Below are 113,781 nucleotides of genomic sequence, written 5' to 3'. Positions count from 1 at the left end.
GTCATCGCCTACAAGGATGCGGCCAAGGCGATGAAGCCAGCCAGCGAGATCGACAACGATCTGACCAATGCCCTGATCGAGCAGAGCAAGGCGAGCAACAGCCTGGTGCCTGCTTTCTTCGACAACGAGGGGCGTGACAAGCTGCTGTGGGCGACGGACATTCCGGACACCGACTGGGAGCTGGTGCTGGTACTGGACAAGAGCACCCTGGAGGCGCCGCTCTCCTCCCTGCTGATGACCCAGCTCGGCCTAGCCCTGCTGGTGCTGGTGGGCAGCATTCTCGCCATCTCCTGGCTGGTCAGCCTGCTGCTCGGTCCCCTCACCAAGGTGTCCCAGGCCCTGGCCCGCATCGCCGACGGTAACGGCGATCTGACCCAGCGCATCAAGATCGACGCCAATGACGAAGTGGGCCAGCTCGCCGGCAGCTTCAACCGCTTCGTGGGCAGCCAGCATCAGCTCATCGCCAACATCCGTCAGCTTGCCAACGAGCTGAACGCCGATGCCGAACGCAGTCTGGTGACCAACCAGGCCGCGGTGGAAGAGCTGCAACGCCAGCAACAGGAAGTGACCATGGTTGCCACCGCCGTCACCGAGATGGCGAGTGCCACCATGGAGATCGCGGGCAACGCCGAGAACACCGCTGCCGCCGCCCAGCAATCCGCCCAGAGCAGTGAACAGGGCAAGATCCTGGTGAACCAGACTCGCCAGTCCATCAACAACCTGGCCGAGGAAGTGGGGCAGGCGACCGGCGTCATTGGTGAACTGAGCCGTCACGCCCAGGCCATCTCCGGCATCCTCTCCACCATCCAGGGCATCGCCGAGCAGACCAACCTGCTGGCGCTGAACGCGGCCATTGAAGCGGCCCGTGCCGGCGAACAGGGTCGCGGTTTCGCCGTGGTGGCGGACGAGGTGCGGGTGTTGTCGCGCCGTACTCAGGATTCCACTCAGGAGATCCAGTCCACCATAGAAACCCTGCAACAGACCACGGCCCGCGCGGTGAGCCTGATGCAGACCAGCCAGGGGCTGGCGGACAACAGCGTGAAGGATGCCGACGCTGCCGCTGCGGCTCTGGAGGAGATCACCCAGGCCGTCAGTCTCATCTCCGACATGGCGGGCCAGATCGCCACCGCCGCCGAGGAGCAGACCCAGGTGACCGGTGAAATCACCCAGAACACCACCGCCATCAAGGATGTGAGCGACGAGATCACCGCTTCCGCCATGCGCGACCTGGATCAGGCGCACAACCTCAAGGGGCGTGCCACCAACCTGAACCAGCAGGTGTCGACCTTTATTTTGTAAGGAAGGTCAGGCCGCAGTCCTACCGTGGCGTCAGTAAAAAGCCCCGCACCTTGGTGCGGGGCTTTTTGTTGCCTGCCGTCGGCCCCTTGGTGGGGGTCGGGGCAGCGTCCAGGGGCCAGCAAACAAAGAGCCCACCGCAAGGTGGGCTCTGTCATACGGGGCCTGCGTCCGGGATCACAGGAAGGGCAGGGCCAGGAACAGCTTGATCACCACGGCGTTGATGATGTCGATGAAGAAAGCACCGACCATGGGCACCACCAGGAAGGCCAGGTGGGAGGGGCCAAAGCGCTGGGTGATGGCCTGCATGTTGGCAATGGCAGTGGGGGTGGCGCCGAGGCCGAAGCCACAGTGACCCGCCGCCAGCACGGCTGCATCATAGTTGCGCCCCATGACCCGGAAGGTGACGAAGATGGCGTAGAGCGCCATCGCCACCGTCTGCACGGCCAGCAGGATGAAGATGGGCAGGGCCAGGCTTGCCAGCTCCCACAACCTGAGGCTCATCAGCGCCATGGCGAGGAAGAGCGACAGGCTGACGTTGCCGAGCAGGGAGACCTCACGGTCGCTCACTTCGTGCCAGTTGAGCAGGGTGAGCAGGTTGCGCAGCAGCACGCCGACAAAGAGCACGCAGACGAAGATCGGCAACTCGAAGACGCCGCCCTTGAGGTAGAGGGCCAGCATTTCGCCCCCTTTCAGGCTGATGGCGATGAGTGCCAGGGTCTCGATCAGGCTGAAGGTGGTGAGCGGGCGCTCCATGTCCGGCATCTCGAAGCCCTGGGGGGCGCCGTCACGGTTGTGCTCCTCACCGGGCACCTGCACTTTCTTCACCAGATAACGGGCCACCGGGCCGCCGATGAGGCCCCCCAGCACCAGGCCGAAGGTGGCACAGGCAATCGCCAGCTCGGCGGCGGATTGCACGCCGTATTTCTCGGTGAAGATGGAGCCCCAGGCCGCCCCGGTGCCGTGGCCGCCGGAGAGGGTGATGGAGCCGGCCAGCAGCCCCATGTGGGGATCCAGCCCCAGCAGGGTGGCCAGACCCACCCCCAGGGTGTTCTGCACCAGCAGCAGGCCGGTAACCACCAGCAGGAAGGTGGCCACCGCCTTGCCGCCGCGCTTGAGGCTGCCCAGATCGGCGGAGAGGCCGATGGAGGCGAAGAAGGTCAGCATCAGGGCCGTCTGCAGGCTGGTATCAAATTGCAGTTCGATCTGCAGGGTGGAACGCAGCACCAGCAGCACCAGGGCCACCACCAGGCCACCGGCCACGGGTTTGGGGATGTTGAAAGTGCGCAGGGGTCCTATCTTGTTGACCAGCAGGCGGCCAAGCAGCAGCACCAGGGTCGCGGCGACCAGGGTGGCGTAGGCATCAAGTTGTAGCATTCAGTGCTCCCATGTTGATCGGCTGTGTCTTTGGCGAGAAAGACTCACGGATCCAGCCGGGATGAAACAGAGTGGCGAACGCGCCAGTGACAGAGGGGCCGCAGCCCCGTCCCTCTGTAAAAGAGGGGGTCGACACGAGCCCGTGTTCGTCGGGCGTCCAGATGAGATTTGTGAAAAATCCGCCGGATACTAGCAAAAAACACCAAGTGCATCCACATATGTCACATTAATGATTAAAACGTGGTGTTAACGTGGCATTTAAAACTGCCTCGACGAGTATGCTCCGGATCGCAACAATGCTGCTGCGGCTGTCATTTGCAGCGGCACTCTTTATAATTCGCCCGGTTCCGCCCCCACGGGAGGACACAGACCCTCAAGAGGTCTGTTGATGACCGATATTGAGCCCGCCCGCACCATCTGAAGGACGGGGGGCTGTATCGGTTGAGCCCTGTTTGATTTGCCGGTTTCCAGTCCAGAGAGAGGAGAGGGTGTGAAGAAGTCCATCTACATTGCCTACACAGGCGGCACCATAGGGATGCAGCGTTCCGACCACGGTTATGTACCGATGGCGGGCTTCATGGAGGACTGTCTGGCACGGATGCCCGAGTTCCATCGACCGGAAATGCCCGATTACCATATCCACGAATATGCCCCCCTCATCGACTCTTCCGACATGACGCCGGCAGACTGGCAGCGCATCGCCGAGGACATCAAGGGCAACTACGACAAGTACGACGGTTTCGTTATTCTGCACGGCACCGACACCATGTCGTTCACCGCGTCTGCGCTCTCCTTCATGCTCGAAGATCTGCACAAGCCGGTCATCATCACCGGCTCCCAGATCCCCCTGGCCGAGCTGCGCTCGGACGGTCAGCAGAACCTGCTCAACGCCCTCTATATCGCGGCCAACTACCCGATCCACGAAGTGACGCTCTTCTTCAACAACCAGCTCTATCGCGGCAACCGCAGCAAGAAGGTGCATGCCGACGGCTTCCACGCCTTCGACTCGCCCAACTACCCGCCCCTGCTCAATGCCGGTATCGCCATCTCCCTGGAGGCAGGTGAGCTGGGCGTGCCGTGCGATCGCCCCCTGGTGCTGCACGACATCACCCCCCAGCCCATCGGGGTGGTGACCCTCTATCCGGGGATCTCGGCTGAGGTGATAGCGAACATCCTGCAACAACCGGTGCGTGCGCTGATCCTGCTCTCCTTCGGGGTGGGCAATGCGCCCCAGAACCCGGCCATGCTGGCGCTGCTCTCCGAGGCATCTGCCCGGGGCGTCATCATCGTCAACCTGAGCCAGTGCCTGCACGGCAAGGTCAACATGGGGGGCTATGCCACCGGCAATGCGCTGTCGCGGGCTGGGGTCATCTCGGGCTTCGACATGACCGCCGAGGCGGCGCTCACCAAGCTGCACTTCCTGCTGAGCCAGGATCTGCCGGCGCCGCGCATCCGTGAGCTGATGCAGCAGTCCCTGCGCGGGGAGCTGACCCCCTGACTTTCCCTCTCACCCTAACCCTCTCCCAGCGGGAGAGGGGATAGATCGAGGTGGCGAGGTTTACCATGAAGATCGCCGGCAGGTGGCCCGCTGACTGCTCGCAGGTGCGTGCCAGCTCCCTTCTCCCCTGGTGGGAGAAGGGCCGGGGATGAGTCATCCTGCATAGAGAGGAAAAAAGAGGGGAGCCATTATGGCTCCCCTCTTTCGTTTCGTTACCGCGATAGGTGACGTGCGGCCTGCCTCAGTGGCTAAGGTCGACCCGCACTATCTCTTCCTCATCGCGATACTGGCGCTTTAGCTCGCTCTTGCTCTTCATCACGATCTCGCCGTCACGGCCGATGTTCATGTGCTCGGGGTTCTCAATGTGCATCGCCTGCCAGGCCATCACGGCCTGCAGGGAAGTGGCCTTCTGCTCCTCGGTGAGGGGCTTGCCATCCGGCCATTTGCCCAGTTCGACCGCAGTCTTGAGCCGCTCGTACACTTCTTTGGGCATCTGCGCTATCGCTTGTTGAAACGTCACTTGCTGAGACGACATCCGGCCTCTCCTTGAAAATTGAGCCATGAACACGGGTTCCGGCGGGCAGATCCTGTCGGACTATACCGGCAGATCCTGGCGGACTACGCCAGCCATCTGCTCCATCACCCGTACTACCTGACAACTGTACCCGAACTCGTTGTCGTACCACACGTAGAGCACGCAGTGATCCCCCTCGGCGATGGTGGCCTGGGAGTCGACGATGCCCGCAAAACGGGAGCCCACCATGTCGGAGGAGACCAGCTCGGTGCTGGCACTGAAGTCGATCTGGCGATGCAGGGCCGAGCTCAGTGCCATCTGCTGCAGATAGGCGTTGAGGCTCTCCCGATCGGTGGTCTGTTCCAGCGAGAGGTTGATGATGGCCAGGGACACGTTGGGTGTGGGCACCCGGATGGCGTTGCCGGTCAACTTGCCCTTGAGCTCCGGCAGCGCCTTGGCCACCGCCTTGGCGGCGCCGGTGCTGGTCATCACCATGTTGAGGGCTGCGCTGCGACCGCGGCGCTCGCCCTTGTGATAGTTGTCGATGAGGTTCTGATCGTTGGTGTAGGAGTGGACCGTCTCCACGTGGCCGTGGCGGATGCCGTACTTGTCCTGCATCACCTTGAGCACCGGGGTGATGGCGTTGGTGGTGCAAGAGGCGGCGGAGACTATCTTGTCATCCGGGCCTATCACCTCGTGGTTGACCCCGAACACCACGTTCTTCATCTCCCCCTTGCCGGGGGCGGTCAGCAGCACCCGGGCGGCGCCGCGGGCCTTGAGGTGCTCGGACAGCCCCACTTCGTCACGCCAGACGCCGGTGTTGTCGACGATCAGCGCATTGTCGATGCCGTAGGCGGTGTAGTCGATGTCGGCCGGGCTGTTCGCATAGATCACCTGGATGAAGGTGCCGTTGGCGATGATGGCACTGCGTTCAGCATCCACCTCGATGGAGCCGTTGAAGGGGCCGTGCACCGAATCGCGGCGCAACAGGCTGGCACGCTTCTCCAGATCCCCGTCGCGACCGCCGCGCACCACGATGGCGCGCAGGCGCAGGGAGTTGGCAGCGCCGGTGCGCTCGATGAGCAGACGGGCCAGCAGGCGGCCGATGCGGCCGAAGCCGTAGAGCACCACGTCGGTCGGGGCGGGCACGGCACTGCGGTTCAGGGCCGGTGCCAGCTTGGCGCGCAGATAGTCCTCGATGCCGGCTTCATCCTGGTGATCCTGCCAGTAGCCCACGGCCAGTTTGCCGAGATCGACTTCGGCGGCGGTGGGGTTCAGGGCGACGATGGCGCGCAGGAGAGGGAAGCTTTGCTGGATGGGCAGCGGGGTGCCCTGGTGGCGGCGAACGACCCGGTGGGCCTTGAGGATATCGATGGTGGAGGCGTTTTGCAGCGGGCGTCCGTAGAGGGTGATCTCTATCCCTTGCTGTCGGTAGAGGCGACCTATCAAGGGTTGCATGGCTTCGGCGAGCTCCTGGCTCTCCTGCCACGCCTGCAAGTAGTGCTCGTGGGTCATTAACCAGATCCTTTTATTTCACGTTGTTGAAGCAAGTTGCCTGGGCAAATTGAAATTCGTCGAAGGCAGATCAGTGTAGGGCTGATGGTTTCGTTATATTATTCTGCAATCGCGGCCTTATACGGCGTGCGCATTGTAATGGATATGTAGCCTGTTTGCTAGTTGGCGGTGGCCGGTGCGGGTTTCGATTGTTATCAACCAGATGTGAACCATGACCCTATTCTCACAGCGTCCGTTACTGCTTTCCCTCGCTTGTTGCCTGACGTTGACGGCCTGCGACGACGACAGGATCCACAACATCTGCTCCCAATATCCCGCCCTGTGCGCGGACCTGGTGGACGACGGCTGGTGTCGCTATGAGCGCAGCGACGTCATTCGCGGTCGTTACTATCTCCAGGAAGAGGGGACGGACAGGCGCAAGTACGATCTGATGCGCGGCCTGGAGCGTTATCTGCAGTGCGCCGAGCACTCCACCAATATCGAGTACAAACGGGCCAGGGAGCAGAAGAGCCCCAGAGTGGAAGGGATGCTGGCCGCCGGCCGTCAACTGGAGCAACTGGACGCTCAGACCCGGGGTTCCCAGGATCCCTACCTGCTGCTCTGGCACTGGACCAACAACACCAGCCCCGAGGCCCGCGCCAGCTTCCTCGCGCAGGAGGGAACGCCGAGCCTCGAGGAGCCCGAGCTGCAACTGGCGCTCGGCGGCATTTATGCCAAGAGCGAGCCCGAGAAGGCCATCAGGCTGATGCACCATGCGCTCTCCCTCTATCGGGAGGGGGACAAGGTCAACAGCCGGATCCTCACCGCCCTCAGCACCCTCTACATGGGGCAGAAGCGATTTGATCAGGCTTATCTGTGGGGCAAGGTGAGCGAGTCATTCCAGGAGAGCCCCGAGGTCTCCGCCACCCGGCTCGGCATTTACCATGCCATCGGCAAGGAGGAGCAGGAGACGCTGGACGACCAGGCGTCCACCATCGTCGACGCACTCAGGCAGGGGAGCTACCGCACACCATGAATCCGACCCTGACAGAGGTCCGGGAGTGGGCCCATCCCTTCGATATCCGCCTCGTCCACGGCCAGATCCGCGGCGAGGACAGGGTGCTTGAACGGGCCACGGTGAGGGCCGTGGTGATGCGTGGTGATCAACTGCTGCTGGTGCACTCCCGCGTCAACGGGGATCTCATGTTCCCCGGTGGCGGCATCGAGCACGGGGAGGCGCACGATGCGGCCTTGGCCCGGGAGCTGCGGGAAGAGTGTGGCGCCGAGCTGGTGGCCGTGGGCCCCCTGCTGGGAGAGACCCGGGAGTATCGTGCCGCGCGCGAGCCGGATTACGATGCCTACTGCATCCGATCGTCCTATTACCTCTGCCGGGTCGGGGAGGACTGGAGTGCGCCGCGCCCCCAGCCCTACGAGATCCGCCTCGGCTTCACGCCGGGCTGGTTCCCCCTGGCCGAGGCCCTGCAGACCAACAAGACCCAGCTGGCGGGTCCCTGTCCCCAATGGACGGCGCGAGAGACCCGGGTGCTGGCAGAGTTGCACCGCTGGCAAGCGTCCGGCTTGCTGACCTGACAAGGCCGCTTGCCCCATAAAAAAACCGCCTGTCGGCGGTTTTTTTAGGCGCTGTCCCAATTACATGTTGAAAGGCTAACCTTGAAGTAGGTCATCACCCTGAGGGCCTCCATCATGGATACCCAAGCCTTTCAACATCTACTGTCTCTCTTTCCACAGCTCACCATGCGCCAGCGTCGCCTCGCGCAACATGAACTCACTACCCCTCACCCAATCACCTCGCTGGCCGCTCAACTCCCCGCTTGTCGATGTTGCCCTCACTGTCAGGCCGAGGCTACGCAGTTGGCTCCCTGGGGTTGGAGTCGAGGGCTGCGTCGTTATCGCTGCAAGCAGTGTCTGCGCACCAGTTCCGTTCTCACCAAGACGCCTCTGGCTCGACTTCGCAAGGCACAATGCTGGGAAGACTACGCCCAGGCCCTCATCGACGGTCTGACCGTCCGACAGGCTGCCGTCCGCTGCGGAGTCTGTAAAAACACCGCCTTCTTGTGGCGTCACCGCTTCCTGAAAGCCATGGCGAGTCACCAGGCGGCACGGGAAGGGGGTATCGTCGAGGTTGATGAGACCTTCTTCTTGGAGTTGTTTAAAGGGCAACGTGGTTTGCCCCGCCCGGCCCGCCACCGTGGGGGCAAAGGCCGTACCCGAGGCACAGGGCCGGATTACATCCCGGTGGTGGTGGTTCAGGACCGGGCTGGTCACCATGCGGATTTTCAGTTGGAGAAAATGAATGCCGAGACGGTGATAGCTGTTTTGACACCCCTTGTCTCGTCAGATGCGGTGTTGTGTAGCGACGGCGCCGGGGTGTATGCCAGTTTCAGCAAAGCGCAGGGAGTGACCCATCAGGTCGTGCGCAATCGTCAAGGCGAGCGTGTGGTTGGCGCGTACCATATCCAGCATGTAAACGGATATCACCGTCGGTTGAAAGAGTGGATGGAGCGGTTCCATGGGGTAGCGACCCACTATCTGAGAAATTATCTGGGTTGGCGAAGGATGTTGGAGCGCTACGGGCGGGAAGTGAATGTGCCAAGTTGCTTGCATGAGGCGCTGGGGCGCCCCATGCAACACGTAATTGGGACATAGCCTTTTTTTATGGCTGTCCCCGGCGTCAGGGGAGACAGACCGGGCAGAAGGCGTAGGTGCCCTGGGGATCGTTGAAGCGGGTCAGCGGGTCCAGAGTGCGGTTCATCTCCAGCAGCGTCTTGCCAAGCCCGGTGGGCAGCCAGCTTTGCAGGTGCGGGGCCAGCGCCTGGGCGCTGCTGTCAAACAGCTCGCGCAGGAACTTGTCCCTGGCCGACTCTTCCGGTGCGATGGGGGTGACCTGCCAGCTCTTGAGGTTGGCGAGATCGGCGGCCGCCTTGAGGGCGTCATCCAGATTGCCGAACTCGTCCACCAGCCCCAGTGCCTTGGCATCCTGCCCGGTCCAGACCCGGCCTTCGGCGGCTTTTTCCGCCTCTTCCGGGCTAAGGCCCCGGCCTTTGCCCACCAGGCCGACAAAGCGCTGATAGGTGTCTTCCACGCTCAGTTGAATGGCTTCACCCACGTGATCCGGCAGGGCACGGGTCAGCCCGATCCCCACGAAGTCGGTGGTGCCGACGCCGTCGGTGTGTACCCCGTACTGGGAGAGCGCCTTGTCGATGGTGGCGAACATGCCGAACACCCCGATGGAACCGGTGAGGGTGGTGGGGGAGGCGAAGATCTTGTCCGCATCGGCGGAGATCCAGTAGCCACCGGAGGCGGCGTAGCTGCCCATGGAGATGACCACCGGCTTGCCCGCCTGTTTCAGGGCCAGCAATTCGGCGCGGATCTGCTCGGCGGCGAAGGCGCTGCCGCCCGGGCTGTCCACTCGCAGCACCACGGCTTTCACCTGATCGTCACGGCGGGCCTCGGCCAGCAGATCGGCAAGGCTGTCGCCACCGATGGTGCCGGCAGGCTGGACGCCATCCATGATGGCGCCGCTGGCGGTGATGAGGCCTACCTCATCCTTGCCGCTCTGGGGGTACTGCTCCGGGATGGCGGCCAGATACTCTTTCAGGCCCACGCCCTTCCAGCCGTGATCATCGGCCTCGCCCACTTCCTTGATCACCGCCTGGGTCATTTCGTCGCGGGTGGCGAGCTGATCCACCAGACCGTTGTCGAGGGCGTAGCTGGCCGCATTGCCGCCGGCCTTGCGCAGCAGTTCGAGGAAGTGATCCTTGTTCGGTGCCACGGCATCAGGCTCGATCTCCCGCTGCTCCGCCACGTCGGCCACATAGGATTGCCACAGCTGATCCAGCCAGCGCTGGTTCGCCTCCTTGCTCTCGGGGGACATCTCGTCCCGGGTGTAGGGCTCGACGAAGGACTTGTAGGTGCCGACCTTGAAGACGTGCGGGGTGATGTTGAGCTTCTCCAGTGCCGACTTGAAGTAGGTCTGGTAGACACCCAGCCCCTCGATCAGCACGGCACCACTCTGATTGAGTAGCACGTGGTCTGCGTGGGCGGCGAGCAGATAGGCCCCCTGGCTGTAGTAGTCCGCCATGGCGATGACCGGCTTGCCGCTCTCCTTGAAGGCGTCGATGGCGGCCGTCACCTCCTGCAGTTTGGAGAGGCTGGTCCCTTGCAGACCCTGGGGCTTGATCACCAGCGCCTTGATGCGATCGTCATTCCCCGCGCTCTTGATGGCCCACAGCAGATCGGAGAGGACGATTTCGCTTGGCTGCTCGTCCCCCTTGTCCATTTGCCTGAGCAGTTGCACCGTGGGATCGGTCTGGGTGCGCTGTTCTACCAGCACACCGGAGAGATTGAGGGTGAGCGCCCCCTCGATGGGAGTGCTTGGAGTCTCGCTCTGGCTGACGCTGAAGACAATGACCAGCACGACGAGAAGAAACAGCAGGTTGACCAGCATCAAGCGGGTAAAGTTGAGCAGGCGCCAGAGGCTGCGAAAGAGCCATCCCAGACCTTTGAAAATAGACATAGCTGCGTTGTCGCCCTGTTAATGGGTTGAGAGCAGCCATTATTAACCAGTTGCGCAGCCAATTGCCATTTCCCCTTGAGTCGACTGCCCCCCGCCACTTCGGAACACGGCTGTTCGCTGAAAAAATGTCCAAACATTTGTTTGAAAAAGAGTTTTCGATTCTTTACTCTAGCTCCAGTTTGATAACAAAAAATTAACTGAAAGGCCCGATGAGCCGGCCCCACCTCCACCTACCCCTTCTTTTTACTGCCCGTCACCCGAGGCAGCCAGGAAGGCTGGAGCATGACCCCGTGCACATCGACCTCGACAAGGAGTGCATCATGAGCCGTTATCCCACGCTGCTGACCCCCCTCGATCTGGGTTTTACCCAGTTGCGCAACCGCGTACTGATGGGGTCCATGCACACCGGCCTCGAGGAGGAAAAGGGGGGCTTTGACAAGCTGGCCGCCTTCTATGGTGAGCGGGCCCGTGGCGGGGTCGGTCTCATCGTGACCGGCGGTATCGCCCCCAATTTGCGGGGGCGGCTGGTGCCCCACGGCTCCCAGCTGAGCTTTCCCTGGCAGGTAGCCAAACACCGCAAGGTGACCGAGGCAGTGCACCAGGAAGGGGGCAAGATAGCGCTGCAGATCCTTCATGCGGGCCGCTACGCCTACCATCCGTTCAGCCTGGCGCCGAGCGCCCTCAAGGCTCCCATCTCCCCGTTCAAGCCGCGGGCCATGAGCGAGCGGCAGATCCGCGGCACCATTCGCGACTTCGCCGCCACTGCGGCGCTGGCCAAGGCGGCCGGTTATGACGGGGTCGAGGTGATGGGGTCGGAAGGCTATCTCATCAACCAGTTCATCTGCGAACGCACCAACAAGCGCACCGATGGCTGGGGCGGCAGCAGCGAAAACCGCATGCGCTTCCCGGTGGAGATTGTCCGCGCCATCCGTGAGCGGGTGGGCCCGGATTTCATCATCATCTTCCGCCTCTCCATGCTGGATCTGGTGGAGCAGGGCTCCTCCCTTGAGGAAGTGATCGCACTTGGCCGGGCACTGGAGCAGGTGGGGGTGACCCTCATCAACACCGGTATCGGCTGGCACGAGGCGCGCATTCCCACCATCGCCACCAGCGTGCCGCGCGGTGCCTTCAGCTGGGTGACCGCCGAGCTGAAAAAGCACCTCAAGGTGCCCCTCATCACCACCAACCGCATCAACACCCCCGAGGTGGCGGAGCGCATCCTGGCGGGGGGGGAGGCGGACATGGTCTCCATGGCGCGCCCCTTCCTGGCGGACCCCGAGTTCGTCATCAAGGCGGCTGAAGACAGGGCGGACGAGATCAACACCTGCATCGCCTGCAACCAGGCCTGCCTCGACCACGTGTTCAAGCAAAAGCGTGCCTCCTGCCTGGTCAATCCCCGCGCCTGTTTCGAGACCGAGTTGACGTTTGGCCGGGTGCCCCAGCCCAAGAAGCTGGCGGTGGTGGGGGCGGGTCCTGCGGGGCTGGCGTTTGCCTGCTATGCCGCCGAGCGGGGCCATCAGGTAAGCCTGTTCGATCAGGCGAGCGAAATCGGCGGCCAGTTCAACTTTGCCAAGCAGATCCCGGGCAAGGAGGAGTTTCAAGAAACCCTGCGCTACTTCGCCAAACGGCTGGAGAAGTGCGGCGTCGAGCTCTATCTGGGCCAGCGCCAGAGTGCCGAGAGCCTGCTGGGCGGCGGTTTTGACGAGGTGATCCTCGCCACCGGCATCCGCCCGCGCACTCCCAATATCCCGGGTATCGAGCATGCCAAGGTGATGAGCTACCTCGATGTCTTGCGTGATCACAAGCCGGTGGGCGAGAAGGTGGCAGTGATCGGTGCCGGCGGCATCGGCTTTGACGTGGCCGAATACTTGGTGGAGAAGAGAGGATCGCCGGATGCCGCAAGCCATCGCGATCACTGGCTCAAGGAGTGGGGCATCGACAAGCAGCTCGGTGAGCGCGGCGGCCTGACTACCCCCGAAATCGATGCGCCCGAGCGCCAGATCTGGTTGCTCCAGCGCAAGGAGAGCAAGGTGGGCGACGGCCTTGGCAAGACCACCGGCTGGATCCATCGCACCGTGCTCAAGAATCGCAAGGTGCAGATGCTCTCCGGCGTCCAGTATCTGCGCATCGACGATGCCGGGCTTCACATCCAGGTGGGCGACCAGCAGCAGTGCCTGCCGGTGGATCAGGTGATCATCTGTGCCGGACAGGAGCCCCTCAAGGAGTTGCAGGCCGGTCTGCAGGCCGCGGGCAAGCCGGTGCACATCATCGGCGGTGCCGACGTGGCCGCCGAGCTGGATGCCAAACGCGCCATCCGGCAAGGGGCGGAGCTGGCTGCCGTCATCTAGCCGCCCGACCCTTTCGTATCCTGACAAACCCCTGAACCTCAGGGGTTTTCTTCATCTGGTGCTGTGCTAAGGTAGCGCCATCATCGCCTTTGACAAGGAACTGCCCCATGGATGCCCTCCATCTGTTACTCAATCGCCACTCCTGTGGTCGTCTGGCCGAGCCTGCCCCGAGTGGCGAAGTGCTCGACAATATCCTCAAGGCCGGGCTGCGGGCGCCGGATCACGGCACTCTGACCCCCTGGCAGTTCATCCTGTTTGAAGGGGAGGGGCGTGAGCGCCTGGGGACATTGCTGGCCGATGCCGCCCTTGCCCGTGGCGAGGATGCGGACAGTGTCGAGAAGTGCCGCGCCGCGCCACTGCGTGCTCCCCTGGTGATCGCGGTGGCGACCCGTTATCAGGCGCACCCCAAGGTACCGAAACTGGAGCAGGAGCTCTCTGCCGGTTGCGCCCTGATGGCGATGCAGATGGCGGCCCAGGCCCAGGGCTTCAACGGCATCTGGCGCTCCGGCTGGTTCATCTTCGACGAGCAGATCCATGGTGCACTGGGGCTGGCACCGGAGGATCAACTGGTGGGCTTCCTCTACCTTGGCACCCCCATGCTGGAGGCCCGCAAGCTGCGCGAGTTGCCCATCCAGGACTTCGTGCGCAGCTTCTGAAGCGCAGAACGCCAAAAGCCCTGATTATTCAGGGCTTTTTTGTTTTCTGACAGAGCCGTCAGGCTGTACTGATAAATGCGCACTTGCCAAGAGGGGAGAAGGGGGTTGGCCGGACATTTTTTGAATTGTGAGAGATTCTTCTCACTCCTGGTTTATTACGCTATGTAAAACGTTTGCGCCACGTTATTATCCCACTGCCAGTTTAGAAGGTGACCCCTTCTAATTTTCTGCGATGAGAGTCGCAATTCCGTAGCACCTTTTTAGAGCCCAACGTCTTGATGACATTGGGCTTCATTTTTTGTAGGGCTGGCACGTCAGCGTTCTTTCTCCTCCGCCTCTTCTCTACCTCACCCGGCCTCTTTGTGGCGATCTTTTGCACAGTCATTGATGTGGCCTCGATTGGAATCAGGATCAGGGTCAAATATCCTGCATTTGCAGGTGAAATCCGGCCCGGGATCCGCCAGCATCGGCAGAGACAAGAGAGCCAGAGGCTTCCCTTTGACGTCGACTGCCCGCACCTTTGCCATCTGGAGACCATATGTGGTTCAACCGCAAGCTTGAAAAAGAGAATCAACAGCTCAGGGAGGCGTTGCTTCTCAAAGAGCAGCAGCACCAGCGCGAGCTGGCCGAATTGCGTGCCACCATCGGTGAATACGAGCACATGCAGCGCACCAGCCGGGAGCGTGGCGATCTCTTCAATCAGGTGATCTCCTGCCAGAACCAGGGAGGTGAGATGCTGCAGAGCGTGCGGGAAGCGCTGGCCGGCAGTGCCGAACACCTGATGGCGGAAAAGGGAGCGCTCTGCGAGCTGGATCAGCTCTTTGCCCAGACCCGGGGCGCCATCACCCGTCTCTCCAATCGCGCCCATGCCATCACGGATGAGGCGGCTCGCAGCCTCGCAGCCGTCCATCAGCTCGATGCCAGCACATCCGCCATCAACCAGTTCGTGACCGCCATCCAGGGCATTTCGGATCAGACCAACCTGCTGGCACTCAATGCGGCCATCGAGGCGGCCAGGGCCGGTGAAGCTGGTCGAGGTTTCGCCGTGGTCGCCGATGAGGTGCGTCAGCTGGCGAGCAAGGCCCATGAAGCCAGCAGCCAGATAGAGGTGCTGGTCAGACAGATAGTGGCCCAGGCGCAGGAGATCAAGTCCATCATCGATGACAACCAGGCCAGTGCCGCCGAGGTGGCGATCTCCTCCTCCCAGATCGATGTGGTGGTGACCCAGGTACTGGCACAATCAGACCGGATGCAGCAGGTGATCCACAGTGCGGCCTCCACCTCCTTCCTCAATACCACCAAGCTGGATCACGCCGTCTGGAAAAACACCATCTATCGGCTCATCGATCAGCAGCATTTTCACGAGCCGGTGAGCGACCACGCTCAGTGCAGGCTGGGCAAATGGTATTTCGAGGGGCAGGGTGCGGAGCTCTTCGCCCACAAGCCGGGCTTTCGTGAACTGGACGGGCCCCACAAACGGGTCCACGAGAGCGGCAAGGCCGCCCTGCACGCGCGCGAGCAGGGGGATATCAAAAGCATGGTCGAGCAGCTCAAGACCATGGAAAACGCCAGCATGCAGGTGGTGCACTGCATCGACCGCTTGCTGGAAAGCGCCTGAGCGAGCCTCGGGCCTTCCGCTCAACCTTTGACTGGTAGCAGCCGTGCCGGGTTGCCTGCCACCCTGGCACCGGCAGGTACATCTCTTGTCACGACCGAGCCCGCACCCACGACGGCTTCCCGCCCTATGGTGACGCCGGGCAGCAGGATGGCGCCGCCGCCAATCCAGACCCTGTCTTCGATGGTGACCGGCAGTGCCGTCTCAACCCCCTGAATACGCTCATCGGCGTCCAGCGCATGGGCGGCGGTGTAGATCTGCACGTTCGGCCCAATCATTACCTCGGCGCCGATGCGAATGGGGGCATTGTCCAGCAGGGTGGCCCCCATGTTGATGTAGCTGCCCTTGCCAAGGTGGATGTGGCGGCCATAGGTGCAGTAGAGGGGCGGGCAGATGAAGGCACCCTGGGCCAGCTCGCCGACGATCTGCTGCAGCAGCGCCAGTTGTTCATCCTCCTCGTCGCTGCGATTGAAGCGGCGGTACAGGCGGGCCGTCTCCCGGCGCAACAGATCCAGCTCTGGTGCCATGCAGTTGTAAGGCTGGCTGGCGATCATCTTCTCGTATTCGGTCATGACTGGGCCTCGATGGGGTGGAGGAAGAGAGGATAAGCCATCGGGAGGCAGAGAAGCGTGAGGCTCTCCCCAGAGTGGGCAGAAGGAGAACGGGCGTCCGGAAACGACAAGGGCACCCTGCTGGGGTGCCCTTGTCGTTCAACGACCTAAGTGTTGCCGCTGTGACCTGTTGCTTGTCAGCCGAGTGTGCGGCTGATGGGTTGGCAACTGCCGTGGCTTGTTGTTTATCAGCCGAGTTTGCGGCCGATGGGTTGGCAACTGCCGTGGCTTGTTGTTTATCAGCCGAGTTTGCGGCCGATGGGTTGGCAGCCACCGTGGCTTGTTGCTTATCAGCCGAGTGTGCGGCTGATGGGTTGGCAACTGCCGTGGCTTGTTGCTTATCAGCCGAGTTTGCGGCCGGAGAGGCGGCACCACTCTTCCTTCACCGCAGTCGGGTCCATTTCGAACCACTGGCCATAGATGGTCTCCAGCTCTGGCGCCTGGCTTTCCAGCACGCCGGAGAGGGCCATCAGGCTGCCCGCCTTGCCGTGGCCAGCGATAAGCGGCGCCAGTTCCCGCAGCGGGCCGGCCAGGATGTTGGCGACCACCACGTCCGCTTCGACGTCTTGCGGCTGATCCGCCGGCAGGTAGAGTTCGATCTGGTCGGCAACGCCATTTCGCTCGGCGTTGTCACGGCTGGCCTGGATGGCCTGAGGATCGATATCGATGCCGATGACCCGGGCAGCCCCCAGTTTCAGGGCGGCGATGCCGAGGATGCCGGAGCCGCAACCAAAGTCGACGACGGTTTTGCCGGCCAGATCCAGCCCGTCCAGCCACTGCAGGCAGAGTGCCGTTGTGGGGTGGGTACCGGTGCCGAAGGCCAGGCCCGGGTCCAGCATGACGTTGACCGCATCGGGGTTCGGCACGTCGCGCCAGCTCGGGCAGATCCAGAGCCGCTCGCCGAACTGCATGGGGTGGAAGTGATCCATCCACTCGCGCACCCAGTCCTTGTCTTCCAGTTGCTCCACCTTGTAGCCCACGTCTTTACCGAAGATCTGCTGGAAGAAGGCGATGGTGGGAGCCGGATCGGTTTCGGCGTCGAACAGTCCCATTACTTCGGTCTCGCCCCAGAGCGGGGTTTCACCGGGCATGGGCTCATAGACGGGCACATCCTTGGCATCCATAAAGGTCACCGCCTGGGCCCCACGCCCCAGCAGCATGTTGCTCACCTTGTCTGCGGTCTTGGCAGTGGCGTTGATTCGAATTTGTATCCAGGGCATGGCGTCGGCTCTTCATAAATGTGAAACCGCGGGATTCTATCATCATGGGCCCGTGCTGTCGTGGTTTGACCATGGCCTCATGGGGAAGGGAGGTAACTCTGCCAAGTTGGCACGGTTAATGTATTCCTTCATGGGTGACGGGAAGCAACTTGTTCCCGCTGAATGCTTTGCTCTATGAAGTTCCGTCATCTTTTTTCAGCCACCTTCGGGTGGCTTTTTTTAGGTTCTTCGCGGGATCCTGGGAAAGTGGAAGTTGACAGACAGGGTGCTGGTAAACTGGTTGTCGCCAAACACACCACCACCATCACCCTGCTGTCGCCGTGCATCATATTGATATTACCTCCTTCTGGCCAGGTTATACCGTCATCGCCCAAGCGCTTTCTGCCAACCATCACACCCTGTTTACCCTTGAGCCTCGCGCCGACTTCTTGCCCCGTTGTCGCCGATGCCTGCAACCCACGCCATTGATCCACGACCAACGTATCCGCCGGGTGCGTGAGCGAGACCTATTTGACCGACAAGTCTGGTTACAACTGCCTGTTCGCCGCGTCGACTGTCTGCGCTGTGGTCGCGTCAGTGAACATATCGACTGGCTCCCCTCTGGCTCCCGCCTCACCCGGCGCATGCAGTGCTGGATTGAAGCGCTCGTTCAGTACCTCCCCATCCGCCATGTCAGCCAGCTCACCGGGGTCGGTTGGCACACCATCAAGGAGATCGACAAGCGCCGTTTGCAGACTAGTGTGGGCACCATCGAACTTGGGGAGGTGCGGCGGCTGGTGATGGATGAGTTTGCCCTGCACAAGGGACACCGCTATGCCACCGTGATCATGGATGCCGAGCGAACCCGCGTCCTGTGGGTGGGGCACGGCAACAGTCGGGCCGCTATCCGTCCCTTCTTCGAGCAGCTCGGCGAGCGATGCCAGCAGATTGAGGCGGTGGCGATGGACATGAACACGGCGTTCGACCTGGAGGTGAAGCAACACTGCCCGCAGGCGGAGGTGGTCTACGACCTGTTCCACGTGGTGGCTCGCTATGGCCGAGAGGTGGTGGACCGGGTGCGAGTGGAGCAGGCGAATGCACTGAAAAGCGATAAACCGGCGCGAAAAGTGGTCAAAAGTGCGCGTTGGTTGCTGCTACGTAATCGGGCGAAGCTGAGTGAAAAACAGGATGTGAAGTTGCAGGAGCTGTTGGCGGCGAATCAACCGCTGGCGATGGTGTACGTGCTGAAAGAGGCGTTGAAGGGCATCTGGTATGCGCCGAGCGTGTGGGAAGGATGGCGACGATGGCGGAGCTGGATGCGGCAGGTGAAGGAAAGCGGGCTAGCGCCGCTGCAACGATTTGGTCGAAATTTATCGAAATATATGCGGGGGATCCTGGCGAGTGCAAACTACCCGATGCACACGAGTGTGCTGGAAGGGGTGAACAACAAGATCAAAGTGATAAAGCGCATGGCATATGGATTTAGGGACTCAGAATACTTTTTTCTGAAAATCAAGGCGGCCTTCCCCGGAAAGCCGCGATGAACCTTTTTTTATGCCAGTGCGCTGAAAAGCGGTTAATTGGGAGGGAAAAGCAGAGATTGGCACGCTATCTGCAAAGTTACAGATGTCCTGCATAAGGATATGTGTGTGATTGTTACCCCAACGTTCAGGTTTTTAGGGCCATCCCGACGGGATGGCCTCTTTTTTATGGTTTTTTCGGGGGAGATGCCCCGTCAGGGACAAAGGTCACCTGCGGGGCTGTGCACTCTTGGGGCTTGTCACTGGTGATTTCACCCCATGATGGTGCATTTATTTACCTACAAGGGAATAGTCAGGACGACGATACCCGCTCTGGCGGCGCCTCAGCGATGGAAACCGCTCATGTCGATCACCAGCTTGCCCACCATGCGACCCGCTTCCAGCTCGGCATGAGCCCGGGCCAGGGTGAGGGGTGTCAGTTCGGGCACCACCTTGCTGAGGGTGGTCTTGAGCACCCCTTCATCGATCAGGGCCGCGACCCGGCCGAGCAGGTTGTGCTGCTCGATCATGTCCGGGGTCTGGAACAGGGAGCGGGTAAACATGAACTCCTGGCTGAAGGTGACGCTCTTGGGTTTGAGCAGACCCAGATCCCAGGGGTCACTGGACTCGGCGATGGTGCAGATATGACCAAACGGACGGATGAGGCTGGCCATGGTGTTCCAGTGCTGCTCGGTGGCGTTGGTGCAGAAGATGGCATCCACCTCGCTGATGCCGAGCGCCTTGAGCTCCGCCTGCAGATGGTGATGGCTCACCACCTGGTGGGCCCCCATGTCCAGGCACCATTCCCGGGTTTCGGGGCGCGATGCGGTGGCGATCACCTCCATGCCGGTGAGCTGGCGGGCGAGCTGGATGGCGATGGAACCGACTCCGCCGGCGCCCCCGATGATCAGCAGTCGCCCGGTGCTTTCGCGGGTGAGGCTCATGCGCTCGAACAGGGTTTCCCAGGCGGTGATGGCGGTGAGCGGCAGGGCGGCGGCTTCCAGATCGGTCAGGGTGACTGGGGCGATGGCGGCGATGCGCTCGTCCACCAGTTGCAGGGCGCTGTTGCTGCCCGGGCGGCTGATGTCGCCGGCATACCAGACCCTGTCACCGGCCTTGAACAAGGTGACGTCGCTACCGACGGCGATCACCTCGCCCACGGCGTCCCAGCCCAGTACGCGGGGGCTGCTTTCGACCTTGTCCTTGGGGGCGCGTACCTTGGTGTCGACCGGATTGATGGAGGTGGCGTTGACCCGTACCAGCAGATCCCGCGGGCCCGGTGTCGGATCGGGCAGATCGCTCTCGATGAAGCAGTGGGGGTGGTTGCTTGGCAGATAGTGAGTCAGGGCAATGGCTTTCATGGCTTTTCCTTTCAAATAGCAGTGTTCGGGATTGCCACTCACTCTAGTCTGGATGATTATCAACATTAAGATGGGTAATTGGTAAAGACTGTTTGAATATATGAACAATGTCGAACTGGAGTTGATGGGGTTGTTCGCCACCGTGGTGGAGCAGGGGAGCTTCACCGGGGCGGCCGAGGTGCTCGGCATGCCCAAGTCCTCGGTGAGCCAGAAGATCTCGCGCCTTGAATCCCGGCTCGGGGTGAGGTTGCTGCAACGCACCACCCGCAGGCTCAGCCTGACACCCCAGGGGGAGGTCTATGTGGCCCATTGTCAGGAGCTGCTGGCACTGGCGCGCAGCGCCAATCTGGCGATGGCGCGGTTGCGCGCGGCTCCTGGAGGGCGGGTGCGGATCACTGCTCCCGAAGCCACGGGAACCTTGCTGCTTGGTCGGATACTGGCCGAATTTCGCGCCCTCTACCCCGAGGTGGTGCTGGAGCTGACCCTTTGCGATGAACAGCTGGATCTGGTGGGGGAAGGTTACGATCTGGCGCTGCGGGCAGCGCCGCTGAAAGATTCCAGCCTCATCTGCCGGCGCATCGGCCAGGTGGCGCGCCATCTGGTGGCATCTCCCGGTTACCTGGCGGCCAACGGGACGCCGCTCCAACTCTCGGAACTGGCCGGACACGCCTGCCTGGTGCATGGCTCCTTGCCGGTGTGGCCATTGCAGGAAGGGGGCTGGCGCCCTCGCGGGGCCTGCCAGAGCAACAGCCTGCTGGCGCTGCGGGAGCTGGCACTCCATGACGGGGGGATTGCCCTGCTGCCGGCCCATGTCTGCGGCGACGATCTGGCGGCGGGGCGACTGCTCAAGGTGCTGCCGGATCTCCTGGTTCCGGTGAACCCCTTTTATCTCATCTACCCGAGCCGGGAACACCTGGCCCCCGCCCTTCGCAGCCTGATGGACTTCGTGGCCGAACGTCTTCCCTTCGCCTGATCACTGGTGCTGGCCAAGAGGAGCCTGAGCCGGTTCGAGACCGAGCGGGACCGACTGGCGTTCCGCCAGCATGCGGATCTGCCCTTCGATGAGGCCTGCATGGGGGCCGAGCACCAGCACCAGCTGATGTTCGTTGAGCACGACCCAGGAGAGGCAGCCCAGTCTGGCCAGGCAGGATTGATCCACCAGGGCCATGTCGCGAACCCGCAGGCTGAGGCGGGTCAGGCAGACGCTCATGGCCTGCAGGTTGTCCATGCCCCCCAGCATCTTGAGGTACTGGATAGCCAGCATCTGGGGATCGGTGGGGGCCACGGTCGCGAGCCGAGAGAGATCCTCGGCCATGGGTTTGCCCGGCAGACTGAGGGGGGCGTGTTCCAGCAGCCGGGAGAAGAGCAGGGCATAGACGACGAAGAAGAGGATGCCCAGGGGGATGAGCCAGAAGCTGTGCAGACCGGCGTGGTAGCTCAGCACCAGATCCAGCAATCCGGCGGAAAAGTAGCTGCCCACCTGGATGTCGAGCCCGCTGCAGATGGCCAGCGACAGCCCGGTCAGCAGGGCATGGGCCAGAAACAGCCAGGGAGCGGTGAAGGCAAACAGGAACTCGATGGGCTCCGTGATGCCCACCAGTGCCGAGGTGAGCGCCAGGGTGAGCAGCAGCCCTCCCTGGGGCAGTTGCTGCATCCGCTGGCGATGGATCCAGATGGCAAAACAGGCACCGGGCAGGCCGAACATGATGACCGGATAGAGCCCGGCCACATAGCCTTCATGCAGCGGCTGGGCGGTCGAGAGGGCTTGCAGGTTGCTCTCCCCGAGCCCGATGAGGCTGCCCAGCACCTGGTGCAGGCCGAGGGGGATCAGCAGCCGGTTCAGCACGCCGTAGCAGAAGGCGCCAAAGGGCGTGGTGAGCAGATCGGAGGCGAGCAGGGTGAGCCCCTGTTCCAGCAGCGGCCAGAGGATGGAGAGGGGGAGCACCAGCAGCAGGCAGGCCAGCGCCGAGAGCAACATGCCCGGCAGATCTTCCTGCAGGGGGCGCAACCAGCCCGGCAGCCGCAGAGCGCGGGCCCGGGAGCAGACCATGGCGGTGACGAGCCCGGCCAGCAGGCCGCAGATCATGTCCGCATGCAGCCCGGGCACCAGGGTGCCCAGCGCCGAGCTCAGCAGCAGGAAGTTGACCGCACCGGCGAGCGCCTGAGCTCCTTGACCCTGGCGACTCAACCCGAAGGCGATGGCCACCGCATAGATGAGCGGCATCTGGCTGAACAGGGCGCGACCGGCGAGGGAGAGCACGGCGAGATCCAGCACGTCCGGTTGGCCGAGCCGGTGGAGCAGGGCGGCCAGGGGCAGGATGGAGACGGGCAGCAACAGGGCATAGCCGAGGCGCTGCAAGGACTGGGTCAGGATCTTTCTGGCGTTCTGGACTGGCATGGGGGCACGGTATTTGTGACGTGGCGCACATTTTACCCGTGAGCCCCCATTTGGGAATAGGCGAGCCTTCCTTTATTGATCCTTTTCTTAATTTTGATCAAACAATCGACGGACACGCTGATCCGGGGCAGGAGTGAGCAGGCTGACAAGAACAAAGGCCGCCAGGCCAAGGGCCAGGCTCGGGACGATGGCGTGCAGACCGGCCACCTTGATCCCCCACTGGCTCAAGGTACCGTAACAGAGGATGCCGCAGACCATGCTGGCCAGGGCTCCCGGGCCGTTGGCCCTGGACCAGTAGAGGCCGAGCACCAGGGGCCAGAGGAAGACCGCCTGCAGGCCGCCGAAGGCGAGCAGGTTGAGCCAGATGATCATCTCGGGGGGCTGGAGCGCCGCCAGCAGCACCAGGGTACCCAGGATCAGGGTGCAGAGCAGGGAGAGGCGCGGCACCCGGACCTCCAGCTTCTCCTGCCTGGGGTTGAGGTAATTGAGGTAGAGATCTTTCACCAGGGTGGCGGAGGCCTGGATCAGCTGGGAGTCGATAGTAGACATGATGGCCGCCATGGGGGCCGCCAGGAAGACCCCGGCCAGCCAGGGGGGGAGCACCTCCATCATCAGGGAGGGCATGATCTTGTCCGGGCTGTCCATGCCGGGCAGGATGGCGCGGCCCAGTGCCCCGGCCAGGTGCATGCCGAACATCAGCAGGGCGCAGACGATGGTGCCGATGAGGATGCCCCGGTGCAGCGCCTTGCTGTCCCGGTAGCCAAAGCAGCGCAGCGCCGAGTGGGGCAAGCCCACCACCCCGATGCAGACCAGCACCCAGAAGCTTAGCATGAAGGGCTGGGTCAGCATGTCGCCGGCCCCCTGGGGGCTCACCAGCTTGGGATCTATCTCCTTGAGCTGGTGGACAAGATTCGGCAACCCGTCACCGGCGATGAGGATGCCCGCCAGCAGGGCGCCAGTGCCGATGAGCATGACGATGCCCTGCAGGGCATCCGTCATCACCACGGCGCGAAAGCCGCCGATCACCGTGTAGAGCAGCACGCAACTGGCAAACAGGAAGAGCCCCTGCTGATAGCTGAGGCCGGTCGCCGTTTCCAGCAGGCGGGCGCCGCCGATGAACTGCACCACCATGGTGGCGATGAAGGCGAGGATGATGGTGACCGAACCCAGCACGACCACCGCCCTGCTCTGGTAGCGGGCCCACAGCATGTCGTTGATGGTCACCGCGTTGACCCGGCGGGCGATGATGGCGAACTTCTTGCCAAGCACCCCCAGGGTGAGCCAGACGGTGGGCAGCTGGATCATCGCCAGTAGCACCCAGCCGAGGCCGACCTTGTAGGCGGCACCCGGCCCGCCGATGAAGGACGATGCAGAGGTATAAGTGGCCACCAGGGTCATGGCGAGCACCAGCCCCCCCATGCTGCGGTTGCCGATGAAGTACTCCTGCATGAAGTTGCCGCCGGTCCGGTGGCGACTGGCCCAGAAACCGACCCCCAGTACCAGCACCAGGTAGATGCAGAGCGGCAGCATCAGCTCAAGATTCATGGGGTGGTACCTCGCTATCCAGGGGAATATCGACGAACAGGCGATCCACCATGAGGGCGCAGAGGCCGATGAACAGCAGGGGCATCAGGATGCAACTGAGCAGGAACCAGAGGGGCAGGTCCCACAGCTCGAGATCCTCGGGGATGAAATAAGCCGAGCCATACCAGGCGACAAAATAGAGCAGGGTCAGCAGCAGGCAGAAGGCTGCTTCCCGACGGGCGAGTGCGAAACGGTTCACTGTGGCCTCCGACGAGTGAGCGGGGCGCAAGAATAACAAAAAAGGGCCATGTCGCCATGGCCCTTTTTTACGTTGGCGATCCGGGTGGATCGCGCAATATCCCGATGAAAGGGGTCTTTGCAGACCCGACTTCTTGTGCAGGGAGTGGCTGCTCATGCGGCCACCGTGCTCAATGGGCCGGGCCTCAAGCCATTACAGACCCAACTTCTTGTGCAGGTAGTGGCTGCTCTGTGCTGCCACCGTGCTCAATGGGTCGGGTCTCAAGCCATTACAGACCCAACTTCTTGTGCAGGTAGTGGATGTTGGTGCCACCGTGCTGGAAGTTTTCGTCCTTCATGATCTCTTTTTGCAGGGCGATGTTGGTCTTGATCCCTTCCACCACCAGCTCGTCGAGGGAGTGACGCATGCGGGCGATGGCCACGTCACGGTTCTCCCCATAGCAGATCAGCTTGCCGATCATGGAGTCGTAGTAGGGGGGGACCTTGTAACCCGCATAGATGTGGGATTCCCAGCGCACGCCCAGGCCGCCCGGCGCGTGGAAGCGCTGGATGAGACCAGGAGAGGGCAGGAAGGTGGCCGGATCTTCGGCATTGATCCGGCACTCGATGGCATGGCCACGGATGCGGATGTCCTGCTGGGTGATCGACAGGGGCTGACCGGCGGCAATGCGCAGCTGCTCCTTGATGAGGTCGACGCCGGTGACCATCTCGGTGACCGGATGTTCCACCTGGATACGGGTGTTCATCTCGATGAAATAGAACTCGCCGTTCTCGTACAGGAACTCGAAGGTACCCGCACCGCGGTAGCCGATCTCGAGACAGGCGCGCACACAGCGCTCACCGATGAACTTGCGCATCTCCTCGGTGATGCCGGGGGCCGGCGCCTCTTCCACGACCTTCTGGTGACGGCGCTGCATGGAGCAGTCCCGCTCACCCAGATAGAGGGCGGTACCCTGACCGTCAGCCAGCACCTGGATCTCGATGTGGCGCGGGTTCTCCAGGTACTTCTCCATGTAGACCATGTCGTTCTTGAAGAACTGGCCCGCTTCGGATTTGGTCAGCGCGATGGCGGAGGCCAGTTCGGCCTCGTTGCGCACCACGCGCATGCCGCGACCACCACCGCCACCGGCGGCCTTGATGATCACCGGATACCCGATCCGCTTGGCGATGGCGGCGTTGCGCTTGGCATCGTTGTCCACCGGGCCGTCGGAGCCGGGTACGCAGGGCACGCCCGCCTTCTTCATCGCCTCGATGGCAGAGACCTTGTCACCCATCAGGCGAATGGTCTCGGCGCGCGGGCCAATGAAGATGAAGCCGGATTTCTCGACCACTTCGGCGAAGTCGGCATTCTCGGAGAGGAAGCCGTAGCCCGGGTGGATGGCGACGGCACCGGTCACCTCGGCGGCGGCGATGATGGCCGGCACATTGAGGTAGGACTCACCGCTGGCAGGTTTGCCGATGCAGATGGTTTCGTCCGCCAGGAGCACATGCTTGAGCTCCCGATCGGCAGTGGAGTGAACGGCCACTGTCTTGATCCCGAGCTCTTTGCAGGCGCGCAGGATCCGCAGGGCAATTTCACCGCGGTTGGCGATGACTACTTTGTCCAACATGGGTGGCATTTTCCCTTATTCGATGATGAACAGCGGCTCGTCAAACTCGACGGCCTGACCATTTTCAACCAGGATCGCTTTGATCACGCCGGCCTTGTCAGACTCGATTTGGTTCATCATTTTCATGGCTTCGACGATGCACAGGGTGTCGCCGACATTGACGTGCTGACCGACTTCCACGAACGGCTTGGCTTCCGGGCTGGAGGAGCGGTAGAAGGAGCCCACCATGGGGGAGCGCATCAGATGACCGCTCGGGGCGGCATCGGCAGCAGGTGCAGCGGCTGCTGCCGGAGCAGCGGCAACCGGTGCGGCAACCTGAGCTGCGGCCTGGGGCATGATCATCTGCGGGGCAACGCTAACCTGGCCGGAGAAATTACGGCTGATGCGAACGGACTCTTCCCCTTCGGAGATTTCCAGCTCGGCGATGCCGGACTCTTCAACCAGTTCAATCAGCTTCTTGATTTTGCGGATATCCATTAGCATTCTCTTTCTTCTTTATCTGATCAGTGATTATCAAGCCGCGCGCAACTGATGCACGGCCGCGGTTAAAGCGAATTGGTAACCATCGGCACCCAACCCGCAGATCACCCCCTTGGCGACATCAGACAGATAGGAGTGATGACGGAAGGGCTCCCTGGCATGAACGTTTGACAGGTGAACCTCGATAAAGGGGATGGCCACACCCAGCAGGGCATCGCGCAGGGCAACGCTGGTATGGGTGAAGGCGGCGGGATTGATGATGATGAAATCCACCTGGCCCATGGCCTGATGGATGCGGCCGATCAGCTCGTGCTCGGCATTGGATTGCAGATGTTCCAGGGTGACACCGAGTTCGCTGGCGCTGCGCGTCAGATCGGCGACGATCTCATCGAGCGTCTTGCTGCCGTAGATTCCCGGTTCCCGCTTGCCCAGCAGATTCAGATTGGGGCCGTTGAGCAGGAGGATTCGGTGATGTTGCGACATATTGAGTACATCCTCGATGATTATGCTGCTATCTATCAGCTATCTTTGGACTACCAAAAATCTAGCCAATTTTTGCACAAATCGGTGTGCCCTGACACACAGATTTCGCAATTATATTGATTTCGTGAAAATTAGCAGCATTTTACTGGTCTAATCTCTACATCTGGCTATTTATTGGCCTGGTTTGCCCGCAAGCCCGGCCTGCCACCGAACTCTGCCCTGTCCGGATCCCGAAGACAACAAAGCCGGCACGTGGCCGGCTCTGTTGACGTGGGGAAGAGACTCACGCCGCTTCCGACTTCTCGCGGATCAGCTTGTCCACGACCCCCGGATCCGCCAGGGTGGAGATATCCCCCAGGCTGTCGGTTTCGCCGGTGGCGATCTTGCGCAAGATACGCCGCATGATCTTGCCGGAACGGGTCTTGGGCAGCCCCTCGGCCCAGTGGATCACGTCCGGGGTCGCGATGGCGCCAATCTCCTTGCGCACCCACTCCTTCACTTCCTTGTGCAGCTCGCGGCTCGGCTCTGCCCCGGCGATCAGGGTGACATAGGCGTAGATGCCCTGTCCCTTGATCTCGTGGGGAACGCCCACCACCGCCGCTTCGGCGATTTTCGGATGGGCCACCAGAGCGGACTCGATTTCGGCGGTGCCCATGCGGTGGCCGGAGACGTTGAGTACATCATCCACCCGGCCGGTGATCCAGTAGTAGCCGTCCTCGTCGCGACGGGCACCGTCGCCGGTGAAGTAGCGACCCGGGAAGGTGGAGAAGTAGGTCTGCTCGAAGCGCTCGTGATCGCCGAACACGGTACGCATCTGGCCGGGCCAGGAGTCGGTGATCACCAGGTTGCCCTCGGTGGCGCCTTCCAGCGGCTCACCCAGGTTGTCCACCAGAGCAGGCTGTACTCCGAAGAAGGGACGAGTGGCCGAGCCGGGCTTGAGCGCGGTGACGCCGGGCAGCGGAGTGATGAGGATGCCGCCGGTCTCGGTCTGCCACCAGGTGTCGACGATGGGGCAGCGCTCGTCGCCGATGGTGCGGTAGTACCACTCCCAGGCTTCCGGGTTGATGGGTTCACCCACCGACCCCATGATGCGCAGGCTGGTGCGGGAAGTGCCTTCGACAGCCTCCTTGCCCTTGGCCATCAGTGCGCGAATGGCGGTGGGGGCGGTATAGAGGATGGTGACCTGGTGTTTGTCCACCACCTGACTCATGCGGTTGGTGGCCGGGTAATTGGGCACCCCTTCGAACATGACGGTGGTGGCGCCGTTGGCCAGCGGCCCGTAGACCAGATAGGAGTGACCGGTGACCCAGCCCACGTCGGCGGTACACCAGTAGATGTCCTCTTCGTGGTAGTCGAACACGTATTTGAAGGTGAGGGCGGCATAGACCAGATAGCCGCCCGTGGTGTGCAGCACACCCTTGGGTTTGCCGGTGGAGCCGGAGGTGTAGAGCACGAACAGGGGATCTTCGGCGCCCATGGCTTCGGGCGGACAATCCGGGCTGGCGGCGTTGACCGCATCATGCCACCAGATGTCTCTGTGCTCGTGCCAGGCCACGTTGCCACCGGTGCGCTTGAGGACGATCACCTTGCTGACCTTGGTATCCGGGTGGGTAAGGGCCTCATCCACGTTCTTCTTGAGGGGGATGGGGCGACCGCCTCGCAACCCCTCATCGGCGGTGATGACGACGGAGGCGCCGGAGTCGATGATGCGGCCTGAGAGCGCCTCCGGCGAGAAGCCGCCGAAGACGATGCTGTGCACGGCCCCGATGCGGGTACAGGCCAGCATGGCGATGGCCGCCTCCGGCACCATGGGCATATAAAGGCAGACCATGTGGCCACGCTTGACCCCCTGGGCTTTGAGCACGTTGGCAAACTTGCACACTTCGGCGTGCAGTTCGCGATAGGTGATCTTGCGATCTTCAGCCGGGTTGTCCCCTTCCCAGATGATGGCGACCTTGTCGCCGCGCTCGCTCAGATGGCGATCCAGGCAGTTGGCCGAGACGTTGAGCAGGCCATCCTCATACCACTTGATGGAGACGTGGCCCGGATCGTAGGAGGTGTTCTTGACGCGGGTGTAGGGGGTCATCCAGTCGAGGATCTTGCCCTGCTCCCCCCAGAAGGCGTCCGGATCCTGCACCGACGCCTGATACATGGCTTCATAACCTTCCTTGTCCAGCAGGGCGCCGTTGCCGATGTGGGCCTTGACCGGGTAGACCTTGCTCTCGCTCATCTCTCACTCCTGTGAATACATTTTCTTAATGATTGAGTAACAACTTATACCTTTGGTTCCCGAGGGCAATTAGACTTTTGGATAGCGACGAAGATAGCAGGTGAGAGGACACGTTGAGGGTAAAGAAGGGAGCCATGGGCTCCCTTCTTTACTTTCGTGGTGGCGCGGCCAAGGCTCAATGGCGGACGGGGAGCAGGGAAGGCAGGTGGGGTTCTGGCAGGGGATGGCTGAACAGGTAGCCCTGTCCCTCCTCGCAATGCAGGGATTGCAGGAACTGGCGCTGGGGCTGGGTTTCTATCCCTTCCGCCGTGACGGCCATGCCGAGGGAGCTGGCCAGCTGGACTATGGTACGGCACAGCTCGCGGCTGTGCTTGTCGTCGGGCAACGCCTGGACGAAGGCCCTGTCTATCTTAATGCGATCGATGGGCAGGCTCCTGAGCAGGCTCAGGGAGGAGAAACCGGTGCCGAAGTCGTCGATGGCGATCTGTACCCCCAGCGCCTTGAGACGGGTGAAGAGCCGCAGACTGTGATCCACGCTCTGGATGATGCTCTCGGTCACCTCGATCTCCAGCCGCTCGGCAGGAAAACCGGTCGCAGCCAGAATGGCTGTCACCCGCTCCACGTAGTCGTGGGAGCGCATCTCCCTGACCGACACATTGACCGAGAGCCTGGGCACGGCGCGCCCTTCGGCCAGCCACTGCTGCCCTTGCTGGCAGGCGGTGCGCATCACCCATTCGCCCAGTGGTTCGATGAGACCGCACTCCTCTGCCACCGGAATGAAACGGTCCGGGGATATCATGCCAAGGCTGGGATGCTGCCAGCGGATCAGGGCCTCCAGGCCGCTGAGATGACCATCCGCCAGATCCGTCATGGGTTGGTAGAGCAGGCGAAACTCTTGCTGCTCAATGGCCTTGAGCAGTCCCTGCTCCAGCAGCATCCGCTCCCTGGTCTGTGCCGTCATGTCGGGGGAGTGGAACAGATAGCCGTTGCGGCCACGGCGCTTGGCTTCATGCATGGCGTTGTCCGCCGCGCTGATGAGGCTGTCCGGGGTCTGGCCATGCTCCGGATAGAGGGAGATGCCGATGCTGGCGGAGAGCCTCACCCACTCCTGGCCGATGTCGGCGGGATCGTGCAGCCTGCGTTGCAACGCCTCGATGAGACCCTGTAGATCCTGGGTCTCCCTGATGGCGGGCAGCAACACCAGAAATTCGTCTGCCCCCAGCCGGATGGCGATGTCTCCGGGGCGCAGACAGTGGCGAATGCGGTCTGCCGACAGCTTGAGCAGCAGATCGCCGGCACTGTGCCCCAGGTTGTCGTTGATGAGCTTGAAGCCGTCGAGATCGATGAACAGCAGCGCCAGGACGTGGTGGTTCACCCTGGCCGTCTCTATCTCCAGGGTGAGGCGCTCTTGCAGCAGATGGCGATTGCCGAGATCGGTGAGGGGATCGTAATAGGAGAGGTGCTGCAAGCGGGCTTCGGCCTGATAGAGGCGCAGTGCATGGCGGTGGGCCATCTCCTGGAGGCCGGGTGACGCGGGTGCGTCGAGGTGGGGGCCTGTCTGCGCGGATTCCCTCATCACGAGGAAGATGCCGCTGAAGGAGCCGTCCTCATCCAGCACGGAGCTGACGCTCACTTGCCAGCGTGCCGGGGAGGCCGCGCGGGAGAGACCGACCATTTCCACCTCAAATGTGCATCGTGGGGGACCTTGCCGCAGTTGCTGAAACAGCGGGAGCAGCTGGGGAGTCTGGGCAGGGACAATGTCGAACAGCGTCTTGCCCGGGTGCTCTGCCCGCGCGAGGCCGGTCAGTTCGGCAAAGCGTCCGTTGACGTCGCGACACCTGAATTCGTGATCGAAGACCCCAATCCCGACGTGCGCCTGGGCGAACAGCTGTTGCAACTCGTAGGGAGAGAGCGGGCCTGACAAATGCCGTGTCGGAACCGATTCGGGCAGCACTTTTTCCATGGAGGCTCCTGAATTGATTGCTTTGTCATTTGGACGACTGTGTCAGTATGGCAGGAAGTGTCAGGAGAGAAAGAAAGTGTGAGAAGGGTGTGAAATCAACGAGCTGTCAGCCTTTCTGGCGGCCAAACGCCTGGATCCCGCGAACAAATACCAGCCAGCCCACCAGATGAAACGGCAACGCCATGGCGTAGAGCACCAGCCAGTGGCTCTCGGTGCCGCTGCTGTTGATGAAATCTGTCCAGGCGGCGAGCAGGGCCAGCATGCCCGCTATCTGGAAGTGGCGACGCAGCACCACTTCTACCCCGAGATTGGCGAGGTAGAGGGTCAGCAGGATGCCGGCAAAGCCGGTGAGCTGGGCGGTGCCGTAGAGCGCGCGGTCCGGGTTGAACAGCAGCGTCACGAGGGGAGTGAGACCCTGATCCAGCGGGATCAGGGCCAGCAGCCAGCATGCGATAAGAAGCAGGGCTGTCTTCATGCCGGGCTCAGTCGGCGGACGGTGCCGGTTTGACCAGGGAGAGGTAGTTGGCGTCCATCTTGAGGAACACCCCCAGCAGGCGGGCACTGGCACCGTAGAAGCCAAACTTGTCGGCGGCCCGGCAGGCCTGCTCGAAGCGCTCGAACCAGCCCAGCAGGTGGCCGTGCAGCAGGGACTCCTGCTCGCCAAGCCACGCCTCGCGCTGGTCGGCGGTGGTCGACTCGACGGCGCGAATGATGAGGCTGCCCATCAGATCCAGCTCGATGGCCAGATGATCGGCAGGCTCATTGTATTTGTCGCTGACGTTGATGCCGAGGCGATCGAGGCGTGCCTGCATCTCGGTCATAGGGGCCTGCATCAGCTGCTTGCCTTCGCCCCGGTAGAGGGATTCGTAGGGCAGGGCACCCTGCCCGGGAGCGCTCAGGAACAGGCCTGCGAAGTCGGCGGCCAGGGCCGTCTGGCGCTCGGGGCGCACCAGCAGGCGGGCGATGGCATCGTTGAGCTCGGCCACGGCTTCGCGCATGGGGTCGAGAGTAGAGAGGCTCTTCAAGAAGCTGCGCACGTCATAAGTGTCGTATTCAGCGATCTGTGCATCACTGAGTTCGGCAGCAAACAGGGTGGAAAACCACCAGTAAAGCTCGGCCCGGCGTTCGCTGGTCGCCATGAATTCCTGCATTTTTCCTCCGTGGATGACAATCGGGAGCCTTGATGGCCCCCGATTCTAACGACTTTAAAAATAAAGGAAACTCATGGGGCCTTTTGGCCGGATAGCGCCAGGAGAGGGGGTCGCATTCGCGGGATGACCGTGGGCGACGAGGAGGCCGACTTACTCCTCGACGCGATAGAGCACCTGCTTGCAACGGGGGCAGATGTGCTGGCGGCGGTAATCCATCTGGTGCACCAGGCCGACTTCCCGCTGCTGATGATGACCGCAATGGATGCAGAAAATCAGATCCCCGTCGGCGGCGCCGGGGTGGGCCGCCAGGTACTGCTCCCGGGTGGGAAGTGTCTCCCAGTTGGCGGTGCAGGCACCCTTACGGCTGCCGGTGTAGTAGACCCAGTAGAAGAGAGCGAAGACCGCGACAATCACGAACAGCATCAGATGATCCATCATGGCGTTTCCCCTTGTGTTCCGGGATGGCAGGGAGCGACACCCGCTCGTGCAGATGTCCCATGGCCTAAAGATGTTATCTGTTAGTAAATGCTATATCCATGATCTGGCTCTGGTTTCTATCGCTTTGCCCGGGAAGCGGGGACGATGGCTGGAGCCGAATTGCTGGTGTGGGGAGGCCGGGGGGATGAGCGAAGCCAGGGGGCGGGATTCGAAATTTGCGACGTATTTTACATTTTATAAACAATTTTTTGGGTGGTTGGACTGTCTCTTTGATCCAGCTCACGTTACAATGCGCGGGCCCACTTCACCTATCGCGCAAACGATTTTCAGGAGATAAACGGATGTTGAAACGTGACATGACCATCGCCGGCTATGATCCAGAGCTGTGGCAGGCCATCACAGACGAGACCCGTCGTCAGGAAGAGCACATCGAGCTGATTGCGTCCGAGAACTACACCAGCCCCCGCGTCATGGAAGCCCAGGGCTCCCAGTTGACCAACAAGTACGCCGAAGGCTACCCGGCCAAGCGTTACTACGGCGGTTGCGAGTATGTGGATGTGGTTGAAACCCTGGCCATCGAGCGCGCCAAAGAGCTGTTCGGTGCCACCTACGCCAACGTGCAGCCGCACTCCGGCTCTCAGGCCAACAGCGCCGTCTACATGGCCCTGCTGCAACCGGGCGACACCGTGCTCGGCATGAACCTGGCCCACGGCGGTCACCTGACCCACGGCTCCCCCGTCAACTTCTCCGGCAAGCTGTACAACATCATCCCCTACGGCATCGACGAGTCCGGCAAGATCGACTACGACGAGATGGAGCGCCTGGCCGTTGAGCACAAGCCGAAGATGATGATCGGCGGCTTCTCCGCCTACTCCGGCATCGTCGACTGGGCCCGCATGCGCGAAATCGCCGACAAGATCGGTGCTTACCTGTTCGTGGACATGGCCCACGTGGCCGGTCTGATTGCCGCTGGCGTCTACCCGAACCCGGTGCCCCATGCTCACGTGGTCACCTCCACCACTCACAAGACCCTGGCCGGTCCGCGCGGTGGTCTGATCCTCTCCGCCGCCGACGACGAAGATCTGTACAAGAAGCTGAACTCCGCCGTCTTCCCGGGTGGTCAGGGCGGCCCGCTGATGCACGTCATCGCCGGCAAGGCCGTAGCCTTCAAGGAAGCGCTGGAGCCCGAGTTCAAGACCTACCAGGCCCAGGTCGTCAAGAACGCCAAGGCCATGGCGGCGACCTTTATCGAGCGCGGCTACAAGATCGTCTCCGGCGGTACCGACAACCATCTGATGCTGGTTGACCTGATCGGTCGCGAGCTGACCGGCAAAGATGCCGACGCAGCCCTCGGCAAGGCCAACATCACCGTCAACAAGAACTCCGTACCGAACGACCCGCGTTCCCCGTTCGTGACCTCCGGCGTGCGTATCGGCACCCCGGCCATCACCCGCCGAGGCTTCAAGGAAGCCGAGTCCATCCAGTTGGCCAACTGGATCTGCGACGTGCTGGACAGCCACGACAACGAAGAAGTGCTGGCGACCGTGCGCGAGAAGGTGCTGGACATCTGCCGCCGCTTCCCGGTCTACGCATAATCAGCCTGACCTTCAGGTTGAAGACCAATGCCACCCTCGGGTGGCATTGTTTTTTGCAGCGTCTGGCAAGATGAGACAGAGGTGATCATGTGCGATGACATGGAAGAGGACGTGCTGGAGGCGTCACTGCGGCAGACGATTCGAACCCAGTACCACTTTCGCGCCAGCGAACAGGGGCTGCTGGCCTGGGATGTGCGCCGCTTGATCCGGCTGAGCCGCAACCTGCCGGTGCAGGCGGTGGCACTCGGCGAGATTGCCGAGCTTGACCGCGACCACTGGTACGGCCATGACGACGCCACGCCCACGGTGCGCAGCGTGGTGGCGCATTGCCAGCTCATGATGGCGGCGGATCTCGCCTATCCCATCCTGCTCGACAGCGCCGGTCGGGTGATGGATGGCATGCACCGGGTGGGCAAGGCGCTGATGCTGGGCCACAGCCATGTGGCTGCTCGCCGGTTCGCGGCGGATCCTGCCCCCGATTACCAGGATTGCGACCCCGAGGCGTTGCCCTATGACGACTGAGTCCTGCCCGAAGGTCTGGCTGGTTGTCCCTTGTTTTCATGGGCTTTTACCGGTTCTGGATGGCCGTGTTACACTGGCCGGCCTAGCGCCAGCCCCCGGGGCCCGCGCCCATTTTCATCCACGCCGGAGGTCAGATGCATTGCCCTTTCTGTAGTGCCGTTGATACCAAGGTGATCGATTCCCGTCTGGTGGCCGAGGGCCATCAGGTGCGCCGCCGTCGCGAATGCCTGCTCTGTCACGAGCGTTTTACCACCTTCGAAATGGCCGAACTGGTCATGCCCCGCGTCATCAAGTCCAACGGCTCCCGCGAGCCCTTCAACGAAGACAAGCTGCGTGCCGGCATTCTGCGGGCGCTGGAGAAGCGGCCGGTGAGCATGGAGGCCATCGAGAAGGCGGTCAACCACATCAAGTCCCGCCTGCGGGCCACCGGTGAGCGGGAGGTGGCCTCCCAGCTGGTGGGCAATCTGGTGATGGATGAGCTCAAGAGCCTGGACAAGGTGGCCTACATCCGCTTTGCCTCCGTCTACCGCAGCTTTGAAGACATTCGCGAATTCGGGGAAGAGATCGCCAAGCTGGAGAAGTAACGTCGGCCTGTCGCTCCCTATGTGAATAAGAGAGGGGCTGCCGTTGCGGCAGCGCCAGTTGTTACACCAGTGAGACATCCAGATAGCGCATCGTTGCACTGGTGAAAAAGTATGAGGGCGTGCGGCCGCATCCTGCGATGTGTGTGCCCGTCGCCATGGCGTCAGATGCCATGGCCGATCTGCCCGAGAAGGCGTGCTGCAAGCGCGTACACCCTATTTTCTTGTCCCATCGGATGGCCGTGCCACCGGGGACAGGTTGCTGGACACAGGAGCCCGGATGTTTAGTCAAGACGATTACCAATGGATGAGCCGGGCCCTCGAACTGGCCCGGCGCGGCCGTTACACCACGGCTCCCAACCCCTGCGTCGGCGCCGTGCTGGTGAAGGCCGGCGTGGTGGTGGGGGAGGGCTGGCACAAGCGGGCCGGTGAGCCCCATGCCGAGGTCTATGCCCTGCACGCGGCAGGGGAAGAGGCCCGCGGTGCCACCGCCTATGTGACCCTGGAGCCCTGCTCCCATCATGGTCGCACGCCGCCCTGCGCCGAGGCGCTCATCAAGGCCGGGGTGACCCGGGTGGTGGCTGCCATGGTGGATCCCAATCCCCAGGTGGGCGGGCGCGGCCTGCGGATGCTCTCCGAGGCGGGGATCAAGACCGATTTCGGCCTGCTGGCCGCAGAAGCCGAGGCCCTCAATCCCGGTTTCTTCAAGCGGATGCGCACCGCGTTTCCGCTGGTGACGGTCAAGCTGGGGGCGAGCCTGGATGGTCGCACCGCCATGGCGAGTGGCGAGAGCCAGTGGATCACCTCTCCGGAGGCGCGCCGGGACGTGCAGCGGCTGCGGGCCCGTCACGATGCAGTCCTCTCCAGCGCCGAAACCGTGCTGGCGGATGGCGCCTCCCTCACCGTGCGCTGGGACGAGCTGCCCCCCTCGGTCAAGGCGGTCTATCCCAAAGAGACCCTGCGCCAGCCACTTCGAGTCATCGTGGATTCGCAAAACCGGCTCACCCCGGATCTGCCCCTGTTCCAGAGCGAGAGCCCGGTACTGCTGGCCCGCCACAAGGCATCCGGTGAGTGGCCCGCCTGGGTGCAGCAGCTGGAGGTGCCGCTGCTGGATGGCAAGCTGGATCTGGTCAGTCTGTTCATGCTGCTGGCCAAACAGAACGTCAACTCGGTACTGGTGGAGGCGGGGCCGCGGCTGTGCGGCGCCCTGCTGGAGAAGGGGCTGGTGGACGAGCTGGTGCTCTATCAGGCGCCCAAACTGATGGGGGATGAGGGGCGCGGCCTGTTCCATCTGCCGGGGCTGACCCGGCTGTTCCAGGCCCCCAAACTCAACCTCAAGGATGTGCGCATGCTTGGCCAGGATATTCGCATCACTGCGAAAATAGCCTGATTTTTCAATGTTCACGGGGGCATCCATCGCCCCCGTCATCAGCAAGGTGATCTGCATGTTTACCGGAATTATCGAAGCGGTGGGAACCCTGGCCGAGCTGCGTCGCCAGGGGGAGGACATGGCCCTCACCGTGCACGCGCCGACCCTGGACTTCAGTGACGTCAAGCTGGGCGACTCCATCGCCACCAACGGCGTCTGCCTCACCGTGGTGGCGCTCGGGGATCACAGCTATACCGCCGACGTCTCCCTGGAGACCCTCTCCCGCACCGGTTTTTCTGCCGCCAAGGTGGGGGAGCCGGTCAACCTCGAGAAGGCGTTGATGCCCACTTCCCGCCTCGGCGGCCACCTGGTCTCCGGCCACGTGGACGGTATCGGCGAGGTGAAGAGCAAATCGTCCAGCGGCCGCGCCATCGAATACTGGATCAAGGCGCCGGGGGAGCTCTCCCGCTACATCGCCGAGAAGGGGTCGATTGCGGTGGATGGCATCAGCCTCACCGTCAACGCCGTGCAGGGGGATCTCTTCCGGCTGACCATCGTGCCCCACACCGCCCAGGAGACCACCATCGCCCGCTGGAAACCCGGCTACCGGGTCAACCTCGAGGTGGACCAGATAGCCCGCTATCTGGAGCGGCTGATGACGGGCAAGCGCGAGGAGAGCAGTGCCTCTACCCTGACCCTGGAGAAGCTGGCCCTGTCCGGATTCTTGTGAGCCGTTTTGACGGGAAAACGCGGTTCTGTGATCCCGCGCGGATTGAAACGGGGCCGCGTGCCCCCATCTAGAGCACAATACGCAGTATCAAGTCGAGCCGACTGGCTCAATCCCCAAGCATGTTGATGGAGTAGCCCATGGCGCTGAGCACGACCCAGGAAATCATTGCCGATATCAAGGCTGGCAAGATGGTGATCCTGATGGATGACGAAGACAGGGAGAACGAAGGGGACCTGATCATGGCCGCCTCCTGTGTCCGCCCGGAAGACATCAACTTCATGGCGCGCTACGGTCGTGGCCTCATCTGCCTGACCCTGACCCGGGATCGCTGCAAGCAGCTGGCGCTGCCGCTGATGGTCGATCGCAACAATGCCCAGTTCTCCACCGCCTTCACCGTCTCCATCGAGGCGGCGGAAGGGGTGACCACCGGCATCTCCGCCGCCGACCGCGCCGTCACCGTGCAGGCTGCGGTGGCGCCCCATGCCAAGGCCGCCGATCTGGTGCAGCCCGGCCACATCTTCCCGCTGATGGCGCAGGATGGCGGTGTGTTGACCCGCGCCGGCCACACCGAAGCGGGCTGCGATCTGGCCCGGCTGGCCGGCTTCGAGCCTGCCTCCGTCATCGTCGAGATCCTCAACGAAGACGGCACCATGGCCCGGCGCCCGGATCTCGAGATCTTCGCCGAGCAGCACGGCATCAAGCTCGGCACCATTGCCGACCTTATCGAATACCGCAACCAGCACGAGACCACGGTAGAGAAGGTGGCCGAGTGCAAGTTGCCCACCGAATACGGCGAGTTCGACCTCGTCACCTTCCGCGACACCATCGACAACCAGGTCCACTTCGCCCTGAAGAAAGGGGACGTGAAGGCCGACCAGCCGACCCTGGTACGGGTGCACCTGCACGACGTGCTGAGCGATCTGCTGCTCACCGACCGCCACAGCGCCCGCAGCTGGCCGCTGCCCAAATCCATGGCCCGCATCGCCGACGAGGGCGGGGTGCTGGTGATCCTGGGGGCGGAAGCCCATGGCGCCGAGCTGCTGGCCAGGGTCAAGGGTTTTGAAGCCGCCGACAAGGGGCTGGCGCCGGAAGGGGCCAAGTGGCAGGGCACCTCGCGCCGGGTCGGCGTCGGTTCCCAGATCCTCAAGGCGCTGGGGGTCGGCAAGATGCGCCTATTGAGCTCTCCCAAGAAGTACCATGCCCTCGGTGGCTTTGGTCTGGAAGTGGTGGAGTACGTCGGCGAGTAAGCGCTGCGTACGGTTGAATTCATCACCATGGCCGCCCGTTGCGGCCATGGTTTTTTGTCGCGGCTCTGTTGTGCTAGAATGCGTGCACTTTTGAGCCCGGCCCCTAATTGATTGCACAGAGACAGGATTTCCAATGAAGATTATCGAAGGAAATATCGCCGCTCCCGAGGCGCGTGTTGCTATTGTCGTTGCCCGTTTCAACAGCTTCATCAATGACAGCCTGGTGAACGGCGCGCTGGACGTGCTGAAGCGTCAAGGTCAGGTCCAGGAGAGCAATCTGACCCTGGTGCGCGTACCGGGGGCCGTCGAAATTCCCCTGGCGGCCAAGAAGCTGGCCAAGAGCGGTCAATACGACGCCATCGTCGCACTCGGCACCGTCATCCGCGGCGGTACCTACCACTTTGAACTGGTAGCGAGCGAGAACGGCAAGGGTCTGGCCCAGGTGATGATGGAATACGACATTCCCGTTGCCTTCGGCGTGCTGACCACCGAAAACATTGAACAAGCCATCGAACGCGCCGGTACCAAGGCGGGTAACAAGGGTGCAGAGGCTGCACTGAGCGCGCTCGAAATGATCAACGTCCTGAAACAACTGGACGTGTAACGAGGAGAAATGCATTGAAACCGTCCGAGCGCCGTAAGGCCCGCCATTGCGCCACCCAGGCCATCTACCAGTGGCAGATGACCCAGGCCAACGTGGGCGACATCGAAGAGCAGTTCAAGATCGATCAGGACACCAAGGGTGTGGACCTGAACTATTTCCGCGATCTGCTGTTCGGGGTAGCGGTCCACTGCAACGAGCTGGACAAGGTGTTCGCGCCTTTCCTCTCCCGTCCGCTGGAAGAAGTGGACATGGTGGACAAGGCGATCCTGCGTCTGGCGACCTACGAGCTGACCCGTCGTGAAGATGTGCCGCCGCGCGTGGTGATCAACGAAGCGATCGAGCTGGCCAAAGCCTTCGCCGCCGATGACAGCCACAAGTTTGTCAACGGCGTCCTGGACAAGGTGATCAAGACGCTGCCCAAGCGCTGATCCTGCTGTCCGTCAGCAATTAAGAGAGGAGCCAGCTTATTGCTGGCTTTTTACTGTATGGGTGAATTTGAGCTGATTGAGAAGTACTTCAAGGTCCCCCACGCCCGCAAGGACGTGGTGATGGGCCCTGGAGATGACTGTGCCCTGCTGACCCTGCCCCCCGACGCCCAGTTGGCGGTGAGCACGGACACCCTGGTGAGCGGCGTGCACTTCTTCCCCGACATGGATCCGGTGGATCTCGGCTACAAGGCGCTGGCGGTCAATCTCTCCGATCTGGCCGCCATGGGGGCCGAGCCGCGCTGGGTCTCCCTGGCCCTGACCCTGCCCGCCATCAACGAGCGTTGGGTCGCCGGTTTCGCCGAAGGGTTCCTCGAGCTCGCCGAGTACTACAACGTGGCGCTGGTGGGGGGAGACATGACCCGCGGGCCCCTCTCCATCACCGTCTCGGTGAAAGGATCGGTCCCGGCAGGTCGCGCCCTGATGCGCAGCGGCGCCAAGGCCGGTGACGGGGTCTACGTGACCGGCACCCTGGGGGATGCCGCCCTGGCGCTCTCCCACCTGCTGGGCAAGCGCACCCTCAACGAGAACCAGCTGGCGGCCGTGCTGCCGCGCCTCGACCATCCCCATCCCCGCATCCTGGCCGGTCAGGCCCTGCGCGGGCTGGCCAGCAGCGCCCTGGATCTCTCAGACGGCCTGGCTTCGGATCTCGGCCACATCCTCAAGGCGTCCGGCGTGCGGGCCCAGATCGATCTCAACCTGCTGCCCCTCTCCCCCGTGTTGCAGGATGCGGTGCCGGCCATGGATGCCTGGCAGCTGGCTCTGGCCGGGGGCGACGACTACGAGCTCTGCTTCACCGTGCCCCAGGAGCATCACGGTGCCCTGGACACGGCGCTGGCCAATTGTGGCGTGAAGTTCACCCGCATCGGTCGCATCCTGGTCGGGGAGCCTGGCATCGACTACCTGCAGGACGAACAACCCGTCGAACTGCACCTCAAGGGCTGGGATCACTTCGCATGATGTCTTTCAAGATAAAGCCCGAACTGACGCGGCTGAACCTTAAAAACCCGCTCCACTTTCTGGCGGTGGGGTTTGGCTCCGGCCTCTCCCCCAAGGCGCCGGGCACCATGGGGACCCTGGCAGCCATCCCGCTCTATCTGTTGGTGAGCGGGCTGTCGACCTCCTGGTTCATCGCCCTGCTGGTGGTGGGTTTCGTGGCGGGCATCCGCATCTGCCAGAGCGCCACCGACGCCATCGGGATGCCGGATCACGGGGCTATCGTCTGGGACGAGGTCATCGGATTCGGGGTCACCATGATTGCGGCCCCGGCCGGCTGGGAGTGGGTGCTGGCGGGTTTCGTGCTGTTTCGCCTGTTCGACGTGCTCAAGCCCTGGCCCATCTCCTGGTTCGATCGCCGCATTCACGGCGGGCTTGGCATCATGCTGGACGATCTCATCGCCGGCCTGTTCGCCCTGGCCTGCATGCAACTGCTTGCCCACTGGTGAGGGGAGGCGGCTCCCGAACGCCCGTCTCGTTGTTTTTTCACTCCTCTCCTCTTGCAAAGAGGTCGGATATACCGCACACGCAGGCCCTGAGGGGCCTGCGTTTTTTTGTATGCAATCCCTCCCGGCTTGCCGTGCCGGCGGGCCTGTGGCCCAGGTTGATCCTTCTGCATTGTCCCTATTTAGCTCTGCCTATTTTTCCTTACTCCGGATATGCTGCCGTCAAAAAATCATTTCACATAAATATTCACTACTCATTCGAAGCTCGCCAGCATAATGCTGATAGTGAATAAGATGGTTTGTTGCTATTTTGTTGAAACATAATTGGTTGATGGTCTCGCATTGCCAGCGTAATCTCTGGTAATGTGACTTTTATCGACATTTTAACCCCAGGGTGTCGGCATTCTCTGGGCAAAGTATTGCGAAATTGTATAACTGGATCATTTACACCTGCGGGCAAACCGACTAACTTACTCGCGGGTTATTCCAAAAAAATGCAAAAAACCCGCCCGGATCGCTGGTTTGGCTGCCTCATGGATTGAGCGTTAATTACACAAAAACGGCTCTCGAGCAGTACCAAGGCACAACCAGCATCTGCGGCTGATTTACGGACGAATTATTTGGGACGGATGTCCCCCGCAGAGGTAACCATGTCCTTGCTTGAAGTCAAAAACTTGCGGATCGAGTACCCCTCCCGCTACGGGGTGCTTGCCGCGGTCAAGGATCTCTCTTTTTCTGTTGAAAAGGGCGAGATCGTCGGCGTCGTCGGTGAGTCCGGCGCTGGCAAATCCACCATCGGCAACGCCGTCATCGATCTGTTGAGCCCGCCCGGTCGCATCGCCCGTGGTGACATCTACCTCAACGGCGAGCTCATCTCCGGCAAGAGCCAGAACGAGATGCGGGCCATTCGTGGCTCGCGTATCGGTTTCATCTTCCAGGATCCCATGACCTCCCTCAATCCGCTGTTCACCGTGGAGCAGCAGCTGGTGGAGACCATCCTCGCCAACACCGACCTGTCCCGCGAGGCGGCCTTTGCCAAGGCCCTCGAGCTGATGGGGGCGGTGGGGATCCCGAACCCGGACGTGCGCATCAAGCAGTATCCTCACCAGTTCTCCGGTGGCATGCGCCAGCGGGTAGTGATCGCCATCGCCCTCTCCGGGGATCCCGAGCTCATCATCGCCGATGAGCCGACCACGGCGCTGGACGTCTCCATCCAGGATCAGATCCTCCAGCTCATCCGCAACCTGTGCAAAGAGCGCCAGGTCGGCTGCATGCTGGTGACTCATGACATGGGGGTGGTCTCCAACGTTACCGACAAGGTGGCGGTGATGTACCGCGGCGATCTGGTGGAGTTCGGCACCACGGAACAGGTGCTGGGCCGCCCCAATCACCCCTATACCCGCAGCCTCATCTCGGCGGTTCCCCGCTCGGATGTCAAGCTGGTACGCTTCCCCCTGGTCTCCTATATCGAGGATGCCGGTGCGGCGGATACCAGCATCGATCTCAAGACCCACTGGCTCGGCCAGAGTCAGGACGAGCGCACCTATGAAGGCGCGCTGTTGCGGGTGGAGAACGTGGATCTGAAGTTCGTCACCAAGGATTCCATCTTCCCGAGCCGCCGCCAGTACGTGCGCGCCTGCAACAACATCAGCTTCGAGATCTTCGAGGGTGAGACTTTCGGTCTGGTGGGGGAGTCGGGCTCCGGCAAGTCCACCATCGCCCGTGCCATCACCGGGCTCTATCCGCCCGATACCGGCAAGATTGTCTTCGAGGGGATCGATCTCACCGCCCTGAAAGGGGAGCACGAGCGTCGCCCCCTGCGCCGCCAGATGCAGATGGTGTTCCAGAATCCCTACTCTTCGATGAACCCGCGCATGAAGGTGCGTGACATCATCGCCGAGCCGATCCGCTTCCACCGCCTCGCCGAGAGCGAGCGGCAGATAGAGCAGATCGTCGGGGACCTGCTGGATCACGTGGGCCTGGGCCGCGGCGCCGGGGTCAAGTATCCCCACGAGTTCTCCGGTGGTCAGCGCCAGCGCATCTCCATTGCCCGCGCCCTGGCGACCCGCCCGCGCTTCCTCATCTGCGACGAGCCCACCTCGGCGCTGGATGTCTCGGTGCAGGCCCAGATCCTCAACCTGCTCAAAGACTTGCAACAGGAGCTTGGGCTCACCATGCTGTTCATCAGTCACGATCTGCCGGTCATCCGCCAGATGTGCGACCGCATCGGTGTGATGCAGCACGGTCATCTGGTGGAAGTGGCCGAGACCGAGAAACTGTTCACCAATGCCGAGCATGAGTACAGCCGCAAGCTGATCTCCCTCATGCCGGAATTCAAGGGAATGTCCCGCGAGGGGCTGGAAATCGCAAGCTAGGAAAGCACCGGTTCGCCGGTTTGTCTGTCAATAAAAAGCCAAAAGCATGGAGAAAGACATGAAGAAAGGATTATCCAAGATCGCCATGGCGCTGTTCGCCGCTGGTCTCGCGTTCAACGTTTCTGCTGCCGACATCAAGGTCGCCGTCGCGTCCGACGCCACCTCGCTGGACCCGCAGGAGCAGCTCTCCGGTCAGACCCTGGAGATGTCTCACCTGGTGTTCGACCCCCTGATGCGTTACACCCAGGATCTGCAGTTCGAGCCGCGTCTGGCCGAGAAGTATGAGCGCATCGACGACAAGACCGTCCGTTTCCACCTGCGCAAGGGTGTGAAGTTCCACTCCGGCAACGACTTCACCGCCGATGACGTGGTATGGACCGTCAACCGTCTGAAGGCCTCCCCGGACTTCAAGGCGATCTTCGACCCCATCGCCGAAGCCAAGAAGGTGGATGATTTCACCGTGGATCTCGTCACCGCCAAGCCGTTCCCGCTGGTGCTGCAGACCGTCACCTACATCTTCCCGATGGACTCCAAGTTCTATAGCGGCAAGACAGAGGCGGGCAAGGACAAGGCCGAGATCGTGAAGAACGGTGATTCCTTCGCCTCCACCAATGTCTCCGGTACCGGTCCGTTCAGCGTCAAGTTCCGCGAGCAGGGCGTGAAGCTGGAATACGTGCGCAACGCCAACTACTGGGACAAGGCCTCCAAGGGCAACGTCGAAAACCTGACCGTGGTACCGATCAAGGAAGACGCCACCCGTGTTGCAGCCCTGCTGGGCGGCGACGTGGACATGATCTACCCGGTTGCCCCGAACGATCTGGAGCGCGTGAAGAACGGCAAGGATTCCCAGCTGGTCACCCTGTCCGGTACCCGTGCCATCATCATCGAGCTGAACCAGAACACCAACCCGGCGCTGAAAGACAAGCGTGTGCGTCAGGCGATCAACTACGCCATCAACCAGGTGGGCATCGTCGACAAGATCAACAAAGGCTTCGGTACCCCGGCCGGCCAGCTGAGCCCGAAAGGCTACGCAGGCTACAACGAGGCCCTCAAACCCCAGTATGATCTGGCCAAGGCCAAGGAGCTGATGAAGGAAGCCGGTTACGAGAAGGGCTTCAAGATGAGCTTCATCTCCCCGGCTGCCCGCTACGTCAACGACGTCAAGATTGCCCAGGCCGTCTCCGCCATGCTGTCCAAGATCAACATCAAGGTGGATCTGAAGACCATGCCGGTGGCCCAGTACTGGCCGGAGTTTGACAAGTGCGCCGCGGACATGCAGCTGATCGGCTGGCACTCCGACACCGAAGACAGTGCGAACTTCTTCGAGTTCCTGACCTTCACCAAGGATGCCAAGACCGGCATGGGTCAGTACAACTGCGGCGGTTATGCCAACGCGGAAGCTGACAAGATGGTGATGGAAGCCAACACCGAGACCGATCCTGCCAAGCGTGCCGCCATCCTGCAGAAGGTGGAAGCCATGCTGATCGACGACGCCGCCTATGTGCCGCTGCACTGGGAAGATCTGGCCTATGGCGCCAAGAAGAACGTCGACATCAAGCCGGTGGTCAACGTGATGAACTTCCCTTACCTGGGTGACCTGGTGGTCAACAAGTAAGCGAAGCGCTTAAGGAAGGACCCGGCGGGGCACCCATGGTTGCCCCGCCATTAACAGAAGCCTGTGCCAAGACACAGGCCACGTAGAAGGACAAGCATGTTTACATTCCTGCTGAAACGGTTCTATCAGGCCGTGATAGTGATGTTCGTCATCAGCCTGGTCGCCTTCTCCATCCAGGACAACCTGGGGGATCCGCTGCGCGAGCTGGTGGGACAATCCGTCTCCGAGTCCGTGCGCCAGGAGCTGCGCGACAAGATGGGACTCAATGATCCCTTCCTCGTGAAATACAGCCGCTTCTTGAAGAACGCGGTACACGGGGATCTGGGCACTTCCTATTTCTTCAAGCGACCAGCCCTCGAGGTTATCCTCGACAAGCTGGTGGCTACCCTTGAGCTGGTGTTTGCCGCCGCGCTCATCATCGTCGTGGTCTCCATTCCGCTGGGGGTTTATTCGGCGATAAGACCGCGCAGTTTCCTGACCAAGCTCATCATGGCGGTGAGCAGCATCGGCATATCGATCCCGGTCTTCCTGACCGCCATCATGCTGATGTACCTCTTCTCCATCCAGCTGGGCTGGCTGCCGGCCTATGGCCGTGGCGAGACCTACAACCTGCTGGGCTGGGAGTCGGGCTTCTTTACCTGGGACGGTATCCTGCACCTGGTGCTGCCTGCGGTCTCCCTCTCCTCCATCATGCTGCCGCTGTTCATCCGGCTGGTGCGCTCGGAGATGCTGGAGCAGCTCTCCTCCGAGTACGTCAAGTTTGCCCGTGCCAAGGGGCTGGACAACAACAAGGTCTACTACCAGCACGCCCTGAAGAACACCATGCTGCCGGTCATCACGGTGGGCGGTGTGCAGATCGGGACCATGGTGGCCTACACCATCCTGACCGAGAGCGTGTTCCAGTGGCCGGGGACCGGCTTCCTGTTCCTTGAGGCGATCCACCGGGTCGATACGCCGCTGATCACCGCCTACGTCATCTTCGTCGGCCTCATTTTCGTGGTGACCAATACCCTGGTCGACCTGCTCTACGGGTTGATCAACCCGACCGTCAACCTGACCGCCAAGGGGTAACAGATGACTAACGCTGTAACTGCAAGCCCAAGCCGTTGGGCACGCTTCAAAAATTCCGACATCGTCTACTACTTCCTGCGGGACAAGGTAGCCATGTTCAGCTTTGCGGTGTTTGTGGTCTTCGTGCTGGCGGCTCTGCTGGCACCCTGGATCGCACCGCACAACGTCTATGACCAGACCAGCTTCGATCTGATGGATGCGGAGCTGCCCCCCTCCTGGCTGGAAGGGGGCGAGGCCCGCTTCTGGCTCGGGACCGACAACCAGGGACGCGACATCTGGAGCACCATCCTCTATGGCGCCCGCATCTCGCTGACCATTGGTCTGTTCGCGGTGGGGCTGCAGCTGGTGCTCGGTATCGTCATCGGTCTGATGGCCGGTTACTTTGGTGGTCGCATCGACAACCTGCTGATGCGCTTTGCCGATGTGCAGCTGTCGTTCTCCACCATGATGGTGGCGATCATCATCTCCGCCATCTTCCAGGCGACCTTTGGCTCCGAGTTCTACTCGAAGTTCGCCATCCTGATGCTGGTGGTGATCATCGGTATCGCCGAGTGGCCCCAGTATGCCCGGACGGTGCGCGCCTCTGTGCTGGCGGAGAAGAAGAAGGAGTATGTGGAAGCGGCTCAGGTGATGGGGTTCCGCGCCCCGCGCATCATGTTCCGCCACATTCTGCCGAACTGCCTGTCCCCCATCCTGGTCATCTCCACCGTGCAGGTGGCGAACGCCATCATGAGCGAGGCGGCCCTCTCCTTCCTGGGTCTGGGGATGCCGGTTGATCAACCGTCCCTGGGGTCGCTCATCAGCGTGGGCTTCAACTACATCTTCTCCGGATCCTGGTGGATCACCGCCTTCCCGGGCCTCTGCCTGGTGGTGCTGGTGCTGGTGATCAACCTGCTGGGTGACTGGCTGCGGGATGTGTTCAACCCGAAGATCTACAAGGGCTGATAAACCTTTCCACGAACTGGCTGCGAGGCCGTGATCAAGGTTCAAGTGCTGCCCGCTTATGTGGAACCAAGGAGTGTTCAGGTATGTCTCGGTTCCTGAGCGGCTTGTAACCTTGTTGACGGCCTTCTCGCGACAGTATGTGAACAGGGTTGGTCTGGCACAGTGAATAACAAAAAAGGGCGCCATCAGGCGCCCTTTTTTATTGCTTGCGATAACCCTTGTCAGGCCTGCAGCCAGCTCTCGATGCGGGTCTGAATGCCCACGCTGTCCAGCCCCAGCAGGGCGTAGATCTCATTCTGGGTGCCCTGCTCGATGAAGCGGTCCGGCAGGCCGAGGTTGAGCACCGGTTTGCACTGCTTGCAGCCCATCAGCAGCTCGTTCACCGCAGAGCCTGCACCGCCCATGACGGCGTTGTCCTCGAGGGTGACGAACTGATCGTGGGAGGCGGCCAGAGAGAGCACCAGCGCCTCGTCCATGGGTTTGACGAAGCGCATGTCCACCAGGGTGGCATCCAGCGCCTCTGCGGCTGCTCTGGCCTGTTGCAGCAGGGTGCCGAACGCCAGGATGGCGGTCCCCTTGCCCTCGCGAACGACACGTCCCTTGCCGAGGGGCAGGGCCTGCATCTCGCTCTCGGCCTGGATACCGGTGCCGCTGCCACGGGGGTAGCGCACCGCCGCTGGCCCGTTGCACAGATAGCCGGTGTAGAGCATCTGGCGGCACTCGTTCTCGTCGGACGGGGTCATCACCACCATGTTGGGCACGGTGCGCAGGAAGCTGATGTCGAACGCACCCTGATGGGTCGGGCCGTCGGCCCCCACCAGACCGGCCCGGTCGATGGCGAACAGCACCGGCAGGTTCTGCAGCGCCACGTCGTGGATCAGCTGGTCATAGGCCCGCTGCAGGAAGCTCGAATAGATGGCGACCACGGGTTTCTGGTCGGCGATGGCGAGACCGGCGGCGAAGGTGACCGCATGTTGCTCGGCGATGGCCACATCGAAGTAGCGATCCGGATATTGCTGGCTGAATTTCACCAGACCGGAGCCTTCGCGCATGGCGGGGGTGATACCGACCACGCGCTCGTCCTTGGCGGCGATGTCGCACAGCCACTGACCGAAGATGGCGGAGAAGGTGGGTTTGCCACCGGCGCTCTTGGGCAGGGCACAGTCATCCGGGTTGAATTTGGGGACGGCGTGATAGCCGATGGGATCTTTTTCCGCCGGCTCGTAGCCCTTGCCCTTCTTGGTCTTGACGTGCAGCAGTTGGGGACCCTTGAGGTTGCGCATGTTGCGCAGGGTTTCGACCAGAGCGTGAATGTCGTGACCGTCGATGGGGCCGATGTAGTTGAAGCCGAACTCCTCGAACAGGGTGCCCGGTACCACCATGCCCTTGAGGTGCTCCTCGGCCCGCTTGGCGAGCTCCTTGACCGGCGGCAGACCCGCCAGCACCTTCTTGCCCCCCTCGCGAATGGTGGTGTAGAGCTTGCCGGACATCAGCCTGGCGAGGTGATTGTTCAGGGCTCCCACATTCTCGGAGATGGACATCTCGTTGTCGTTGAGCACCACCAGCATGTCCTTGTGGACATCGCCGGCGTGATTGAGGGCCTCGAAGGCCATGCCGGCGGTGATGGCGCCATCACCGATGACCGCGACCACCTTGCGGCCAAGCCCTTCGCTCTCGGCCGCCACCGCCATGCCGAGCGCTGCCCCGATGGAGGTGCTGGAGTGGCCCACACTGAGCACATCGTACTCGCTCTCTTCCCGCCAGGGGAAGGGGTGCAGGCCATCTTTCTGGCGAATGGTGTGAATGCGCTCCCGTCGTCCGGTCAGGATCTTGTGGGGATAGGCCTGGTGGCCCACATCCCACACCAGCCGATCGAAGGGGGTGTTGTAAACATAGTGCAGGGCGACCGTCAGCTCGACAGTGCCAAGGCCGGAGGCGAAGTGGCCGCTGGAGCGGCTCACCGAGCGCAGCAGATACTCGCGCAGCTCGTTGCACACCACGGGCAGCCGCTCGAAGGGGAGAGATCGCAAATCGACCGGCGTGTCCGCGAGGGCCAGGTTGGGGAAATCGCTAATATCAACGCTCATATTGTTACTGTTATCCAGCGTTTAGTGGGTTCGCTCGATGATGTAATCGGCAAACGCTTCCAGAATGTCGGTATTGTAGGGCAAGGATTGCAGGGCTGTTAAGGCCTTGTCATGCAGTTCGCGAGCCAGCTCACGGGCATTGTCGAGTCCGAGCAGGGCCGGATAGGTACTCTTTTCCAGCGCCAGATCCGAGCCTTGCGGCTTGCCCAGGGTGGCAGTATCGCCCGTGATGTCGAGGATGTCGTCCTGCACCTGGAAGGCGAGTCCGATGGCGGCGGCATAGGTTTGCAGGGCGGTGAGGGTGGCGGGTTCCACGTCAGCCTTGCACAGGGCGCCGAGGGTCACGGCGCACTCGATGAGGGCCCCGGTCTTGTGGCGGTGCACCTGCTCCAGCTCGGCGAGGCTGATCCGGCGCCCTTCGGCGTCCAGATCCAGTGCCTGACCGCCGCACATGCCGAGATAGCCGGACGCGCGGGCCAGGGCACTCAGCATCCGCACCCGGTTGGCCATCAATGTATCGGGCATGGGGTGGTCGGCCAGAATGGAAAACGCCAGGGTCTGCAGGGCATCGCCCGCCAGGATGGCAGTGCCTTCATCGAAGGCCTTGTGTACGGTGGGCTGACCACGACGCAGGTCGTCGTCATCCATGGCGGGCAGGTCGTCGTGCAGGAGGGAGTATGCGTGAATGCACTCCACGGCGGCGGCGGGGCCATCCAGCAGTTCGCTCTTGACGCCCAGCATCTCGCCGACGGCATAGACCAGGAAGGGGCGCACCCGTTTTCCACCGAGCAGCAGGCCGTATTTCATCGCGTCCCGCAGACGTGGCGCCATGGCGGGCAGGGCGTCAAGCTGTGCCGAGAGGCAATCGTCGATGCGGCGCCGATGCAGGCGGGAGAAATCGTCCAGGGTCACTCACTCCTCTCCTTGTTCTGCTCGAAAAGGGACCGCTTGCTCGCTGCCATCGGCCTGGGTCAGGAGGATCTGGATCTTCTGTTCGGCCTGTTCCAGCTTCTGCTGGCCGGCGCGCACCAGATGGATGCCCTGTTCGAATTGTTTGAGTGCCTCCTCGAGGGGGAGCGAGCCCTGTTCGAGTTGATGCACTATGGTTTCCAGCTCTTCCAGGGTGGCATCAAAACTCAGACGGTCGATTTTTTTACTGGCCATGTCCATCCTCGGGGATTGAAAAAAACGGCTCATCTTAACATCGACCGGCCACAGGGGGGAGGCAGAAAACGCGGCGTCCTCAAACTATCCTGACCCTGGCCGATAATAACGGGCATGCAACCACGCATTGCCGATCGGCGATTGCGGTGTGCCGGACTTGCTGCCGGGGACGCAATAGCAGAAAATTCAACGCAATATAATTAGACGGCACGTTCGGCGACAGGAGTAGGGATGTGGATTTAGGGAGTCTGATAGGCTTAGTGCTGGGGTTCGGGGTCGTAGTGTACGGCATGTTGCTGGGCGGCCCCATGAGCATGTATGTGGACATGCCATCGGTCTACATCACCATACTGGGGTCCGTGTTCATCTGCATGATGAAATTCAACCTCGGTCAGTTTCTGATGGCCTTCAAGGTCGCGGGCAAGGCCTTCATGTACAAGGGGGACAAGCTCGACGATCTCATCACCAAGGCGGTGGAACTGGCGGATGCGGCCCGCAAGGGGGGCTTTCTGGCCCTGGAGGCGGCGGAGATCCCCAATACCTTCATGAAGAAGGGCATCGACATGCTGGTGGACGGCCATGATGCCGACGTGGTGCGTGCGGTGATGGAGAAGGACATCGAACTGACGTCCGAGCGTCACGCCACGGCCATCAAGGTGTTCCGCTCCCTGGGGGATCTCGGTCCGGCCATGGGCATGATCGGTACCCTGGTGGGGTTGGTGGCCATGCTGGCCAACATGAGCGACCCCAAATCCATCGGTCCGGCCATGGCGGTGGCCTTGCTGACGACCCTGTATGGCGCCATCGAGGCCAACATGATTGCCATCCCCATCGCGGACAAGCTAGAACTGCGCAGCGGCGAGGAACAGTTGAGCCGCACCCTGATCCTCGACGCCATCATGGGGATCCAGGATGGACAGAACCCGAGGGTGATCCAGGCCATGTTGCAGAACTACCTGAATCAGTCCAAACGCAACAACGGGACCGAATAGGAGCGCACAGATGGCAAAGTGCAAGTGCCCGCCTCCCGGATTGCCCGGTTACATGGGAACCTTCGCGGATCTCATGTCTCTGCTGATGTGCTTCTTCGTGCTCTTGCTCTCCTTTGCCGAGATGGATGTGCAGAAGTTCAAGCAGATCGCCGGTTCCATGGAGAAGGCGTTCGGGGTGCAGAACATCCTGGAGGTCAAGGATATCCCCAAGGGAACCTCCGTCATCGCCCAGGAGTTTCGTCCTGGTCGCCCCGAGCCGACGCCTATTGACACCATCATGCAGCAGACCATCGACATGACCCAGACCGAGCTGGATTTCCAGCCTGGGGATGCGGACAAGGCGGGCGGACATGACAAGACCGAAGGTCAGCAGAGCGGTGGCGATACCGCCCAGGAGGCCCAGAAGGCGCAGGAACAGTCCAACACCCTGGCCAAGGCACTGGCGGAGCAGATGCAGGCCCAGATCCAGGATGGGGCCATCGAGATAGAGGCGCTGGGTCAGCAGATCATCATTCGCATTCGTGAGAAAGCGGCGTTCCCGGCGGGATCCGCCTTTCTGCAACCCCAGTTCTGGCCGGTGATCCGCAAGGTGGCTGCGCTGCTCAAGGATGTGCCGGGGGAGATCACCGTCTCCGGCCACACCGACAATGTGGCCACCGAGGACGAGTTGTTCCAGTCCAACTGGGAGCTTTCATCCCAGCGGGCGGTGGCGGTTGCCCACCAGATGATCAAGGTGCCCGGTTTTGACGGCAATCGTCTGGTGGTGCAAGGGATGGCGGATTCCCAGCCGCTGGTGCCCAACAATAGCCCGGAGAATCGGCGCATGAACCGACGTGTCGAGATCGCCATCATGCAGGGCAAACCGACGGTGTCGGCTCCGCTTGGCGTCTCGGAATCCAAGTAACGCTGGCCCAAAGCGGGATCCCGCTCGCAGGGGCTGACATGGATTTTGTGGCGGCTTCATATTAAGATGCCCCATCCGAACCGACAGCTGCGGCTCTCTTTTGATTGCCGCAGCTTCTCTTTATAAAGCAACCCAGGTTTCGACTATGAATCATACTCCGATGACTGTTCGCGGCGCTGAAAAGCTGCGTCAAGAGCTCGATTATCTCAAGACCGAGCTGCGTCCCCAGATTATCGAAGCGATTGCTGATGCCCGTGAACATGGCGATCTGAAAGAAAATGCCGAATACCATGCCGCCCGCGAGCAGCAGGGTTTCTGTGAAGGCCGCATTCAGGAAATCGAAGGCAAGCTCTCCAATGCCCAGATTATCGATGTCACCAAGATTGCCAACAATGGCCGTGTCATCTTCGGCGCAACCGTGACCCTGCTCAAAAGTGAAACGGAAGAGGAAGTGATCTACCGCATCGTGGGAGACGACGAGGCGGACATCAAGCAGAACATGATTTCCGTGAACTCCCCCATTGCCCGAGCCCTGATCGGCAAGGAAGTGGATGACGTTGCCATCGTCAAGACGCCGGGTGGCGATGTGGAGTACGAGATCCTGGAAGTTGCCTATCTCTGATTGAACGTCGGGGAAAGAGACAGGGGAGCCGGGCTCCCCTGTTGTCTTTAGTCACCCTGATAGGCCTGGACGAAGGCGTCCTGGTGGCGCTGGAAGAGCCAGTCCCGCAATTGTTCCTGATCCTCCTTGCCCAGCCGGAACTGGACGGCCCAGTCATGGCGATGTGGATTGGCATCCACGTGCCTGACGAGGGTGCCTGTCATGGCCAAGGGAGGGAGATCCTCGATGCGAAGGTATCCGCCAAGTGGATCTCCCTTGGCAAAGGCGTCCGGCAAGCCGGCCACGATGAGACCTCCAAGGGAGAGGCTGTATACCTCGTACTCCGCGTCTTCGGTGCAAAGCACGGCCTTTTCGTCGAGTCGCCAGGCGCGCAGATGGGGCGAACCCAGCTCGGTAATGGTCGGCGCGGCGATGCGTAGCTCGGCGTGGCCCTCCTCTGCCTGGGTGCAGTGGAGCGGGAAACGCAATTGGTAGCCGGCGATGCGGGCTTCGAGTGTCAGGGGCTTGGCTCGCTGCAACAGGCTTTGGAGAGGAAGGGGCAGGGTGCCGCGTAGGTATTGGCTGGTGGCAATGTCTTCATCGTTTCCCAGGTCCCGCAGCATGGCCAGTTCTTCATCGGTGAGGAGCTGATGCTTGTCCATAGTGGGTGTCCACGGCTATTCATCGCAGGTTAAGGGCCTGGCAACTATTTTGGCAAGCGACTTGGGAAGAAGGGAAATGAAGGAAAGAGCGAATGCTCTTTCCTGTTACTTGCGCGGCAACTGGATCTTGGGCTCTTTGGCCTGACGGTAGATGGTCAGTACATGGCCCATGCTCTGTACCTTGATGGCGCCGGTCTCGCGAACGATGGCATCCATCACCAGCTGTTTCATCTCACGATCTTCAGACGCAACCTTAACCTTGATCAGCTCGTGGTGGTTCAGCGCCAGATCGATCTCGGCCAGCACCCCTTCGGTCAGACCGTGTTGTCCCAGCAGGACGACCGGCTTCAGACTGTGGGCCAGGCCCTTGAGGTACTGTTTCTGTTTATTGTTGAGAATCATGGCAATTTCTTCATAAGTCAGGGTTGAAAGGGGCGTATTCTACCCCCACTTAGCCCTTAATACTAATAACCCTTGTGGTTTTTTAAAGTCGACAATCATGACCCAGAAAAAACGTTCCCCCAGTTCAACCCGCTGGTTAAAAGAACATTTCGACGACCAATACGTCAAGAAAGCCCAGAAGTTGGGACTGCGCTCTCGCGCCGTTTTCAAGATCGACGAGATCCAGGGCAAAGACAGGCTGCTCAAGCCGGGGATGACGGTAGTGGACCTGGGGGCTGCTCCCGGTGGCTGGTCCCAATTTGCCATCGACCAGGTCGGTGACAAGGGGCGCGTCATTGCGTGTGATATTTTGCCGATGGATTCCATTGCCGGTGTCGATTTCCTGCAAGGGGACTTTCGGGAGGAAACTGTACTCGGCGCCTTGCTGGAGCGAGTCGGCCCCGACAAGGTGGATGTCGTCATGTCCGACATGGCGCCCAACATGAGCGGTACCCAGCAGGTGGATCAAGCCCGTGCCATGTACCTGGTGGAACTGGCGCTGGACATGTGCAATCAGGTCCTGAGCAGTAATGGCAGTTTTGTAGTCAAGGTGTTCCAGGGGGAAGGGTTTGATGCCTATCTCAATGAAATACGTAGACTTTTCTCTGTCGTCAAGATTCGAAAACCAGACTCGTCCCGTGCTCGTTCACGAGAAGTCTACATTGTGGCTACCGGTTTTAAACTGTAGTACCCTAACCCTCATCGTTAACTGTCAGTCTGCGAGGTCATTGATTTGAGTGACATGGCGAAAAACCTAATCCTGTGGCTGGTCATCGCCGTCGTGCTGATGTCGGTGTTCAATAGCTTCAGCCCCAGCGATACCACCAGTCGCCAGCTGGACTATTCCAGCTTCGTGAAAGAAGTGACCCAGGAGCAGATCCGTGAAGTGCGGATGGATGGCAAGGTCATCAATGGCGTCAAGCGCACCGGTGAACGTTTCACCACCATCATTCCTGCGCCGGATCCCCAACTGCTCAACGACATGCTCAACCATAACGTCAAAGTGATGGGTGAGAAGCCGGAAGAACCGTCCCTGATCACGTCCATCTTCATCTCCTGGTTCCCGATGCTGTTGCTGATCGGTGTCTGGGTCTTCTTCATGCGTCAGATGCAGGGCGGCGGCGGCAAGGGTGCCATGTCGTTCGGCAAGAGCAAGGCTCGCCTGATGAGCGAAGATCAGATCAAGACTACCTTCGCCGACGTAGCCGGTTGTGACGAGGCAAAGGAAGAGGTCAAGGAGCTGGTCGACTATCTGCGTGACCCGACCAAATTCCAGAAGCTGGGTGGCAAGATCCCGACCGGCGTCCTGTTGGTAGGTCCTCCCGGTACCGGTAAGACCCTGCTGGCCAAAGCCATTGCAGGCGAGGCCAAGGTGCCGTTCTTCACCATTTCAGGTTCGGACTTCGTGGAAATGTTTGTGGGTGTCGGTGCCTCCCGTGTGCGTGACATGTTCGAACAGGCCAAGAAATCCTCCCCCTGCATCATCTTCATTGATGAGATCGATGCGGTCGGTCGCCAGCGTGGCGCCGGTCTGGGTGGTGGTCACGACGAACGTGAGCAGACCCTGAACCAGATGCTGGTTGAAATGGATGGTTTTGAAGGTAATGAGGGCATCATCGTCATCGCCGCCACCAACCGTCCCGACGTACTGGATCCTGCGCTGCTGCGTCCAGGTCGTTTCGACCGCCAGGTCGTGGTCGGCTTGCCGGATGTTCGCGGTCGTGAGCAGATCCTGAAAGTGCACATGCGCAAGGTACCGCTGGCGGATGACGTCAATCCGGCGCTGATTGCCCGTGGTACCCCTGGTTTCTCCGGTGCCGATCTGGCCAACCTGGTGAACGAGGCTGCCCTCTTCTCTGCTCGCGAGAGCCGCCGAGTGGTCTCCATGCTGGAGTTCGAAAAGGCGAAGGACAAGATCATGATGGGGGCGGAACGTCGCTCCATGGTGATGAAAGAGTCCGAGAAGGAGATGACGGCCTATCACGAAGCGGGTCACGCCATCATTGGTCGCGTGGTGCCGGATCATGACCCTGTCTACAAGGTCTCCATCATTCCGCGCGGCCGTGCGCTGGGTGTGACCATGTACTTGCCGGAGCAGGACCGCTGGAGCCACTCCAAGCAGCATCTGGAGTCCATGATCTCCAGCCTGTATGGCGGTCGTCTGGCGGAAGAGTTGATCTACGGTGCCGAGAAGGTATCGACCGGTGCATCCAACGACATCGAACGTGCCACCGACATCGCTCGCAAGATGGTCACCCAGTGGGGCATGTCCGAGCGTCTCGGCCCCATGCTTTACGCAGAAGAGGATGGTGAAGTCTTCCTCGGCCGCAGCATGGCCAAGGCCAAGCACATGTCTGACGATACCGCCCGCATCATCGATGCAGAGGTCAAGCAGGTCATCGATCGCAACTACGATCGTGCCAAGCAGATCCTGCTGGACAACATGGATGTGCTGCACACCATGAAAGATGCATTGATGAAGTACGAGACCATCGATGCCAAGCAGATCGATGATCTGATGGCGCGTCGCGAGGTCCGTGCTCCCAGCAACTGGCATGATGAGCATGGTGACACCCCGCAAGGCGGTGCCAGCGTGAACAACGGGCCGGAGGCCAAGGCGCCGACTGAAGAGGGCAGTGCACCTCTGAGTGACATCGACAAGGCGAACGATGTCCCGGCCAAATAAGTTGTCATGATACAAACCCCGGGCTTGCCCGGGGTTTTTCTTTGCACGAAGAGTTTGCCGCTCTTGTTGGAGGTAGTTGAAGCAATGCAGTTAATCAGCAAGGGACGTCCCCTTTCTCTCGACCGTCCCCATGTCATGGGCATTCTCAATGTGACGCCGGACTCCTTTTCAGATGGTGGCCGCTTCAAGCAGATCGATCTGGCGTTGGGTCATGCCCGCGACATGGTGGCCGATGGGGCCACCCTTATCGATATAGGTGGCGAGTCGACCCGCCCGGGCGCCCCCGACGTGAGCGAGCAGGAGGAGCTGGACAGGGTCATCCCCGTGGTGGAGCGCATGGTCTCCGAGCTGGATGTGATGATCTCCCTCGATACCTCCAAGGCTATTGTCATGCGGGAGGGTTGTGCTGCAGGTGGTCACCTCATCAATGATGTCCGCGCTCTGCAAGAGCCGGGAGCGCTGGGCGCGGCGGCCGAGGCTGGCGTACCGGTATGCCTCATGCACATGCAGGGGCAGCCCCGTACCATGCAGGTGGAGCCGCACTATGACGATTTGCTGGGGGAGGTGAGAGCCTTCTTTGACGAGCGGATTGCCGCTTGTCTGGGGGCTGGTATCCCGCGTGAGCATCTGGTACTGGATCCAGGCTATGGCTTTGGCAAGACGCTGGCGCACAACTATCAGCTGCTGGCACAGCAGGCGTCACTGCTCGATTACCAACTTCCGCTCTTGGTGGGCATGTCACGAAAGTCTATGATAGGCAACCTGCTTGACCGCCCGGTAGCCGAGCGGTTGGCTGGTAGTCTGGCCTGTGCCCTGATCGGGTTGCAACATGGCGCCAGGATCATCCGGGTGCACGACGTGCGGGCCACCATGGATGTCTTGCGTACAGGCTGGATGACCATGACGGGACAAGATTTCATATCCAAATAGAAAAACGAGAAACAGACAATGACCAGAAAGTACTTCGGCACCGACGGCGTGCGCGGCAAGGTGGGTGAATACCCGATCACCCCGGATTTCGTCATGAAACTCGGCTGGGCCGCCGGCAAGGTGCTCTCCAAGAAAGGGACCAAGAAGGTGCTGATCGGCAAGGATACCCGTATCTCCGGTTACATGCTGGAGTCGGCACTGGAGGCGGGGCTCTCCGCCGCCGGTCTCAAAGCCATACTGATGGGACCCATGCCCACCCCGGCGGTTGCCTACCTGACTCGCACCTTCCGTGCCGAAGCCGGCATCGTCATCAGTGCATCCCACAACCCCTATTACGACAACGGCATCAAGTTCTTCTCCGCCGACGGCACCAAGCTGCCCGATGATGTCGAGCTGGCCATCGAAGCCGAGCTCGACAACGAACTCAAGTGCGTGGAGTCCGCGGAGCTTGGCAAGGCGCAGCGCATTGATGATGCGGCTGGTCGCTACATCGAATTCTGCAAGAGCACCTTCCCCTCCAATCTGAGCCTGGAAGGGCTGAAAATGGTGGTGGATTGCGGTCATGGTGCCACCTACCACATCGCCCCTTCCGTCTTCCGCGAGCTGGGTGCCGAAGTCATCGCCATCGGCTGCAGCCCGGATGGGCTCAACATCAATGACGGCGTCGGTTCCACCGCACCGGAGGCGCTGGCCGCCAAGGTCCAGGAATGCAAGGCAGATCTCGGCGTCGCCTTCGACGGTGATGGCGACCGTCTGGTGATGGTGGACAGCACTGGTTACATCATCGACGGGGATGAGATCCTCTACATCATCGCCCGGGATGCCCTGCGCCATGGCCGCCTCAAGGGTGGTGTGGTGGGCACCCTGATGGCCAACATGGGGTTGGAGCTGGCACTTCAGACCCTGGGCATCCCCTTTGCCCGTGCCAAGGTGGGTGACCGCTACGTGCTTGAGATGATGAACGAGAAGGGCTGGCGCATCGGGGGCGAAAACTCCGGTCACATCATCTGCCTGGATCAGACCACCACGGGGGATGGTATCGTCGCCGCCCTGCAGGTGCTGACGGCCATGCGCAGTGCCGAGATGCCGCTGGCCAAATTGCGTTCGGGCATGAGCAAGTTCCCGCAAGTGCTGGTCAATGTGCGCTTCGCCGAAGGCAAGGATCCGCTGACCTCCAGTGCCGTTCAGCAGGAAGTGGCGGCAGTGGAGCAGGAACTGGCCGGCCGTGGCCGGGTGCTGCTGCGCAAATCCGGCACCGAACCCCTGATTCGGGTCATGGTCGAAGGTGAACACGAACAGCAGGTGCGCGATATGGCAGAGCGCATCGCCAAACAGGTCGAATCGGCGTTTTAATGAACAACCAAGGCGGCTTTTTAGTCGCCTTGGTTGTATCTTGTTCAAACGATTCGAAAATTTGAAAATAGCACTTGTCAGCTGAGCATCCTCTGGATATTATCAGCCCCGCTTTCGCAAGGGAGTTGCCGATGGGACATCGCAAGCCGTTTGTAGCAGCCAACTGGAAGTTACACGGTAGTAGGTCGCAGTTAGAGCAGTTTACGAGTCAGTGCACAGAGCGCATTGATGAAGACGTAGATGTGGTCTTGTGTCCATCCCATGTGCATCTCGGTTTCACGGCCGAACTGCTCGGTGAGCAGGGAAGAGTGAAGCTGGGGGCTCAGAACGTGAGCCAGCACAGACAAGGCGCTTATACGGGTGAAATCTCGTGTGAGATGCTGGTCGAGGCAGGTTGCCGATATGTACTTGTTGGCCACTCCGAGCGCAGGCGTCTCTTTGGTGAGACCAGTTTTATTGTCGCAGAGAAGTTTGCGGCAGTCAGAGCAGCAGGTCTGATACCCATACTTTGTCTGGGTGAGTCAGGCGCGGCGAGGCAGGCAAGAAGAACCTTTGAGGTGATTGCCGAGGAACTGGATATCGTCATAGAGAAAAATGGCGCGATGGCTTTCGATAATGCTATCATCGCCTACGAGCCAATCTGGGCTGTAGGTACAGGTAAATGCGCCACACCCGAGCAGGCACAAGAGGTTCATTCCTTTATTCGCGGTCGCTTGGCGGAGGATACTCCGGTAATAGGTGAGAAAGTCAGAATCATCTATGGTGGGAGCGTGACACCGGCCAATGCACAAGATTTGTTTGCGCAGCCCGATATTGATGGCGGTCTGATAGGCAGGGCAAGTCTTGATGGCGAGGCGTTTTTAGGAATAGTTGAAGCGGCAAAGGGTGCAAGTTAAATGTACGAGATTCTTTTGGTCGTTTATCTGCTGGTATCGCTGGCTCTGATTGGTCTGGTGATGATTCAGCAAGGTAAAGGGGCTGATATGGGCGCCTCCTTCGGCGCAGGGGCATCGAATACTGTATTCGGCTCCGGTGGTTCAGGCAGCTTCCTGACCCGCACAACAGCGATTTTGGCTACTCTGTTTTTCTTGATTAGTCTGGTTCTGGGTTCCATGTCCAGCAACAAGGTCAAACAGGGTAGTGAATGGGAAAATCTGCAACAGACTCAACAAGTTGAGCAGAGCAAAGCGCCAGTGAAGAAAGATACTGACGTTCCCGAATAAGAGTTTTGCCGTGGTGGTGGAATTGGTAGACACGCTATCTTGAGGGGGTAGTGCTCTAGGGTGTGCGGGTTCGAGTCCCGCCCACGGCACCAATTAAGCAGTGAACCCGGGTAACCGGGATGTTATAGCCGCTGAGTCTTGTCTCACGAGAGTGAAGTGGCTATAATCTCGCACGATTTCGGACGCGGGGTGGAGCAGCATGGTAGCTCGTCGGGCTCATAACCCGAAGGTCGTCGGTTCAAATCCGGCCCCCGCAACCAAATTTCACGCATTTCCTACGCTCAGGAAGGCGGTCGCTGCGAGGCGACAATCAGGGTAAAGCGCCAAGCCCCGATTTGACATCGGGGCTTTTTGTTATGTGCAATTTACTCTGAATCTATTTCTATCTGGGCTATATGCCCTTTTTTCGTTTTTCGGAGGGTGACTTTGGCTACGTTGGAACAACGTTTGACCGATCTGCTCGAGGCTCCGGTCGTTGCCTTGGGTTTTGAACTGTGGGGTATCGAGTTTATCCGTGCGGGTAAGCACTCGACCTTGCGCGTTTTCATCGACTCGGAGCAAGGCGTGACGGTGGAAGACTGTGCCGAGGTGAGCCGCCAGGTCGGCGCCATCATGGATGTCGAAGATCCCATCACCGAGGAGTACTACCTTGAGGTGTCTTCCCCGGGTCTGGATCGTCCACTGTTCAAGGTCGCCCAGTTCGAAAAATACGTTGGCCAGGAGGCGGCGGTAACGCTTCGGATGGCAACAAACAACCGCCGCAAGTTCAAAGGCGTAATCAAAGCCGTGCAGGGGGACATGATCACTCTGACGGTAGATGGTAAGGACGAGGTGTTGGCTTTCACCAATATCCAAAAAGCGAACATAGTGCCGAACTTTGGTTAACGAGGCTATCGGATATGAATAAAGAGATTTTGCTGGTCGTTGACGCTGTGTCCAACGAGAAGGCTGTCCCCCGCGAGAAGATTTTCCAGGCTCTGGAGACTGCGCTGGCGACTGCGACCAAGAAAAAATACGAAGGCGAGATTGAAGTGCGTGTCGAGATCGATCGCAAGACCGGTGACTATGACACCTATCGCCGTTGGGTCGTTGTGGCCGATCAGGCTTCCATGGAGAATCCGTACGGGGAAATCACTCTCGAAGCCGCTCAGATCGAGCAGCCGGATATCCAGATCGGCGACTATGTTGAAGACCAGATTGACTCTGTGACCTTCGACCGTATCACCACCCAGACCGCCAAGCAGGTCATCGTGCAGAAAGTGCGCGAGGCTGAGCGTTCCCAGGTCGTTGACCAGTTCAAGGACAAGGAAGGCACCATCATCAGCGGCGTGGTCAAGAAGAGCAACCGCGACAACGTGATCCTGGATCTGGGCAGCAATGCCGAAGCCGTGATCTTCCGTGACGACATGCTGCCCCGTGAGACCTTCCGTCCCGGCGACCGTATCCGTGGCCTGCTCTACGCCGTGCGTCCGGAAGCCCGTGGTTCCCAGCTGTTCGTCAGCCGCTCCAGCCCGGACTTCCTGAAAGAGCTGTTCCGCATCGAAGTGCCGGAAATCGGCGAAGAGATGATCGAAATCATGGGCGCCGCCCGTGATCCGGGTTCCCGCGCCAAGATCGCGGTCAAGACCAACGATCGTCGTATCGACCCGATCGGTGCCTGTATCGGCATGCGTGGTGCCCGCGTTCAGGCCGTCTCCGCCGAGCTGAGCGGTGAGCGTGCCGACATCGTGCTGTACGATGACAACCCGGCCCAATACGTGATCAACGCCATGGCGCCAGCCGATGTGGCTTCCATCATCGTTGATGAAGACAACCACACCATGGACATCGCCGTGGAAGCCGCCAACCTGGCCCAGGCCATCGGCCGCAACGGTCAGAACGTGCGTCTGGCCTCCCAGCTGACCGGTTGGGAACTGAACGTGATGACCGTCGAGGACATGCGTGCCAAGCACCAGGCCGAGAACGACCGCATCCTGACGCTGTTCACCAGCACCCTCGATATCGGCGACGATTTCGCCGGCCTGCTGATGGAAGAGGGCTTCTCCACTCTGGAAGAGATCGCCTTCGTCCCGGTCAACGAGCTGCTGGCCATCGACGGTCTGGATGAAGACATGGTCGAAGAGCTGCGCAAGCGTGCCAAGGATGCCCTGACCACCAAGGCCCTGGCCAAAGAAGAATCCTTTGAAGGCGTCGAGCCTTCCGAAGAACTGCTCAATCTCTCCGGCCTCGGCCGTGAAATGGCCTATGCCCTGGCCGCTCGCGGTGTCGGCACCCTGGAAGATTTGGCAGAGCAAGGTATCGATGACCTTGCCGACATCGAAGAGTTGACCGCCGAGAAGGCTGGTGAGCTCATTATGGCTGCTCGCAATATCTGTTGGTTCGGAGAAGAGCAGTCTGAATAAGGTCAAACGGAGGAAAATGAATGGCAGAAGTATCAGTTAAGCAACTTGCCACTGACATCGACACGCCGGTTGATCGTCTTCTCCAGCAGTTTGTCGATGCCGGCATCGTGAAGAGCAAGGCCGACGACATGGTCAGCGAGTCTGAGAAACAGACTCTGCTGGCACATCTGAAGAAACAGCATGGAGGTGACGAGGTCACCGCACCTGCTCGCATGACCTTGCAGCGCAAGACCAAGAGCACTCTGAGTGTTCAGGGGACTGGTGGCAAGAACAAGGAAGTGCAGGTAGAAGTGCGCAAGTCTCGCACCTATGTAAGACGCTCGGCGCTGGAAGATGAACAGCGCCAGGCGGAAGCCGAGGAAACAGCGCGTTTGGAAGCAGAAGAAAAAGCTCGTCGCGAGGCCGAAGAGAAGGCCCGCCTCGACGCTGAAGAGAAGGCTCGCCGTGAGGCTGAGCAGGCTCGTCGTGAAGCTGAGGAAAAGGCGCGGATCGAGGCACAACAGAAGGCTCGACAGGCTCAACAGCCCGCCAAAGCAGCCGGTAGCACAGCTCAGCAAGAGGCAGAAAAGATGGCCAAGCGCGAAGCAGAAGAACTGAAGCGCCAACAGGAACAGACAGCTTTGCAAAAAGCTGAAGAACTCGCCGCGAAGAAAGCCGAAGAGGCTCGCATCATGGCGGAACAGAATGCGGCCCGCTGGGCTGAAGAAGAAGCGGCTCGCGCCAAAGAGAGCAGCGATTACCATCTGACCACCAACAAGCACGCGCAAGCGGCCGAAGATGAGTTGGATCGTAAGGAAGAGACCAGCCGTCGCACGGCTGCCGCTGCCAAGGCGCCGAAGAAAGTCGGCCGTCGCGAAGACGACCGCAATGACCGCAACTCCCGCGATCCCCGTGCCCGCAAAGGCAAGCGTGGCAAGATGGCCATGCCGAACGCCATGAAACACGGCTTCAACAAGCCGGCTGCCGTGGTCAACCGTGACGTCGTCATCGGCGAGACCATCACAGTGGCGGAGCTCGCCAACAAGATGGCCGTCAAGGGCGTTGAAGTCATCAAGGTGATGATGAAGATGGGTGCCATGGCCACCATCAACCAGGTGATCGACCAGGAGACCGCTCAGCTGGTCGCCGAGGAGATGGGTCACAAGGTAGTGCTGCGCCGTGAGAACGAGCTGGAAGAGGCGGTACTTAGCGATCGTGACGAGACCTCCGAAGCCAAGCCGCGTGCGCCGGTCGTGACCATCATGGGTCACGTCGACCACGGCAAGACCTCGCTGCTGGACTACATCCGTAAAGCCAAGGTCGCGGCGGGCGAAGCCGGTGGCATTACCCAGCACATCGGTGCGTACCACGTCCAGACCGACAGCGGGATGATCACCTTCCTGGATACCCCGGGTCACGCGGCGTTTACCTCCATGCGTGCTCGTGGTGCCAAGGCGACCGACATCGTTGTTCTGGTTGTTGCAGCTGACGACGGCGTGATGCCGCAAACCATCGAAGCCATCCAGCACGCCAAGGCGGCCGGTGTGCCGCTGGTTGTTGCGGTGAACAAGATCGACAAGCCGGAAGCGGATCCGGATCGCGTCAAGACCGAGCTGGCCCGTTACAACGTCATGTCCGAAGAGTGGGGTGGCGATTGCCAGTTCGTGCACGTCTCCGCCAAGTCTGGCGAAGGCATCGACGACCTGCTGGAAGCCATCCTGATCCAGGCCGAAGTCCTGGAGCTGAAAGCGGTGGTTGACGGCATGGCCAACGGCGTCGTGATCGAATCCTTCCTGGATAAAGGTCGTGGTCCGGTTGCCACCGTGCTGGTACAGGAAGGTACTCTGCGTCAGGGCGACATCGTTCTGTGTGGTCTTGAGTACGGCCGGGTTCGCGCCATGCGTGACGAACTGGGTCGCGAGATCAAGGAAGCAGGTCCCTCTCTGCCAGTGGAAATTCTGGGTCTGTCCGGCGTTCCCTCTGCCGGTGACGAAGCCACGGTCGTGCGTGACGAGAAGAAAGCCCGTGAAGTGGCGCTCTACCGTCAGGGCAAGTTCCGCGAAGTCAAGCTGGCCCGCCAGCAGAAGGCCAAGCTGGAAAACATGTTTGCCAACATGACCGAGGGCGAAGTGTCCGAAGTGAACGTGGTGATCAAGGCCGATGTACAAGGCTCTGTGGAAGCGATCTGCGATGCGCTGGTCAAACTCTCCACCGACGAAGTGAAGGTGAAGATCGTGGGTTCCGGCGTAGGTGGCATCACCGAAACCGACGCGACCCTGGCCGCGGCTTCCAGCGCCATCCTGGTGGGCTTCAACGTCCGTGCCGACGCTTCTGCGCGCAAGGTCATCGAATCCGAGAGCCTGGATCTGCGTTACTACTCCGTCATCTATGACCTGATCGACGAAGTGAAGCAGGCCATGAGCGGCAAGCTGGCTCCTGAGTATCGTCAGGAGATCATCGGTCTGGCTGAAGTGCGTAGCGTCTTCAAGTCGCCGAAGTTCGGCGCTGTTGCCGGCTGTATGGTTACCGAAGGTGTGGTCAAGCGTTCCAACCGCATTCGCGTTCTGCGTGACAACGTGGTTATCTATGAAGGCGAGCTGGAATCCCTGCGCCGCTTCAAGGATGACGTCAACGAAGTTCGCAACGGCTACGAGTGTGGTATTGCGGTCAAGAACTACAACGACGTGCGCGAAGGCGACCAGATCGAGGTGTACGAGACCGTTGAAATCCAACGGACTCTGTAAGCCGAGAGTTAGACAAAATAGGGGGCCGCGGCCCCCTTTTATCGCAGGATAGAATATGGCCAGAGAATTCAGCCGGACCCGTCGGGTCGGACAGCAGATCCAGCGTGAAATCGCGCTGATCCTGCAGCGCGAGGTGAAAGACCCGCGCATCGGCATGGTGACCGTCTCCGACGTGGAGGTCTCCAAGGACCTCAACTATGCCAAGGTTTATGTCACCTTCTTGCAACTGGAGAATGACGCCGAGCGCATCAAGGAAGGGCTCAAGGGCCTGACCGAGGCTGCCGGTTACATCCGCAGCCTGCTGGGTAGCGCCATGCGTCTGCGGGTGGTGCCCGAGCTGCGTTTCTACTACGACCAGACCCTGGTCGAGGGGATGCGCCTCTCCAACCTGGTGACCAACACTGTGCGTGAAGACAAGCGTCGCATGACTGAAGCCGGTCGTGACGAAGAGCAATCCGCACCGGATGACACGACTGAGGATAACGCCTGAGATGTCTCGTAGACGTCGTTTCAAAGGCCGTGACGTACACGGCATCCTGCTGCTGGACAAACCGACCGGCCTGACTTCCAACGATGTGTTGCAGAAGGTCAAGCGGATCTACAACGCCGCCAAGGCTGGCCATACCGGCGCCCTGGACCCCCTGGCCACCGGCATGTTGCCGATCTGCCTCGGGGAGGCCACCAAGTTCTCCCAGTATCTGCTGGAAGCGGACAAGCGCTATGAGGTGACCGCCAAGCTGGGCGAGCGCACCAATACCAGCGACTCCGACGGCGAGGTGGTTTCCACCCGCCCGGTGAACGTGGCGGTGGGCACCCTGATCGAGGCGCTGGACCAGTTCCGCGGCCCCATCATGCAGGTGCCGTCCATGTACTCCGCCCTCAAGCACAACGGCCGTCCGCTCTACGAATATGCCCGTGAAGGGATCGAGATCGAGCGGGAAGCCCGTCCCATCACCATCTTCGAACTCAAGCTGCTCGGCTTCGAGGGGAACGAGGTGAAGCTGGAAGTGCATTGCAGCAAGGGTACCTATATCCGCTCCCTGGTGGACGATCTGGGGGAAGTGCTGGGCTGCGGCGCTCACGTCACCCAGCTGCGTCGCACCCAGGTGGCGAGCTACCCCTACGAGCGGATGCTGACCCTGGAGCAGCTCGAGTGTATCTTCGAGCAGGCCAAGGCCGAAAGCATTCCGCCACGGGAGCAGCTGGATCCCCTGTTGCTGCCGATGGACACCGCCGTGGCCTCTCTGCCCGAGGTGAACATGCTGGTCGCCGTGGCCGCCTATGTGAACCAGGGTCAGGCCGTGCAGGTGGCAGGTAGCCCCCAAAGCGGCCAGGTCCGCATGACGGTTGGCCCGGAGCGCGAATTCATCGGGGTTGGCGAGATCGATGACGAGGGGCGCGTGGCGCCCAAGCGTCTGGTTCGCTACCACGACGAGGAGTGATCCTCAGGCGGTATCGGTCTGTCACGCGTCTTTCCCGTTGCGAAAAGGGGCGGGGACGATTATGATACCGCCCTCATTTCACGGCTGAATTAGAGATTGGCTGTGAACCTTTAAACACTCTACTGGAGTAATACCATGTCTCTAAATGCTGAGATCAAAGCTCAAATCGTTGCCGACAACGCTCGTGGCGCCAACGACACCGGTTCCCCCGAAGTGCAAGTTGCCCTGCTGACTGCCCAGATCAACCATCTGCAAGGTCACTTCAAGGAGCACGCCAAGGATCACCACGGTCGTCGCGGTCTGCTGCGCATGGTTTCCCAGCGTCGTAAGCTGCTGGACTACCTGAAGCGTAAAGACGTTCAGCGTTACGCTGCTCTGATCGCCAAGCTGGGTCTGCGTCGTTAATCGACCATCAGATTTCGCAAAAAAGGGGAACCGCGAGGTTCCCCTTTTTTATGGTTCTTCGCGGGATCCTGGGAAAGTGGAAGTTGACAGACAGGGTGCTGGTAAACTGGTTGTCGCCAAACACACCACCACCATCACCCTGCTGTCGCCGTGCATCATATTGATATTACCTCCTTCTGGCCAGGTTATACCGTCATCGCCCAAGCGCTTTCTGCCAACCATCACACCCTGTTTACCCTTGAGCCTCGCGCCGACTTCTTGCCCCGTTGTCGCCGATGCCTGCAACCCACGCCATTGATCCACGACCAACGTATCCGCCGGGTGCGTGAGCGAGACCTATTTGACCGACAAGTCTGGTTACAACTGCCTGTTCGCCGCGTCGACTGTCTGCGCTGTGGTCGCGTCAGTGAACATATCGACTGGCTCCCCTCTGGCTCCCGCCTCACCCGGCGCATGCAGTGCTGGATTGAAGCGCTCGTTCAGTACCTCCCCATCCGCCATGTCAGCCAGCTCACCGGGGTCGGTTGGCACACCATCAAGGAGATCGACAAGCGCCGTTTGCAGACTAGTGTGGGCACCATCGAACTTGGGGAGGTGCGGCGGCTGGTGATGGATGAGTTTGCCCTGCACAAGGGACACCGCTATGCCACCGTGATCATGGATGCCGAGCGAACCCGCGTCCTGTGGGTGGGGCACGGCAACAGTCGGGCCGCTATCCGTCCCTTCTTCGAGCAGCTCGGCGAGCGATGCCAGCAGATTGAGGCGGTGGCGATGGACATGAACACGGCGTTCGACCTGGAGGTGAAGCAACACTGCCCGCAGGCGGAGGTGGTCTACGACCTGTTCCACGTGGTGGCTCGCTATGGCCGAGAGGTGGTGGACCGGGTGCGAGTGGAGCAGGCGAATGCACTGAAAAGCGATAAACCGGCGCGAAAAGTGGTCAAAAGTGCGCGTTGGTTGCTGCTACGTAATCGGGCGAAGCTGAGTGAAAAACAGGATGTGAAGTTGCAGGAGCTGTTGGCGGCGAATCAACCGCTGGCGATGGTGTACGTGCTGAAAGAGGCGTTGAAGGGCATCTGGTATGCGCCGAGCGTGTGGGAAGGATGGCGACGATGGCGGAGCTGGATGCGGCAGGTGAAGGAAAGCGGGCTAGCGCCGCTGCAACGATTTGGTCGAAATTTATCGAAATATATGCGGGGGATCCTGGCGAGTGCAAACTACCCGATGCACACGAGTGTGCTGGAAGGGGTGAACAACAAGATCAAAGTGATAAAGCGCATGGCATATGGATTTAGGGACTCAGAATACTTTTTTCTGAAAATCAAGGCGGCCTTCCCCGGAAAGCCGCGATGAACCTTTTTTATTGCCCGTTTCAAACAGGATGCAGGCCGTTGCCTGCCTCACAGAATTGACGTCCGCGCTTACCTTTTGATGCGAATCAAGTATACTTGCACGCGAATTTAAAGCGCCAAATTGTTAAAAGGAAATTCACGTGAATCCTATTGTAAAGTCATTCCAGTACGGTCAACACACCGTCACACTGGAAACCGGTGTGATGGCCCGTCAAGCCACTGCGGCCGTCATGGTCAGCATGGACGATACCTGTGTCTTCGTGACTGTCGTTGGCAAGAAAGAGGCCGATCACGGCCGTGATTTCTTCCCGCTGACCGTCAACTATCAGGAGCGTACCTATGCTGCTGGTCGTATCCCGGGTGGTTTCTTCCGTCGTGAAGGCCGTCCGAGCGAGGGTGAGACCCTCATCTCCCGTCTGATCGACCGTCCCATCCGTCCGCTGTTCCCGGAAGGCTTCCTCAATGAGGTTCAGGTGGTTGCCACCGTCATGTCCGTGAACCCGGCCGTTTCTCCCGACATCGTTGCCATGATCGGTGCCTCCGCGGCCCTGGCCATCTCCGGCATCCCGTTCGGCGGCCCGATCGGTGCAGCCCGCGTGGGTTACATGAACGGCCAGTACGTGCTGAACCCGACCACCACCGAACTGCCCCAGAGCGATCTGGATCTGGTGGTTGCCGGTACTGCCAATGCGGTGCTGATGGTGGAATCCGAAGCGGCCATCCTCTCCGAAGAGGTGATGCTGGGCGCCGTGGTCTACGGTCACGAGCAGATGCAGACCGTGATCAACGCCATCAATGAATTCGCTGCCGACGTCGGTACCAAGCCCTGGGACTGGACCCCGCCTGCCGTCAACGAAGCGCTGAAAGCCAAAGTTGCCGAACTGGCCACCGCTGAACTGGGTGAAGCCTACCGCATCACCGAGAAGGCTGTTCGTTACGAAACCATCGCAGCCATCAAGGGCCGCGTGGTCGAGCAAGTCATCGCATCCGGCGTGGAAGAAGATGCCAAGAAGATCGGCGAAGAGTTCCACAGCCTGGAGAGCCGCATCGTCCGTGGTCGCGTCGTACGTGGTGAGCCGCGTATCGACGGTCGCGATCCGGAAATGATCCGCGCCCTCTCCGTCGGTACCGGCATCCTGCCCCGTGCCCATGGTTCTGCCCTGTTCACCCGTGGTGAAACCCAGGCCATCGTGGTGGCCACTCTGGGTACCGAGCGTGACGCCCAGAACATCGACGAGCTGACCGGCAACCGTGCCGATCGCTTCATGCTGCACTACAACTTCCCGCCCTACTGCGTCGGCGAGACCGGCATGATGGGCAGCCCGAAGCGTCGTGAAATCGGTCACGGCCGTCTGGCCAAGCGCGGCGTTGCTGCCGTGATGCCGAGCGCCGCCGAGTTCCCGTACGTGGTGCGCGTGGTCTCTGAAATCACCGAATCCAACGGCTCCTCCTCCATGGCGTCTGTCTGTGGTTCCTCCCTGGCGCTGATGGATGCCGGTGTGCCGATCAAGGCCTCCGTTGCCGGTATCGCCATGGGTCTGGTGAAGGAAGAAGAAGGTTTCGTCGTGTTGTCCGACATCCTGGGTGACGAAGATCACCTGGGCGACATGGACTTCAAGGTAGCCGGTACCAGCGAAGGTGTGACCGCGCTGCAGATGGACATCAAGATCGAAGGCATCACCAAAGAGATCATGGAGATTGCGCTGAAGCAAGCTCGTGGCGCTCGTCTGCACATCCTGAAGGTGATGGACGAAGCTATCCAGGCTCCCCGTGCCCAGATCTCCGATTTCGCACCGCGCATCCACACCATCAAGATCAATCCTGAGAAGATCAAGGACGTGATCGGCAAGGGTGGTTCCGTGATCCGTGCACTGACCGAAGAGACCGGCACCAACATCGAGCTGGATGATGACGGTACCGTTCGCATCTCCGCCGTGGCCAACGAAGCCGCCATGGAAGCGATCCGCCGCATCGAGGCCATCACCGCCGAGATCGAAGTGAACCGCATCTACGAAGGCAAGGTCGTGCGCCTGGCTGACTTCGGCGCCTTCGTCAACATCCTGCCGGGTAAAGACGGTCTGGTGCACATCTCCCAGATCACCGATGCCCGCGTGCAGAACGTGGCCGACTTCCTGAAAATCGGCGACGTGGTGAAGGTGAAGGTACTGGAAGTGGACCGTCAGGGCCGTGTGCGTCTCTCCATCAAGGAAGCGAACGCACCGACTGAAGCGGCTGCTGCTCCTGCTGCCGTTGCCGTCGAAGAGCCGGCTGCCGAATAAGGCTGCCGTATGTGAAAGAGCCGACCCTTGGGTCGGCTTTTTTGTGCCTGTCGCCCGGCATGGCGCAGATTGTCTCCTTGTTCCTTTTGGCGCCCCTTGATATAAGGGACGACCCCGCTTCGTTGGCAAAAGGAATTGCAGCATGTCATGGGCCTACCTCAGGCAGTTTCCTTCCCTGGTCTGGATCGTCATCCTGGGCACTTTCATGGTGCGTACCACCTTCTTCATGGTCTGGCCCTTTCTCTCGATCCTGCTCTACCGTGACTACGGACTTTCGGCGACCCTGATAGGCCTGATTCTGGGGGCCACGGCGGCGCTTTCCACGCTTGTCAGCTTCTATGGCGGCTGGCTCTCGGACAAATGGGGGCGGCGCAACATCCTGCTGTTCGGCTGCCTGGTTTCCGCCGCCAGTGTGGCCCTGCTCGGCCTCTCCCACCAGGTGGGCTGGCTGGCACTCGGGGTGATCGGCAGCGGACTCTCCTACGGGCTCATCGACTCACCGGGCAAGGCACTGATGGCCGACAATCTGGCCGAGCCCAAAGCCCGTGAGCTGGCGCTGCACCTGCGTTATTTCCTGCTCAACCTGGGGGCGGCCATCGGTCCTCTGCTCGGCGTCACCTATGGCCTGAGCGCGCGTCAGGAGACCTTCCTGTTGCTCAGTGCCAGCTATCTGCTGCTTGGCATCGTCTTTATCATCGGGTTCAGGCTGGCGGGTTGCCACACCAGCCAGGCGGCCGGGCCCGGCATGCGTGCCGTGCTGCGGGTGCTCTGGCAGGACAGGGGGTTTCTGCTGCTGATCATGGCCAATCTGCTGCTGATGCTGGTCTACGCCCAGTTCGAGTCGCCCCTCATCCAGTATCTGACCCGCGCGGGGACGCCGGAGGTGGAGCGGCTCATCGGCTGGCTGGTGACGACCAATGCGCTGACCATAGTGATGCTGCAGTTCCCCCTGCTGCACCTGACTGCCCGCTGGTCCACGCGGCGCAAGCTGCAACTCGGGGTGGCGCTCTTTCTCGGCGCCCAGTTGCAGTTTGCGCTGGGGGATACCGCCATCTGGTGGCACTGGATAGTGGCGGTGATCCTCCTGAGCGTCGGGGAGTGCATCCTCTTCCCCTTGCTCAATGTGCTGATCGATCAGATGGCGCCTGGTCATTTGAAGGGGAGCTATTTCGGGGCGGCCTCCATCTCCGGACTCGGGGTGGCCATGGGGGCCTTGCTGGGAGGCTGGGTGCTGGCCTACTGGGGCGGGAGCTGGCTTTACGCCCTGATGGCGCTGCTCTGCCTGGTGATCCTGATGCTCTATGGTCTGAGTACCCGGACCTCGCGCCCTGCGCTGGTCCGGGCCGGGCCCTGACAGCTAGAAGGTCAGCACCTTGTCGGCGGCCAGAGTCCATTGGGCCAGCAAGGGGAGGGTGCCTATCTCTATGCCCTCGACAAGGGGTAGCGGGGTGATGCCGCGCGCATCGGTGCAGCTCTTGCAAAGCCGGATCCGGGTGCCCTGAGCCAGCAGTATCTCCAGCATCTGGCGCAGGTTGTAGCCCTCGGCCGGAGCCTGCCCGGCGAGGGCCGCAGTGACGGCATCCGACATCAGGAAGAGGTTGAGGTCTACCTTTCCCTCCTCTTTGAGGGCGATGCCGAGGCGCAGGGCATTGAACAGGGACTCGCTGCCATAGGGGGCGCCGTTGGCAATGATGAGAATGTGTTGGGTCATGTGGCTCTCCTGATTGAAAGGGCCATTGTAGCCTCGGCGAAAGCGGCCCGGCATGATGCAGAGCACACTCTGTCGTAGCCCGGCCCCGTGTGTCTTGACCTCACACAGGGAGTCAGGTCTCATGGACGGCCATCCAGTATGACAGAACAAAGAGGTTGTTATGTGGAAGATCGCCGGAATAGGCTTATTGTTGTTGGCCGGACAAGCCTATGGTAGTGAAAACATCGGCTGCAAGGCCAGAGAGCAGGCCGTGACGGATCAGCTTGCGTTCGCCAGGGAGCACAACAACCAGGAGCAGGTAGCCGGCCTTGAGCGGGCACTGCGCAACCTGGAGGCCCATTGTACCGATGCCGGGCTCCTTGAGGAGCAGCAACGCAAGGTGGTCATGCAGAGGGAAGAAGTGGAAGAGCGGCTGGCCGAGTTGCAGAGCGCACGGGTCTCGGGCAAGCCGGACAAGATTGCCAAGAAGCAGTCCAAGCTGGAGGAGTCCCAGGCCGAGTTGCTGGAAGCCCAGCGCGAACTCGAGGCGCTGCAAAAACTGGTCAAACCCTGAGGGAAGGGCAGCGCAATAGAAAAAGCCGGGCATGCCCGCAATGCTGTTCAGATAAGCACTTTTTTGACTGATTATTCATAAATTGGATTTGAGTTGAGGGGGCAAGGCTGTGTCCAGTCGATCTTCCTCCAGCCTTTATCCAGCGGGGCTTGCAATAGAAAGAGGGAGGCATCATGCCTCCCTCGCTTTTTTGTCCTGATACTACGTGGACTGGAACTCAAATTCTCTTAAGTGAACAGCATTGCGGGCATGCCCGGCTTTTTCTATTTCTGGATAATGCACCCGCGAGTATCAGACGCTGACTGCCTGTGCATCCGCACGAACTTCTCCATCAGCTGATCTTCGGTTTCCACCCTATGGACGGGATCCCGGAGGATGCCGTCCATGGGGTGCAGACGCTGATGCAGGTGCCACAGCTACTGCCTGTGCATCCGCACGAATTTCTCCATCAACTGATCTTCGGTTTCCACGTGGGCGGGATCCCAGATGATGCAGTCGATAGGGCAGACGCTGATGCAGGTCGGCTTCTCATAGTGGCCGACGCATTCGGTGCAGCGATCCGGGTCTATCTCGTAGATCTTGCTCCCCAGGGTGATGGCTTGGTTCGGACACTCCGGATCGCACATGTCACAGTTGATGCACTTGTCGGTGATGAGCAGTGCCATCTCAGGCCGCCGAGTGAGGTTGACGGGTATCCTCTCGCTCGCCGAGATTGCGCAGCAGGATGCCGTAATTCACGTCGATCTCCTTGGGAACCGGCACGTAGACCACGTGGCCGTTACCCGGCGCGGTGTCGATGAGCTCGCCCTTGCGGTTCTGCATCTGCTCCAGGTTGAAGCTGAGGTTGCCCTGGGGGGTCATCAGCTCCAGGCTGTTGCCCAGCAGGAACTTGTTCTTCACCTCGACTTCGACCATGTCACCATTGCGACCGGTGATCTCGCCGACGAACTGCTGGGTGTCGGAGACGGAGTAACCGTAGTCGTAGTTCTGGTATTCGCTGTGGTTGTGACGGCGCAGGAAGCCCTCGGTGTAGCCGCGGTGGGCCAGGTTCTCGAGGGTGCCCATCAGGGTCGGATCGAACGGACGGCCAGCCACCGCATCGTCGATGGCCTTGCGATAGACCTGGGCGGTACGGGCGCAATAGTAGAAGGACTTGGTACGGCCTTCGATTTTCAGGGAATGAACGCCCATTTTGGTCAGGCGCTCGACGTGCTCGACGGCGCGCAGATCCTTGGAGTTCATGATGTAAGTGCCGTGCTCGTCTTCAAACGCAGTCATGAACTCGCCCGGGCGGTTGGACTCTTCCAGCAGCACCAGGGCATCGGTTGGCTTGCCTGCGCCCAGGGTCGGATCCACCTTTTGCACGGCGATGGGCTCCTGGCGGTGGACGATCTGGCCCACGTCATCTTCCTTGCCCTCGTGCACCTTGTACTCCCAGCGGCAGGAGTTGGTGCAGGTGCCCTGATTGGGGTCACGCTTGTTGATGTAGCCGGAGAGCAGGCAGCGGCCGGAGTAGGCCATGCACAGCGCCCCGTGGACGAAGACTTCCAGTTCCATCTCCGGCACCTGCATGCGGATCTCCTCGATCTCGTCGAGAGACAGCTCGCGGGAGAGGATGGCACGGGTCAGTCCCATCTGATGCCAGAACTTCACCGTGGCCCAGTTGACCGCGTTGGCCTGCACCGAGAGGTGGATAGGCATGTCGGGGAAGGCTTCGCGCATCATCATGATGAGGCCGGGGTCGGACATGATGAGTGCATCCGGCTTCATATCCACCACGGGGCGCATGTCGCGGATGAAGGTCTTGAGCTTGGAGTTGTGGGGCTGGATGTTGGCCACCACATAGAACTGCTTGCCGAGGGCATGGGCCTCGTTGATGCCGAGCTGCAGATTCTCGTGATCGAATTCGTTGTTGCGTACCCGCAGGCTGTAGCGCGGCTGGCCCGCATAGACGGCGTCTGCGCCATAGGCATAGGCGTAGCGCATGTTCTTGAGGGTCCCGGCAGGGGAGAGCAATTCTGGTCTGAACATGTTGGGCTCTTTTATCTGATTGCAAATCAGGACGGCGCCACCTGATGGCGTCGTGTGGGTTCATCGGTGGCGCGACCGTCTTCGACGCACGGCCATCCGATGGGGGTACATCGGAGCAGGAGGTGACTCGATACTCCGGATATACGGGGTGCGAGATTGTACTCGTGACCGCCTCGTCATGCAATTTGGGACGGCCTTGGCATGCCTGCGCCATGTTCATTTTACGCTCAGACTGGGGTTGCTAGAGTGCAAGGGGTGAAAGATGCCCCTGAGTTGGCGATGAAATGGATCTTTTCGGCGAAAAAGACCATCTCCAAGTTGAAATTTTGCCCTGCTCGGGAAAGAATGCGCGCTCGGTTGTTGGTCCCCGGTGACGGGCCCACAAGAGACCGATGATGAGCAGGGCAAAGGCCCACAGGAACAGGAAACCATACAGGAATTTTATGAATCCCCTTCGCATTGCCGCTTCGGCTCTTTTATGTTCGCTGGCGCTGGTCAGCCAGCAGGCCGCCGCCGTTGAATACCAGCTGCCTGCGGCCAACAGCCGCCTGATCGGTGAGAACCAGGAATACGTGGTGCCCGCAGACAACCGTCCGCTGGAGCAGATCGCCTCCGACTTCCAGCTGGGTCTGACCAACATCATGGAAGCCAACCCGGGCGTCGACCCCTACCTGCCCAAGGCGGGCAGCACGCTGATCATTCCCCATCAGCTGATCCTGCCCAACGCTCCCCGCGAAGGGATCGTCATCAACGTGGCGGAGATGCGTCTCTACTACTACCCGAAGGGCAAGAACGTGGTGCATGTGCTGCCCATCGGCATAGGCCAGCTCGGGGTCAACACCCCGGAGAACTGGATCACCAAGGTTGAGCGCAAGCGTGCCAACCCGACCTGGACCCCGACCGAGAACATCCGTCGCCGCTACGCCGCCCAGGGCAAGACCCTGCCCGCGGTCTGGCCGGCCGGCCCGGACAACCCCATGGGCCTGCATGCGCTCTACATCGGCAACCTGTACGCCATCCACGGCACCAACGCCACCTTCGGCATCGGTCTGCGGGTGAGCAGCGGCTGCGTGCGCCTGCGCGCCGACGACATCAAGTACCTGTTCGATCACGTGCCGGTCGGCACCCGCGTCCAGTTCGTCAACCAGCCGGTCAAGACCACGGTCGAGCCGGATGGCGGTCGCTACATGGAAGTGCACGAGCCGCTGTCGCGCACCGAGGAAGAGTTCAACTCCACCGCCTCCGTGCCGCTGCCCATGACCCCGGCTACCACCCGCTTCATCGCCCACGCTGACAGCGATTCCAACGTGGTCAAGCAGGTGCTGGAACAGCGTACCGGCATCCCGACCCGCCTCAATCCAGAAGCGTAATGGCCGGCAAGTGCAGTTAAACAACAACGGCGACCATCAGGTCGCCGTTGTTGTTTCTGCGTATCCGGACGTCAGCTGGCTGGTGGGGCATAGAGGGCCAGCCAGTTGCCTTCGGTATCCTCGATGATGACCCGGGAGCCATGACCGCTGCCGATGCTGTGCAGAGGCTCCAGCACCCGCCCGCCGAGCCGTGGGACCAGCAGTTCCGCTTCCTGCAGCCTGTCACCGAGGGAGAGATAGATGAGGGGACCGGCACCGCCGGGCTGGTGATATTTGTCCATGGGGCCGAGACAGGCCGCCGCGTTGCTGCCGTCGTGGCGCAGCATGGCAAAGCGCATGGTCTCTTCCTGGATGGGGGTGACCTGCACATCGAGCAGGGCCGAGTAGAAGTCCATGGCGCGATCCAGATCCCGTGTCGGAATATCGGCCCAGACCAGGGTGTTGTCCATCGTCGTATTCTCCAGAGTTCCCGGCCAACGCGGTCGGTGGCTCTTTGAGGTTAGAAGTGGCTGTCGGGGGGCGCCATGGATAAAAAAACGGCGCCTGATGGCGCCGCTTGAAGGGGGAAGAGCCGAGTAAGGCTCCCCCTCTTATTTGCCGGCAATGCTGAGCCCGCCAAAGCGGATCAGCGGGGCATAGAAGTCCTTGCCATCGTCGTGGTGCAGCTGGTTGCCGACCGCTTCCAGCTCCCCGAGCAGACGATAGAAGTTGCCCGCCACCGTGATGCCGCGTACCGGTGCCACGCGCTCGCCATTTCGGCAGAGGAAGCCGGAGGCGCCGAACGAGAAGTCGCCGCTCACCGCATCGGCCCCGGAGTGCAGGCCGTCCAGCTTGACCAGCTCCAGGTACTCACCGCTTTGTACCTCGGCCTCGCCGTGGGGGCCGAGCCCGAACACCAGGTGACGAGGGGCCACGTCCAGGGCACTGCGGGCACTGCGGGCGGCTGCACCGTTGCTCGTCACGCCGAAGTGGCGGGCGGTGGCGCTGTTGTGCAGCAGGGTCTTGAGCTCCCCCTCGCCGATGAGCAGGAGATCCGAAGTGGCGGCCCCTTCGCCGTCAAACGCCTTGATCTTCATGCCCCCCGGCATATAGGCACGACTCTCCAGGGTGAGCCAGCGAGAAGCCACGCTTTGGCCCAGCTTGTCGCGCCAGGGGTTGATCCCCTGCTGGGCCCACTTGCCAGACAGTGCGGACTGGAAGCAGCCAAACAGGCTGGCAAAGCAGTGGGTGCTGAAGATGACGCTGTAGCGACCGCTTGGCACCGCCTCACCCATCAGCAGGCCATCGGCCACGGCGTGGATCTGGCGGATGAGAGGCTGGCTCTCCAATTCGTCGAAGCGCCGTGCGTACTGTCCCTGGTAGTGCATGGACTGGCGGCCCTCCCGCTCGATGAGAGCGGAGCTGTGGCAGCCGACGCTGAATTCCTGATGTTCACAGATGCTGCCCTGGCTGTTGGCAAGCCAGAGGCGGCTCTCCCCCTCGAAGAAGCCGTTGTAGGGGGCGCCGGTCACGTCCGGCAGGGCCAGCATGTCGGACTCGAGGCGCAGGGTCAGGGCGATCTTCTCTTCCACCGCCGTGGTGTCGGCCTGATGTATCTCGGCGCAGTCGGTGATGAGCCTGCTCTGCTGCACTGTGATGCGCTGATCCGGGTCCACCTTGGCGAAGCGGCTCGCATCGAGCGCATCTTGCACCATGGCGTCCAGGGCCGACGCGTCGAGGGACTCGGAATAGGCGATGCCGACCCGGCCTTCCTTGATGAGGCGAATGCCGATCTGCTGGCTGCTGGTGACCTTGTATTCACTGAGCTCGCCCTTGTCGGCCTTGAGGGAGAAGGCCTTCTCCTGATTGGCGATGACGTCTGCCTCGGCACCCAGATCGGCGACCTGGTCCAATAGACGGGCAAGCAGTTGGTTCATGTCGAGTTGGCTCATCAGGCGTTCCCTCCGACCAGGATATTGTCAACCTTGAGCGGCGGCTGGCCGACCGAGGCGGGAATGGATCCGGAGACCGAGCCGCACATGCCGGCGGAGAGGGCCAGATCGCGCCCCACCATGGAGATCTCCTTCAATACCTGCGGGCCGGTGCCGATCAGGGTGGCCGACTTGAGGGGCCGGGTGATCCTGCCCCCCTCGATGAGGTAGGCCTCCTGCACGTTGAAGTTGAACTCGCCGGTACCTGGCTGCACAGAGCCCCCCCCCATCCGCTTGGCATAGATGCCGTGTTCCACGGTTGCCAGCATGTCGTCGAGGCTGTAGTTGCCCGGTTCGATATAGGTGTTGCGCATGCGGGAGGCGGGGGCGAACTTGTAGGATTCCCGGCGCCCGGAACCGGTGCGGGCGTAGCCGGTGCGAAGGGCCCCCATTCTGTCCACCAGGAAGCCGGTCAGCACGCCATCCTTGATGAGCTGGGTGTGCTGGGTCGCCATCCCCTCGTCATCGACGTTGATGGAGCCCCAGGCGTTGCCCTGCAAGCCCTCGTCCACCGCGCTGACCGCGGGGTTGGCGATGAGCTGGCCCATCTTGTCGTGGAACACGGATGCCTTCTTGGCCACCGAGGTGGTCTCCAGCAGGTGACCGCACGCCTCGTGGAAGATGACGCCGCCAAAGCCGCTCTCCATGATGACCGGCAGCTTGCCGCTAGGGCAGGGGGCGGCTCCCAGCTTCACCAGTGCCTGGCGGGTGGCGGTGAGAGCCAGCTCGCGGGGATCGATGCTCTCGGCATGTTCCCATCCCTTCATGGCACCGGGGGCTTCATAACCTACGCTCTGCTCGCCCCCGTCCAGGGCGATGGTCTGGGCCATGATGCGGTTGTAGTGGCGGCGATCGCTCACCTGCACCCCTTCGCTGTTGAAGATCTCCACCTCCTGCTCCCAGCCGAGCACGTTGCCCGAGAACTGGCTCACCTTGTCGCTCTCGGCGCGGGCCGCAGCGTCCATGGCATGCAGGTAGGCGATCTTCTGCTCCAGCAGCTTGTCGGCCGACAGCGGCAGAGCGATCGGGTTACGGTCGGTCAGGCGGGTGAAGTCAAAGGCGGTGGCGGTGACCACGGGGTCACGCCTGTCCTTGGCCGCCAGCAGGGTAACGATGCGCAAGAGCTCGTTGCGATCGGCCAGGTTGGTGTAGCCGTAGAGCACCTTGTGGCCGTAGCACAGGCGAACGCCGATACCGAAGTCGAGACCACCGCTAATGTTCTCTATCTGGCTGGAGAGCAGGCTGAGCTGGCTGCGGCGCTTGCGCTCCACAAACAGCTCGGCGAAATCGGCACCCAGCGCCAGCGCGTGATCGAGCACGTCGCGGGCGATGGCGGGGGCCAACAGGGAGAATGAAGTCATAGAATATCCTTTTCTGGTCTGTCCGTTTGCTTCCGACACCCGGCGTTGTGTTGTTATGGGGTGTCGACCTCATTGTTGCAGACCAGAAGCAAAAAGTCGCTATAGCGTCAGCCGATGATACCAAACGAGAAAATCGGTGCGATTTATGCGCCCGGCAGCCCGAGCGCAGGCTACCGGCAGGGGAGGTTGGCGCCGCTCATGGCGCTCGCTTGATATGAGGTCGACCCACTGCTCGATACGGAGTTGGTCTGGTCGTCCATTGGCCGGCGTCGTCGAACATCCAGGCGATCAGGGTCAGAGCAGTTCGTGGATCTCACTCAGGAGCTGGTCGACCCATTGCTCGATACGGGGTCGGTCTGGTCGTCCATTGGCTGGCGTCGTCGAACATCCAGGCGGTCAGGGTCAGAGCAGTTCGTGGATCTCGCTCAGGATCTGGTTGACCCACTGCTCGATACGGGGTCGATCTAGTCGCCCATTGGCCGGCGTCGTTGAACATCCAGGCGGCCAGGATCAGAGCAGTTCGTGGATCTCGCTCAGGATCTGGTCGACCCACTGCTCGATACGGGGTCGGTCTGGTCGTCCATTGGCTGGCGTCGTCGAACATCCAGGCGGCCAGGATCAGAGCAGTTCGTGGATCTCGCTCAGGATCTGGTCGACCCACTGCTCGATGCGGGACTCGGTCTGGTCGTACTGGTTGGCGTCATCGAGGGCCAGCCCGACGAAGTGACGGCCATCGTCGATGAGCGCCTTGGAGGCGTCAAACTCGTACCCCTCGTTGGGCCAGTAGCCCACCAGCTTGACTCCCTTGGGGACCAGCTGATCGTGCAGCAGGCCGAGGGCATCCTGATACCACTCCCCATAGCCCAGCTGATCGCCCATGCCAAACAGGGCGATGATGCGTCCCTCCAGATGCAGGTCGGCGATGTCTTCCCAGCGGGATTCCCAGTCCTCCTGCAGCTCGCCGAAGTCCCAGGTGGAGATGCCTAGGATCAGGATGTCGTACTCCTGCATGCGGGCGAGGGGCACATCCTTGATGTTGTGGAGATCGACCAGCTCGGGGCCGATGAGGGCGCGGATCTTCTCGGCGGCCATCTCGGTGTAGCAGGTGGTGGAGCCATAAAACAAACCTATCTTCATCGCTCTTCTCTTGATCGCAGTCGGCAAGGGGCGTGACCGGCACAGCGGCGCCCGGGGGGAGGGCGCCAGTCTAGCAGATTGCGCCGGGCTCTTCACCGCCTGAGGGGATGTGCAGCCTTGCCTTGCGGCCCGGGTGGGTCGGCACGTTACAATGGCGACCTGTTTCCCTGAGCGCGGCCCACCATGAGCAAAGCAGAATCCCATCCCCTGATCGAGCCGTTTCTCGACGCCCTCTGGCTGGAGCGGGGGCTCTCCGACAACACGGTCAGCTCCTATCGCACCGACCTGGAAAAATTTGCCCTCTGGCTCGATGAGCAAGGCGGTTCCCTGCTGCTGGCGGGGCTGGACGACATCCAGCACTACCTCGCCTGGCGGGTGGACCACCAGTTCGCGGCCAGCAGCACGGCCCGTTTCCTCTCGGCCCTGCGCCGCTTCTACCAGTACCTCAATCGCGAGAAGCTGCGCAGCGACGATCCCACCGTGCTGCTGGAGGGGCCAAAGCTCCCCAAAAAGCTGCCATCGGATCTGAGCGAAGCCGAGGTGGAGGCGCTGCTGCAAGCCCCCCTGGTGGACGATCCGCTGGAGCTGCGGGACAAGGCAATGCTCGAGCTGCTCTACGCCACCGGGCTGCGGGTGTCCGAGCTGGTGGGGCTGACCGCCGAACACGTCAGCCTGCGCCAGGGGCTGGTGCGGGTGGTAGGCAAGGGCAACAAGGAGCGCCTGGTCCCCATGGGGGAGGAGGCGGTGCACTGGCTGGAGCGCTACTACCGGGAGGGGCGCACCCTGCTGCTGGGTGGCACCAGCTCGGACGTGGTGTTCCCCTCCAAGCGGGCCCGGATGATGACCCGCCAGACCTTCTGGCACCGCATCAAGCTCTATGCCCTGAGAGCCGGCATCAGGGGGGAACTCTCCCCCCACACCCTGCGTCACGCCTTCGCCACCCACCTGCTCAATCACGGCGCCGATCTGCGAGTGGTGCAGATGCTGCTGGGCCACGCGGATCTCTCCACCACCCAGATTTATACCCACGTGGCCAACGAGCGGCTCAAGGCACTGCACGGCCAGCACCACCCCAGAGCCTGAGCGCCTCATCGGCCTTGCAACAAAAAACCGCCCGAAGGCGGTTTTTTTTTCAGCACACGACAGGGAGGAAACGGTTATTTCCCCTGCTGGGATTTCAGCAAGTCGCGGATCTCGGTCAGCAGCTCCTGATCCTTGGTGGGGCCGGCCGGGGCAGCGGCTTCCTCTTCCTGCTTCTTCTTCAGGGTGTTGATGGCCTTGAGCCCCATGAAGATGGCGAAGGAGATGATCAGGAAGTCGATACAGGTCTGGATGAACTTGCCGTAGGCGATGACCACGGCAGGGGCATCCCCTTCGGCGGCCTTCAGGGTCACGGCGAGATCGCTGAAATCCACGCCCCCCAGGATCAGCCCGATGGGGGGCATGATCACGTCTCCCACGAAGGAGGAGACAATCTTGCCAAAGGCGGCACCTATGATGATACCGACCGCCATGTCGATCACATTGCCCCTGGATGCAAAGGCCTTGAACTCTTGAATCAGACTCATTTTTCCCCCTAAAAATGGACAACGTGCCACCTGAGCGCACGTCGATTTGAATAATAAAACATCAGCAAAACAGAGGGATGACTAAAAATGTCTCCCGTCGTCCTGATTAGCTTGCGGGGCTCAAGCCCGATTGGCAACCTGTCATCCCGTGATTTTTTCTTGCGGACGTTATTAATCGATCACTAATTAAGGTCTTTGGGAGAGGGAATTGTCTGGGTTACCTTATGAGACCCTTCAATCATGCCAAGTGAATGAGCTGATGCGATATTTACTGCTGGGAATGATGCTGCTGTGCGCTTTTGCGGCCAGCGCGGGGATGGACCCCCATGTGTTGAAACAGACCATAGAGCAGCGCCTCGGTGTGCAGGTCTACCTGGTGGACGAGACCCCCATGCCGGGCCTCTATCTGCTGGGCACGGCCCAGGGACTGCTCTACAGCGATGCCAGGGGAGACTATGTGCTGCAGGGCTCCATGCTGGATCTGGCCCACGACATGAGAAACCTCACCCGGCTCAGCCAGCAGCAGCAACGCAGGCTGGCGCTCTCCCAGATAGGGGAGGCCCGGCTCTGGCTCAAGGCCACCCCTGAACGCCACCGCCTCACCCTGTTTACCGATCTCGCCTGCGGTCCTTGTCGCATCGCGCTGGAGGAGTTGCCCCGTTTGCAGGCGAGGGGCGTGAGCGTGTAACTGCTGCCTGCGCCTGTCGCCGCCTCGGATCAGGCTAGCTGGTGCGATCCCGGGCTGCTGCGCGAACTCAACTTCAGCGATCGTTTGCCTGAGAGCGGCTGTAATGCGATCCTTGCCCATCATATCGGCCTGAGCCAATGGCTCGGGATCAAGGCGTCACCGAGCTGGGTCCTGCCCAATGGCGACCTGGTGCGCGGTTACCAGAGCCCCGAACAACTGCTCAAGATACTGGATCACATCAATGCCCCTGCAAATCCGTCGTCGTCCGCGAGTTGATGATTCCCATCTGCCCGCCACCCTGCACCCGCTGCTTCGCCAGATCTTCACCAGCCGCGGGGTCGAAGACCCTGCCCTGCTGGAGCGCAGCGCCAACCAGCTGCTGCCGCCCCAGCGCCTGTTCGGCATGGCGCAGGCGGTGCCGCTGCTGGCCGAGGCGCTGACGGCGCAAAAACGCATTCTCATCGTCGGTGACTTCGACTGCGACGGCGCCACCAGCTCGGCCCTGTGCGTGCTGGCTTTGCGCGCCATGGGGGGGCACCACATCGATTTTCTGGTGCCCAACCGATTCGAGTTCGGTTATGGCCTCACCCCGGAGATCGTCGAGCTGGCGGTGGCCCGCGGCGCCGAGTTCCTGATCACGGTGGACAACGGCATCTCCAGCATCGCCGGGGTGGCGGCGGCCAAGGCGGCAGGCATGCAGGTACTGGTTACCGATCACCATTTGCCCGGCCAGGAGCTGCCTGACGCCGACGCGATAGTGAACCCCAACCAGCATGGCTGCGACTTCCCCTCCAAGTCCCTGGCCGGGGTCGGGGTCGCCTTCTATCTGATGGCGGCCCTCAACACCCATCTGCGCCAGAGCGGCTGGTATGAGTGCCAGGGGCTGCGCGCCCCCAACGTGGCGGATTACCTGGATCTGGTGGCCCTCGGCACCGTGGCCGACGTGGTGGCGCTCGATGGCAACAACCGCATCCTGGTTCATCAGGGGTTGCAGCGGATCCGGGCCGGCCGTTGTCGCCCCGGCATCCAGGCGCTGGTGGATGTGTCGGGCCGCGACGGTCGTCGCCTGTGCGCTGCCGATCTCGGCTTTGCGCTGGGGCCGCGCCTCAACGCGGTGGGCCGGCTCGATGACATGTCCCTCGGGGTCGCTTGTCTGCTCTGTGACGACATCAACCTGGCGCGCCAGTTCGCCTCCGAAATGGACAGCCTCAACCAGGAGCGCAAGGAGATCGAGCAGGGGATGCAGCAGGAGGCGCTCGCCACTTTGGAGCAGATCCGTTTTCGTGACGGCGAGGTGCCCTCCGGCATCGTGCTGCACCGAAACGAGTGGCATCAGGGGGTGGTGGGGCTGGTGGCCTCCAAGGTGAAGGAGAAGTACTACCGCCCGGTCATCGCCTTTGCCGAGAGCAGCGAGACCGAGCTCAAGGGCTCCGGGCGCTCCATCCCGGGGGTGCACCTGCGCGATGCGCTGGAACTGCTCGATACCCGCCACCCCGGCTTGATGGGCAAGTTTGGCGGCCACGCCATGGCGGCCGGGTTGACCCTGCCCAAGGCCAATATCGAGGCCTTCGGGCGGGCTTTTGAGGCGGTCATCGGCGAGCTGGTGACCCCTGAGCTCTTGACCGGGGTGCTGCTCACCGATGGCGAACTGCTGCCGGACGAGCTCACCCTCGAGCTGGCAGAGCTTATTCGCGCCTCCGGCCCCTGGGGTCAGGCCTTCCCCGAGCCGCTGTTTGACGGGGAATTCGTGCTGGTGCAGCAGCGGCTGGTGGGGGAGAAGCACCTCAAGATGATGCTGACCACGGATTCCGGCCACGCGGTGGATGCCATCGCCTTTGGCGTCGACTTGCAACGCTGGCCCGATGCCTCGGTGAAGCGGGTGCGGCTGGTCTACCGGCTCGACGTCAACGAGTGGCGTGGCAACCGCAGCGTGCAGTTGCTGGTGGAGCATCTGGAAGCCGCCGGTCTCTGATTCCCGCGAGTCTCTCTTGCTGCCGATGACGGCCACCTCAGGGTGGCCGTTTTTTTATGGTGTGAACCCGGATGTTGTCGTTGACCCGTCTATTGCTTCACAGTTTAAGCTTCCCTTCATCGGGTCACGGACACCTCAGCGAGTGGTTGTCATGAAAATATCTGAACTGGCCCGGCGCTGCGGCCTGGCACGCTCCACCCTGCTCTATTACGAGAAACTGGGGGTGATTGCGGGCACGAGGGGCGCCAACGGCTATCGCCACTACGACGATGACGATCTGCAGCGGCTGCGGATGGTACAGGCCCTGCAGGCCGGTGGCCTCAGCCTCAAGCAGTGCCTCGCCTGTCTGGCGGGCGAGCTGGAGCAGGCGACACTGGAAGCCCGGGTCAGGGAGCTGGATGAAGAGCTGGCGCGGATGCAACGCGCCCGGGATCTGCTGGCGGATCTCGCCGGTTTGCGTGCGCACTCCGGCGACGAGTTCAAGGCCTGGCAGCGGCAACTGCAGCATCAAGCCCCGCAGGCCTACTTTGCCTGGGTGATGAAGCAGGGATTCAGTGAAAAAGAGCGTTACCACCTGCAGTGGCTCAGCAAAGACATGAACGAACATGAGCGCTACATCCGGGATTTCAAGCTGCTGCTGGACGGCATGAGCTATTGGGGGCCGGGCGATAGCCTCTTCACACAGCAGCAGTTTGCCGCGCTGCCCAGCCAGCCTCGCCGGATCCTCGACATGGGCTGCGGGCGCGGCGCCGCCACCTTGGCGCTGGCACAGGTGACGGACGCCACCATAGTGGCCATCGATCTGGACGAGGAGGCGCTGGCCGCCGTGGCGAGATCGGCCAGCGCGGCTGGCTTTGAGCAGGTCACTACCCTGTGCGCCAACATGGCGGCGCTGCCGGCAGACCTTGCCCCCGCCGATCTCATCTGGGCCGAGGGGAGTGCCTACACCATCGGGGTGGCCAACGCCTTGCAGGCATGGCGGCCGTACCTTGCCGGCCCTGCTGCCTGCCTGGTGCTGAGCGACCTGGTGTGGCTGACTGACACGCCCCCAGAGGAGGCGCTGGCGTTCTGGCAGCGAGATTATCCCGCAATGCAGACCCTGGCGGGCCTGCTCAAAACGGTGCAGGAGGCGGGTTATCGCTGTCTGTGGCATACCCCGTTGCCGCAAAGGGCCTGGGACAACTATCTGGATCCCATCGAGCGCAATCTGGCGCGCCACCGTGCCGAGCTGGGGGATAGCCCAGCCTGGCAGGATCTGAGCCGGGAAGTGGCCATCCACCGCCAATACCTGGGCAGCTATGGCTATGTGATCTGCTGCCTGCAGACAGTCTGATCAGGCCATCCATTGCAAGATAACAAACGGAGAAAACCTTATGAATATTCTCATTCGACCTGAAACGGGCGCCGATCACGACGCCATTGAAGCGCTGACCGTGGCCGCGTTCCTCAATGCCCCCCATACCGATCACAACGAGCAGCTGATCGTGCGCGCCTTGCGCCAGGCCGGGGCACTCAGCCTGTCGCTGGTGGCGGAGCAGGCGGGGCGGGTGGTCGGCCACCTCTGCTTCTCGCCGGTCACCATCAGCGATGGCAGCCCGCACTGGTATGGCCTTGGCCCCATTTCCGTCTCCCCTGCGCTTCAGGGCAGGGGGCTGGGGTCACGGCTGATGGACGCGGGTCTGGCCGAGCTCAAGGGGATGGGAGCGGTCGGCTGCGTGGTGCTGGGGGATCCCGGCTTCTACGGCCGTTTCGGTTTCGTGCCCGAGCCGGGGTTGACGCTGCCCGGCGTGCCGCCCGAGTACTTCATGGCCCGCTCGTTCGGCGCTGCCATGCCCAGTGGTGAAGTGCGCTATCACCCGGCCTTCGAGCAGGGCTAAGCCCTCACCTTGAGGAAGATGCAAGTCGCTTTCTCAAGGTGGTGCAACCTTGCCGGTTTTAGGGAATAGGGCGGTGTTTAATATCAACCTTTCTGATATCTCATGGTGGAAAATGCAATAAGTGACGGTATTGTGATATATTCCACCTGTAATTTTTCTTGACGGACAGCCCCCTTGTCATCCTCTCGCCGCCCCTCGTCATGGCCGATGGTGCTTGCCATCGCCTGCCTTCTCTGGCTTGCCGCTGCGGCGGCGGCAGGGGTCGTTGCAACGCCGGGAATGGAGACGCAAGGGCAGGAGTGGCCGATGCTGTTCCATGAGCCAGCGAACCCGGGGCTTGCCGACAACGTCAGCCTGCCGCCCGCCTCCCAGTGGCGGCTCGGTTTCGAACAGGGACGGCGACTGGAAGGGGCCGCTCATGCCGAGCTCTACCAGATGCTGCTGGCCTGGTTCCAGCACGAGATCCTCGGCCTGCTCTGCGGCCTGCTGTTTTTCCTGCCTCTCATCTATCTCAGGCAGCGGCCCGACTACTTCGGCGCTCTGCACACACGGCGGCTTCGCTGCCACCACCTGCAATATCGCTTCTGCCAGGGCGACTAGGTTCACCAGCCGGGCGCCTGCCCGTTTGATCCCCGTCATTGAGTACCGCTGACCGGGCTGCTCGGCAGTCTGGCGGCTGCCGTGGTCATTCTGGGTGCTGCGCCAGCTCTCTCTGTAAACGTCATCCGTGACGTCATCTTCGCGACTGGCCGTTGGCCGGGCGCGGACGTGCTCTTATTGCAACCAAGTGGTGAACTCATTCATGGACTATTACGTCAATCTCTTCATCCAGTCGATTTTTGTGGAAAACCTGGCGCTGGCCTTCTTCCTTGGCATGTGCACCTTCCTGGCCGTTTCCAAGAACATCAACACCGCCTTCGGTTTGGGCATGACGGTGCTGGTGGTCATGGTGATCGCCATTCCCCTCAACAACCTGATCTACCGCCATATCCTGCGTCCCTAGAGTACCTTCCTCGGGGAGTTTGATCTGGGCTTTCTCGATTTCATCGTCTACATCGGGGTGCTGGCGGCGCTGGTGCAGGTGATGGAGATGGTGCTCGACAAACATTTCCCAGCGCTCCATCACGCGCTCGGTATCTATCTGCCGCTGCTGACGGTGCACTGCGCCATCTTCGGCGGGGTGATGTTCATGGCCCAGCGGGATTACGACTTCATCGAATCCGTGGTCTACGGGGCGGGCTCAGGGCTGGGCTGGCTGCTGGCCATCGTCGCCATTGCGGGGTTGCGCCAGAAGATGAAGTATTCGGATGTGCCCGAGGGGCTGCGGGGGATCGGCATTACCTTCATCGTGGCCGGGCTGATGTCCCTCGGCTTCATGTCTTTTTCCGGCATCTCGCTCTGAGCCATGGGCCGGGTGGTGGCCCAATGAAGGTGCTCAATCCAGACGCTTTGCCATGTTGTAGCCGGTGATGGTGAAGCCCAGCGCCTGATAGAGCGCCAGTGCCCTCGGGTTGTCATGGGCCACCCTCAGCTTGATCTGGTGGATGCCTAGGGGGGCGAGCTGCGCTTCCAGGGCGGCCATGGCTGCCTTGCCGAGGCCGCGACCACGATGGGGCGGTGTCACATAGAAGTCGTAGATGAAGGTGGTGCCGGCGGCGGCGTCGATGGCGTGCCAGAGATAGCCCAGAGGCTCGCCCGGCGCGTTCGAGGCTTCAGGTACCATGGCGAGCAGGTGATGACCCGGGGTGGCGACACCCAGTGGCAGGAGCTGCTGCAACGAGGCGTCGGCCTGACGGTGGGCGTCAGGCAGCGCCATCCCGTGGTTGCTGGCAAGATCCTGGGCGTAATCCTCGATGAAGTAGTCGCGATAGGCGGGAAAGTCTGCGTCACGCAGGGGGATCAGGCGAACGGTGAGAGTCGGCATCCGGCACAGCACTCCAGAGAAGGGGAGTGGCCACGTTACGCCAGAACGGCGCCAATCACAAAGGGACAACCGCTGCCTGCGAGGTGACGGCGATAAAAAAAGAGCGCCCAGGGGCGCTCTTTTTTCTGCCAGCAGGAAAAGAGGCTTATTTGACCTCTTCCCCCTTGGCTTGCAGGTCTGCGTGGTAGGAGGAACGCACGAAGGGACCGCAGGCGGCGTGGCTGAAGCCGAGCTCCATGGCCACATCCTTGAGTTCGTCGAACTCTGCGGGCGGCACATAACGCTTCACCGGCAGGTGGTGGCGGCTCGGTTGCAGATACTGGCCCAGGGTCAGCATGTTGACGCCGTGCTCGCGCAGATCCTTGAGTACCTCGACGATCTCCTCGTTGGTCTCGCCAAGGCCCATCATCAGACCGGACTTGGTCGGCACGTGGGGGTGCATCTCCTTGATGCGGCGCAGCAGCTCCAGGGACCACTTGTAGTCGGCACCCGGACGGGCAACCCGGTACATGCGCGGGGCGGTTTCCAGGTTGTGGTTGAAGACGTCAGGCGGGGTCTCGCGGAACACCTCCAGCGCCTGCTCCATCCGGCCACGGAAGTCCGGGGTCAGGATCTCGATGCGGGTCTGGGGGCTGTGCTCGCGGATCTCGCGGATGCAGTCGGCGAAGTGCTGGGCACCGCCGTCCCGCAGATCGTCGCGGTCCACCGAGGTGATCACCACGTACTTGAGGTTCATCTCCTTGATGGTGAGTGCCAGCTTCTTCGGCTCCTCCGGATCCAGCGGCAACGGACGGCCGTGGGCCACGTCGCAGAAGGGGCAGCGGCGGGTACAGATGGCGCCCATGATCATGAAGGTTGCGGTGCCGTGGTTGAAGCACTCCGCCAGGTTGGGGCAGGAAGCCTCTTCACACACAGAGTGCAGCTTGTTTTTGCGCAGGGTGCTCTTGATGTGCTCGATCTTCTGGCTCGACGGCGGCAGCTTGATCCGCATCCACTCCGGCTTGCGCAGCACTTCCTCGTTGGGATCCGGCATGAATTTCACCGGGATCAGGGCCATCTTGTCGCCATCGCGCAGCTTGACGCCCGGCTCCATACGAACGGGTTTGCTCATGATTCACTCTCGGTGTTTGTTATTGTCTGGTTGACGGTCACCAGGGGCCTTGCGGCTCCCTCGTGACCACGGGGCATGGGGTTGCTCATGCCGCCTCTTCGGTATTCGTGATCTCTTGGTAGCCAATCAGGCGGGCCAGCTCCGTCACCAGCAGGGACTGTGCCTCGGCGACGCTCTGCGGGCCGCCCAGGGCGCTGGTCTGGGTCATGGCCATGCCCGCATAGCCGCACGGATTGATGCGCAGGAAGGGAGTCATGTCCATGTTGACGTTGAGAGCCAACCCGTGGAACGAGCACCCCTTGCGAATGCGCAAACCCAGGGACGCCAGTTTGGCTTCCATACCCAGATCGCTCTTCACGTAGACGCCCGGGGCATCGGCCTTGGCGTAGGCCTCGATATTGCTTTTGGCGAGCGTGTTGATGATGGCGGTTTCGAGGCAGGTCACCAGCTCCCGTACAGAGAGCTTGCTGCGGCGCACATCCACCAGCACGTAGAGCACCAGCTGGCCCGGGCCGTGATAGGTCACCTGGCCGCCGCGATCACTCTGCACCACCGGGATGTTGCCGGGGGCGAGCAGGTGTTCGGCCTTGCCGGCCTGACCCTGGGTGTAGACGGGGTCATGCTCCACTACCCAGAACTCGTCCGGGGTGTCGGGGGTGCGATTGTCGGTGAACGCCTTCATGGCGTCCCACACCGGCTGGTAGGGGCGACGGCCCAGCTGTCTGACGAGCAGTTGGCCGGCTGACGGTTGTGGCTCGGCGGGCGTTTCGAGTGACATCTTTCCTCACTGGCGGCGCGGTGTCGGTACGGTCGCCGCTGCGACCGGGCGGCAAATAATCAGTCGCCCCGGTGGCGGGGCGAGAGAGGCAACTTACAGGACGTAACGAACCAGCTCGATCTTGCCAAGGGCGGTATACATGGCCTCGATGTGTTCCTTGCTCTGGGCGGTGACCGTCACCCGTACCGAGTGATAGTTGCCCTTGGAGCTCGGTTGAACGGTCGGGCTGTAGGTGCCGGGAGCATGTTGCTGCAGCACTTCCACCACCATGTCGGGCAGGGCGGGATCGGCCACGCCAAGCACCTTGAACGGGAACTTGCAGGGGAACTCCAGCAGTTCATCAAACTTGGTATTCATCTACTTCACCTTTCTGGGTCGCCGGGAAGCGACGTCATCTTTACGTCTTTGAGGGCCGCCGAAACGGTCCCCTCATCTGCCCCCAGGGGACAGTTCCCAGTCTATATGGGCATGAGCCGCCTCGGGATCAAGACCCGGCGGTGCGGCAAGACGTGGAAATGCTGCTTTTTACCACAAATCGTCAGTCGGCGGAACCTGCAGATTACAGGGTTATTGACTGGACAGACCGCAAAAGACAGCAGCGGCGCCTGTTGGCGCCGCTGCTTGAGGAAGGGTCTGTTACTTGAACCAGCTGGAGACCAGCATCACCAGGTAATCCCACAGGCGGCTCATCAGGCCACCTTCCTGCACCTCTTCCAGGGCAACCAGGGGAACCTGCTTGATCTCCTTGTCCCCTTGCTTGAGGTACACGGTACCGACGCGCTGGCCCTTGGCCAGGGGCGCCTTCAGCTCGCTCTCCAGCTGGAAGTCCGCCTTGAGGTTGTTGCCCTGGCCACGGGTGACCAGCACGGAGACGTCCTTGTCGACCCCCAGCTTCACTTCAGACTTGTCGCCCATCCAGATCTTCTGGGTGACCAGTTCGGTGCCCGCCTTGTAGGGGGTCAGGCTCTGGAAGAAGCGGAAGCCGTAGGTGAGCAGCTTCTTGCTCTCGGCGGCGCGGGAAGCCTCGCTGTTGGCCCCCATGACCACGGCGATCAGGCGCATGCCTTCGTTGTTGGTGGCGGAAGAGACCAGGTTGTAGCCGACCTGGCTGACGTGACCGGTCTTGATGCCGTCAACCTGCAGGGATTGGTCCCACAGCAGGCGGTTGCGGTTGTGCTGGGTGATGCCGTTGAACACGAAGGACTTCTGGGAGTAGATTTTGTACTCCTCCGGCTGATCGTGGATCAGGGCCTGACCCAGGCGGGCCATGTCGCGGGCGGTACTGTAGTGGCCCTCTTCATCCAGGCCGTGGGGGTTCTTGAACTGGGAGTCCTTCATGCCGAGCTTGGCTGCCCAGGCGTTCATCAGGCTGGCGAAGGAGTCGGTGCTGCCTGCCAGGTGCTCGGCCATGGCGACACAGGCGTCATTGCCGGACTGGATGATGATGCCCTTGTTCAGATCATCGACGGAGACCTGCTTGCCCACCTCGATGAACATCTTGGAGGAGTCGGAGTAGTTCTTGGACCAAGCGTTCTGGCTGATGGTCACCATGTCGGTGCCCTTGATGTTCCCCTTGTGCAGCTCGTCGCCGACGATGTAGGAGGTCATCATTTTGGTCAGGCTGGCGGGGGGCAGACGCTCGTCGGCGTTCTGCTCGGCCAGCACCTGGCCGGAGAAGTAGTCAATCAGGATGTGGGCCTTGGCGGAGATCTCGGGCGCGGCAGGCACCACCATGGGGGCGCTGTTCAAAGTGGGGACCGGCTGGGCACTCGGCAGAGCCGAATCCGGGGTCGGAACAGGCTGGTTGGCCTGAGCGGTGGCGCTTAACAGGGAGGCCAGAATAACGGAGCGGGCAAATTTGGACATCTTGAAATTCCTGGTGCCTGGATGGGATGTACCCAAGTTGAAAAAAAGCGGGCCCCACTATACCAGATGTGCGTGTCGGTCATAGTCCGAGATGCGACCTGGACGGGATTTTATGGGATGGTCCCCGACCTCGCGTCGTATCCCGGCGCGAGGTCGGGGCGGGTATCAGGGCACGATGAAGGCCTGCTCCAACCCACCCTGGCGGATCTGCTCGAGCAGAGGGGCCTGCTTGTCGCTGGCCACGGGTCCGAGCAGGACGCGGAAGACGGCGCCATGTGCCACCACCTGGTACGGCACGCCATAGCGCTGGGTCATCACCTTGCCCATGGCCTCGGCCCGCGCCTGCGAGCCGCTGGCGAGCACCTGGATCATCTTGCCCTGGGTCGCACCGGCCTTGGGGGGGGAGACGGTGGTGGTCGCCGTGGCGGCAGGAGCAGGAGCAGGAGCAGGCGCGGCCTTGGCCGGTGCCGTGGGGGCCGGCGTCTCGTTCACGAAGGAATTGGCTGCTGGCGCCGCAGGCTCCATGGGCGTCATCGGGGTCATGGGCACCATTTCCACCATCTGATCCGGCTGATCGGTGATGAGTTCGAGGCGCACCCGGGCCTCACCCCCTTCCACCATCTCCAGTTGCGCGGCGGCGGCGTGAGAGAGATCGATGAGGCGATCGCTGCCGAAGGGACCGCGATCATTGACGCGTACTATGGTCTCCAGACCGTTGTCCAGATTGGTGACCCGCACGTAGCTTGGCAGGGGCAGGTTGCGGTGGGCGGCGCTGAACAGGGTGCTGTCCTGCACGTCGCCGTTGGCAGTCTTGTTGCCGTCCAGATCCCGGGAGAGCCAGCTGGCAGTGCCTTCCTCGCTGTAGTGCTTGACGTCGCGCCACACCTCAAACTTCTGCTTGCCGATCCAGTAGTCCCGGTTGCCGCTATCGCTCATGGGTTCGGGGCGGGGAATGGCGCCGGTCGCCTGGGGGATCTCGATGACCTGGGGCTTCTCCTGGGGGACGGGCTCTGGCGGCAGCGGCTGGGGTTCGGGTTGGCTGCTACAGGCGGCCAGCAACAAGGTCAGGCTGAGGGGAAGAAGTTTGTGGCTGTAATGCATAAGCGTCCTGGATTGCTTGACTGAGTTGATGCACCGCCATCGCATAGAGAGGGCTGCGATTGTAGCGGGTGATCACGTAAAAATTGTGGCGCGCGACCCAGTATTCCGGTCCTTCGGCCTGCTCCATCGCCAGCAGTTTTACCGGCGTCTCGGGTGACGGCGGTGTGGCGACTTCAATGCCCGCAGCGGCCAGCTCTGCCCAGCGGTGTCTTAGCTCGGGCTCGGGTGCAAGCAGGGTACCTACTGGCGCCAATCCGATCAAGGCGGGCTCCACCACCGGCTCGCCCCAGCGCCAGTGGTGCAGGGCGAAGTAGTTGGCCACGCTGCCGATGGCATCTGCCGGGTTGGCGAAGAGATCCCGCTTGCCGTCTCCGTCGAAGTCGACCGCGTAGTGGCGGTAGCTGGAGGGCATGAACTGGCCCATGCCCATGGCACCGGCATAGGAGCCCTTGAGGGTGGTGAGCGGCCACTTCTCTTCCCGGGCAAGCAGCACCAGCTGGGCAAACTCCTTGGCGAAGAAATCCGCCCGTTCGGGGTAGTGGAATCCCAGGGTGTAAAGGCTGTCGAGCACCGGATGGCGCCCCATCTGTCGACCGTAAAAGGTCTCGATGCCGATGATGGCGACGATGAGGGAGGCGGGGACCTGGTAGGTCTGCTCGGCCCGTGCCAGGGTGGTCGCATGGCGCTGCCAGAATCCCACTCCGTCCCGGATGCGCTCCGGGGTGACGAACAGCGGCCTGTAGCGGTGCCAGGGCTTGGCTTCCCAGGGGCGGCGGATGGTGTCCAGCACCTCCTGGCGCAGGCTGGCTTGGGCGGCGGCGGCCTGCAACTCTGCCAGCGGCACCTGCTGCTGCTCGGCCAGCAGGCTGAGCCGGGCCGGCGAGACGGCAGCTCCCGCCGTCAGGGAGCAGAAGCAGAGCGCCAGCCAGCCGAGCCGCATCAGGCGAGCAGCCTCCTGTGGGTCTGGATGGACATCAGAACGCCGAAGCCCGCCATCAGGGTCACCATGGAGGTGCCGCCGTAGCTCACCAGTGGCAGGGGAACCCCTACCACCGGCAGGATGCCGCTTACCATGCCCATGTTGACGAACACATAGACGAAGAAGGTCAGGGTCAGGGCGCCCCCCAGCAGGCGTTCGAAGCTGTTCTGGGCCTGCATGGAGATAAACAGGCAGCGGCTGATGATGTAGAGGTAGATGACCAGCAAGAGGGCCACGCCCACCAGACCGAACTCCTCGCTGAAGACGGCGAAGATGAAGTCGGTGTGGCGCTCTGGCAGGAATTCGAGCTGGGACTGGGTGCCTTGCAGCCACCCCTTGCCAAACACGCCGCCGGAGCCGATCGCAATCTTGGACTGGATGATGTGATAGCCGCGACCGAGGGGGTCCTTCTCCGGGTCCAGCAGCATCAGCACCCGCTGGCGCTGGTAGTCGTGCATCAGGAAGAACCAGAGAACCGGCATGAAGGCGCAGATGAGCAAGACCGCGAGCCCGATGAGCCACCAGCTGATCCCCGCCAGGAAGATGACGAAGAAGCCGGAAGCGGCCACCAGGATGGAGGTGCCGAGATCGGGTTGGGCCGCGATCAGCAGGGTGGGCAGCAGCACCATCACCAGGGCGATCATCACATGGCTGAACTTTGGCGGCAGGGAGTGCCGGCTGAGCCAGGCGGCCACCATGATGGGCATGGAGAGTTTCATCACCTCGGAGGGCTGGAACTTCATGAAGCCGAGATCGAGCCAGCGCTGGGCCCCCTTTCCGATATGGCCGAACACGTCCACAGCGATGAGCAGCAGCACCACCACCGCAAACAGGGGCACCGACCAGCGGGCATAGAGGGAGGGCGGCAGCTGTGCCATGCCGATCATCAGACCGAAGGCCAGGGCGCCGCGCACCAGCTGGCGCACAATGGAGTCGAGATCCTGGCCCGAGGCGGAGTAGAGCACCACCATGGAGAGGGCCATCAGGGTCAGCAGGCCGAGCAGCAGCGGCAGGTCGATGTGCAGCTTGTACCAGATGCTCTGCTGGCGGGCAGAATTACTCATTGGGAAACGACCTCACTCGGTTGGGACGGCTTTTCCGGTGCCGGTGGCAACTGGGGTTCCGGCGGCAGCAGATAGGCATCCAGCATGTGGCGGGCGACCGGTGCCGCCATGGCGCTGCCGCCCCCGGCGTTCTCCAGCACCAGGGCGACCACCGCCTTGGGTGCCTCGAAGGGGGCGAAGGCGACGAACAGGGCGTTGTCGCGGTGCTCCACCTTGGTGGTGGCCGCGTTGTAGACCTGGTTCTCCTTGAGGCCCACCACCTGGGCGGTGCCGGACTTGCCCGCCGCCTTGTAGGGGGTATTGGCGAAGGCGCGGCGCCCCGTCCCTTCGTGGCCGTTGATGACGCGCCACATGCCGTCCTTGGCCACCTGCCAGTAGGTATCGCTCTTGGCGGCGATGGCCACGTTCGGGTTGATGGGGGCGTTGACCACGCCATCGGAGGAGGCGGTGCTCTTGAGCAGGTGCGGCGTCACGTCGTGACCGTTCTGGGTCAGGATGCTGATGGCCTTGGCGAGCTGGATCGGGGTGGCGCTCCAGTAGCCCTGGCCGATGCCGATGGAGATGGTGTCCCCCTGGTACCAGGGTTGACGCCAGCGGGCCATCTTCCAGTCCCGGGAGGGCATGACACCCCGGGTCTCTTCATAGAGGTCCACGCCGCTGTACTGGCCGAAGCCGAACTTGGTCATGTAGCTGTTGATCTTGTCGATGCCGACCCGGTAGGCGAGATCGTAGAAATAGGTATCCGCCGACACCTCGATGGCACGATAGACGTCGAGCCAGCCGTGGCCCCAGCGGCGCCAGTCCCGGAACTTCTTGGTGGTGCCCGGGATGGAGAAGCTGGGCCCGCCGAAGTAGCGGTAATTGGGGGTGATCGCCCCCTCGTTGAGCCCCATCACCGCCATCATGGGCTTGACGGTGGAGGCGGGGGCATAGATGCCCTGGGTGGTGCGGTTGACCAGCGGCCGGGCGGGATCGTTGAGCAGCGCCGAGTAGTTGGCGCTGGAGATGCCGGTCACGAACAGGTTGGGGTCGTAGCTCGGGCTCGACTCCATGGCCAGGATGGCGCCGGTGTTGGGTTCCATCATCACGATGGCGCCCCGGCGGCCGGCCAGCAGCTCCTGGGCCTTCAACTGCAGGCGGATGTCGATGTTGAGGTAGATGTCCTTGCCGGGCTCGGGGGGCTGGAATTTCAGGGTGCGCACCACCCGGCCGCGGTTGTTCACCTCGACCTCCTGATAACCCGCCACGCCGTGCAGCTGATCCTCGTAGTACTTCTCCACCCCCTGTTTGCCGATGTCCTTGGTGGCGGCATAGTTGGCGAGCTTCTCCTCCTTCTCGAGGCGCTCCACGTCACGGGTGTTGATCTTGGCCACGTAGCCCAGGGCATGGGTGAGGGTGTCGCCGAACGGGTAGTAGCGCTTGAGGTAGGCCTCGATGCTGGCCCCCGGGTAGTTGTGCTGGTTGACCGAGAAGAGGGCGACCTGGTATTCGGTCAGCTTCTCGAACAGGGGCACGGGCTTGAAGCGGCGCTGACGTTTGACCTCGGCCAGGAACTTCTCCTTGGTCCCCTCCGGCAGGGCCAGCAGGGTGATGAGGTCGTCCGCGGTCTTCTCCAGGTTCTCGGTCTCTTCGGGCACGATCTCCAGGCTGTAGACCGGGCGGTTTTCCGCCAGCAGGACACCGTTGGCGTCGTAGATGAGACCACGGGGCGGCGCCACCGGCACCACACGGATGCGGTTGTCGTTGGATCGGGTCTGATAGGTTTCGTAAGACTCTACTTGCAGGTAGTAGAGGTTAGCCAGCAGCACCAGCATGAGGGTGACCATGCCGATGTAGGCGACCAGGGTGCGCCGGAAGAACAGACGTCCCTCGGCACTGTGATCGCGCATTTCAATGCGATTCTTCAGCATGCCGTTACCTTGTGGCTGACGTGCGGGTGAGAGAGGAGAAATGCATGCTCAGGGTCGGCATGGGTCACTCTCTGTGATAAGGGTGATTGGTGGTGATGCTCCAGGCGCGATAGAGGCTCTCGGCCACCAGCACCCGCACCAGGGGATGGGGCAGGGTCAGGGGCGAGAGCGACCAGCTCTGCTCCGCGGCAGCCTTGCACTCGGGGGAGAGCCCCTCCGGGCCACCCACCAGCAGCGCCACATCCCGGCCATCCAGCTTCCAGGCTTCCAGTTGCACGGCGAGCTGCTCCGTGGTCCAGGGTTTGCCCGGAATGTCCAGGGTCACGATACGAGAGCGGCCGGCGGCGGCCAGCATGGCTTCCCCTTCCTTTTGCAGGATGCGGGGAATGTCGGCATTCTTGCCGCGCTTGCCTGCGCCGATCTCGACCAGCTCGAACGGCATGTCTTTGGGGAAGCGGCGACGGTACTCTTCGAAGCCATGCTCTACCCAGGCAGGCATCTTGGTGCCCACGGCAATCAACTGGATCTTCATCTTTGGTTACGCTGTCGCCCTTTATTGCGAATTGACCTGGGCGGCGCCGCTCCAGAGTTTTTCCAGCTGGTAGAAGTCGCGGTACTCATCCTGCATCACGTGCACGATGACCGACCCCATGTCCACCAGCACCCACTCACCGGTGAGTTCCCCTTCCACGCTCAGCAGGTCGAGCCCCGCATGACGGGCCTCGCTGGCGAGGTTGTGGGCGATGGCACTGACGTGACGATTGGAGTTGCCGGAGCAGATGATCATGGTGTCCGTGATGCTGGATTTGCCGCGCACATCGAGGGTGATGATGTCGCGGCCTTTCATGTCATCGATCTTGTCGACGATAAAGGCGAGCAATTCTTGGCCTTGCAATGTCTTCTCCTATCTTCCGGCGCCAGAGGGCGGCGGATTATATCATGGTCACTCCCGTTTCCCAGCCTGGCAAAGGGAGCATCGCCCGGGGAGCCGTCCCGTGGGGGAGGGGCCCCTTGACGATCACTATAGTGTGCAACCCGGCCTGGCAATAGTCAGGGCCGGGCCCGGTGCGCCCGGACGTGTCGGCTGACCCGCCTGCGTGGCGCCGTTTACTGCGTTGCCGATGAGCGGTAGAGCCCGTGGCGCCGGATATAGTCGGCGACCGGGTTGGGCAGCAGGTATTTGGGATCCTGGCCTGCCGCGAGCAGGGCACGCAGGCGTGTGGCCGACAGCTCGACGGGCAGGTTGTCACAAAGCCAGACATGACCGTGGCGCTGGCGATGGAGATCCCGAATATCCCGGGTCTGGTGGCGGGCCAGCAGCTCGGCCACCTGGACGGGATAATCCGGTTGCCAGCCTGGGCGGTAGCTCACCACCAGATGGGCGTAATCGAGCAGCTCCTGCCAGCGGTGCCAGCCCGGCAGGCCGAGCAGGGAATCCATCCCCATCAAAAAGCAGAGCGGGGTGTCCGGCAGCTCGCTCCTCAATTCGACAAGGGTGTCGATGGTCCAGGAGGGGGTGTCGCGCCTGAGCTCCCGCTCATCCACCACGAATCCCGGGTTGTCCGCCGCAGCGAGCCGGACCATGGCGAGCCGCTGCTCGCTGGAGCAGAGCGGATTGGCCCGGTGGGGCGGGATATGGTTCGGGAGCAGGTGCACCTCGGTCAGACCCAGGGCGTCCCGGGCCTCGATGGCGGGCCTCAGGTGGCCGATGTGAATGGGATCGAAGGTGCCGCCGAGGATCCCGATGGGCGGTGTCAGCATGATTCCGTCTCCAGCAGGGGGAGCGGGGTACCGTCACGAAAGCCGAGGGCGATGGTTTGCAGCATCAGCCAGGCCTGCTCGGTGTCGAAATGGCGCTGGGCATGGTCCAGCTGGGCCATCAGTTGCCAGAGTTGCCGGATCTTGGGGAAGGGAAGCCGGGTCAGCGCCTGCTGGATGAGCTGCTGGCGGCTCTGCCAGATGCGCAGGCGGCTGAAATGCTCCACCAGGGGCTGTCCGGCGCGGGCGGCCAGCGCCAGCTCGGTGAGCTGCTCCAGTTCGCGGCACAGGGTCCAGGCCAGCATGCCGGGTTCGGTGCCCTCGGCGCGCAGGGCCAGCAGGATGCGCTGGGCCCGGTTCACCTTTCCTTCCAGCAGGGTATCGACGAGCTGGAAGGGGGTGAAGTGGGCGTGGCGGATGATGGTCTCCTGCAGATAGGCGACGCTGATGGGCTGGGGCGGGGAGAGCAGGGTCAGCTTCTCGATCTCCTGGCTCGCGGCCAGCAGGTTGCCCTCGTAGGCGTGGCACATGAAGTTGACCGCATCCGGCAGTGCCTTGAGGCCGAAGCGCTGAAAGCGGGCGCTCATCCAGCGCGGGAAGAAGCGGGGTTCGGGGTGGTTGACCGGCACATAGGTGCCGCTCTGGCTCAGCTTGTCGAACCAGGCCGCCTTCATCTGGGTCTGGTTGAGGCGGGGGCCCGAGAGCACCAGCAGCAGGTCGGGGTGGAGCTGCTTGCCAATGTCGCTGATGCGGGCGGCGAGATCCTTGTCGATCTTGGCGGGCAGCACCAGCTCGATGATCTGGCGGGCCGAGAACAGGCTCATGGCCTGGCAGGCATCGTAGACCTGGTTCCAGTCCAGCCCCTGTTCCACCACGAAGCTGTGGCGTTCATCGAAGCCCTGTTTGCGTGCCACCTGACGCACGGCGTCGACAGCTTCCAGTTTGAGCAGGGGCTCGTCCCCAAAAATGAGATAGCAGGGCTTGAGCCCTGCCTTGAGATGATCCGCAAACTGCTCGGGATAGACTCTCATCAACACCCTCTCATCAAGATACGCGCATCAGAACTTGACCTGACTGAGCTGGCGAATAACCAGGTTGGCGGCCTGCTCCTGCATCTCCTTGCCGAGCTGTTCCTGCTCGCGGGAGGAGGCGAGTGCCGCATCCGGCTTGTTCAGGAAGCTGCGGTTGAAGGTGATGGGGAAGACCTGGGTCGGTTTGCCCGGCATGACCACGGTGAACTGGGTGCTGTAACTCAGCAGGTATTCGCGGTCCTGGCCGATGGAGTCGACGGAGGCGACCTGGCTGCGGCTACGTACCCCGGCCAGGGTCAGCACCGGGATGCCCTCCTTGTCGGCGAGCTGCACGCCAGCGGCCTTGAGGCGGGTGGTGACCAGTCGGTAGAAGTCGCTCTTGTTGTCACCGACCACTTTCATGGTCATCAGTTCGGGGGGAATGGCGGTGCCCCGCATCTGAAAACCGCAGGCCTGCAGCAACAGTCCTGCCAGCACGATGGCCATCCAGCGCGTGAAGATGGTGCCCATAAAAAATCCTCTTTGCATGAAGGGAAGAGCGGCGGGCGCAGGGCCCGCCGTCATCATCCGTGTGTCGTCAGCCCCTGGCCCAGACCGTCGGCCGCCGCCAGGGGAGGCGTCATCAGTTGGCCACGATGTTGAGCAGTTTGCCCGGCACGTACACGACTTTGCGCACGGTCAGACCGTCGGTGAACTTCTGTACGGACGCATCGGCCATGGCCAGCTTCTCGACGTCGGCCTGGCTTATCTCGGCCGGCACGGTCAGCTTGCCGCGCATCTTGCCGTTGATCTGCACCACCACCAGCTTCTCGGTCTCGACCATGGCCGCTTCGTCGGCCACCGGCCAGGCCGCGACATCGATGTCCCCTTCCTTGTCCAGCATCTTCCACAGCTCGAAGCCGATGTGCGGGGTGATGGGGTAGAGCATGACCACGACCGCTTCCAGCGCTTCCTGCATCAGGGCGCGATCCTGAGCGTCGCTGCCCAGTTTTGCCAGGTTGTTCATCAGCTCCATGATGGCAGCGATGGCGGTGTTGAAAGTCTGACGGCGACCCACGTCGTCGCTCACCTTGGCGATGGTCTTGTGCAGCTCGCGGCGCACGGCTTTCTGGTCGCTGGTGAGGGCGGCGACGTCCAGTGCGGCAACGGCGCCACCGGATACGTGCTCGAAGGTGATGCGCCACAGGCGACGCAGGAAGCGCTGGGCACCCTCTACGCCGGAGTCGGACCACTCCAGGGTCATCTCGGCCGGGGAGGCAAACATCATGAACAGACGGACGGTATCGGCGCCGTAACGCTCCACCATCAACTGCGGGTCGATGCCGTTGTTCTTGGACTTGGACATCTTGGTCATGCCGGAGTGGATCACTTCACGACCCTCAAGGTCGACCGCCTTGGTGATGCGGCCCTTGTCGTCACGTTCCACCTTGACGTCGAGGGGGCTGACCCAGACGTTGCCGCCCTTCTCATCCTTGTAGTAGAAGGCGTCGGCCAGCACCATGCCCTGGCAGAGCAGGCGCTTGAACGGCTCGTCGCTGTTCACGAGGCCCGCATCACGCAGCAGCTTGTGGAAGAAGCGGGCGTAGAGCAGGTGCATACAGGCGTGCTCGATGCCGCCGATGTATTGATCCACCGGCAGCCAGTGGTTGGCAGCCGCCGGATCCAGCATGCCCTTGTCGTAGTCCGGGGAGCAGTAGCGGGCGTAGTACCAGGAGGACTCCATGAAGGTGTCGAAGGTATCGGTCTCGCGGAACGCTTCCTGGCCGTTGTAGGTGGTCTTGGCCCATTCTGCGTCGGCCTTGATCGGGCTCTGGATGCCATCCATCACCACGTCTTCCGGCAGCAGTACCGGAAGCTGATCTTCCGGGGTCGGCACCACGGTACCGTCCGCCAGGGTCAGCATGGGGATGGGAGCGCCCCAGTAGCGCTGACGGGAGACACCCCAGTCGCGCAGACGGTAGTTGACGGTGCGCTTGCCCTTGCCGAGCCCTTCCAGCTTGTTGGCGATGGCATCGAAGGCACCCTGGAAGTCGAGGCCGTCGAACTCGCCGGAGTTGAACAGCACGCCCTTCTCGGTATAAGCCGCTTCGCTCACGTCGACGTCACCATCAACCGGCTTGATGACAGGCTTGATCTCGAGGCCGTACTTGGTGGCGAATTCGTGGTCACGCAGGTCGTGACCCGGTACCGCCATCACGGCGCCGGTGCCGTAGTTCATCAGCACGAAGTTGGCGACCCAGACGGGCACCTTGCGGCCATCCAGCGGGTGAATGGCGTAGAGGCCGGTTGCCATGCCCTTCTTCTCCATGGTGGCCAGTTCAGCTTCGGCTACCTTGGTGTTCTTGCACTCTTCGATGAAGGCGGCCAGCTCCGGATTGTTCTGGGCTGCTTGCAGCGCCAGCGGGTGACCGGCGGCGATGCCCACATAGGTCACACCCATGAAGGTGTCCGGACGGGTGGTGTAGACCTCGAGGTGCTCGGCCTGACCGTCGATATTGAAGCTGATGTTGACCCCTTCGGAGCGGCCAATCCAGTTGCGCTGCATGGTCTTGACCATCTCCGGCCAGCCTTCCAGATTGTCGATGTCGTTCAACAGCTCTTCGGCGTAGTCGGTGATCTTGATGAACCACTGAGGGATCTCTTTTTGTTCCACCGGGGTGTCACAGCGCCAGCAGCAGTTGTCCACTACCTGCTCGTTGGCCAGCACCGTCATGTCGTTCGGGCACCAGTTGACGGAAGAGGTCTTCTTGTAGACCAGGCCCTTTTCGTAGAGCTTGGTGAAGAACCACTGCTCCCAGCGGTAGTAGTCCGGCTTGCAGGTGGCCAGCTCCCGATCCCAGTCATAGCCCAGACCCAGCATCTTCAGCTGGTTCTTCATGTATTCGATGTTTTCGTAGGTCCAGGGGGCCGGCGCCGTGTTGTTCTTGATGGCGGCGTTTTCTGCCGGCAGGCCGAAGGCGTCCCAACCGATGGGTTGCAGCACGTTCTTGCCATTGAGCCGTTGATAACGGGAGATCACATCACCTATGGTGTAGTTGCGAACGTGCCCCATGTGTAGACGACCAGACGGATAGGGGAACATGGAGAGGCAGTAGAACTTTTCCTTGTCTACTTTCTCCACCGCCTTGAAGGTTTTCTTGGCATCCCAGTGCTTCTGCACTGCTGGTTCTATGGATTGGGGAACGTATTGCTCTTGCATTGGTGACATCCGGATCTGTGAAATGAATAGATAAAACGGCTGGGAAATCCCGATAGAATACCCATATCCTGCGGCGGCAACAACCGCCAGCATCCGCCCGGTCTCGGGCCAGGTCCGGTACCCGCGAGGATTTGCAGAGCCGCAAGAGCCGCAAGAGCCGCGAGAGTCGCAACGAAGTGAGAATGGCAACCGCCGCCCGTATCCGCCGAGCCCGAGGTCAGGGTCTGGCTCGATCGGGATTCAGCAGAGGAGTGATGGCCATGGACAAACGTCGACAAGGGTATGAAGCCTTTATCGCCCAGCTCAAGAAGCAGTGGGAAGAGACGGAAGCGTTTCAGGGAGAGCGCCTCAACCGGATGATCGCCAAGGTGCAGGCCTATCTGGAGGCGGCCGGGGATCTGACCCAGGACGAGCTGGCGCTGATCGCCGAGTATGTGAAGCGGGATCTGGGCAACTATGACGAAGGGCGCAAGGATGAGCAGGTGGAGGAGTCTGCCTTCATGCTGGCGCTCAAGGACACCGCCTGGTCCTGGCTGGCAGACGTGACCGACCGCACCCAGGTGGAGTGGCAGGAGTTGGCGGACGAGCTGGAACACAAGGGGGTCTACCGGGCCGGCGACTGGGTGGGGCTCGGAGTATTGGTGTGCGATCACTGCGAGTGGCGCCATACCGTGCTGCACCCGGAGCAGCTTGGCACCTGCCCCGAGTGCGGGGCCGATGAGTATCATCGCGAGCCGCTGTCTCCTTGAGCCGCCAGACTGTGCCAAGCCATAAGCCAAACCATAAAAAGAGGCGCCCAAGGGCGCCTCTTTTGTTTATCGGGGTTATGTGGTCTTAGCCCTTGCGCGCCCAGGGGTGGGCGCGGGGGCGCAGCCACAGGGCCAGCCCCAGCAGGGCGGCGGCCAGGCCATACATGGGCCAGCTGCCAAAACGCAGATAGGGGGTCATGCCGTGGGCGGGGCGTACCTCGGCACGCAATACTCCAGCCTCGAACTGCGGGATCTGGGCGATGATGCTGCCGTCTATCTCGGTGACGATGGTGATGCCGGTGTTGGTGTCGCGCAGCAGCGGGCGGGCCAGCTCCAGGGCGCGCATGCGGGCGATCTCCATGTGCTGCCAGGGGCCGATGCTGGTACCGAACCAGGCGTCGTTGGAGACGGTCAGCAGAAAGTCGGTATCCGGCTGCACGTTGCGGCGCACCTCGTCCGGGAAGATGATCTCGTAACAGATGGCGGCAGCAAACTTGAGCCCCTTGGCGATCAGGTTCGGCTGCACCTCGTCACCCCGGCTGAAGGAGGACATGGGCAGGTTGAAGAAGGGGGCGATGGGACGCAGCAGATCTTCAAAGGGTACGAACTCGCCGATGGGCAGCAGGTGGTACTTGTAGTAGCGGTTCTTGTGCTCGTAGTAGTAGGACTCCTTGCCTTCTGCATCCTGCACCCCCATGCCGAGCACGGTATTGAAGAAGCGCTGCTGTTTCAGATCGTAATGGATGATCCCCGCCAGCAGGCCGGTGTCGTTCACCTTCATCGCCTTGTCCAGGCTCTCCAGATAGATACCCATCTCCTTCTCGATGGCCGGGATGGCGGACTCCGGCCAGACGATGATGTCGGCATCCTGGTTCTCGCGGCTGAGATCCTGATACTTGCGCACGGTCGGCACCAGGGCCTCCGGATCCCACTTGAGGGACTGCTCGATGTTGCCCTGCACCAGCGCGACCTTGACCGGTTCACCCCGGGTCACCCAGTTGAGCTGCATCAGCCCCTGGGCGGCGCCCACCAGGGCGACGGGGAGCAGCAGCCAGGCCGGCTTGCGGTGTTGCCATACCAGCCAGAGGGCGGAGGCGGTGAGCAGCAGGGCGAGGGTGATGCCCTGCACCCCGAGAAGGGGAGCGAAGCCCTTGAGGGGGCCGTCTATCTGGGTGTAGCCGAACCAGAGCCAGGGGTAGCCTGTCATCACCCAGCCCCGCAGCCAGTCGGCCATCAGCCAGAGCGCCGGGAAGGCGAGCAGCCAGCGGCTCCAGTGGCGGCCGGCAAAGAAGCGGGCGAAGAGCCAGCAGGCCAGGGTCGGATAGAGGGAGAGATAGGCGCAGAGCCCGGCCAGCAGCACGAAGGCGGCCGGCAGCGGAATGCCGCCAAACTCCGTCATGCTGACGTGGATCCACCACTGCCCGGGCAGGAACAGACCCATGGCGTAGCCGAAGCCGCGCCAGGCTGCCTGTTTGGGGGTGGCCTTGTCCAGCAGGGCGTAAAGGCCGAGCAGGGAGGGGATCACCAGGGGCCAGTAGCCGAAAGGGGAGAAGGCCAGCACGGCGATGGCGCCGCTGGCAATGGCAAACAGGCTGGTCAGGAGTTTCGATTTCACGGGGGATCGGGGCTCGAATTGGACTGAATGGAAACACAATGGCCGACATCTTAACCGCAAACCGGGTCAACGGCGAGCCTCGCGGTCGGCGTGGGCTAAGTGGCGGTAGCGCGGCGGGAGGGAGGCAAAAAAAGCGCCCCTGACGAGAGGGGCGCGGGATGTGCGTGGGGCTGGGCGGGATCAGGACTCCGGCTGCGCCGCCGCATGATGCTCGGGGATCTTCACCTGCAACTGTTGCAGGCGACGGCGATCGGCGTGCATCACCTTGAACAGGTAGCCGTCGAGTTCGATCTCTTCACCCTTCTTGGGCAGGTGGCTGAAGGCGTGCATCACCAGACCGCCGACGGTGTCCACCTCTTCATCGCTGAACTGGGTGCCGAAGAAGTCGTTGAAGTCCTCGATCTCGGTCAGCGCGCTCACCGAGAAGACTCGCTTGCTGATGCGGCGGATCTCTTCCGGCTCGTCCTCGATATCGTCGAACTCGTCGTCAATCTCGCCTACGATGAGCTCCAGAATGTCCTCGATGGTCACGAGACCAGAGACACCGCCAAACTCGTCCACCACGATGGCCATGTGGTAGCGCTCTTCCCGGAACTCCTTGAGCAGGCGATCGACCCGCTTGCTCTCCGGCACGATCACCGTGGGACGCAGGATCTTCTCCAGCTGGAGCGGCTCGCTGGCATGCTGGCCGCCAAACCCGAACGGCAGCAGATCCTTGGCGAGCAAGATGCCCTCCACGTGATCCTTGTCTTCGTTGATCACCGGGAAGCGGGAGTGGCCGGATTCGATGATGACCGGCAGGAACTCGTCCACCGGCTGGGACTTCTCGATGGTCACCATCTGGGAGCGGGGGATCATGATGTCACGCACGCGCAGCTCGGCAATTTCGAGCACGCCCTCGATCATGTCCTTGGTGTCCTGATCGATGAGGTCCCGCTCTTCGGCATCGGCGATGACCTCTACCAGATCGTTGCGGTCTTTTGGCTCGCCCTGGAAGAGTTGGCTGAGTTTGTCGAGCCAGGTTTTCTTCGGCGAGCCGGTACTAGGGTGATCGTCGGTCATTTTCTCTCTTGGTTACTCGTATGAACACACTTGAAATCGTTGTGGCTATATGAGGATGGGCATCGGCTGTTTCAAGACGATGACCATCCGGTTCGTTACTCTTCGTCGTTCAGATAAGGATCGGCGAAGCCCAGTTCCTGCATGATGTCGCGCTCGAGCTGCTCCATCTCCTCGGCTTCCTCGTCCTCGATATGGTCATAACCTAGCAGATGCAGACTGCCATGCACAACCATGTGAGCCCAGTGGGCCATCAGGGGCTTGCCCTGTTCGACGGCTTCGGCCTCGACCACCTGGCGGCAGATCACCAGATCCCCGAGCAGGGGCAGCTCGAGACCCGGCGGCGCCTCGAAGGGGAAGGAGAGCACGTTGGTGGGCTTGTCCTTGCCGCGATAGGTGTGGTTGAGCTCGCGGCTCTCCGCCTCGTCCACCAGGCGCACCGTCACCTCGGCCTCGGGCTGGAAGCCCAGAATGGTGCCGTCGAGCCAGCCTTGCAGCTGGGCCTCGGTCGGCAGGCCGTCCGGGCTGGCGCAGGCCAGTTGCAGATCCAGGGTCACGCTCATTGGGCACTCTCTTTGCTGGTGTTCTCGTTGCGGGGAGTGGCTGCGTTCTTCTCGGCCGCCTGCTGGGCATCGAATGCCTCGTAGGCCTGCACGATGCGGGCCACCACGGGATGGCGCACCACGTCCTTGGACTCGAAGAAGTTGAAGGAGAGACCATCGACCCCCTGCAAAACCTCCAGGGCGTGGCGCAGACCGGATTTGGTGCTGCGAGGCAAGTCCACCTGGGTGATGTCGCCGGTCACCACCGCCTTGGAGTTGAAGCCGATGCGGGTCAGGAACATCTTCATCTGTTCCGTGGTGGTGTTCTGGGCCTCGTCCAGGATGATAAAGGCGTCATTCAAGGTTCTGCCTCGCATGTAGGCGAGCGGCGCCACCTCGATGACGTTGCGCTCCATCAGCTTCTCCACCCGCTCGAAGCCCAGCATCTCGAACAGGGCGTCGTAGAGGGGGCGCAGGTAGGGGTCCACCTTCTGGGAAAGATCGCCGGGCAGGAAGCCGAGCTTCTCACCGGCTTCCACCGCCGGGCGGGTCAGCAGGATGCGGCGGATCTCCTGGCGCTCCAGGGCATCCACGGCGGCGGCCACGGCGAGATAGGTCTTGCCGGTCCCGGCGGGCCCGATGCCGAAGCTGATGTCGTGGCGCACGATATTGGCGATGTACTGGGCCTGGTTCGGGCTGCGGGGCTTGATGAGACCGCGCTTGGTCTTGACCGTGACCTCCTTGCCATACGGCAGGGAGGGGGCGGGTTCGTCGTCCTGCTCCAGCACGCGGGACTCCTGCACCGCCAGGTGCACCATCTCGGGGGTGATGTCGCTCACCTTGCTCCCCTTGAGGGGCTGGGTTTCCACATAGAGGTGCTTGAGGATGACGGCAGCCGCCTCCACCTGGGCCTGCTTGCCGATCACTTGGAAGTGGTTGTCCCGGTAGCTTATCTCGATGCCGAGACGGCGCTCCAGCTGCTTGAGGTTGTCGTCAAAGGGTCCGCACAGGCTGGCGAGGCGCTGGTTGTCGGCGGGTTCCAGATGCAGATTCAGGGTGGAGATGTGTCGGCTCAAGGTGTCCTCTTATCGGTTGTTCCCCCGCCAGGGGGCGGGGGAGAGAGTCATCAATGGGGTCTGAAGGCCGCAACGCCCAGATCATCGGGCACGTTGTCAGGACGACGGGCGAGGATCTCGCTCGGGGCCGTGGCGATGCGCAGGTTCATTTCGTCCTCGCCGCGGATGAAGCGGCCGCGCAGGGAGTAGGGGCGTACGTCGGTGATCTCCACGTCGGCGAAGCCGCCGATGAGGCGGTGCGGCCCCTCGAAGTTGACCACCCGGTTGTTCTCGGTGCGGCCACTGAGCTGCATGGGATCCATCTTGGAGGGCCCCTCCACCAGGATGCGCTGCACCGAGCCCAGCATGGCGCGGCCGATGAGCATGGACTGGTGATTGATGCGGTTTTGCAGTCGAGTCAGGCGGGCCTTCTTCACCTCCATGTCGACGTCATCGGGCAGGTCCGCGGCCGGGGTGCCGGGGCGCGGGCTGTAGATGAAGCTGAAGCTCATGTCGAAGTTGATCTCCTCGATGAGTTTCATGGTGGCCTCGAAGTCTTCGTCCGTCTCGTTCGGGAAGCCGACGATGAAGTCGGAGCTCATGGTGATGTCGGGACGCACGGCGCGCAGGCGGCGGATCTTGGACTTGTACTCCAGCACGGTGTGCGGGCGCTTCATCATGGTCAGGATGCGATCCGAGCCGCTCTGGATGGGCAAGTGCAGGAAGCTGACCACCTCGGGGGTATCACGATAGACCTCGATGATGTCGTCGGTGAACTCGACCGGGTGGCTGGTGGTGTAGCGAATGCGGTCGATGCCGTCGATGGCAGCCACCAGGCGCAGCAGTTCGGCGAAGGTGCAGACCTCCCCGTCGAAGGTCGGTCCCCGGTAGGCGTTGACGTTCTGGCCGAGCAGGTTCACTTCGCGCACCCCTTGCTGGGCGAGCTGGGCGATTTCATAGAGCACGTCATCCAGCGGCCGGCTCACCTCCTCGCCACGGGTGTAGGGCACCACGCAGAAGGAGCAGTACTTGGAGCAGCCTTCCATGATGGAAACGAAGGCGGTCGCTCCCTCGGCACGGGGGTCGGGCAGGTTGTCGAACTTCTCGATCTCGGGGAAGGCGATGTCCACCTGGGCACCGCGCCCCTCCTGCACCTGCTTGATCATGGTCGGCAGGCGGTGCAGGGTCTGGGGTCCGAAGACGATGTCCACATAGGGCGCCCGGCTGCGCAGGTTCTCCCCTTCCTGGGAGGCGACGCAGCCGCCCACCCCGATCACCAGCCCCGGTTTTTTCGCCTTGAGCTTCTTCCAGCGACCGAGCTGGTGGAACACCTTCTCCTGGGCCTTCTCGCGGATGGAACAGGTGTTGAGCAGCAGCACATCTGCCTCTTCCGGCTCCTCGGTAAGCGTGTAGCCATTGCTGGCATCCAGCAGGTCCGCCATCTTGGACGAGTCGTACTCGTTCATCTGGCAGCCCCAGGTCTTGATATGAAGTTTCTTGCTCATTGCTTCTCGTGACTGGTTTTGAAATCGGCAGGGTCAAAGGACCGGCCATTTTACTCCGCAATCCCGGTGCTGACCAGTCTGGGGCCGCCCGTCGCCATCAGGGCCGGCTTGTCGTCGGCAATTGCGCATCCCCCTCACTGTTTCTGCCGCCTCCTTGCGTTATCATGCCCCATTCGGTTCGGCCCTTGCCCCTTATCGCGGGGACTCCTTGCAGGAATCAAGTTATGGAACAGTGTGATATCGCCATCGTCGGCGCCGGCATGGTGGGCGCCGCCACCGCCTGCCTGCTGGCGGCAGAGGGGCTCTCGGTGCGGGTCATCGAGACCCGGTTGCCCGAGCCCTATGCCCCCGAGCAGTCGCTGGATCTGCGGGTTTCCGCCATCAGTCAGGCCTCGGTGGCGCTGCTGACCCGGGCCGGTGCCTGGCAATATCTGCAGCAGATGCGGCTGTGCCCCTATCGCCGGCTGGAGACCTGGGAGCTGGACGGCTTCGCTACCCGCTTCGACGCGGTGGATCTCGGGCTGCCCCAGCTCGGCTACATCATCGAAAACCGGCTGATCCAGCTCGCGCTGCTGAAAAGGATGGAGGATTTCCCGACCATCCAGACCCATACCCCGGCGGCGGTGACGAGTCTGCGCCAGGGTGCGGATGACGCCGTGCTGACCCTGGATGACGGCACCGAGCTGCAGGCGCGCTGGGTGTTGGCCTGCGATGGTGCCGAATCCCACACCCGGCGATTGGCCGGCATCGGGGTGTCGCGTTTCGAGTACCGCCAGCACTGCATGCTGATCAACATCGACACCGATTTTGCCCAGGAAGACATCACCTGGCAGCAGTTCACCCCGAGCGGCCCGCGCGCCTTCCTGCCGCTGCCGGGCCGCCATGGCTCCCTGGTCTGGTATGACAGCCCGGCCCGCATCCGGGCGCTGGCCGCCATGAGCAACGAGGCCCTGGCCGTCGAGGTGCGCCGCCACTTCCCGAGCCGCCTTGGCGGTTTCACCGTGACGGACAAGGGGAGCTTCCCCCTGGTGCGCCGTCACGCCAACGACTATCACGCCGGGCGAGTGGTGCTGCTCGGGGATGCGGCCCACACCATCAATCCGCTGGCGGGGCAGGGGGTGAACCTCGGTTTCAAGGACGTGGCCTGCTGGGCCGGCTTGCTCGGCAAGGCGGGGGCGCAGTGGCACGAGCTGGCGCTGGCCGGGCGTTACGAGGGGCGACGCCGCCCTGACAACCTGCTGATGCAGTCGGGGATGGATCTCTTCTACGGGGTCTTCAGCAACGAGATAGGCCCCCTCAGGCTTGCCCGCAACCTGGCGCTGAATCTGGCGGACAAGGCGGGCCCCCTCAAGGAGATGGCGCTACGCTATGCGCTTGGGCTGGTATGAGGCAGTGCGTGGCACTGCCAGGTGCCAATCGGGTGGCATATCAATCCGTGTGATGGTGCCAGCCGGTTTTTTATATGGCCGCGAGGAGTGATCCTGGCGGCGCAGGGGCAAAACGGCCTCAGGCAAGGGGGGAGCACACCATGAACAAGGCATTGCTGGTGATCGATTTCATCAACGACATCGCCCACCCGGACGGGCGCATCGCCGCCTCGGCGGCCCAGGTGATCGAGCAGGACGCCATTGCGCACGCCAACCAAGCGATGGCTCATGCCCGCGCTCACGGCTGGCTGGTGGTGCTCATCAAGGTGGGGTTTGACGAGGGCTATCTGCTGCAACCCAAGGGCTCCCCCATGTTTGGCCGTGCCCGGCAGTTCGGGGCCCTCTCCCTGGCGGACAGCGGCACCGACTTTCACCCGGAGCTCGATGTGCAACCCGGGGATCTGGTGCTGACCAAACCCAGGGTCAGCCCCTTCTACGGCACGGCGCTGGAGCCTGCGCTACGGGCCAATCGCATCGAGCATCTCTATGTGTGCGGCGTGAGCACCAGCTGGGCCATTCAGGGGGCGGTGCGAGATGGCCACGATCGGGACTACGCCATCACCATCCTGGAGGATGCCTGCGCGGCGGCGGATGCCGCAGAACACCAAGCTTCCCTGCGCATGCTAGGTCGCATTGCCGAGATCATCAAGGTCGCGGAGCTGGCGGAGCGGGACTGAGCCCGGCCATCTTCTCCTGCAGGCATCTCATGCACCTCATGCGGGCTCGGGGTGCGTTTCTCTCACCATGGCGAGGAAGCGATCCCGAATGGGATCGGCAAATTCCGGGTTCCACACCAGGCTGATTTCCCATTCCGACCAGGGGCCGGAGAGGGGGTAGAGGGTCACCTCCTTGCCCGCGATGAACCCCACGCTGCGCGGCAGGATGGCGTTGCCGATACCGGCGGCCACCAGGGCCACCAGGGTCTGGATGTCTTCCGCCTCCTGAATGAGACCGATCAGCTGGTTGGCGCCGAGAAAGCGGGCGATCTGCTGGCTGAGACCCGGGCAGCGATGGCCCACCATCTGCAGCAAGGGATCGCGGATCAGCGCCCGCTCCAGGTCGAAGTCCGGCCCTGCCACCTGGGTGGGGACGGCCAGCACCAGTCTGTCCGTCAGCAACCTGTGTTCCCTCAGTTGTGGCGCATCAGGCCGTCGCATGAAGCCCAGTTGCAGCCGACCCGCCAGCAAGTGCTCCTGCTGGATGGCGGACGTGGTGTCCCGCAGGTGAACCAGCACGTCGGGGGCCTGCTGCTTGAAACGGGCCACCAGGGAGGGGGCCAGTGCGAAGCTGGAGAGCCCGAACCCGATGTTGAGGCGTCCGGCGGCACCGCTTGCCAGCGCCAGGGCATGCCGCTCGAATCCCTTGCCGTGATCCACCAGAGCCCTGGCCTGGGGCAGCAACTGGAGGCCGATGGCGGTCAGCTCGGCCCCGTGGCGGCCCCGGTTGAACAGGGTGCTGCCGAGGGCCTGCTCCAGTCCCTGGATCTGCTTGGTCAGGGCCGGTTGCGTCACAAAAAGCCGGCTGGCCGCCTCCCGGTAGTTGGCACTCTCGGCCAGCATGACGAAGGCCTGCAATTGTCTCAGGTCGAATCTCATTCCATTTGGTTATCCAATGTGGCGATTTATTGATTATAAATTATCTAATCTCCTTGTTCTAATGGTCTCGAAACGGGCCTGCTTGCCCGCTGTTCAGCCACAAGGAGTCATGTCATGTCGAGCGAACGCTATCTGTTCTTGATCAAGGGGAGCCTGGTGATGGCTCAGCCGCTGGCCGCACCGGAGACCGGGGAGCTGCTGACCAGCCTGTTGCAGCAGGGGTTCGTCGTCGCCCCCTTGCCGGTGTGGGCCAGCAATGCGGAGCAGGCGCTCGCCTGTTACGAGGCCGCTGCCCAGCGGCAGGTCTTCGCCGATGCGCTGGCGGGGAGAGCCCTGTGAGCGCGGTGCGCGTGAGGGCAGCGGCCCTGCTGCTGGACATGGACGGGACCTTGGTCCACTCCACCGGCGACGTGGAAGTCGTGTGGCGGCGCTGGTGTCAGCACCATGGGCTGGATCCCGATCCCGTGCTCGCCATGTGTCACGGCGT

The 113,781-nt window shown here is 61.8% G+C and carries 106 protein-coding genes, 2 tRNA genes and 2 pseudogenes (2 of these 110 cut by a window edge); 58 read left to right on the top strand and 52 right to left on the bottom strand.

Features of this window, described 5'->3' with window-relative positions; translation table 11 throughout:
• Positions 1 to 1,299: the 3' portion of a methyl-accepting chemotaxis protein gene (locus I6L36_RS08250; RefSeq protein WP_041215693.1), read on the top strand. The gene continues 573 nt to the left of window position 1, outside the view; only the last 1,299 of its 1,872 coding nucleotides appear in the window; its start codon lies off the left edge, out of view; its stop codon occupies positions 1,297 to 1,299.
• A 174-nt stretch (positions 1,300 to 1,473) separates the two neighbouring features.
• On the opposite strand, the gene gltS is transcribed toward I6L36_RS08250, so the two are convergent.
• Positions 1,474 to 2,673 (bottom strand): sodium/glutamate symporter, encoded by a 1,200-nt coding sequence (gene gltS / locus I6L36_RS08245; RefSeq protein ID WP_042881169.1) that lies wholly within the window; start codon positions 2,671 to 2,673, stop codon positions 1,474 to 1,476.
• 490 nt (positions 2,674 to 3,163) lie between these two features.
• Here gltS and ansA point away from each other — a divergent pair, with 490 nt between their 5' ends.
• Positions 3,164 to 4,171, top strand: a complete 1,008-nt coding sequence (gene ansA, locus I6L36_RS08240; RefSeq protein WP_010675424.1) for an asparaginase — start codon at positions 3,164 to 3,166, stop codon at positions 4,169 to 4,171.
• 241 nt (positions 4,172 to 4,412) lie between these two features.
• Here ansA and I6L36_RS08235 read toward each other — a convergent pair whose 3' ends face one another.
• On the bottom strand, positions 4,413 to 4,706 hold the full coding sequence (locus I6L36_RS08235) for a YeaC family protein (protein ID WP_109112300.1): 294 nt from the start codon (positions 4,704 to 4,706) through the stop codon (positions 4,413 to 4,415).
• 60 nt (positions 4,707 to 4,766) lie between these two features.
• Positions 4,767 to 6,200, bottom strand: coding sequence for a glyceraldehyde-3-phosphate dehydrogenase (locus I6L36_RS08230; RefSeq protein WP_042865068.1), 1,434 nt, complete (start codon positions 6,198 to 6,200; stop codon positions 4,767 to 4,769).
• A 211-nt stretch (positions 6,201 to 6,411) separates the two neighbouring features.
• Here I6L36_RS08230 and I6L36_RS08225 point away from each other — a divergent pair, with 211 nt between their 5' ends.
• The 3 genes from I6L36_RS08225 to I6L36_RS08215 all read left to right on the top strand — a co-directional run bounded on the left by I6L36_RS08225 (position 6,412) and on the right by I6L36_RS08215 (position 8,846).
• Positions 6,412 to 7,215, top strand: coding sequence for a DUF2989 domain-containing protein (locus tag I6L36_RS08225; RefSeq protein ID WP_104455422.1), 804 nt, complete (start codon positions 6,412 to 6,414; stop codon positions 7,213 to 7,215).
• Positions 7,212 to 7,769: an NUDIX domain-containing protein gene (locus I6L36_RS08220; RefSeq protein WP_104455423.1), complete on the top strand. Its 558-nt coding sequence runs from the start codon at positions 7,212 to 7,214 to the stop codon at positions 7,767 to 7,769. Before I6L36_RS08225 ends, I6L36_RS08220 begins: the two co-directional genes overlap by 4 nt.
• Before the next feature lie 114 nt (positions 7,770 to 7,883).
• A complete protein-coding gene (locus tag I6L36_RS08215) occupies positions 7,884 to 8,846 on the top strand; it encodes an IS1595 family transposase (protein ID WP_216987102.1) in 963 nt (320 codons plus the stop codon).
• A 25-nt stretch (positions 8,847 to 8,871) separates the two neighbouring features.
• Here I6L36_RS08215 and sppA read toward each other — a convergent pair whose 3' ends face one another.
• Positions 8,872 to 10,716, bottom strand: coding sequence for a signal peptide peptidase SppA (gene sppA / locus I6L36_RS08210; protein WP_109112937.1), 1,845 nt, complete (start codon positions 10,714 to 10,716; stop codon positions 8,872 to 8,874).
• Between the two features lie 320 nt (positions 10,717 to 11,036).
• On the opposite strand from sppA, the gene I6L36_RS08205 reads away from it, so the two are divergent.
• From I6L36_RS08205 to I6L36_RS22160, 3 genes are all read left to right on the top strand, one after another.
• Entirely contained in the window at positions 11,037 to 13,064 is a 2,028-nt protein-coding gene (locus I6L36_RS08205; RefSeq protein WP_109112938.1) for an NADPH-dependent 2,4-dienoyl-CoA reductase, read from the top strand.
• 107 nt (positions 13,065 to 13,171) lie between these two features.
• Positions 13,172 to 13,720 carry an NAD(P)H nitroreductase gene (locus tag I6L36_RS08200; protein WP_049636567.1) on the top strand — a complete coding sequence of 183 codons (549 nt, stop codon included), beginning with the start codon at positions 13,172 to 13,174 and terminating at the stop codon, positions 13,718 to 13,720.
• A gap of 538 nt (positions 13,721 to 14,258) precedes the next feature.
• Positions 14,259 to 15,338: a methyl-accepting chemotaxis protein gene (locus tag I6L36_RS22160; protein WP_109112936.1), complete on the top strand. Its 1,080-nt coding sequence runs from the start codon at positions 14,259 to 14,261 to the stop codon at positions 15,336 to 15,338.
• A 20-nt stretch (positions 15,339 to 15,358) separates the two neighbouring features.
• Here the strand turns inward: I6L36_RS22160 and I6L36_RS08190 are convergent, their stop codons facing one another.
• Positions 15,359 to 15,907, bottom strand: a complete 549-nt coding sequence (locus I6L36_RS08190) for a sugar O-acetyltransferase (RefSeq protein WP_041212489.1) — start codon at positions 15,905 to 15,907, stop codon at positions 15,359 to 15,361.
• Between the two features lie 380 nt (positions 15,908 to 16,287).
• Positions 16,288 to 17,166, bottom strand: coding sequence for a 50S ribosomal protein L11 methyltransferase (prmA, locus tag I6L36_RS08185; protein ID WP_042014450.1), 879 nt, complete (start codon positions 17,164 to 17,166; stop codon positions 16,288 to 16,290).
• A 320-nt stretch (positions 17,167 to 17,486) separates the two neighbouring features.
• Here prmA and I6L36_RS08180 point away from each other — a divergent pair, with 320 nt between their 5' ends.
• Positions 17,487 to 18,689 (top strand): ISL3-like element ISAeme19 family transposase, encoded by a 1,203-nt coding sequence (locus tag I6L36_RS08180; RefSeq protein WP_080988673.1) that lies wholly within the window; start codon positions 17,487 to 17,489, stop codon positions 18,687 to 18,689.
• A gap of 320 nt (positions 18,690 to 19,009) precedes the next feature.
• Here the strand turns inward: I6L36_RS08180 and I6L36_RS08175 are convergent, their stop codons facing one another.
• On the bottom strand, positions 19,010 to 20,026 hold the full coding sequence (locus I6L36_RS08175) for a zinc-binding alcohol dehydrogenase family protein (protein ID WP_010675411.1): 1,017 nt from the start codon (positions 20,024 to 20,026) through the stop codon (positions 19,010 to 19,012).
• 100 nt (positions 20,027 to 20,126) lie between these two features.
• On the opposite strand from I6L36_RS08175, the gene I6L36_RS08170 reads away from it, so the two are divergent.
• Positions 20,127 to 20,999, top strand: coding sequence for a LysR family transcriptional regulator (locus I6L36_RS08170; protein ID WP_042014452.1), 873 nt, complete (start codon positions 20,127 to 20,129; stop codon positions 20,997 to 20,999).
• On the opposite strand, the gene I6L36_RS08165 is transcribed toward I6L36_RS08170, so the two are convergent.
• The 11 genes from I6L36_RS08165 to I6L36_RS08115 all read right to left on the bottom strand — a co-directional run bounded on the left by I6L36_RS08165 (position 21,000) and on the right by I6L36_RS08115 (position 32,561).
• A complete protein-coding gene (locus I6L36_RS08165; protein ID WP_109112679.1) occupies positions 21,000 to 22,424 on the bottom strand; it encodes a PTS transporter subunit EIIC in 1,425 nt (474 codons plus the stop codon).
• A gap of 87 nt (positions 22,425 to 22,511) precedes the next feature.
• Positions 22,512 to 23,969 (bottom strand): sodium/pantothenate symporter, encoded by a 1,458-nt coding sequence (gene panF / locus I6L36_RS08160; RefSeq protein WP_042014456.1) that lies wholly within the window; start codon positions 23,967 to 23,969, stop codon positions 22,512 to 22,514.
• Positions 23,959 to 24,207 (bottom strand): YhdT family protein, encoded by a 249-nt coding sequence (locus I6L36_RS08155; RefSeq protein WP_039040309.1) that lies wholly within the window; start codon positions 24,205 to 24,207, stop codon positions 23,959 to 23,961. Before I6L36_RS08155 ends, panF begins: the two co-directional genes overlap by 11 nt.
• A gap of 268 nt (positions 24,208 to 24,475) precedes the next feature.
• A complete protein-coding gene (accC, locus tag I6L36_RS08150) occupies positions 24,476 to 25,816 on the bottom strand; it encodes an acetyl-CoA carboxylase biotin carboxylase subunit (protein ID WP_039040308.1) in 1,341 nt (446 codons plus the stop codon).
• Positions 25,817 to 25,831: 15 nt separating this feature from the next.
• Positions 25,832 to 26,293: an acetyl-CoA carboxylase biotin carboxyl carrier protein gene (accB, locus tag I6L36_RS08145; protein WP_010675405.1), complete on the bottom strand. Its 462-nt coding sequence runs from the start codon at positions 26,291 to 26,293 to the stop codon at positions 25,832 to 25,834.
• 36 nt (positions 26,294 to 26,329) lie between these two features.
• Positions 26,330 to 26,779: a type II 3-dehydroquinate dehydratase gene (aroQ, locus tag I6L36_RS08140; protein ID WP_039040307.1), complete on the bottom strand. Its 450-nt coding sequence runs from the start codon at positions 26,777 to 26,779 to the stop codon at positions 26,330 to 26,332.
• 283 nt (positions 26,780 to 27,062) lie between these two features.
• Positions 27,063 to 29,009, bottom strand: a complete 1,947-nt coding sequence (gene acs, locus I6L36_RS08135) for an acetate--CoA ligase (protein ID WP_114522745.1) — start codon at positions 29,007 to 29,009, stop codon at positions 27,063 to 27,065.
• A gap of 175 nt (positions 29,010 to 29,184) precedes the next feature.
• Positions 29,185 to 30,972, bottom strand: coding sequence for an EAL domain-containing protein (locus I6L36_RS08130; protein WP_162540595.1), 1,788 nt, complete (start codon positions 30,970 to 30,972; stop codon positions 29,185 to 29,187).
• A gap of 106 nt (positions 30,973 to 31,078) precedes the next feature.
• Complete coding sequence (locus tag I6L36_RS08125; RefSeq protein ID WP_109112681.1) at positions 31,079 to 31,447, bottom strand: hypothetical protein; 369 nt, start codon at positions 31,445 to 31,447, stop codon at positions 31,079 to 31,081.
• 7 nt (positions 31,448 to 31,454) lie between these two features.
• Positions 31,455 to 32,123 (bottom strand): molecular chaperone TorD, encoded by a 669-nt coding sequence (torD, locus tag I6L36_RS08120; protein ID WP_109112682.1) that lies wholly within the window; start codon positions 32,121 to 32,123, stop codon positions 31,455 to 31,457.
• A 150-nt stretch (positions 32,124 to 32,273) separates the two neighbouring features.
• Positions 32,274 to 32,561, bottom strand: coding sequence for a hypothetical protein (locus I6L36_RS08115; RefSeq protein ID WP_069652090.1), 288 nt, complete (start codon positions 32,559 to 32,561; stop codon positions 32,274 to 32,276).
• 341 nt (positions 32,562 to 32,902) lie between these two features.
• On the opposite strand from I6L36_RS08115, the gene glyA reads away from it, so the two are divergent.
• The 14 genes from glyA to I6L36_RS08045 all read left to right on the top strand — a co-directional run bounded on the left by glyA (position 32,903) and on the right by I6L36_RS08045 (position 47,142).
• Positions 32,903 to 34,156 (top strand): serine hydroxymethyltransferase, encoded by a 1,254-nt coding sequence (glyA, locus tag I6L36_RS08110; protein ID WP_010675397.1) that lies wholly within the window; start codon positions 32,903 to 32,905, stop codon positions 34,154 to 34,156.
• Between the two features lie 87 nt (positions 34,157 to 34,243).
• The gene (locus I6L36_RS08105) at positions 34,244 to 34,678 is read left to right on the top strand and encodes a hypothetical protein (RefSeq protein WP_109113085.1); all 435 of its coding nucleotides are present in this window, start codon (positions 34,244 to 34,246) and stop codon (positions 34,676 to 34,678) included.
• Between the two features lie 134 nt (positions 34,679 to 34,812).
• The gene (nrdR, locus tag I6L36_RS08100) at positions 34,813 to 35,262 is read left to right on the top strand and encodes a transcriptional regulator NrdR (RefSeq protein ID WP_010675395.1); all 450 of its coding nucleotides are present in this window, start codon (positions 34,813 to 34,815) and stop codon (positions 35,260 to 35,262) included.
• 277 nt (positions 35,263 to 35,539) lie between these two features.
• Positions 35,540 to 36,649, top strand: coding sequence for a bifunctional diaminohydroxyphosphoribosylaminopyrimidine deaminase/5-amino-6-(5-phosphoribosylamino)uracil reductase RibD (gene ribD / locus I6L36_RS08095; RefSeq protein ID WP_039040300.1), 1,110 nt, complete (start codon positions 35,540 to 35,542; stop codon positions 36,647 to 36,649).
• A gap of 55 nt (positions 36,650 to 36,704) precedes the next feature.
• The gene (locus I6L36_RS08090) at positions 36,705 to 37,358 is read left to right on the top strand and encodes a riboflavin synthase (protein WP_216987101.1); all 654 of its coding nucleotides are present in this window, start codon (positions 36,705 to 36,707) and stop codon (positions 37,356 to 37,358) included.
• 137 nt (positions 37,359 to 37,495) lie between these two features.
• The gene (ribBA, locus tag I6L36_RS08085) at positions 37,496 to 38,605 is read left to right on the top strand and encodes a bifunctional 3,4-dihydroxy-2-butanone-4-phosphate synthase/GTP cyclohydrolase II (RefSeq protein WP_039040299.1); all 1,110 of its coding nucleotides are present in this window, start codon (positions 37,496 to 37,498) and stop codon (positions 38,603 to 38,605) included.
• Positions 38,606 to 38,738: 133 nt separating this feature from the next.
• The gene (gene ribE / locus I6L36_RS08080) at positions 38,739 to 39,209 is read left to right on the top strand and encodes a 6,7-dimethyl-8-ribityllumazine synthase (protein WP_010675391.1); all 471 of its coding nucleotides are present in this window, start codon (positions 38,739 to 38,741) and stop codon (positions 39,207 to 39,209) included.
• A 14-nt stretch (positions 39,210 to 39,223) separates the two neighbouring features.
• A complete protein-coding gene (gene nusB / locus I6L36_RS08075) occupies positions 39,224 to 39,637 on the top strand; it encodes a transcription antitermination factor NusB (protein WP_010675390.1) in 414 nt (137 codons plus the stop codon).
• A 57-nt stretch (positions 39,638 to 39,694) separates the two neighbouring features.
• Complete coding sequence (thiL, locus tag I6L36_RS08070) at positions 39,695 to 40,654, top strand: thiamine-phosphate kinase (RefSeq protein ID WP_109112126.1); 960 nt, start codon at positions 39,695 to 39,697, stop codon at positions 40,652 to 40,654.
• On the top strand, positions 40,651 to 41,139 hold the full coding sequence (locus I6L36_RS08065; protein ID WP_109112127.1) for a phosphatidylglycerophosphatase A: 489 nt from the start codon (positions 40,651 to 40,653) through the stop codon (positions 41,137 to 41,139). The genes thiL and I6L36_RS08065 overlap by 4 nt, the downstream gene beginning before the upstream one ends.
• Before the next feature lie 647 nt (positions 41,140 to 41,786).
• A complete protein-coding gene (locus I6L36_RS08060; RefSeq protein WP_010675387.1) occupies positions 41,787 to 43,511 on the top strand; it encodes an ABC transporter ATP-binding protein in 1,725 nt (574 codons plus the stop codon).
• Between the two features lie 58 nt (positions 43,512 to 43,569).
• A complete protein-coding gene (locus I6L36_RS08055) occupies positions 43,570 to 45,126 on the top strand; it encodes an ABC transporter substrate-binding protein (protein WP_010675386.1) in 1,557 nt (518 codons plus the stop codon).
• Between the two features lie 96 nt (positions 45,127 to 45,222).
• Positions 45,223 to 46,197: an ABC transporter permease gene (locus tag I6L36_RS08050; protein WP_010675385.1), complete on the top strand. Its 975-nt coding sequence runs from the start codon at positions 45,223 to 45,225 to the stop codon at positions 46,195 to 46,197.
• A 3-nt stretch (positions 46,198 to 46,200) separates the two neighbouring features.
• Positions 46,201 to 47,142, top strand: coding sequence for an ABC transporter permease (locus tag I6L36_RS08045; RefSeq protein ID WP_029314771.1), 942 nt, complete (start codon positions 46,201 to 46,203; stop codon positions 47,140 to 47,142).
• Between the two features lie 221 nt (positions 47,143 to 47,363).
• Here the strand turns inward: I6L36_RS08045 and dxs are convergent, their stop codons facing one another.
• Genes dxs through xseB form a run of 3 tightly spaced genes read right to left on the bottom strand, consistent with a single transcriptional unit; the run spans position 47,364 to position 50,393 of the window.
• Positions 47,364 to 49,229, bottom strand: coding sequence for a 1-deoxy-D-xylulose-5-phosphate synthase (gene dxs, locus I6L36_RS08040; RefSeq protein ID WP_109112128.1), 1,866 nt, complete (start codon positions 49,227 to 49,229; stop codon positions 47,364 to 47,366).
• A gap of 21 nt (positions 49,230 to 49,250) precedes the next feature.
• On the bottom strand, positions 49,251 to 50,141 hold the full coding sequence (gene ispA / locus I6L36_RS08035; protein WP_041215676.1) for a (2E,6E)-farnesyl diphosphate synthase: 891 nt from the start codon (positions 50,139 to 50,141) through the stop codon (positions 49,251 to 49,253).
• Positions 50,142 to 50,393 carry an exodeoxyribonuclease VII small subunit gene (gene xseB / locus I6L36_RS08030; protein ID WP_010675381.1) on the bottom strand — a complete coding sequence of 84 codons (252 nt, stop codon included), beginning with the start codon at positions 50,391 to 50,393 and terminating at the stop codon, positions 50,142 to 50,144.
• A 233-nt stretch (positions 50,394 to 50,626) separates the two neighbouring features.
• Between xseB and pomA the strand changes: the two genes are divergently transcribed.
• The 3 genes from pomA (at position 50,627) to greA (ending at position 52,911) form a co-directional block, all read left to right on the top strand.
• Complete coding sequence (gene pomA, locus I6L36_RS08025) at positions 50,627 to 51,385, top strand: flagellar motor protein PomA (RefSeq protein ID WP_029314770.1); 759 nt, start codon at positions 50,627 to 50,629, stop codon at positions 51,383 to 51,385.
• Between the two features lie 10 nt (positions 51,386 to 51,395).
• Entirely contained in the window at positions 51,396 to 52,289 is an 894-nt protein-coding gene (locus I6L36_RS08020) for a flagellar motor protein MotB (RefSeq protein ID WP_042878323.1), read from the top strand.
• A gap of 145 nt (positions 52,290 to 52,434) precedes the next feature.
• Complete coding sequence (gene greA / locus I6L36_RS08015) at positions 52,435 to 52,911, top strand: transcription elongation factor GreA (RefSeq protein WP_045525791.1); 477 nt, start codon at positions 52,435 to 52,437, stop codon at positions 52,909 to 52,911.
• 47 nt (positions 52,912 to 52,958) lie between these two features.
• On the opposite strand, the gene I6L36_RS08010 is transcribed toward greA, so the two are convergent.
• Together I6L36_RS08010 and yhbY are read right to left on the bottom strand one after the other, a co-directional pair.
• Entirely contained in the window at positions 52,959 to 53,552 is a 594-nt protein-coding gene (locus I6L36_RS08010) for a PilZ domain-containing protein (RefSeq protein ID WP_109112129.1), read from the bottom strand.
• 105 nt (positions 53,553 to 53,657) lie between these two features.
• Positions 53,658 to 53,954, bottom strand: coding sequence for a ribosome assembly RNA-binding protein YhbY (yhbY, locus tag I6L36_RS08005; RefSeq protein ID WP_010675376.1), 297 nt, complete (start codon positions 53,952 to 53,954; stop codon positions 53,658 to 53,660).
• Between the two features lie 97 nt (positions 53,955 to 54,051).
• On the opposite strand from yhbY, the gene rlmE reads away from it, so the two are divergent.
• The 17 genes from rlmE (at position 54,052) to I6L36_RS07920 (ending at position 72,142) form a co-directional block, all read left to right on the top strand.
• Positions 54,052 to 54,681 carry a 23S rRNA (uridine(2552)-2'-O)-methyltransferase RlmE gene (rlmE, locus tag I6L36_RS08000; protein WP_010675375.1) on the top strand — a complete coding sequence of 210 codons (630 nt, stop codon included), beginning with the start codon at positions 54,052 to 54,054 and terminating at the stop codon, positions 54,679 to 54,681.
• A gap of 45 nt (positions 54,682 to 54,726) precedes the next feature.
• On the top strand, positions 54,727 to 56,679 hold the full coding sequence (gene ftsH, locus I6L36_RS07995) for an ATP-dependent zinc metalloprotease FtsH (RefSeq protein WP_039040290.1): 1,953 nt from the start codon (positions 54,727 to 54,729) through the stop codon (positions 56,677 to 56,679).
• 84 nt (positions 56,680 to 56,763) lie between these two features.
• Positions 56,764 to 57,609: a dihydropteroate synthase gene (gene folP / locus I6L36_RS07990; RefSeq protein ID WP_109112133.1), complete on the top strand. Its 846-nt coding sequence runs from the start codon at positions 56,764 to 56,766 to the stop codon at positions 57,607 to 57,609.
• Between the two features lie 18 nt (positions 57,610 to 57,627).
• A complete protein-coding gene (gene glmM, locus I6L36_RS07985; protein ID WP_039040289.1) occupies positions 57,628 to 58,962 on the top strand; it encodes a phosphoglucosamine mutase in 1,335 nt (444 codons plus the stop codon).
• Between the two features lie 131 nt (positions 58,963 to 59,093).
• The gene (tpiA, locus tag I6L36_RS07980) at positions 59,094 to 59,858 is read left to right on the top strand and encodes a triose-phosphate isomerase (RefSeq protein WP_109112130.1); all 765 of its coding nucleotides are present in this window, start codon (positions 59,094 to 59,096) and stop codon (positions 59,856 to 59,858) included.
• Positions 59,859 to 60,185, top strand: coding sequence for a preprotein translocase subunit SecG (gene secG, locus I6L36_RS07975; RefSeq protein ID WP_010633113.1), 327 nt, complete (start codon positions 59,859 to 59,861; stop codon positions 60,183 to 60,185).
• Positions 60,186 to 60,192: 7 nt separating this feature from the next.
• Positions 60,193 to 60,277: transfer RNA gene (locus I6L36_RS07970), tRNA-Leu, on the top strand.
• 91 nt (positions 60,278 to 60,368) lie between these two features.
• A tRNA-Met gene (locus I6L36_RS07965) sits at positions 60,369 to 60,445 on the top strand.
• A 166-nt stretch (positions 60,446 to 60,611) separates the two neighbouring features.
• Entirely contained in the window at positions 60,612 to 61,070 is a 459-nt protein-coding gene (rimP, locus tag I6L36_RS07960) for a ribosome maturation factor RimP (RefSeq protein ID WP_010675370.1), read from the top strand.
• A gap of 14 nt (positions 61,071 to 61,084) precedes the next feature.
• Positions 61,085 to 62,587, top strand: a complete 1,503-nt coding sequence (nusA, locus tag I6L36_RS07955; RefSeq protein WP_109112131.1) for a transcription termination factor NusA — start codon at positions 61,085 to 61,087, stop codon at positions 62,585 to 62,587.
• Between the two features lie 20 nt (positions 62,588 to 62,607).
• Positions 62,608 to 65,310, top strand: a complete 2,703-nt coding sequence (infB, locus tag I6L36_RS07950; protein WP_109112132.1) for a translation initiation factor IF-2 — start codon at positions 62,608 to 62,610, stop codon at positions 65,308 to 65,310.
• A 55-nt stretch (positions 65,311 to 65,365) separates the two neighbouring features.
• Positions 65,366 to 65,800 (top strand): 30S ribosome-binding factor RbfA, encoded by a 435-nt coding sequence (rbfA, locus tag I6L36_RS07945; RefSeq protein ID WP_010675366.1) that lies wholly within the window; start codon positions 65,366 to 65,368, stop codon positions 65,798 to 65,800.
• 1 nt (position 65,801) lies between these two features.
• Positions 65,802 to 66,752 carry a tRNA pseudouridine(55) synthase TruB gene (truB, locus tag I6L36_RS07940; protein WP_041215670.1) on the top strand — a complete coding sequence of 317 codons (951 nt, stop codon included), beginning with the start codon at positions 65,802 to 65,804 and terminating at the stop codon, positions 66,750 to 66,752.
• A gap of 135 nt (positions 66,753 to 66,887) precedes the next feature.
• Positions 66,888 to 67,157 (top strand): 30S ribosomal protein S15, encoded by a 270-nt coding sequence (gene rpsO, locus I6L36_RS07935; protein ID WP_010675364.1) that lies wholly within the window; start codon positions 66,888 to 66,890, stop codon positions 67,155 to 67,157.
• Between the two features lie 150 nt (positions 67,158 to 67,307).
• Entirely contained in the window at positions 67,308 to 68,510 is a 1,203-nt protein-coding gene (locus I6L36_RS07930; protein ID WP_080988673.1) for an ISL3-like element ISAeme19 family transposase, read from the top strand.
• Positions 68,511 to 68,649: 139 nt separating this feature from the next.
• Positions 68,650 to 70,788: a polyribonucleotide nucleotidyltransferase gene (gene pnp / locus I6L36_RS07925; protein ID WP_029314766.1), complete on the top strand. Its 2,139-nt coding sequence runs from the start codon at positions 68,650 to 68,652 to the stop codon at positions 70,786 to 70,788.
• Positions 70,789 to 70,930: 142 nt separating this feature from the next.
• Positions 70,931 to 72,142 (top strand): MFS transporter, encoded by a 1,212-nt coding sequence (locus I6L36_RS07920; protein ID WP_109113153.1) that lies wholly within the window; start codon positions 70,931 to 70,933, stop codon positions 72,140 to 72,142.
• A 3-nt stretch (positions 72,143 to 72,145) separates the two neighbouring features.
• On the opposite strand, the gene I6L36_RS07915 is transcribed toward I6L36_RS07920, so the two are convergent.
• Positions 72,146 to 72,499, bottom strand: a complete 354-nt coding sequence (locus I6L36_RS07915; RefSeq protein ID WP_010675361.1) for a DsrE/DsrF/TusD sulfur relay family protein — start codon at positions 72,497 to 72,499, stop codon at positions 72,146 to 72,148.
• A gap of 160 nt (positions 72,500 to 72,659) precedes the next feature.
• Between I6L36_RS07915 and I6L36_RS07910 the strand changes: the two genes are divergently transcribed.
• Entirely contained in the window at positions 72,660 to 73,052 is a 393-nt protein-coding gene (locus I6L36_RS07910) for a DUF1090 domain-containing protein (protein ID WP_109113154.1), read from the top strand.
• Between the two features lie 416 nt (positions 73,053 to 73,468).
• On the opposite strand, the gene I6L36_RS07905 is transcribed toward I6L36_RS07910, so the two are convergent.
• Entirely contained in the window at positions 73,469 to 73,717 is a 249-nt protein-coding gene (locus tag I6L36_RS07905; protein ID WP_010675358.1) for a YfhL family 4Fe-4S dicluster ferredoxin, read from the bottom strand.
• Between the two features lies 1 nt (position 73,718).
• On the bottom strand, positions 73,719 to 75,083 hold the full coding sequence (gene yegQ / locus I6L36_RS07900) for a tRNA 5-hydroxyuridine modification protein YegQ (protein ID WP_010675357.1): 1,365 nt from the start codon (positions 75,081 to 75,083) through the stop codon (positions 73,719 to 73,721).
• Between the two features lie 443 nt (positions 75,084 to 75,526).
• Between yegQ and I6L36_RS07895 the strand changes: the two genes are divergently transcribed.
• On the top strand, positions 75,527 to 76,453 hold the full coding sequence (locus I6L36_RS07895; RefSeq protein WP_109111915.1) for a L,D-transpeptidase family protein: 927 nt from the start codon (positions 75,527 to 75,529) through the stop codon (positions 76,451 to 76,453).
• 71 nt (positions 76,454 to 76,524) lie between these two features.
• On the opposite strand, the gene I6L36_RS07890 is transcribed toward I6L36_RS07895, so the two are convergent.
• The 4 genes from I6L36_RS07890 to fldB all read right to left on the bottom strand — a co-directional run bounded on the left by I6L36_RS07890 (position 76,525) and on the right by fldB (position 80,921).
• Positions 76,525 to 76,902: a VOC family protein gene (locus I6L36_RS07890; RefSeq protein WP_010673739.1), complete on the bottom strand. Its 378-nt coding sequence runs from the start codon at positions 76,900 to 76,902 to the stop codon at positions 76,525 to 76,527.
• Positions 76,903 to 77,043: 141 nt separating this feature from the next.
• On the bottom strand, positions 77,044 to 78,384 hold the full coding sequence (locus I6L36_RS07885; RefSeq protein WP_041212514.1) for a TldD/PmbA family protein: 1,341 nt from the start codon (positions 78,382 to 78,384) through the stop codon (positions 77,044 to 77,046).
• Positions 78,384 to 79,784: a TldD/PmbA family protein gene (locus tag I6L36_RS07880; RefSeq protein ID WP_041212515.1), complete on the bottom strand. Its 1,401-nt coding sequence runs from the start codon at positions 79,782 to 79,784 to the stop codon at positions 78,384 to 78,386. Before I6L36_RS07880 ends, I6L36_RS07885 begins: the two co-directional genes overlap by 1 nt.
• 618 nt (positions 79,785 to 80,402) lie before the next feature.
• On the bottom strand, positions 80,403 to 80,921 hold the full coding sequence (fldB, locus tag I6L36_RS07875; protein WP_041212516.1) for a flavodoxin FldB: 519 nt from the start codon (positions 80,919 to 80,921) through the stop codon (positions 80,403 to 80,405).
• Between the two features lie 183 nt (positions 80,922 to 81,104).
• Between fldB and xerD the strand changes: the two genes are divergently transcribed.
• Entirely contained in the window at positions 81,105 to 82,004 is a 900-nt protein-coding gene (gene xerD, locus I6L36_RS07870; RefSeq protein ID WP_042014490.1) for a site-specific tyrosine recombinase XerD, read from the top strand.
• A gap of 74 nt (positions 82,005 to 82,078) precedes the next feature.
• Here xerD and mscL read toward each other — a convergent pair whose 3' ends face one another.
• Complete coding sequence (gene mscL, locus I6L36_RS07865; RefSeq protein WP_010673746.1) at positions 82,079 to 82,489, bottom strand: large-conductance mechanosensitive channel protein MscL; 411 nt, start codon at positions 82,487 to 82,489, stop codon at positions 82,079 to 82,081.
• 259 nt (positions 82,490 to 82,748) lie between these two features.
• On the opposite strand from mscL, the pseudogene I6L36_RS07860 reads away from it, so the two are divergent.
• From I6L36_RS07860 to nqrE, 6 genes and pseudogenes are all read left to right on the top strand, one after another.
• Positions 82,749 to 83,453, top strand: a pseudogene (locus I6L36_RS07860) (disulfide isomerase DsbC N-terminal domain-containing protein).
• Positions 83,419 to 85,149 carry a single-stranded-DNA-specific exonuclease RecJ gene (gene recJ / locus I6L36_RS07855; protein ID WP_109111914.1) on the top strand — a complete coding sequence of 577 codons (1,731 nt, stop codon included), beginning with the start codon at positions 83,419 to 83,421 and terminating at the stop codon, positions 85,147 to 85,149. The pseudogene I6L36_RS07860 and the gene recJ overlap by 35 nt, the downstream one beginning before the upstream one ends.
• A 151-nt stretch (positions 85,150 to 85,300) precedes the next feature.
• Positions 85,301 to 86,482 (top strand): MerR family transcriptional regulator, encoded by a 1,182-nt coding sequence (locus tag I6L36_RS07850; RefSeq protein ID WP_109111913.1) that lies wholly within the window; start codon positions 85,301 to 85,303, stop codon positions 86,480 to 86,482.
• 40 nt (positions 86,483 to 86,522) lie between these two features.
• A complete protein-coding gene (locus I6L36_RS07845) occupies positions 86,523 to 87,026 on the top strand; it encodes a GNAT family N-acetyltransferase (RefSeq protein WP_109111912.1) in 504 nt (167 codons plus the stop codon).
• A 306-nt stretch (positions 87,027 to 87,332) separates the two neighbouring features.
• Positions 87,333 to 87,626, top strand: a complete 294-nt coding sequence (locus I6L36_RS07840; RefSeq protein ID WP_010673751.1) for a hypothetical protein — start codon at positions 87,333 to 87,335, stop codon at positions 87,624 to 87,626.
• Positions 87,627 to 87,828: 202 nt separating this feature from the next.
• Positions 87,829 to 88,428, top strand: a pseudogene (gene nqrE / locus I6L36_RS07835) (NADH:ubiquinone reductase (Na(+)-transporting) subunit E).
• A 33-nt stretch (positions 88,429 to 88,461) separates the two neighbouring features.
• On the opposite strand, the gene I6L36_RS07830 reads toward nqrE, so the two are convergent.
• The 15 genes from I6L36_RS07830 to leuS form a co-directional block, all read right to left on the bottom strand.
• Positions 88,462 to 88,950 carry a GNAT family N-acetyltransferase gene (locus I6L36_RS07830; RefSeq protein WP_109111911.1) on the bottom strand — a complete coding sequence of 163 codons (489 nt, stop codon included), beginning with the start codon at positions 88,948 to 88,950 and terminating at the stop codon, positions 88,462 to 88,464.
• Between the two features lie 145 nt (positions 88,951 to 89,095).
• Complete coding sequence (gene lipA / locus I6L36_RS07825; protein WP_109111910.1) at positions 89,096 to 90,061, bottom strand: lipoyl synthase; 966 nt, start codon at positions 90,059 to 90,061, stop codon at positions 89,096 to 89,098.
• Positions 90,062 to 90,146: 85 nt separating this feature from the next.
• Complete coding sequence (gene lipB, locus I6L36_RS07820; RefSeq protein ID WP_010673755.1) at positions 90,147 to 90,839, bottom strand: lipoyl(octanoyl) transferase LipB; 693 nt, start codon at positions 90,837 to 90,839, stop codon at positions 90,147 to 90,149.
• 93 nt (positions 90,840 to 90,932) lie between these two features.
• Positions 90,933 to 91,196 carry a DUF493 family protein YbeD gene (gene ybeD, locus I6L36_RS07815; protein ID WP_010673756.1) on the bottom strand — a complete coding sequence of 88 codons (264 nt, stop codon included), beginning with the start codon at positions 91,194 to 91,196 and terminating at the stop codon, positions 90,933 to 90,935.
• Positions 91,197 to 91,475: 279 nt separating this feature from the next.
• On the bottom strand, positions 91,476 to 92,705 hold the full coding sequence (locus I6L36_RS07810; protein WP_039041110.1) for a D-alanyl-D-alanine carboxypeptidase family protein: 1,230 nt from the start codon (positions 92,703 to 92,705) through the stop codon (positions 91,476 to 91,478).
• A 165-nt stretch (positions 92,706 to 92,870) separates the two neighbouring features.
• On the bottom strand, positions 92,871 to 93,806 hold the full coding sequence (locus tag I6L36_RS07805) for a septal ring lytic transglycosylase RlpA family protein (RefSeq protein WP_109111909.1): 936 nt from the start codon (positions 93,804 to 93,806) through the stop codon (positions 92,871 to 92,873).
• Entirely contained in the window at positions 93,748 to 94,746 is a 999-nt protein-coding gene (gene mltB, locus I6L36_RS07800) for a lytic murein transglycosylase B (protein WP_109111908.1), read from the bottom strand. Before mltB ends, I6L36_RS07805 begins: the two co-directional genes overlap by 59 nt.
• A complete protein-coding gene (rodA, locus tag I6L36_RS07795; RefSeq protein WP_010673760.1) occupies positions 94,746 to 95,849 on the bottom strand; it encodes a rod shape-determining protein RodA in 1,104 nt (367 codons plus the stop codon). Before rodA ends, mltB begins: the two co-directional genes overlap by 1 nt.
• Positions 95,846 to 97,759 carry a penicillin-binding protein 2 gene (gene mrdA, locus I6L36_RS07790; protein ID WP_010673761.1) on the bottom strand — a complete coding sequence of 638 codons (1,914 nt, stop codon included), beginning with the start codon at positions 97,757 to 97,759 and terminating at the stop codon, positions 95,846 to 95,848. The genes rodA and mrdA overlap by 4 nt, the downstream gene beginning before the upstream one ends.
• 64 nt (positions 97,760 to 97,823) lie before the next feature.
• Positions 97,824 to 98,291 (bottom strand): 23S rRNA (pseudouridine(1915)-N(3))-methyltransferase RlmH, encoded by a 468-nt coding sequence (gene rlmH / locus I6L36_RS07785; RefSeq protein ID WP_005298242.1) that lies wholly within the window; start codon positions 98,289 to 98,291, stop codon positions 97,824 to 97,826.
• 21 nt (positions 98,292 to 98,312) lie between these two features.
• Positions 98,313 to 98,654 (bottom strand): ribosome silencing factor, encoded by a 342-nt coding sequence (gene rsfS, locus I6L36_RS07780; protein WP_010673762.1) that lies wholly within the window; start codon positions 98,652 to 98,654, stop codon positions 98,313 to 98,315.
• 212 nt (positions 98,655 to 98,866) lie between these two features.
• Complete coding sequence (gene nadD, locus I6L36_RS07775; protein ID WP_109111907.1) at positions 98,867 to 99,520, bottom strand: nicotinate-nucleotide adenylyltransferase; 654 nt, start codon at positions 99,518 to 99,520, stop codon at positions 98,867 to 98,869.
• Complete coding sequence (gene holA, locus I6L36_RS07770; protein ID WP_109111906.1) at positions 99,514 to 100,548, bottom strand: DNA polymerase III subunit delta; 1,035 nt, start codon at positions 100,546 to 100,548, stop codon at positions 99,514 to 99,516. The genes nadD and holA overlap by 7 nt, the downstream gene beginning before the upstream one ends.
• Before the next feature lie 27 nt (positions 100,549 to 100,575).
• Positions 100,576 to 101,058, bottom strand: a complete 483-nt coding sequence (lptE, locus tag I6L36_RS07765) for an LPS assembly lipoprotein LptE (RefSeq protein ID WP_010673765.1) — start codon at positions 101,056 to 101,058, stop codon at positions 100,576 to 100,578.
• A gap of 112 nt (positions 101,059 to 101,170) precedes the next feature.
• On the bottom strand, positions 101,171 to 103,747 hold the full coding sequence (gene leuS / locus I6L36_RS07760) for a leucine--tRNA ligase (protein ID WP_109111905.1): 2,577 nt from the start codon (positions 103,745 to 103,747) through the stop codon (positions 101,171 to 101,173).
• 260 nt (positions 103,748 to 104,007) lie between these two features.
• Between leuS and I6L36_RS07755 the strand changes: the two genes are divergently transcribed.
• Positions 104,008 to 104,496 (top strand): zinc ribbon-containing protein, encoded by a 489-nt coding sequence (locus tag I6L36_RS07755; protein WP_041215952.1) that lies wholly within the window; start codon positions 104,008 to 104,010, stop codon positions 104,494 to 104,496.
• Positions 104,497 to 104,581: 85 nt separating this feature from the next.
• Here the strand turns inward: I6L36_RS07755 and lnt are convergent, their stop codons facing one another.
• From lnt to miaB, 5 genes are all read right to left on the bottom strand, one after another.
• Positions 104,582 to 106,111, bottom strand: coding sequence for an apolipoprotein N-acyltransferase (lnt, locus tag I6L36_RS07750; protein WP_162540509.1), 1,530 nt, complete (start codon positions 106,109 to 106,111; stop codon positions 104,582 to 104,584).
• Between the two features lie 180 nt (positions 106,112 to 106,291).
• Complete coding sequence (gene corC / locus I6L36_RS07745; RefSeq protein ID WP_010673769.1) at positions 106,292 to 107,173, bottom strand: CNNM family magnesium/cobalt transport protein CorC; 882 nt, start codon at positions 107,171 to 107,173, stop codon at positions 106,292 to 106,294.
• 95 nt (positions 107,174 to 107,268) lie between these two features.
• A complete protein-coding gene (gene ybeY, locus I6L36_RS07740; RefSeq protein ID WP_039041101.1) occupies positions 107,269 to 107,733 on the bottom strand; it encodes an rRNA maturation RNase YbeY in 465 nt (154 codons plus the stop codon).
• The gene (locus I6L36_RS07735; RefSeq protein ID WP_042865110.1) at positions 107,730 to 108,788 is read right to left on the bottom strand and encodes a PhoH family protein; all 1,059 of its coding nucleotides are present in this window, start codon (positions 108,786 to 108,788) and stop codon (positions 107,730 to 107,732) included. Before I6L36_RS07735 ends, ybeY begins: the two co-directional genes overlap by 4 nt.
• Before the next feature lie 50 nt (positions 108,789 to 108,838).
• Complete coding sequence (gene miaB, locus I6L36_RS07730; RefSeq protein ID WP_216987100.1) at positions 108,839 to 110,272, bottom strand: tRNA (N6-isopentenyl adenosine(37)-C2)-methylthiotransferase MiaB; 1,434 nt, start codon at positions 110,270 to 110,272, stop codon at positions 108,839 to 108,841.
• 224 nt (positions 110,273 to 110,496) lie between these two features.
• On the opposite strand from miaB, the gene I6L36_RS07725 reads away from it, so the two are divergent.
• Together I6L36_RS07725 and I6L36_RS07720 are read left to right on the top strand one after the other, a co-directional pair.
• Entirely contained in the window at positions 110,497 to 111,660 is a 1,164-nt protein-coding gene (locus I6L36_RS07725; protein WP_109111902.1) for an FAD-dependent monooxygenase, read from the top strand.
• Positions 111,661 to 111,800: 140 nt separating this feature from the next.
• Entirely contained in the window at positions 111,801 to 112,376 is a 576-nt protein-coding gene (locus tag I6L36_RS07720) for a cysteine hydrolase family protein (RefSeq protein ID WP_109111901.1), read from the top strand.
• A 36-nt stretch (positions 112,377 to 112,412) separates the two neighbouring features.
• Here I6L36_RS07720 and I6L36_RS07715 read toward each other — a convergent pair whose 3' ends face one another.
• Entirely contained in the window at positions 112,413 to 113,294 is an 882-nt protein-coding gene (locus I6L36_RS07715; protein WP_109111900.1) for a LysR family transcriptional regulator, read from the bottom strand.
• A gap of 114 nt (positions 113,295 to 113,408) precedes the next feature.
• On the opposite strand from I6L36_RS07715, the gene I6L36_RS07710 reads away from it, so the two are divergent.
• Both I6L36_RS07710 and I6L36_RS07705 read left to right on the top strand, forming a co-directional pair.
• On the top strand, positions 113,409 to 113,633 hold the full coding sequence (locus I6L36_RS07710) for a hypothetical protein (RefSeq protein ID WP_010673776.1): 225 nt from the start codon (positions 113,409 to 113,411) through the stop codon (positions 113,631 to 113,633).
• Positions 113,630 to 113,781, top strand: partial view of an HAD-IA family hydrolase gene (locus tag I6L36_RS07705; RefSeq protein ID WP_109111899.1) — the start only. It continues 520 nt past the right edge of the window; 152 of the gene's 672 nt are visible here — the first part of the coding sequence; its start codon is at positions 113,630 to 113,632; its stop codon lies off the right edge, out of view. The genes I6L36_RS07710 and I6L36_RS07705 overlap by 4 nt, the downstream gene beginning before the upstream one ends.

Origin of the sequence: Aeromonas sp. FDAARGOS 1406, from assembly GCF_019048565.1 — a bacterium.
GTDB classification, from domain to species: Bacteria; Pseudomonadota; Gammaproteobacteria; order Enterobacterales; family Aeromonadaceae; genus Aeromonas; species Aeromonas caviae.
The sequence above is the reverse complement of the archived record's forward strand: the minus strand, read 5'-3'. Positions and strand labels throughout refer to the sequence as shown.

Coding starts and splice junctions, on each gene's coding strand:
- gltS (WP_042881169.1), bottom strand. CDS start 2,673: ATGCTACAACTTGATGCCTACGCCACCCTGGTCGCCGCGACCCTGGTG.
- I6L36_RS08235 (WP_109112300.1), bottom strand. CDS start 4,706: ATGTCGTCTCAGCAAGTGACGTTTCAACAAGCGATAGCGCAGATGCCC.
- I6L36_RS08230 (WP_042865068.1), bottom strand. CDS start 6,200: ATGACCCACGAGCACTACTTGCAGGCGTGGCAGGAGAGCCAGGAGCTC.
- I6L36_RS08225 (WP_104455422.1), top strand. CDS start 6,412: ATGACCCTATTCTCACAGCGTCCGTTACTGCTTTCCCTCGCTTGTTGC.
- I6L36_RS08220 (WP_104455423.1), top strand. CDS start 7,212: ATGAATCCGACCCTGACAGAGGTCCGGGAGTGGGCCCATCCCTTCGAT.
- I6L36_RS08215 (WP_216987102.1), top strand. CDS start 7,884: ATGGATACCCAAGCCTTTCAACATCTACTGTCTCTCTTTCCACAGCTC.
- sppA (WP_109112937.1), bottom strand. CDS start 10,716: ATGTCTATTTTCAAAGGTCTGGGATGGCTCTTTCGCAGCCTCTGGCGC.
- I6L36_RS08205 (WP_109112938.1), top strand. CDS start 11,037: ATGAGCCGTTATCCCACGCTGCTGACCCCCCTCGATCTGGGTTTTACC.
- I6L36_RS08200 (WP_049636567.1), top strand. CDS start 13,172: ATGGATGCCCTCCATCTGTTACTCAATCGCCACTCCTGTGGTCGTCTG.
- I6L36_RS22160 (WP_109112936.1), top strand. CDS start 14,259: ATGTGGTTCAACCGCAAGCTTGAAAAAGAGAATCAACAGCTCAGGGAG.
- I6L36_RS08190 (WP_041212489.1), bottom strand. CDS start 15,907: ATGACCGAATACGAGAAGATGATCGCCAGCCAGCCTTACAACTGCATG.
- prmA (WP_042014450.1), bottom strand. CDS start 17,166: ATGCCCTGGATACAAATTCGAATCAACGCCACTGCCAAGACCGCAGAC.
- I6L36_RS08175 (WP_010675411.1), bottom strand. CDS start 20,026: ATGAAAGCCATTGCCCTGACTCACTATCTGCCAAGCAACCACCCCCAC.
- I6L36_RS08170 (WP_042014452.1), top strand. CDS start 20,127: ATGAACAATGTCGAACTGGAGTTGATGGGGTTGTTCGCCACCGTGGTG.
- I6L36_RS08165 (WP_109112679.1), bottom strand. CDS start 22,424: ATGCCAGTCCAGAACGCCAGAAAGATCCTGACCCAGTCCTTGCAGCGC.
- panF (WP_042014456.1), bottom strand. CDS start 23,969: ATGAATCTTGAGCTGATGCTGCCGCTCTGCATCTACCTGGTGCTGGTA.
- accC (WP_039040308.1), bottom strand. CDS start 25,816: ATGTTGGACAAAGTAGTCATCGCCAACCGCGGTGAAATTGCCCTGCGG.
- accB (WP_010675405.1), bottom strand. CDS start 26,293: ATGGATATCCGCAAAATCAAGAAGCTGATTGAACTGGTTGAAGAGTCC.
- aroQ (WP_039040307.1), bottom strand. CDS start 26,779: ATGTCGCAACATCACCGAATCCTCCTGCTCAACGGCCCCAATCTGAAT.
- acs (WP_114522745.1), bottom strand. CDS start 29,009: ATGAGCGAGAGCAAGGTCTACCCGGTCAAGGCCCACATCGGCAACGGC.
- I6L36_RS08130 (WP_162540595.1), bottom strand. CDS start 30,972: ATGGAAAAAGTGCTGCCCGAATCGGTTCCGACACGGCATTTGTCAGGC.
- I6L36_RS08125 (WP_109112681.1), bottom strand. CDS start 31,447: ATGAAGACAGCCCTGCTTCTTATCGCATGCTGGCTGCTGGCCCTGATC.
- torD (WP_109112682.1), bottom strand. CDS start 32,123: ATGCAGGAATTCATGGCGACCAGCGAACGCCGGGCCGAGCTTTACTGG.
- I6L36_RS08115 (WP_069652090.1), bottom strand. CDS start 32,561: ATGATGGATCATCTGATGCTGTTCGTGATTGTCGCGGTCTTCGCTCTC.
- glyA (WP_010675397.1), top strand. CDS start 32,903: ATGTTGAAACGTGACATGACCATCGCCGGCTATGATCCAGAGCTGTGG.
- I6L36_RS08105 (WP_109113085.1), top strand. CDS start 34,244: ATGTGCGATGACATGGAAGAGGACGTGCTGGAGGCGTCACTGCGGCAG.
- nrdR (WP_010675395.1), top strand. CDS start 34,813: ATGCATTGCCCTTTCTGTAGTGCCGTTGATACCAAGGTGATCGATTCC.
- ribD (WP_039040300.1), top strand. CDS start 35,540: ATGTTTAGTCAAGACGATTACCAATGGATGAGCCGGGCCCTCGAACTG.
- I6L36_RS08090 (WP_216987101.1), top strand. CDS start 36,705: ATGTTTACCGGAATTATCGAAGCGGTGGGAACCCTGGCCGAGCTGCGT.
- ribBA (WP_039040299.1), top strand. CDS start 37,496: ATGGCGCTGAGCACGACCCAGGAAATCATTGCCGATATCAAGGCTGGC.
- ribE (WP_010675391.1), top strand. CDS start 38,739: ATGAAGATTATCGAAGGAAATATCGCCGCTCCCGAGGCGCGTGTTGCT.
- thiL (WP_109112126.1), top strand. CDS start 39,695: ATGGGTGAATTTGAGCTGATTGAGAAGTACTTCAAGGTCCCCCACGCC.
- I6L36_RS08065 (WP_109112127.1), top strand. CDS start 40,651: ATGATGTCTTTCAAGATAAAGCCCGAACTGACGCGGCTGAACCTTAAA.
- I6L36_RS08060 (WP_010675387.1), top strand. CDS start 41,787: ATGTCCTTGCTTGAAGTCAAAAACTTGCGGATCGAGTACCCCTCCCGC.
- I6L36_RS08055 (WP_010675386.1), top strand. CDS start 43,570: ATGAAGAAAGGATTATCCAAGATCGCCATGGCGCTGTTCGCCGCTGGT.
- I6L36_RS08050 (WP_010675385.1), top strand. CDS start 45,223: ATGTTTACATTCCTGCTGAAACGGTTCTATCAGGCCGTGATAGTGATG.
- I6L36_RS08045 (WP_029314771.1), top strand. CDS start 46,201: ATGACTAACGCTGTAACTGCAAGCCCAAGCCGTTGGGCACGCTTCAAA.
- dxs (WP_109112128.1), bottom strand. CDS start 49,229: ATGAGCGTTGATATTAGCGATTTCCCCAACCTGGCCCTCGCGGACACG.
- xseB (WP_010675381.1), bottom strand. CDS start 50,393: ATGGCCAGTAAAAAAATCGACCGTCTGAGTTTTGATGCCACCCTGGAA.
- I6L36_RS08020 (WP_042878323.1), top strand. CDS start 51,396: ATGGCAAAGTGCAAGTGCCCGCCTCCCGGATTGCCCGGTTACATGGGA.
- greA (WP_045525791.1), top strand. CDS start 52,435: ATGAATCATACTCCGATGACTGTTCGCGGCGCTGAAAAGCTGCGTCAA.
- I6L36_RS08010 (WP_109112129.1), bottom strand. CDS start 53,552: ATGGACAAGCATCAGCTCCTCACCGATGAAGAACTGGCCATGCTGCGG.
- yhbY (WP_010675376.1), bottom strand. CDS start 53,954: ATGATTCTCAACAATAAACAGAAACAGTACCTCAAGGGCCTGGCCCAC.
- rlmE (WP_010675375.1), top strand. CDS start 54,052: ATGACCCAGAAAAAACGTTCCCCCAGTTCAACCCGCTGGTTAAAAGAA.
- folP (WP_109112133.1), top strand. CDS start 56,764: ATGCAGTTAATCAGCAAGGGACGTCCCCTTTCTCTCGACCGTCCCCAT.
- glmM (WP_039040289.1), top strand. CDS start 57,628: ATGACCAGAAAGTACTTCGGCACCGACGGCGTGCGCGGCAAGGTGGGT.
- tpiA (WP_109112130.1), top strand. CDS start 59,094: ATGGGACATCGCAAGCCGTTTGTAGCAGCCAACTGGAAGTTACACGGT.
- secG (WP_010633113.1), top strand. CDS start 59,859: ATGTACGAGATTCTTTTGGTCGTTTATCTGCTGGTATCGCTGGCTCTG.
- nusA (WP_109112131.1), top strand. CDS start 61,085: ATGAATAAAGAGATTTTGCTGGTCGTTGACGCTGTGTCCAACGAGAAG.
- infB (WP_109112132.1), top strand. CDS start 62,608: ATGGCAGAAGTATCAGTTAAGCAACTTGCCACTGACATCGACACGCCG.
- rbfA (WP_010675366.1), top strand. CDS start 65,366: ATGGCCAGAGAATTCAGCCGGACCCGTCGGGTCGGACAGCAGATCCAG.
- truB (WP_041215670.1), top strand. CDS start 65,802: ATGTCTCGTAGACGTCGTTTCAAAGGCCGTGACGTACACGGCATCCTG.
- rpsO (WP_010675364.1), top strand. CDS start 66,888: ATGTCTCTAAATGCTGAGATCAAAGCTCAAATCGTTGCCGACAACGCT.
- I6L36_RS07920 (WP_109113153.1), top strand. CDS start 70,931: ATGTCATGGGCCTACCTCAGGCAGTTTCCTTCCCTGGTCTGGATCGTC.
- I6L36_RS07915 (WP_010675361.1), bottom strand. CDS start 72,499: ATGACCCAACACATTCTCATCATTGCCAACGGCGCCCCCTATGGCAGC.
- I6L36_RS07910 (WP_109113154.1), top strand. CDS start 72,660: ATGTGGAAGATCGCCGGAATAGGCTTATTGTTGTTGGCCGGACAAGCC.
- I6L36_RS07905 (WP_010675358.1), bottom strand. CDS start 73,717: ATGGCACTGCTCATCACCGACAAGTGCATCAACTGTGACATGTGCGAT.
- yegQ (WP_010675357.1), bottom strand. CDS start 75,083: ATGTTCAGACCAGAATTGCTCTCCCCTGCCGGGACCCTCAAGAACATG.
- I6L36_RS07895 (WP_109111915.1), top strand. CDS start 75,527: ATGAATCCCCTTCGCATTGCCGCTTCGGCTCTTTTATGTTCGCTGGCG.
- I6L36_RS07890 (WP_010673739.1), bottom strand. CDS start 76,902: ATGGACAACACCCTGGTCTGGGCCGATATTCCGACACGGGATCTGGAT.
- I6L36_RS07885 (WP_041212514.1), bottom strand. CDS start 78,384: ATGAGCCAACTCGACATGAACCAACTGCTTGCCCGTCTATTGGACCAG.
- I6L36_RS07880 (WP_041212515.1), bottom strand. CDS start 79,784: ATGACTTCATTCTCCCTGTTGGCCCCCGCCATCGCCCGCGACGTGCTC.
- fldB (WP_041212516.1), bottom strand. CDS start 80,921: ATGAAGATAGGTTTGTTTTATGGCTCCACCACCTGCTACACCGAGATG.
- xerD (WP_042014490.1), top strand. CDS start 81,105: ATGAGCAAAGCAGAATCCCATCCCCTGATCGAGCCGTTTCTCGACGCC.
- mscL (WP_010673746.1), bottom strand. CDS start 82,489: ATGAGTCTGATTCAAGAGTTCAAGGCCTTTGCATCCAGGGGCAATGTG.
- recJ (WP_109111914.1), top strand. CDS start 83,419: ATGCCCCTGCAAATCCGTCGTCGTCCGCGAGTTGATGATTCCCATCTG.
- I6L36_RS07850 (WP_109111913.1), top strand. CDS start 85,301: ATGAAAATATCTGAACTGGCCCGGCGCTGCGGCCTGGCACGCTCCACC.
- I6L36_RS07845 (WP_109111912.1), top strand. CDS start 86,523: ATGAATATTCTCATTCGACCTGAAACGGGCGCCGATCACGACGCCATT.
- I6L36_RS07840 (WP_010673751.1), top strand. CDS start 87,333: ATGCTGTTCCATGAGCCAGCGAACCCGGGGCTTGCCGACAACGTCAGC.
- I6L36_RS07830 (WP_109111911.1), bottom strand. CDS start 88,950: ATGCCGACTCTCACCGTTCGCCTGATCCCCCTGCGTGACGCAGACTTT.
- lipA (WP_109111910.1), bottom strand. CDS start 90,061: ATGAGCAAACCCGTTCGTATGGAGCCGGGCGTCAAGCTGCGCGATGGC.
- lipB (WP_010673755.1), bottom strand. CDS start 90,839: ATGTCACTCGAAACGCCCGCCGAGCCACAACCGTCAGCCGGCCAACTG.
- ybeD (WP_010673756.1), bottom strand. CDS start 91,196: ATGAATACCAAGTTTGATGAACTGCTGGAGTTCCCCTGCAAGTTCCCG.
- I6L36_RS07810 (WP_039041110.1), bottom strand. CDS start 92,705: ATGTCCAAATTTGCCCGCTCCGTTATTCTGGCCTCCCTGTTAAGCGCC.
- I6L36_RS07805 (WP_109111909.1), bottom strand. CDS start 93,806: ATGCATTACAGCCACAAACTTCTTCCCCTCAGCCTGACCTTGTTGCTG.
- mltB (WP_109111908.1), bottom strand. CDS start 94,746: ATGCGGCTCGGCTGGCTGGCGCTCTGCTTCTGCTCCCTGACGGCGGGA.
- rodA (WP_010673760.1), bottom strand. CDS start 95,849: ATGAGTAATTCTGCCCGCCAGCAGAGCATCTGGTACAAGCTGCACATC.
- mrdA (WP_010673761.1), bottom strand. CDS start 97,759: ATGCTGAAGAATCGCATTGAAATGCGCGATCACAGTGCCGAGGGACGT.
- rlmH (WP_005298242.1), bottom strand. CDS start 98,291: ATGAAGATCCAGTTGATTGCCGTGGGCACCAAGATGCCTGCCTGGGTA.
- nadD (WP_109111907.1), bottom strand. CDS start 99,520: ATGCTGACACCGCCCATCGGGATCCTCGGCGGCACCTTCGATCCCATT.
- holA (WP_109111906.1), bottom strand. CDS start 100,548: ATGAGAGTCTATCCCGAGCAGTTTGCGGATCATCTCAAGGCAGGGCTC.
- lptE (WP_010673765.1), bottom strand. CDS start 101,058: ATGGGCACCATCTTCACGCGCTGGATGGCCATCGTGCTGGCAGGACTG.
- leuS (WP_109111905.1), bottom strand. CDS start 103,747: ATGCAAGAGCAATACGTTCCCCAATCCATAGAACCAGCAGTGCAGAAG.
- I6L36_RS07755 (WP_041215952.1), top strand. CDS start 104,008: ATGGACAAACGTCGACAAGGGTATGAAGCCTTTATCGCCCAGCTCAAG.
- corC (WP_010673769.1), bottom strand. CDS start 107,173: ATGACCGACGATCACCCTAGTACCGGCTCGCCGAAGAAAACCTGGCTC.
- ybeY (WP_039041101.1), bottom strand. CDS start 107,733: ATGAGCGTGACCCTGGATCTGCAACTGGCCTGCGCCAGCCCGGACGGC.
- miaB (WP_216987100.1), bottom strand. CDS start 110,272: ATGAGCAAGAAACTTCATATCAAGACCTGGGGCTGCCAGATGAACGAG.
- I6L36_RS07725 (WP_109111902.1), top strand. CDS start 110,497: ATGGAACAGTGTGATATCGCCATCGTCGGCGCCGGCATGGTGGGCGCC.
- I6L36_RS07720 (WP_109111901.1), top strand. CDS start 111,801: ATGAACAAGGCATTGCTGGTGATCGATTTCATCAACGACATCGCCCAC.
- I6L36_RS07715 (WP_109111900.1), bottom strand. CDS start 113,294: ATGAGATTCGACCTGAGACAATTGCAGGCCTTCGTCATGCTGGCCGAG.
- I6L36_RS07710 (WP_010673776.1), top strand. CDS start 113,409: ATGTCGAGCGAACGCTATCTGTTCTTGATCAAGGGGAGCCTGGTGATG.